The organism is Thermobrachium celere DSM 8682 (assembly GCF_000430995.1).
Taxonomy (GTDB): Bacteria; Bacillota; Clostridia; order Clostridiales; family Caloramatoraceae; genus Thermobrachium; species Thermobrachium celere.
Window position 1 is genome coordinate 342460 of record NZ_HF952018.1, and the last position, 115343, is coordinate 457802.

At 30.5% G+C, this 115343-nt stretch carries 116 protein-coding genes, 2 tRNA genes, 1 riboswitch and 1 other annotated feature (2 of these 120 only partly in view); of the genes, 85 read left to right on the top strand and 33 right to left on the bottom strand.

Annotated features, from left to right (window positions below; all coding sequences use genetic code 11):
• The 14 genes from TCEL_RS02205 to TCEL_RS02270 form a co-directional block, all read left to right on the top strand.
• Positions 1–779, top strand: the 3' portion of a protein-coding gene (locus TCEL_RS02205) for a DEAD/DEAH box helicase (protein ID WP_018660674.1). The gene continues 793 nt to the left of window position 1, outside the view; only the last 779 of its 1572 coding nucleotides appear in the window; its start codon lies beyond the left edge, outside the window; the stop codon is at positions 777–779.
• Between the two features lie 142 nt (positions 780–921).
• Positions 922–1083 (top strand): zinc-ribbon domain-containing protein, encoded by a 162-nt coding sequence (locus TCEL_RS02210; protein ID WP_018660675.1) that lies wholly within the window; start codon positions 922–924, stop codon positions 1081–1083.
• 400 nt (positions 1084–1483) lie between these two features.
• Positions 1484–2578 (top strand): sensor domain-containing diguanylate cyclase, encoded by a 1095-nt coding sequence (locus TCEL_RS02215; protein ID WP_018660677.1) that lies wholly within the window; start codon positions 1484–1486, stop codon positions 2576–2578.
• A 125-nt stretch (positions 2579–2703) separates the two neighbouring features.
• A complete protein-coding gene (locus TCEL_RS02220) occupies positions 2704–3225 on the top strand; it encodes a sigma-70 family RNA polymerase sigma factor (protein WP_018660678.1) in 522 nt (173 codons plus the stop codon).
• Complete coding sequence (locus tag TCEL_RS02225; RefSeq protein WP_018660681.1) at positions 3215–5260, top strand: beta-propeller domain-containing protein; 2046 nt, start codon at positions 3215–3217, stop codon at positions 5258–5260. Before TCEL_RS02220 ends, TCEL_RS02225 begins: the two co-directional genes overlap by 11 nt.
• A gap of 162 nt (positions 5261–5422) precedes the next feature.
• Positions 5423–6388, top strand: a complete 966-nt coding sequence (cbiM, locus tag TCEL_RS02230; protein WP_018660683.1) for a cobalt transporter CbiM — start codon at positions 5423–5425, stop codon at positions 6386–6388.
• Positions 6389–7171 carry an energy-coupling factor transporter transmembrane component T gene (locus tag TCEL_RS02235; RefSeq protein ID WP_018660685.1) on the top strand — a complete coding sequence of 261 codons (783 nt, stop codon included), beginning with the start codon at positions 6389–6391 and terminating at the stop codon, positions 7169–7171.
• A 26-nt stretch (positions 7172–7197) separates the two neighbouring features.
• On the top strand, positions 7198–7923 hold the full coding sequence (locus TCEL_RS02240; RefSeq protein ID WP_018660687.1) for an energy-coupling factor ABC transporter ATP-binding protein: 726 nt from the start codon (positions 7198–7200) through the stop codon (positions 7921–7923).
• A 139-nt stretch (positions 7924–8062) separates the two neighbouring features.
• Entirely contained in the window at positions 8063–9238 is a 1176-nt protein-coding gene (locus tag TCEL_RS02245) for an efflux RND transporter periplasmic adaptor subunit (RefSeq protein WP_018660689.1), read from the top strand.
• Positions 9239–9248: 10 nt separating this feature from the next.
• Positions 9249–9974: an ABC transporter ATP-binding protein gene (locus tag TCEL_RS02250; RefSeq protein ID WP_018660691.1), complete on the top strand. Its 726-nt coding sequence runs from the start codon at positions 9249–9251 to the stop codon at positions 9972–9974.
• Positions 9962–11134, top strand: coding sequence for an ABC transporter permease (locus tag TCEL_RS02255; protein ID WP_018660693.1), 1173 nt, complete (start codon positions 9962–9964; stop codon positions 11132–11134). The genes TCEL_RS02250 and TCEL_RS02255 overlap by 13 nt, the downstream gene beginning before the upstream one ends.
• Before the next feature lie 10 nt (positions 11135–11144).
• Complete coding sequence (locus TCEL_RS02260) at positions 11145–11828, top strand: response regulator transcription factor (RefSeq protein ID WP_018660695.1); 684 nt, start codon at positions 11145–11147, stop codon at positions 11826–11828.
• The gene (locus TCEL_RS02265) at positions 11818–13275 is read left to right on the top strand and encodes a sensor histidine kinase (RefSeq protein ID WP_051150558.1); all 1458 of its coding nucleotides are present in this window, start codon (positions 11818–11820) and stop codon (positions 13273–13275) included. Before TCEL_RS02260 ends, TCEL_RS02265 begins: the two co-directional genes overlap by 11 nt.
• A 65-nt stretch (positions 13276–13340) precedes the next feature.
• Positions 13341–13781, top strand: a complete 441-nt coding sequence (locus TCEL_RS02270) for a hypothetical protein (protein ID WP_018660699.1) — start codon at positions 13341–13343, stop codon at positions 13779–13781.
• Between the two features lie 54 nt (positions 13782–13835).
• On the opposite strand, the gene TCEL_RS13125 is transcribed toward TCEL_RS02270, so the two are convergent.
• Positions 13836–14012 (bottom strand): FmdB family zinc ribbon protein, encoded by a 177-nt coding sequence (locus TCEL_RS13125; RefSeq protein ID WP_018660701.1) that lies wholly within the window; start codon positions 14010–14012, stop codon positions 13836–13838.
• Between the two features lie 185 nt (positions 14013–14197).
• On the opposite strand from TCEL_RS13125, the gene TCEL_RS02275 reads away from it, so the two are divergent.
• The 8 genes from TCEL_RS02275 to TCEL_RS02305 all read left to right on the top strand — a co-directional run bounded on the left by TCEL_RS02275 (position 14198) and on the right by TCEL_RS02305 (position 20872).
• Complete coding sequence (locus TCEL_RS02275) at positions 14198–14746, top strand: NADH peroxidase (RefSeq protein ID WP_018660703.1); 549 nt, start codon at positions 14198–14200, stop codon at positions 14744–14746.
• Positions 14747–14871: 125 nt separating this feature from the next.
• Positions 14872–15045, top strand: a complete 174-nt coding sequence (locus tag TCEL_RS13955; RefSeq protein WP_018660705.1) for a hypothetical protein — start codon at positions 14872–14874, stop codon at positions 15043–15045.
• A gap of 48 nt (positions 15046–15093) precedes the next feature.
• Positions 15094–15354 (top strand): DUF1294 domain-containing protein, encoded by a 261-nt coding sequence (locus TCEL_RS02280; protein ID WP_040683717.1) that lies wholly within the window; start codon positions 15094–15096, stop codon positions 15352–15354.
• Positions 15355–15425: 71 nt separating this feature from the next.
• The gene (locus tag TCEL_RS02285; protein ID WP_018660707.1) at positions 15426–15791 is read left to right on the top strand and encodes a Na-translocating system protein MpsC family protein; all 366 of its coding nucleotides are present in this window, start codon (positions 15426–15428) and stop codon (positions 15789–15791) included.
• 6 nt (positions 15792–15797) lie between these two features.
• The gene (locus tag TCEL_RS02290; protein ID WP_018660708.1) at positions 15798–17951 is read left to right on the top strand and encodes a Tex family protein; all 2154 of its coding nucleotides are present in this window, start codon (positions 15798–15800) and stop codon (positions 17949–17951) included.
• Between the two features lie 13 nt (positions 17952–17964).
• On the top strand, positions 17965–19119 hold the full coding sequence (locus tag TCEL_RS02295; RefSeq protein ID WP_018660710.1) for an amidohydrolase: 1155 nt from the start codon (positions 17965–17967) through the stop codon (positions 19117–19119).
• Positions 19120–19365: 246 nt separating this feature from the next.
• Positions 19366–20052, top strand: coding sequence for a Crp/Fnr family transcriptional regulator (locus TCEL_RS02300; RefSeq protein ID WP_018660714.1), 687 nt, complete (start codon positions 19366–19368; stop codon positions 20050–20052).
• Between the two features lie 54 nt (positions 20053–20106).
• Positions 20107–20221, top strand: a riboswitch (FMN riboswitch).
• A 72-nt stretch (positions 20222–20293) separates the two neighbouring features.
• Positions 20294–20872 (top strand): ECF transporter S component, encoded by a 579-nt coding sequence (locus tag TCEL_RS02305; RefSeq protein WP_018660716.1) that lies wholly within the window; start codon positions 20294–20296, stop codon positions 20870–20872.
• A 32-nt stretch (positions 20873–20904) separates the two neighbouring features.
• Here TCEL_RS02305 and TCEL_RS02310 read toward each other — a convergent pair whose 3' ends face one another.
• Positions 20905–22146: an HD-GYP domain-containing protein gene (locus TCEL_RS02310; RefSeq protein WP_018660718.1), complete on the bottom strand. Its 1242-nt coding sequence runs from the start codon at positions 22144–22146 to the stop codon at positions 20905–20907.
• A gap of 151 nt (positions 22147–22297) precedes the next feature.
• Here TCEL_RS02310 and TCEL_RS02315 point away from each other — a divergent pair, with 151 nt between their 5' ends.
• Positions 22298–24091 (top strand): methyl-accepting chemotaxis protein, encoded by a 1794-nt coding sequence (locus TCEL_RS02315; protein WP_018660719.1) that lies wholly within the window; start codon positions 22298–22300, stop codon positions 24089–24091.
• A 31-nt stretch (positions 24092–24122) separates the two neighbouring features.
• On the opposite strand, the gene TCEL_RS02320 is transcribed toward TCEL_RS02315, so the two are convergent.
• Positions 24123–26690, bottom strand: coding sequence for an SNF2-related protein (locus TCEL_RS02320; protein WP_018660722.1), 2568 nt, complete (start codon positions 26688–26690; stop codon positions 24123–24125).
• 268 nt (positions 26691–26958) lie between these two features.
• Between TCEL_RS02320 and tsaE the strand changes: the two genes are divergently transcribed.
• From tsaE to TCEL_RS02390, 14 genes are all read left to right on the top strand, one after another.
• Entirely contained in the window at positions 26959–27387 is a 429-nt protein-coding gene (gene tsaE / locus TCEL_RS02325) for a tRNA (adenosine(37)-N6)-threonylcarbamoyltransferase complex ATPase subunit type 1 TsaE (RefSeq protein WP_018660724.1), read from the top strand.
• Entirely contained in the window at positions 27387–28097 is a 711-nt protein-coding gene (tsaB, locus tag TCEL_RS02330) for a tRNA (adenosine(37)-N6)-threonylcarbamoyltransferase complex dimerization subunit type 1 TsaB (protein WP_018660726.1), read from the top strand. The genes tsaE and tsaB overlap by 1 nt, the downstream gene beginning before the upstream one ends.
• Positions 28066–28542: a ribosomal protein S18-alanine N-acetyltransferase gene (rimI, locus tag TCEL_RS02335; protein WP_018660728.1), complete on the top strand. Its 477-nt coding sequence runs from the start codon at positions 28066–28068 to the stop codon at positions 28540–28542. Before tsaB ends, rimI begins: the two co-directional genes overlap by 32 nt.
• 56 nt (positions 28543–28598) lie before the next feature.
• A complete protein-coding gene (locus TCEL_RS02340; protein ID WP_018660730.1) occupies positions 28599–29219 on the top strand; it encodes a CBS domain-containing protein in 621 nt (206 codons plus the stop codon).
• Between the two features lie 63 nt (positions 29220–29282).
• Positions 29283–30359: a dipeptide epimerase gene (locus tag TCEL_RS02345; protein ID WP_018660731.1), complete on the top strand. Its 1077-nt coding sequence runs from the start codon at positions 29283–29285 to the stop codon at positions 30357–30359.
• Positions 30360–30376: 17 nt separating this feature from the next.
• On the top strand, positions 30377–31654 hold the full coding sequence (gene aroA, locus TCEL_RS02350) for a 3-phosphoshikimate 1-carboxyvinyltransferase (RefSeq protein WP_018660733.1): 1278 nt from the start codon (positions 30377–30379) through the stop codon (positions 31652–31654).
• Positions 31647–32747, top strand: coding sequence for a chorismate synthase (gene aroC / locus TCEL_RS02355; protein ID WP_018660734.1), 1101 nt, complete (start codon positions 31647–31649; stop codon positions 32745–32747). The genes aroA and aroC overlap by 8 nt, the downstream gene beginning before the upstream one ends.
• A complete protein-coding gene (gene aroE / locus TCEL_RS02360; RefSeq protein ID WP_018660736.1) occupies positions 32735–33553 on the top strand; it encodes a shikimate dehydrogenase in 819 nt (272 codons plus the stop codon). The genes aroC and aroE overlap by 13 nt, the downstream gene beginning before the upstream one ends.
• Before the next feature lie 279 nt (positions 33554–33832).
• Positions 33833–34687: a sulfide/dihydroorotate dehydrogenase-like FAD/NAD-binding protein gene (locus TCEL_RS02365; RefSeq protein ID WP_018660737.1), complete on the top strand. Its 855-nt coding sequence runs from the start codon at positions 33833–33835 to the stop codon at positions 34685–34687.
• Between the two features lie 12 nt (positions 34688–34699).
• Positions 34700–36079: an NADPH-dependent glutamate synthase gene (gene gltA, locus TCEL_RS02370; protein ID WP_018660739.1), complete on the top strand. Its 1380-nt coding sequence runs from the start codon at positions 34700–34702 to the stop codon at positions 36077–36079.
• 221 nt (positions 36080–36300) lie between these two features.
• Entirely contained in the window at positions 36301–37386 is a 1086-nt protein-coding gene (yedE, locus tag TCEL_RS02375) for a YedE family putative selenium transporter (protein ID WP_018660740.1), read from the top strand.
• Positions 37376–37591, top strand: a complete 216-nt coding sequence (locus TCEL_RS02380; RefSeq protein WP_018660742.1) for a sulfurtransferase TusA family protein — start codon at positions 37376–37378, stop codon at positions 37589–37591. Before yedE ends, TCEL_RS02380 begins: the two co-directional genes overlap by 11 nt.
• A 4-nt stretch (positions 37592–37595) precedes the next feature.
• Positions 37596–37817, top strand: a complete 222-nt coding sequence (locus TCEL_RS02385; RefSeq protein WP_040683720.1) for a putative Se/S carrier protein — start codon at positions 37596–37598, stop codon at positions 37815–37817.
• A gap of 142 nt (positions 37818–37959) precedes the next feature.
• A complete protein-coding gene (locus TCEL_RS02390; RefSeq protein WP_018660746.1) occupies positions 37960–38205 on the top strand; it encodes a TIGR03905 family TSCPD domain-containing protein in 246 nt (81 codons plus the stop codon).
• A gap of 101 nt (positions 38206–38306) precedes the next feature.
• Here the strand turns inward: TCEL_RS02390 and TCEL_RS02395 are convergent, their stop codons facing one another.
• A complete protein-coding gene (locus tag TCEL_RS02395) occupies positions 38307–38609 on the bottom strand; it encodes a Dabb family protein (protein ID WP_018660747.1) in 303 nt (100 codons plus the stop codon).
• A 121-nt stretch (positions 38610–38730) separates the two neighbouring features.
• Between TCEL_RS02395 and TCEL_RS02400 the strand changes: the two genes are divergently transcribed.
• Together TCEL_RS02400 and TCEL_RS02405 are read left to right on the top strand one after the other, a co-directional pair.
• On the top strand, positions 38731–39018 hold the full coding sequence (locus TCEL_RS02400; protein WP_018660751.1) for an autorepressor SdpR family transcription factor: 288 nt from the start codon (positions 38731–38733) through the stop codon (positions 39016–39018).
• A complete protein-coding gene (locus TCEL_RS02405; protein WP_018660753.1) occupies positions 39005–39658 on the top strand; it encodes an SdpI family protein in 654 nt (217 codons plus the stop codon). Before TCEL_RS02400 ends, TCEL_RS02405 begins: the two co-directional genes overlap by 14 nt.
• 81 nt (positions 39659–39739) lie before the next feature.
• Here the strand turns inward: TCEL_RS02405 and TCEL_RS12715 are convergent, their stop codons facing one another.
• Positions 39740–40402 (bottom strand): LiaF transmembrane domain-containing protein, encoded by a 663-nt coding sequence (locus TCEL_RS12715; RefSeq protein ID WP_018660755.1) that lies wholly within the window; start codon positions 40400–40402, stop codon positions 39740–39742.
• A gap of 166 nt (positions 40403–40568) precedes the next feature.
• Between TCEL_RS12715 and TCEL_RS02415 the strand changes: the two genes are divergently transcribed.
• Entirely contained in the window at positions 40569–40790 is a 222-nt protein-coding gene (locus TCEL_RS02415) for a hypothetical protein (RefSeq protein WP_018660757.1), read from the top strand.
• A gap of 123 nt (positions 40791–40913) precedes the next feature.
• Here the strand turns inward: TCEL_RS02415 and TCEL_RS02420 are convergent, their stop codons facing one another.
• Together TCEL_RS02420 and TCEL_RS02425 are read right to left on the bottom strand one after the other, a co-directional pair.
• On the bottom strand, positions 40914–42164 hold the full coding sequence (locus tag TCEL_RS02420) for an MFS transporter (protein ID WP_018660759.1): 1251 nt from the start codon (positions 42162–42164) through the stop codon (positions 40914–40916).
• A 14-nt stretch (positions 42165–42178) separates the two neighbouring features.
• Positions 42179–43351, bottom strand: a complete 1173-nt coding sequence (locus TCEL_RS02425; protein ID WP_018660761.1) for an alkaline phosphatase family protein — start codon at positions 43349–43351, stop codon at positions 42179–42181.
• Positions 43352–43634: 283 nt separating this feature from the next.
• On the opposite strand from TCEL_RS02425, the gene TCEL_RS02430 reads away from it, so the two are divergent.
• Positions 43635–45083 (top strand): alanine/glycine:cation symporter family protein, encoded by a 1449-nt coding sequence (locus TCEL_RS02430; RefSeq protein WP_018660763.1) that lies wholly within the window; start codon positions 43635–43637, stop codon positions 45081–45083.
• 16 nt (positions 45084–45099) lie between these two features.
• Here the strand turns inward: TCEL_RS02430 and TCEL_RS02435 are convergent, their stop codons facing one another.
• From TCEL_RS02435 to TCEL_RS02445, 3 genes are read right to left on the bottom strand one after another with little or no spacing between them, the layout of a single operon-like run.
• Positions 45100–45726: a TetR/AcrR family transcriptional regulator gene (locus tag TCEL_RS02435; RefSeq protein ID WP_018660765.1), complete on the bottom strand. Its 627-nt coding sequence runs from the start codon at positions 45724–45726 to the stop codon at positions 45100–45102.
• A 20-nt stretch (positions 45727–45746) separates the two neighbouring features.
• On the bottom strand, positions 45747–47942 hold the full coding sequence (locus tag TCEL_RS02440; RefSeq protein WP_051150539.1) for an ABC transporter permease: 2196 nt from the start codon (positions 47940–47942) through the stop codon (positions 45747–45749).
• Positions 47936–48634 carry an ABC transporter ATP-binding protein gene (locus TCEL_RS02445; RefSeq protein ID WP_018660768.1) on the bottom strand — a complete coding sequence of 233 codons (699 nt, stop codon included), beginning with the start codon at positions 48632–48634 and terminating at the stop codon, positions 47936–47938. The genes TCEL_RS02440 and TCEL_RS02445 overlap by 7 nt, the downstream gene beginning before the upstream one ends.
• A gap of 157 nt (positions 48635–48791) precedes the next feature.
• Between TCEL_RS02445 and TCEL_RS02450 the strand changes: the two genes are divergently transcribed.
• From TCEL_RS02450 to TCEL_RS12720, 8 genes are all read left to right on the top strand, one after another.
• Entirely contained in the window at positions 48792–50714 is a 1923-nt protein-coding gene (locus TCEL_RS02450; protein WP_018660769.1) for a PrkA family serine protein kinase, read from the top strand.
• Between the two features lie 5 nt (positions 50715–50719).
• On the top strand, positions 50720–51892 hold the full coding sequence (gene yhbH, locus TCEL_RS02455; protein ID WP_040683855.1) for a sporulation protein YhbH: 1173 nt from the start codon (positions 50720–50722) through the stop codon (positions 51890–51892).
• The gene (locus tag TCEL_RS02460) at positions 51892–53172 is read left to right on the top strand and encodes a SpoVR family protein (RefSeq protein ID WP_018660773.1); all 1281 of its coding nucleotides are present in this window, start codon (positions 51892–51894) and stop codon (positions 53170–53172) included. Before yhbH ends, TCEL_RS02460 begins: the two co-directional genes overlap by 1 nt.
• A 73-nt stretch (positions 53173–53245) precedes the next feature.
• On the top strand, positions 53246–54079 hold the full coding sequence (locus TCEL_RS02465) for a PRD domain-containing protein (protein WP_018660775.1): 834 nt from the start codon (positions 53246–53248) through the stop codon (positions 54077–54079).
• A 202-nt stretch (positions 54080–54281) separates the two neighbouring features.
• Positions 54282–55655 carry a sucrose-specific PTS transporter subunit IIBC gene (locus tag TCEL_RS02470; RefSeq protein ID WP_018660777.1) on the top strand — a complete coding sequence of 458 codons (1374 nt, stop codon included), beginning with the start codon at positions 54282–54284 and terminating at the stop codon, positions 55653–55655.
• A 14-nt stretch (positions 55656–55669) separates the two neighbouring features.
• Entirely contained in the window at positions 55670–56611 is a 942-nt protein-coding gene (locus TCEL_RS02475) for an aminoimidazole riboside kinase (RefSeq protein ID WP_018660779.1), read from the top strand.
• A gap of 5 nt (positions 56612–56616) precedes the next feature.
• Positions 56617–57627 carry a glycoside hydrolase family 68 protein gene (locus tag TCEL_RS02480; protein ID WP_018660782.1) on the top strand — a complete coding sequence of 337 codons (1011 nt, stop codon included), beginning with the start codon at positions 56617–56619 and terminating at the stop codon, positions 57625–57627.
• Positions 57628–57745: 118 nt separating this feature from the next.
• Positions 57746–60637, top strand: a complete 2892-nt coding sequence (locus TCEL_RS12720) for a bifunctional diguanylate cyclase/phosphodiesterase (RefSeq protein WP_018660783.1) — start codon at positions 57746–57748, stop codon at positions 60635–60637.
• A 152-nt stretch (positions 60638–60789) separates the two neighbouring features.
• Here the strand turns inward: TCEL_RS12720 and TCEL_RS02490 are convergent.
• From TCEL_RS02490 to helD, 4 genes are all read right to left on the bottom strand, one after another.
• A tRNA-Trp gene (locus TCEL_RS02490) sits at positions 60790–60865 on the bottom strand.
• 109 nt (positions 60866–60974) lie between these two features.
• Complete coding sequence (locus tag TCEL_RS02495; protein ID WP_018660786.1) at positions 60975–61265, bottom strand: hypothetical protein; 291 nt, start codon at positions 61263–61265, stop codon at positions 60975–60977.
• 55 nt (positions 61266–61320) lie between these two features.
• On the bottom strand, positions 61321–61695 hold the full coding sequence (locus tag TCEL_RS02500; RefSeq protein ID WP_018660788.1) for a zinc ribbon domain-containing protein: 375 nt from the start codon (positions 61693–61695) through the stop codon (positions 61321–61323).
• A 12-nt stretch (positions 61696–61707) separates the two neighbouring features.
• Positions 61708–63987 (bottom strand): RNA polymerase recycling motor HelD, encoded by a 2280-nt coding sequence (helD, locus tag TCEL_RS02505; RefSeq protein WP_018660790.1) that lies wholly within the window; start codon positions 63985–63987, stop codon positions 61708–61710.
• Positions 63988–64454: 467 nt separating this feature from the next.
• Between helD and TCEL_RS02510 the strand changes: the two genes are divergently transcribed.
• Positions 64455–66296 (top strand): DUF5050 domain-containing protein, encoded by a 1842-nt coding sequence (locus tag TCEL_RS02510; protein WP_018660792.1) that lies wholly within the window; start codon positions 64455–64457, stop codon positions 66294–66296.
• Between the two features lie 64 nt (positions 66297–66360).
• On the opposite strand, the gene TCEL_RS13395 is transcribed toward TCEL_RS02510, so the two are convergent.
• On the bottom strand, positions 66361–66498 hold the full coding sequence (locus TCEL_RS13395; RefSeq protein ID WP_156874025.1) for a hypothetical protein: 138 nt from the start codon (positions 66496–66498) through the stop codon (positions 66361–66363).
• 72 nt (positions 66499–66570) lie between these two features.
• Here TCEL_RS13395 and TCEL_RS02515 point away from each other — a divergent pair, with 72 nt between their 5' ends.
• Positions 66571–67344: a serine hydrolase gene (locus tag TCEL_RS02515; protein WP_018660795.1), complete on the top strand. Its 774-nt coding sequence runs from the start codon at positions 66571–66573 to the stop codon at positions 67342–67344.
• On the top strand, positions 67334–69106 hold the full coding sequence (locus TCEL_RS02520) for a DUF5050 domain-containing protein (protein WP_018660797.1): 1773 nt from the start codon (positions 67334–67336) through the stop codon (positions 69104–69106). The genes TCEL_RS02515 and TCEL_RS02520 overlap by 11 nt, the downstream gene beginning before the upstream one ends.
• Positions 69107–69178: 72 nt before the next feature.
• On the opposite strand, the gene TCEL_RS02525 is transcribed toward TCEL_RS02520, so the two are convergent.
• The gene (locus TCEL_RS02525) at positions 69179–69604 is read right to left on the bottom strand and encodes a ferritin-like domain-containing protein (protein ID WP_018660799.1); all 426 of its coding nucleotides are present in this window, start codon (positions 69602–69604) and stop codon (positions 69179–69181) included.
• 128 nt (positions 69605–69732) lie between these two features.
• Between TCEL_RS02525 and TCEL_RS02530 the strand changes: the two genes are divergently transcribed.
• Positions 69733–70155 carry an acyl-CoA thioesterase gene (locus TCEL_RS02530; RefSeq protein WP_018660800.1) on the top strand — a complete coding sequence of 141 codons (423 nt, stop codon included), beginning with the start codon at positions 69733–69735 and terminating at the stop codon, positions 70153–70155.
• Positions 70152–71054, top strand: a complete 903-nt coding sequence (locus TCEL_RS02535) for an AEC family transporter (protein ID WP_018660802.1) — start codon at positions 70152–70154, stop codon at positions 71052–71054. Before TCEL_RS02530 ends, TCEL_RS02535 begins: the two co-directional genes overlap by 4 nt.
• Here the strand turns inward: TCEL_RS02535 and TCEL_RS02540 are convergent.
• The gene (locus TCEL_RS02540; RefSeq protein WP_018660803.1) at positions 71049–71573 is read right to left on the bottom strand and encodes a CYTH domain-containing protein; all 525 of its coding nucleotides are present in this window, start codon (positions 71571–71573) and stop codon (positions 71049–71051) included. The genes TCEL_RS02535 and TCEL_RS02540 overlap by 6 nt on opposite strands.
• 97 nt (positions 71574–71670) lie before the next feature.
• Here TCEL_RS02540 and TCEL_RS02545 point away from each other — a divergent pair, with 97 nt between their 5' ends.
• From TCEL_RS02545 to TCEL_RS02560, 4 genes are all read left to right on the top strand, one after another.
• Positions 71671–72162 carry a hypothetical protein gene (locus TCEL_RS02545; protein ID WP_018660806.1) on the top strand — a complete coding sequence of 164 codons (492 nt, stop codon included), beginning with the start codon at positions 71671–71673 and terminating at the stop codon, positions 72160–72162.
• A gap of 4 nt (positions 72163–72166) precedes the next feature.
• Positions 72167–72661 (top strand): hypothetical protein, encoded by a 495-nt coding sequence (locus TCEL_RS12725; protein WP_018660808.1) that lies wholly within the window; start codon positions 72167–72169, stop codon positions 72659–72661.
• Complete coding sequence (locus TCEL_RS02555) at positions 72658–74196, top strand: alpha-amylase family glycosyl hydrolase (protein ID WP_018660810.1); 1539 nt, start codon at positions 72658–72660, stop codon at positions 74194–74196. Before TCEL_RS12725 ends, TCEL_RS02555 begins: the two co-directional genes overlap by 4 nt.
• A gap of 184 nt (positions 74197–74380) precedes the next feature.
• Complete coding sequence (locus TCEL_RS02560) at positions 74381–75682, top strand: LCP family protein (RefSeq protein ID WP_018660812.1); 1302 nt, start codon at positions 74381–74383, stop codon at positions 75680–75682.
• Between the two features lie 30 nt (positions 75683–75712).
• Here the strand turns inward: TCEL_RS02560 and TCEL_RS02565 are convergent, their stop codons facing one another.
• Positions 75713–76582 (bottom strand): MSCRAMM family protein, encoded by an 870-nt coding sequence (locus tag TCEL_RS02565; protein WP_018660814.1) that lies wholly within the window; start codon positions 76580–76582, stop codon positions 75713–75715.
• 11 nt (positions 76583–76593) lie between these two features.
• Complete coding sequence (locus tag TCEL_RS02570) at positions 76594–76962, bottom strand: hypothetical protein (protein ID WP_198010635.1); 369 nt, start codon at positions 76960–76962, stop codon at positions 76594–76596.
• Positions 76963–77134: 172 nt separating this feature from the next.
• Here TCEL_RS02570 and TCEL_RS02575 point away from each other — a divergent pair, with 172 nt between their 5' ends.
• Positions 77135–77845 carry a carboxypeptidase-like regulatory domain-containing protein gene (locus tag TCEL_RS02575; protein WP_278199809.1) on the top strand — a complete coding sequence of 237 codons (711 nt, stop codon included), beginning with the start codon at positions 77135–77137 and terminating at the stop codon, positions 77843–77845.
• A gap of 62 nt (positions 77846–77907) precedes the next feature.
• Here TCEL_RS02575 and fba read toward each other — a convergent pair whose 3' ends face one another.
• The 3 genes from fba to TCEL_RS02590 all read right to left on the bottom strand — a co-directional run bounded on the left by fba (position 77908) and on the right by TCEL_RS02590 (position 80019).
• Positions 77908–78837 (bottom strand): class II fructose-1,6-bisphosphate aldolase, encoded by a 930-nt coding sequence (fba, locus tag TCEL_RS02580; RefSeq protein WP_018660820.1) that lies wholly within the window; start codon positions 78835–78837, stop codon positions 77908–77910.
• A 104-nt stretch (positions 78838–78941) separates the two neighbouring features.
• On the bottom strand, positions 78942–79346 hold the full coding sequence (locus TCEL_RS02585) for a DUF4363 family protein (RefSeq protein ID WP_018660822.1): 405 nt from the start codon (positions 79344–79346) through the stop codon (positions 78942–78944).
• Positions 79324–80019 carry a YetF domain-containing protein gene (locus TCEL_RS02590; protein WP_040683722.1) on the bottom strand — a complete coding sequence of 232 codons (696 nt, stop codon included), beginning with the start codon at positions 80017–80019 and terminating at the stop codon, positions 79324–79326. The genes TCEL_RS02585 and TCEL_RS02590 overlap by 23 nt, the downstream gene beginning before the upstream one ends.
• A gap of 153 nt (positions 80020–80172) precedes the next feature.
• On the opposite strand from TCEL_RS02590, the gene TCEL_RS02595 reads away from it, so the two are divergent.
• Together TCEL_RS02595 and gltX are read left to right on the top strand one after the other, a co-directional pair.
• Positions 80173–81252 (top strand): SMI1/KNR4 family protein, encoded by a 1080-nt coding sequence (locus TCEL_RS02595; RefSeq protein ID WP_018660825.1) that lies wholly within the window; start codon positions 80173–80175, stop codon positions 81250–81252.
• A 1-nt stretch (position 81253) separates the two neighbouring features.
• Entirely contained in the window at positions 81254–82717 is a 1464-nt protein-coding gene (gene gltX, locus TCEL_RS02600) for a glutamate--tRNA ligase (RefSeq protein ID WP_018660827.1), read from the top strand.
• Between the two features lie 50 nt (positions 82718–82767).
• Here the strand turns inward: gltX and TCEL_RS02605 are convergent, their stop codons facing one another.
• Positions 82768–84681 carry a carboxypeptidase regulatory-like domain-containing protein gene (locus TCEL_RS02605; RefSeq protein WP_018660829.1) on the bottom strand — a complete coding sequence of 638 codons (1914 nt, stop codon included), beginning with the start codon at positions 84679–84681 and terminating at the stop codon, positions 82768–82770.
• Positions 84682–84848: 167 nt separating this feature from the next.
• Between TCEL_RS02605 and TCEL_RS02610 the strand changes: the two genes are divergently transcribed.
• From TCEL_RS02610 to TCEL_RS02620, 3 genes are all read left to right on the top strand, one after another.
• Positions 84849–86507, top strand: coding sequence for a nucleoside kinase (locus TCEL_RS02610; protein ID WP_018660832.1), 1659 nt, complete (start codon positions 84849–84851; stop codon positions 86505–86507).
• A gap of 118 nt (positions 86508–86625) precedes the next feature.
• Positions 86626–88008, top strand: a complete 1383-nt coding sequence (locus tag TCEL_RS02615; RefSeq protein ID WP_018660834.1) for a TldD/PmbA family protein — start codon at positions 86626–86628, stop codon at positions 88006–88008.
• Positions 88009–88019: 11 nt separating this feature from the next.
• Positions 88020–89366 (top strand): TldD/PmbA family protein, encoded by a 1347-nt coding sequence (locus TCEL_RS02620; RefSeq protein WP_018660836.1) that lies wholly within the window; start codon positions 88020–88022, stop codon positions 89364–89366.
• Positions 89367–89515: 149 nt separating this feature from the next.
• Here TCEL_RS02620 and TCEL_RS02625 read toward each other — a convergent pair whose 3' ends face one another.
• Positions 89516–89779, bottom strand: coding sequence for a hypothetical protein (locus TCEL_RS02625; protein ID WP_018660838.1), 264 nt, complete (start codon positions 89777–89779; stop codon positions 89516–89518).
• Positions 89780–89969: 190 nt separating this feature from the next.
• Here TCEL_RS02625 and sdaAB point away from each other — a divergent pair, with 190 nt between their 5' ends.
• From sdaAB to TCEL_RS14285, 3 genes are all read left to right on the top strand, one after another.
• On the top strand, positions 89970–90641 hold the full coding sequence (gene sdaAB / locus TCEL_RS02630) for an L-serine ammonia-lyase, iron-sulfur-dependent subunit beta (protein WP_018660840.1): 672 nt from the start codon (positions 89970–89972) through the stop codon (positions 90639–90641).
• Positions 90642–90655: 14 nt separating this feature from the next.
• The gene (sdaAA, locus tag TCEL_RS02635) at positions 90656–91528 is read left to right on the top strand and encodes an L-serine ammonia-lyase, iron-sulfur-dependent, subunit alpha (protein WP_018660842.1); all 873 of its coding nucleotides are present in this window, start codon (positions 90656–90658) and stop codon (positions 91526–91528) included.
• A gap of 105 nt (positions 91529–91633) precedes the next feature.
• A complete protein-coding gene (locus TCEL_RS14285) occupies positions 91634–91744 on the top strand; it encodes an RCKP-type rubredoxin-like domain-containing protein (RefSeq protein ID WP_337960928.1) in 111 nt (36 codons plus the stop codon).
• A 39-nt stretch (positions 91745–91783) separates the two neighbouring features.
• On the opposite strand, the gene TCEL_RS02640 is transcribed toward TCEL_RS14285, so the two are convergent.
• From TCEL_RS02640 to pssA, 3 genes are all read right to left on the bottom strand, one after another.
• Positions 91784–91963, bottom strand: coding sequence for a hypothetical protein (locus tag TCEL_RS02640; protein WP_018660845.1), 180 nt, complete (start codon positions 91961–91963; stop codon positions 91784–91786).
• 11 nt (positions 91964–91974) lie between these two features.
• Positions 91975–92514 (bottom strand): rubrerythrin, encoded by a 540-nt coding sequence (rbr, locus tag TCEL_RS02645; protein WP_018660847.1) that lies wholly within the window; start codon positions 92512–92514, stop codon positions 91975–91977.
• A gap of 160 nt (positions 92515–92674) precedes the next feature.
• Positions 92675–93181, bottom strand: coding sequence for a CDP-diacylglycerol--serine O-phosphatidyltransferase (pssA, locus tag TCEL_RS02650; RefSeq protein ID WP_018660848.1), 507 nt, complete (start codon positions 93179–93181; stop codon positions 92675–92677).
• A gap of 163 nt (positions 93182–93344) precedes the next feature.
• On the opposite strand from pssA, the gene TCEL_RS02655 reads away from it, so the two are divergent.
• The 4 genes from TCEL_RS02655 (at position 93345) to TCEL_RS02670 (ending at position 96098) form a co-directional block, all read left to right on the top strand.
• Positions 93345–94001, top strand: a complete 657-nt coding sequence (locus tag TCEL_RS02655) for a TVP38/TMEM64 family protein (protein WP_018660850.1) — start codon at positions 93345–93347, stop codon at positions 93999–94001.
• A gap of 32 nt (positions 94002–94033) precedes the next feature.
• Entirely contained in the window at positions 94034–94471 is a 438-nt protein-coding gene (locus TCEL_RS02660; protein WP_479725386.1) for a CBS domain-containing protein, read from the top strand.
• A 60-nt stretch (positions 94472–94531) separates the two neighbouring features.
• Complete coding sequence (locus tag TCEL_RS02665; RefSeq protein ID WP_018660854.1) at positions 94532–95404, top strand: YegS/Rv2252/BmrU family lipid kinase; 873 nt, start codon at positions 94532–94534, stop codon at positions 95402–95404.
• Positions 95405–95465: 61 nt separating this feature from the next.
• Positions 95466–96098, top strand: a complete 633-nt coding sequence (locus tag TCEL_RS02670; protein ID WP_018660856.1) for a hypothetical protein — start codon at positions 95466–95468, stop codon at positions 96096–96098.
• Positions 96099–96140: 42 nt separating this feature from the next.
• On the opposite strand, the gene TCEL_RS02675 is transcribed toward TCEL_RS02670, so the two are convergent.
• On the bottom strand, positions 96141–96761 hold the full coding sequence (locus tag TCEL_RS02675; RefSeq protein ID WP_018660858.1) for a DedA family protein: 621 nt from the start codon (positions 96759–96761) through the stop codon (positions 96141–96143).
• A gap of 3 nt (positions 96762–96764) precedes the next feature.
• On the bottom strand, positions 96765–98579 hold the full coding sequence (locus tag TCEL_RS02680; RefSeq protein WP_018660859.1) for a YgiQ family radical SAM protein: 1815 nt from the start codon (positions 98577–98579) through the stop codon (positions 96765–96767).
• A 121-nt stretch (positions 98580–98700) separates the two neighbouring features.
• Here TCEL_RS02680 and TCEL_RS02685 point away from each other — a divergent pair, with 121 nt between their 5' ends.
• From TCEL_RS02685 to epsC, 4 genes are all read left to right on the top strand, one after another.
• Positions 98701–99732: a hypothetical protein gene (locus tag TCEL_RS02685; RefSeq protein ID WP_018660861.1), complete on the top strand. Its 1032-nt coding sequence runs from the start codon at positions 98701–98703 to the stop codon at positions 99730–99732.
• 221 nt (positions 99733–99953) lie between these two features.
• Entirely contained in the window at positions 99954–100586 is a 633-nt protein-coding gene (gene sleB, locus TCEL_RS02690; RefSeq protein ID WP_084739349.1) for a spore cortex-lytic enzyme, read from the top strand.
• A gap of 90 nt (positions 100587–100676) precedes the next feature.
• Positions 100677–100914 (top strand) — a binding site (T-box leader).
• A 57-nt stretch (positions 100915–100971) separates the two neighbouring features.
• The gene (cysK, locus tag TCEL_RS02695; protein ID WP_018660865.1) at positions 100972–101889 is read left to right on the top strand and encodes a cysteine synthase A; all 918 of its coding nucleotides are present in this window, start codon (positions 100972–100974) and stop codon (positions 101887–101889) included.
• Entirely contained in the window at positions 101886–102446 is a 561-nt protein-coding gene (gene epsC, locus TCEL_RS02700) for a serine O-acetyltransferase EpsC (RefSeq protein ID WP_423219070.1), read from the top strand. Before cysK ends, epsC begins: the two co-directional genes overlap by 4 nt.
• Here epsC and TCEL_RS02705 read toward each other — a convergent pair.
• From TCEL_RS02705 to queG, 3 genes are read right to left on the bottom strand one after another with little or no spacing between them, the layout of a single operon-like run.
• On the bottom strand, positions 102439–102720 hold the full coding sequence (locus TCEL_RS02705; RefSeq protein WP_018660871.1) for a DUF503 domain-containing protein: 282 nt from the start codon (positions 102718–102720) through the stop codon (positions 102439–102441). The two genes, epsC and TCEL_RS02705, sit on opposite strands and share 8 nt — an antisense overlap.
• Positions 102721–102732: 12 nt before the next feature.
• On the bottom strand, positions 102733–103077 hold the full coding sequence (locus TCEL_RS02710; protein WP_018660872.1) for a phage holin family protein: 345 nt from the start codon (positions 103075–103077) through the stop codon (positions 102733–102735).
• Positions 103074–104075, bottom strand: coding sequence for a tRNA epoxyqueuosine(34) reductase QueG (gene queG / locus TCEL_RS02715; protein WP_018660874.1), 1002 nt, complete (start codon positions 104073–104075; stop codon positions 103074–103076). Before queG ends, TCEL_RS02710 begins: the two co-directional genes overlap by 4 nt.
• A gap of 89 nt (positions 104076–104164) precedes the next feature.
• Between queG and nth the strand changes: the two genes are divergently transcribed.
• The 8 genes from nth to hprK all read left to right on the top strand — a co-directional run bounded on the left by nth (position 104165) and on the right by hprK (position 112422).
• Positions 104165–104809 (top strand): endonuclease III, encoded by a 645-nt coding sequence (nth, locus tag TCEL_RS02720; protein ID WP_018660876.1) that lies wholly within the window; start codon positions 104165–104167, stop codon positions 104807–104809.
• Between the two features lie 46 nt (positions 104810–104855).
• Positions 104856–106286, top strand: coding sequence for a VanW family protein (locus TCEL_RS02725; RefSeq protein WP_018660878.1), 1431 nt, complete (start codon positions 104856–104858; stop codon positions 106284–106286).
• Positions 106287–106373: 87 nt separating this feature from the next.
• Positions 106374–107321 (top strand): AAA family ATPase, encoded by a 948-nt coding sequence (locus TCEL_RS02730; RefSeq protein ID WP_018660880.1) that lies wholly within the window; start codon positions 106374–106376, stop codon positions 107319–107321.
• Positions 107314–108444: a DUF58 domain-containing protein gene (locus TCEL_RS02735; RefSeq protein WP_018660882.1), complete on the top strand. Its 1131-nt coding sequence runs from the start codon at positions 107314–107316 to the stop codon at positions 108442–108444. Before TCEL_RS02730 ends, TCEL_RS02735 begins: the two co-directional genes overlap by 8 nt.
• Positions 108434–110608, top strand: a complete 2175-nt coding sequence (locus tag TCEL_RS02740; protein ID WP_018660884.1) for a transglutaminase-like domain-containing protein — start codon at positions 108434–108436, stop codon at positions 110606–110608. Before TCEL_RS02735 ends, TCEL_RS02740 begins: the two co-directional genes overlap by 11 nt.
• 10 nt (positions 110609–110618) lie before the next feature.
• Positions 110619–110704 (top strand) — tRNA-Leu (locus TCEL_RS02745).
• Positions 110705–110834: 130 nt separating this feature from the next.
• Positions 110835–111491: a tRNA (guanosine(46)-N7)-methyltransferase TrmB gene (gene trmB, locus TCEL_RS02750; protein ID WP_018660886.1), complete on the top strand. Its 657-nt coding sequence runs from the start codon at positions 110835–110837 to the stop codon at positions 111489–111491.
• Positions 111492–111501: 10 nt separating this feature from the next.
• Positions 111502–112422, top strand: a complete 921-nt coding sequence (gene hprK / locus TCEL_RS02755) for an HPr(Ser) kinase/phosphatase (protein WP_018660888.1) — start codon at positions 111502–111504, stop codon at positions 112420–112422.
• A 21-nt stretch (positions 112423–112443) separates the two neighbouring features.
• Here hprK and TCEL_RS02760 read toward each other — a convergent pair whose 3' ends face one another.
• Positions 112444–113094, bottom strand: coding sequence for a BON domain-containing protein (locus tag TCEL_RS02760; RefSeq protein WP_018660890.1), 651 nt, complete (start codon positions 113092–113094; stop codon positions 112444–112446).
• Positions 113095–113200: 106 nt separating this feature from the next.
• Here TCEL_RS02760 and TCEL_RS02765 point away from each other — a divergent pair, with 106 nt between their 5' ends.
• Both TCEL_RS02765 and TCEL_RS02770 read left to right on the top strand, forming a co-directional pair.
• Positions 113201–114673, top strand: coding sequence for a spore germination protein (locus TCEL_RS02765; protein ID WP_018660892.1), 1473 nt, complete (start codon positions 113201–113203; stop codon positions 114671–114673).
• Positions 114666–115343, top strand: the 5' portion of a protein-coding gene (locus TCEL_RS02770) for a GerAB/ArcD/ProY family transporter (protein ID WP_018660894.1). Its footprint extends 405 nt past the window's final position; only the first 678 of its 1083 coding nucleotides appear in the window; the start codon lies at positions 114666–114668; its stop codon lies off the right edge, out of view. The genes TCEL_RS02765 and TCEL_RS02770 overlap by 8 nt, the downstream gene beginning before the upstream one ends.

Genomic DNA, 115343 nt, shown 5'->3' on the forward strand with positions numbered 1-115343 from the left:
CAAGGGGTTACCTTGCAGATGCACTTCATGGGGATTTAAAGCAGATACAGAGAGATAAGGTAATGCAGAAGTTTAGAAGTGGTTTGATAGAAATATTGGTTGCAACTGATGTTGCAGCAAGAGGAATAGATGTTGAAAATGTTGAGATGGTCTTCAACTATGATGTTCCACAGGATATTGAAAACTATGTACACAGAATAGGAAGAACAGGTAGAGCAGGCAGAGAAGGAAAGGCATATACCTTCATATCAGGTAAGGAGATTTATAAACTAAAGGACATACAAAAATACACAAAAACTAAGATTAAAATGGGTAAAATCCCAACAATAAATGATGTTGAAGAAAGAAAGATAGCAATGCTAATAGACAACATAAAAGAGGTTATAAACGAAGGTGGGTTAGAAAAATATACAAATATAATAGAGAGAATAATAGGAGATGAATATACTTCCCTAGACATTGCATCAGCTCTTTTAAAGATGACAATGAAGCTTGAAGAGAAATATGATGAAGAGATACAGGAGTTAGATCAAGAACAGGAAATGACAAGGCTATTTATTAATGTAGGTAAAAATCAAAAGATATCACCAAGAGATATAGTTGGTGCTATTGCAGATAAAGTTAAGATACCTGGAGATTTGATTGGAAGTATAGATATATATGATAAATTCTCCTTTGTTGAAGTTCCAAGGGAATATGCAAAGGAAGTAATGAGGATTATGAATGAAAATACCATAAAGGGTAAAAAAGTAAATATTGAAATAGCAAAGAAAAAATAAAAAATTTACTTGCAATTGCTATGAATATGTGTTATAGTTATAGAGTACCTGAAAGACAGTTCAACATTCTCCTGGTATAACCTTGGAAATGTTGTTCGTGGTCTTAAGGAGAGAAAGGTTATATTTTAGGAGGAATGTTGAAATGGCAGACAAGAATTTAACATGTGTAGACTGTGGAAAGGAATTCATCTTCACAGAAGGAGAACAAAAATTCTACGCTGAAAAGGGATTTGAAAACGAACCAAAGAGATGCCCAGAGTGTAGAAAGGCTAGAAAGCAACAAAAGAGAAACTTCAATAGATAAGAAGTTTAAAGCAGCGAAAAGCTGCTTTTTTTTATATCTACCAAAAAATCTTCTCCCTTGGAGAAGATTTTTTTCTACATATATTGACAAATTTCGAATGTGTGCTATCATTTAATTAGAAGGATAATAATTATTATATAGTAAAAATTCCAACAATCCCCCAACACCATTAAATCCTCCCATAAATAGGCTGCTATGCAGCCTATTTATTTTTGAATAAAAAATTTAATTGTTATAAAATTTTAAATAAAAAGAAGGATTTGATAAGCGGGTGTAGAAAAGAATATATATAGTTTAAATAAAATAAATGTTCAAAAATTATCAAAATTACAGTATAATAAAAGTTAGTATACGACAATTTAATAAATGTGCTACACTTCTTTTACTAGGGGGAGTTACGTTGAAGCCTTTTATAGTGCTAATGTTTGTACTAATAGTTTTGGCATTAATGGTAGTTGCTAATCTGTACGTAAGACTTAAGGAAAAATACGAAAGGGAGGTAAATTTAAACAATCTTTTAATTGAAATTTCAAAGGAATTTTCAGTTTATAAGGATGTTTACAAACTCTACAAAAAGATACTTGTAGACACCTTAAAAATTATAGAAGAAGGTGATGCAGGAAGTATACTCATATATAACAGAGAAAAGGATCATATGGAATATGTTGCAGCAATAGGTTATGACATTGACGAACTTAAGAAGATAAATTTAAAAAAGGAAGAGCTTTATCTTTATAAGTTAAACAGGCTAAATTCAGCAGATATAATAAAAAATCCTAGAGCCTTTGATAGTGAGTATATTGACAATGAAAAGTACAACATGCTTATGGAGATGGAGGCATTAAATATAAAATCTGTTTTGAGTGCACCAATATATGTAGATGGAGAATTTTATGGAATAATCAATATTGATAACAACAGCAATGTAGATGCCTTCAGTGAAAAGGACATTGAATTAATTGATTTTTTAGTAAAGCAAATGGAAATAGCAATTAAAAATGCTCATCTGCTTGATGAGTTAAAACATACTTTAAGAACGGATGATTTAACAGGTGTATATAACAGAAGGTATTTTGAAGAGTTATTAGAAAAGGAAATAAGAAGAGCCCAAAGATATGGAAACAGGTTTAGTTTGGTTTTAATAGATTTAGACAATTTTAAACCTATAAATGATACATTTGGACATAAAAAAGGAGATAAGGTTCTAAAGCATTTTGCAAATATATTAAAGTGCAATTTAAGGGATACCGATATTGTTGCAAGGTTAGGTGGAGATGAATTTGTTATACTTTTACATGGAGCAGATGAAAATCAAGCAGAGGGAAAGATGGGATTTATAAAAAATTGTCTGGTGGAGAACACAGTGGATGATTTGGTTATAGATTTTAGCTATGGTATCTGTGAGTATAAAGATGGATTAGATATAGATAAAATGATTACATGTGCAGATGATAAGATGTATGAACAAAAAAAGATAAAAAAGATTGAAAGATAGAGGCCATTTGGCCTCTTTTTTAATTGCTTTTTAAATAGAGGAATTTAAATAAAAAAATAGAAATTATATTTATCTGCAACAAAGTTTATGTGAGTTTCGTCTAATAGATGAAGGGAGGAAGAGGTGTGGTAAATAGGCAGGATTTAAATGCTGAAATAGAGGGGTTAATTGATAAATATGGTGATGACATATTAAGGTTATGCTTTATATATACCAAGGACTATTCACAGGCAGAGGATCTCTTTCAAGAGGTATTTATAAAGATATATAAAAATATAGACAAGTTTAGATACGATTCAGATATACATACATGGATCACAAGGATTGCAATAAATACCTGTAAGGATTATTTAAAAAGTTCATGGATTAAAAGGATAATTTTATCTTGGGATGTAGAAAAAGAAGAGAGGGAAAGTATAGAAAGTGCTGTTATAAAAGACATAGAGAAGGATTACATAATAAATGCTGTATTGGGGCTCCCAGAAAAATATAGGGTAGTGGTGTTTTTATATTACTACAAAGGATTATCAACAAAGGAGATAGCAAATCTAACAAAGGAGAAGGAGTCAACGGTAAGGAGCCGACTAATGAGGGCAAGGGATATGTTAAAAGGCAAACTTAAGGAGGGTTTATCCTATGAAGAATGATAGAGAGTTTGACTTAAGTGGTCTAGATGAGATTAAGGTTACAGAGGAACTTAAAAGAAGGACATTGTATAAGTGTAAAAATTTAAATAAAGGAGGGATTTTTATGGGTAAAAGAATGGCAGCCGCAGTAATGACTTTAGTAGTTTCAATTTTTGCATTAACCTATGTCTTTTCCTACTTAAGACAGAATAAAGAAACAAAAGAGGTTGCGTATGAACTTACGCAGGTTGAAAATAAAAAAGAGTTTATTTCAATGTTAAACAAAAAATTAAAAGAAGGAAGTGGAGGATTAAAGTTTTTTGGTGGTAGGTTAGGAGAGGAGAAGGCACAGGACTCTACTAAAACTACCTCAAGAGAGCACTCTAATACAAATGTTCAGGTTGAGGGAATAGATGAGGCAGATATTATAAAAACAGATGGGCAGTACATTTATGTAATCAACTTTGAAAGAAATGAAATAAACGTTTATACAGCAGAGGAGAAGCCTAAAAAGGTATTGAGCTTAAAGGCGGAAGAAATATTAGGCAGTAAAGAGGCAAAGGAATTTAAGGGATATAAAAGACAAATAAGTTTACAAGATATGTTTTTATACAAAAATGATGGTAAGGACTATCTAGTAGTAATGTCTAATGTAAACAGATATAAAGAAAATCCACAGCAGACTTCTTTAAAGGATAGGGTTATAGGCATAATGCCAATATACTATGGAGAAGATACAACGCTTATAAGTGTTTGTGATGTGACAGATATTCAAAAACCAAATGTAGTTAAGCAATTTGAAATTGCAGGATATAAACTATCTGCAAGATTAAAGGATGGTAAGGTTTATTTAGTAACCAATAAGGGTGTTTACTATCGCATAATGGAGTCAAATAAAAGTGATAGCCTATTACCATACTACATTGAATATGGAGAAGAGGCTATTAAAAAGGAAATAGATGTAAGTAACATTAGATATAATAAACAGGATATTCAACCAAACTATACAATCATAGCGGCAGTTGATTTAAATAAAAATACAATAAGTAATCAAGTTGTTTTAGGATACTTTGAAAATATGTATATGTCCCATGAGAGTCTATATCTTGTTAAAACTGCTGTAAACTATAAAGAAATAAAGCAGGATTCTAATAAACAAGGTGAAAGTATTGCAGTTGCAGTTTATGATGAAGAAACAGTTATATATAAATTTGATTTAGGAGAAAAGGTTGAGTATAAGAAGTTTGTAAGTGTAAAGGGAAGAATAATAAATCAATTCTCAATGGATGAGTATGAAGGATATTTTAGAATTGCAACAACAGAGAGCATAAATCAAAATAATAAATTCACAACTACAAACAATGTATATGTAATAGACAAAAATATGAATGTCGTAGGAAAGATAAATAATATAGCTCCTGATGAAAGAATATACTCAACAAGGTTTGTAGGAGATAAACTTTATATGGTAACCTTTAAACAGGTGGATCCACTATTTGTAATAGACTTAAAAAATCCAAGGGAGCCAAAAATATTAGGATTACTAAAAATCCCAGGCTATAGCACCTACCTTCACCCATACGATGAAAACACAATTATAGGTTTTGGAATGGATACAGGTGAATTTGAAGGAAGAGTTGTAAATAAGGGAATGAAGGTTGCTATATTTGATGTAACTGATTTGAACCATCCAAAGCAGAAGGATAGCATTGAAATTGGTGGAAAGGGCACCTTCTCAGAATCCCTATATAACCATAAGGCACTTGTGGAATATAAAAAATATGATCTATATGCATTTGACCTATATGAGACTAGAGATGACGATTCATATAATATTAAGTTTACAGGTATATGCTTGATGCAGATTAAAAATGATAAGCTAGATATAAAGGCAAAGATAACCCACAACAAAGTAGATTCAATAGATGCATACAGAGAACCTCTATATGGTTATAGAGCAGTGTTTGTAGATAATCTAATGTTTGTAATATCAACTAGAGCTATAAGCGTAATCAATCTTGATACTATGAAGGAAGTTTATAGTGGTAATATTTAATATTAAAAAGTATTGAAGTAAATTATAGTTTTTGTTAAAATTAAATATAGCCACGAAGGCAATTTTAACTGTTAACTTTTTAGGATAAGGTTGTTACCACGAGGGTAGCGTTTTTGACGCTACCCTTTTTTAATTACATCAATATCATTAAGGAGGGATTTTATGCATATACCAGAGAATTATTTAAGCCCATCTACTTGTACAGCCTTTTATTTGGCTATAATACCAATAATTAAAAGAACAATAGCTAAAGTAAAAGAGGAATTAGATAGAAGAAGGATGTCTCTTTTAGGTGTTGCAGCAGCCTACTCCTTTTTAATTATGATGTTTAATGTTCCACTACTTGGAGGAACAACAGGCCATGCTGTTGGAGCTGTTATAATTGCTATACTTCTTGGACCATATGCAGCCTTTATATCAGTTGCAGTTGCACTTACAATACAAGCACTATTTTTTGGAGATGGAGGTATATTATCCTTAGGTGCTAATATATTCAATATGGCCTTTGCTATGTCCTTTAGCGGATATTATGTATACAGTAGGCTAAAGTCCAAAAATGAAAACTTAGCAGTTTTTTTAGGCTCATACATAGGACTAAATATTGCAGCATTTTTAACTGCAATAGAATTTGGAATACAGCCATACCTTTTTAAAGCATCAGATGGAACTCCTCTTTACTGTCCATATGGTTTAGATGTTTCTATACCTGCAATGATGCTTTCGCATCTTTTAGTTGCAGGGGTTGTTGAGGGTGCTGTATCATTACTTATATACAAGGCTGCAAAACAAATTGATTTAGTAAAGATTTATGAGGATGATGAAAAAACAAAAGGGATGAATAAAGTATATATATTTATTGCTATATTAATAGCCTTATCACCACTTGGATTAATTGCCCAAGGAACAGCTTGGGGTGAGTGGGGATTAGATGAGATAAAAGAAATTGCAGGTTTTCTTCCAAAGGGAATGGAAAAGGGATTAAATTTTGAAGCTATTATGCCAGATTATACAGTTTCAGGAGTAAATGAAGTATTAGGATATATTATATCTGCAATTTTGGGAGTTATGATAATTATACTTTTATTTAGATTGATTGGCATATTTTCAAGGAAAGGGTTAGAGAATTAAATGGATTGGTTAAAGGAAAAGGATGAGTTTGAATTAAAAATTAGAAATGAATCCTTTATTGAAAAAACTATTTCTTCACTATTAAGTCTTGTATCAAATATAAGAAGATTAGATAGTAGGGATAGAGGTATATATAGAATACATGAGGCCTTTAAGCTGTATTTTACCCTTGTAAACATAATACTTCTATCCCTTTCCTTTAATAAGTTTTATATAATGTTAAATGCTGCATATGTAATACTGCTTATAATTCCTTTAGAAGATAAGGATGTTTTAAGGATACTAAACATATCATTAGTTGCCTTTGTTGTTTCTTCATTAATAATAGGGCCATCTTGGTTTTGGGGAAACAAAAATGCCATGTTGGTTATAGTGAAAATAACCATATCAGTCTCTTTAACGATGATTATGTCAATTACATCAAATTGGCATAATATAATTTCAGCATTTAGACTGATTAAAGTTCCTAATATTGTCCTTTTTATATTTGATTCTGCAATAAGGTTTATATACTTGTTATCAGAAAGGGCATATGCAATTCTTTGTAGTTTAAAGCTAAGGAGTGTTGGATACATTAAAAAGCCATATAGAACTTTAGCACAAATAATGTATAATTTATTTGTAACTTCTATTGATATGAGCTTTAAAATGGATGAAGCTTTAGAGTGTAGGTGCTTTAGTGGAGAGTTTAAATATAAGATATATAAAAGAATTGGAAAGTCTGAGATTTTATATAGTATAATAAACATAATTATTATTTTAGGATTTTTTATATTACGATAGAAATAATTTAAATCTAAGGTGATAAAATGATTGAAATAAAAAATTTAACTTGTAGGCTGAATGGAAATGTAGTATTAGATGATATATCCTTTAAAATAAACAAGGGTGAAAGCGTTGCTATTATTGGACCAAATGGTTCAGGTAAAACTACTTTACTTAGGGTTTTAAATGGTTTGCTTGATATTAGAAATGGAGAATATGTATTTGATGGACAAAGGATTGATGATAAATTTTTAAAGGACGCAAAGAGAAGAAAAATTTTTCATAAGAGAATAGGCTTTGTATTTCAAAACTCAGATAATCAGCTATTTTGTAAAACAGTTTTTGATGAAGTAGCCTTTTCACTTTTGCAGTTTGATATAAAATATGAAGAGGTTGAAAAAAGGGTTTTTGACTGTTTAAAGTTACTTGATATTGAACATTTAAAGGAGAGAGTTCCATATACTTTAAGTGGTGGTGAAAAGAAAAAGGTTGCAATTGCTTCAACTCTTGCTTTAAATCCAGAGGTTTTAATATTAGATGAACCTTTAAATGAAATTGATCCTAAAAGTAAAAGAAAGATAAGGGAACTATTAAAAACATTAAATGATTATGGTAAAACTATAATCTGTGCAACACATGATTTTGAATATTTTAAAGGAGTATTTAAAAGAGCAATTGTAATATCAAGTGGACACAAAATAATATATGATGGTGATTTTGAAAGCCTCATAGATAATAAGGAATTTTTAGAACAAAATGATATAATCTAGGTGCTGCTTCTTAAGGTGATTTATATAGTTTTGATGCCTTAAGAAGCAGTTTTTTATTCACAGTTTGTTAATAATTCTGTCAACTTCTCTCCTTTTTTTAGCTATAAAATGAACTTAAAATTTGATGGGAGGAGAGAAAATGAAGAAAAGTATTAAGGTCTTAATTGGTATTGGTTTATTTTTAATTATTGTCTTTACTGTGTATTATTTTTATTCAAAAAAATCAGCAGCCAATAATACACAATTATCAGTAAGGTACATACCCCAAAGGGTAGTAAAGCAGGATATTTCAGTTAAGATCAAGTCAACTGGTATAGTTTTTGCTGGAACTACAAAGGAAGTGGTTGCTAAAAACAGTGGAGAGGTTAAGAGTTTGAATGTAAAGGTTAAGGATACTGTAAAGGAAGGAGAGACACTTTTAACTGTATATAACGATCAAATAGATTCACAAATAACAAGTGCAGAGATAAATATAGAAAAATTAAACCTTCAACTTAGCAATGCAAAATCAGATGATGAGAAGAAACTTATTAATTTACAGCTAAAGGAAGCCAAAAATAATTTAGCAAATTTAAAGAAACAAAAAAGTGAAATGACTATAAAATCTCCAATAAGTGGTGTTGTAACTGCAGTAAATGTTAATAATGGGGATAATGTTCAATCGGGAAAGACATTGGTTACAATAGTTGATCCTAAATCCCTTAAAATAAAAGCTTCAATTGATGAACTTGATATAGCCAAGGTTTCAATTGGTCAAAGGGTGAATATAAAAATAAATGCACTTGAGGATAAAGCATTTATAGGAAAGGTTGAAGAAATATCAGATATAGGAACAACTCAAAATAATGTTACAAGCTATGATGTAGTAGTATCTATACAAAATCCAGAAGGGATTAAACTTGGTATGACTGCAAGTATAGAGATAGATGTACAAAGTAAAAAGGATGCATTATTGATACCAATTGAAGCACTACAAGAGATAAATGGTAAAAAATATGTACTTCTTCAAGAACAAAACGTAAACACTCAGACTAATGATCAAAATAGTCAAAGCTCAAATATAAAGGCAAGAAGTCAAGGAAGGCAATTTGGGTTTACTGAAGGCAATGGAAGGCTAGTTGAAATAAAGACAGGACTTAGAAATGATAGCTTTATAGAAGTTGTAGAGGGACTAAAGGAAGGAGATGTTGTACTTGTAAAGGTTTCAACAAGCACAAATTCAAATACAATTAAAAATAATTTTAGAAATAATAGCATGAGGATGCTTGGTATGGATGGTGGAATGGGTGGACCAGGTGGAGCACCACAAAGATAGGGGTGATTAGATGGATAAAAAAGAAAAGGTTATTATTATGAATAATGTTGGAAAGGTTTACTCAACAGGCAAAAACAAATATAGAGCACTTAACGGAATAAATTTAGAAATAGAGAAAGGTGAGTTTGTTGCAATAGTTGGACCATCTGGTGCAGGAAAGTCTACTCTTATGAATTTAATTGGATGTTTAGACACTTTAACAGAGGGTGAATACTATCTTGATGGAATTAGTATAGGAAAGATGAAGGATAATCAGCTTGCTGAAATTAGAAATAGAAAAATAGGTTTTATTTTTCAAACCTATAATTTAATAAATAAGCTAAATGTATTAGAAAATGTTGAACTCCCATTGATATATATGGGTATACCAATAAATGAAGCAAGAAAAAGGGCTACTTCTGCTCTTCAAAAACTTGGATTAGAAAGTCACTTAAAGCACAAACCAACAGAGTTGTCAGGCGGACAGATGCAGAGGGTTGCAATAGCAAGGGCAATAGTAACAAACCCTGAGATTATATTAGCAGATGAGCCAACTGGTGCACTTGATTCAAAAACAGGTATAGAGGTTTTAAATATATTGAAGGACTTAAACAAAGAAGGTAATACCATAGTATTAATAACCCACGATATGAATATAGCTTTAAATGCAAAAAGGATTATAACAGTAAAGGATGGAGAAATAGTATCAGATTCGTATATAGATAAGTTAAAGGAGGTGGGAGCGTGCGAAGACTAATTCTATTTAAAATGGCCTTTTCTTCTATTGCCTCCAATAAAATAAGAACCTTTTTAACAATGCTTGGTATAATAATTGGAATATCATCTGTTATAACCCTTGTAGGTTTAGGTGAGGGAACTAAAAAGAAGGTTCAGGAGCAGATAGAGAGCCTTGGAACAAATTTGATTACAGTAAATATAACGTCAAGAAGAACAAATGGATTAAGCGATGAGGATATTGAACTTATTAAAACAAAACCAGGAATAAAAAATGTCGCTCCACTCCTTAATCAAAATGGTATAATAGTAAAAAGTGGAACAAAAACCTATTCAACAACAGTTGAAGCATCTACTCCAGAGTATTTTGGAATTAGAAAATTAGAAGTGGAAAGTGGAAGAAAATTAGAAAAGGATGATATAGAATCAAGGAGAACAGTTTCAATAATAGGGCAAGATATTGTGACAGAACTATTTCCCCTCCAAAATCCAATAGGGCAAAGTATAAATATTCAGGGAGTTGACTTTACTATTGTGGGTGTTTTAAAATCACAAGGAAGTTCAGTTGGTGGATCTGGAGATGATAGAGTTATTATACCTATAACAACAGCAAAGAGGCTTTTTAAAACAGATGAGGTTAGGACTATATTTATAGAGGGAACATCAAGAGATGACACACAGCTTGCAAGAGGATATTTAGAACTTTATTTTAATAATAGATTTAAAGGTGACACTAGTCAGTACAGAGTTTTTGATCAAACAAGCCTTCTTGAAACAGCAACAAAAACTACAGAATCTATGACGTTAATGCTCATGGGAATTGCAGCAATATCCCTTTTAGTTGGTGGAATTGGTATTATGAATATAATGCTTGTTGCTGTTATAGAAAGAACACGTGAAATTGGCATAAGAAAGGCACTTGGTGCAAAGAGAAGAGATATAATGATTCAGTTTTTGATAGAATCTTCAACAGTAAGTTTAATGGGAGGAATTTTGGGAATTATTTTAGGGTATTTACTTGCAAATTTCTTTAAATCTATGTTGAATATGTCAGTGTATATATCACTTAATGTTGTTTTATTTGCTGTTGCATTTTCAATTTTTGTAGGCATATTCTTTGGTATATATCCAGCAAGCAGAGCATCAAAACTAAACCCAATAGATGCACTGAGATATGAATAGGGGTGGTTTAATGAAGGAGACTATTTTAGTTGTTGAAGATGAGGAAAGAACAAGGAAACTAATTTGTGCATATTTAAATAAAGAAGATTATAATGTCCTCGAGGCTGCAAATGGCTTCGAGGCTATTAATATTTTAAAAAAGGAAAAAGTACATCTTGTTTTGCTTGATGTTATGATGCCTGTATTAGATGGATGGCAGACTTTAATTGAAGTTAGAAAATTTTCTGATGTTCCTGTTATAATGCTGACAGCAAAAGCAGATGATGAGGATAAACTTTTAGGATATTCGCTAGGAGTGGATGTTTATTTAACAAAGCCTATAAGTCCTAAGGTAGTTTTAGCAAGTGTTTCTGCAATGATAAAGAGAGTTTACCACTCAAAAAATGAATTGCTTCTAGATGTTGTAGATGGATTAAAAATTGATGAAGCAGCCTATTCAGTTTTTATAGATAGTGAAGAAGTTATCTTATCACCAAAGGAATTTGAGCTTTTATTGTACCTATATAAAAATAAAGGTATAATTTTAACGAGAGAACAGATTTTAGATAATGTTTGGGGACTGGAAAAGGATGTAGATTTGAGGACAGTTGACACACATATAAGGAGAATTCGTGAAAAATTAAAGGATAAGGCATACTTAATTACAACTATAAGAGGAGTGGGATATAAGTTTGATTGTAAAAATGAAAGGTAGTATTGTAAAGAAGCTGTTTTTAATAAATACGATAATTTTGATATTTTTTATTATATTATCCTTTGTATTTCAGAACTTATTTTTTGAGAAGTTTTATGTTCATAAGAGAAAACTAGAGGCAATAAATGTTTTAAATAATTTTGTTGAGATATATGAACAAACAAGCGACTTAAAATTATCCTTTGAAAAGTCGGTTGATATAAACAAGGCCTTTGGTTATCGATTTTTGATTTTAGACAGAGAAGGAAATATAAAATATGCAGTAAATCCTGTTATAGATAAAGGTGCAAAGGAGAATATAAGGATTATTACAGATGTAATTTTTAGGATTAGTACAGATAATTTGTTATCTAAAGTAGAAGAAAATTCATATATATCTAAAGTTTATTATAATAAGAGATTTCCAATAAGCAGTATTATTGCTATATATAATTTAAGTGAAAAGAATGAGTATATTGTATGTAGTTCACTGCTTCAGCCAATAAATGAAGCGTCTAAGGTAATAAGAGAACTTTATATATATTTATTTATAGCAGGAATAATTGTTACTCTTATAATATCTTTAATCTATTCCAAAAATGTTTCAAGACCAATATTAGAAATAAAAGATGTAGCTGATAGGATCGCTAATTTAGATTTTAGTAGAAGAATTGAAATAAAGTCAGATGATGAACTTGGAATGCTTGCTGGTGCAATAAATACCATGTCAGAAAACCTAAAGAATGCCCTTGATTCTTTAAGGGAGGCAAATAAAAAGCTTGAGGAGGATATAGAAAAGGAGAAAAGGCTTGAAAGAATGAGAAAAGATTTTATTGCAGCAACCTCCCATGAGCTAAAAACACCTATAAATCTTATACAGGGTTATCTTGAGGCCTTTAAGGATGATGTGTTTGAGGATAAGGATAAGGACTATTATATAGATATTTTACTTGATGAGACTAAAAAAATGGCAGGGCTTGTTAATGATATGCTGGATTTGTCGCAGCTTGAATTGGGAAAATATAAACTTACGTTAGAGGAGTTTAATTTAGCAGAGCTAGTAAAAAAGGTTGCTAATAAATTTGAGGAAAATATAAAGAGCAAAAATATAGAATTGAAATTGAATATTGAAGATGTTTTTATAAAAGCAGATTTTACTAGGATAGAACAGGTTATAACTAATTATTTAACTAATGCAATAAGGCATTCAACAGGAAAAGTTGAAATAAATTTATATAAAGAAGATGAAAGGGTAAAATTTGAAGTTGTAAATTCAGGAGAAAATATACCAGACGATGAAATTGAAAATATATGGAATAAGTTTTATAAAATTGATAAATCAGGGAATAAAAGATATGGGGGTACTGGGTTAGGATTAAGTATAGTTAAGAATATTATTGAACTACATGGGGGGCAGGTTGGAGCCCAAAATATTGAAGGTGGAGTTAAGTTTTATTTTGTATTATAGATTTTATTGATATATAAGCATAATTAGTATAAAATTATCTTTGAGGGTGTTTTGGAGGTGTATCTATGGAACAGGTTTTGAATTTGATCTTGAATAAGTTAGATAATATTGATAAAAGAATTGATAATATTGAAAAGAGAATTGATAACATAGAAATTAGAATTGATAACATCGAAAAGCGTATGGATAACATCGAAAAGCGTATGGATAATATCGAAAAACGTATGGATAATATCGAAATAAGAATAGACAATATTGAAAAAAGAGTGGATTCTATAGAATCAGACGTAAAAGAAATAAAATCTGATGTAACTGAAATAAGAGCAAGCCAAAATAGACTTGAGGCAAGGCTAGAGGATTTAGACTCAAAAAATGCAAAAAATCATATTGCAATGATGAGTATGTTAAAGACAACATATAAGGATGTTAAATTTGTAAAGCATAAACTATATCAAACAGAAGAGGATGTATTTGATATTAAAGATTATTTAAAAATAGTAAAGTAGGTGAAAATTCACCTACTTTTTGTTTTTGGCCTCCAGCCAAAATTAGCAGCCAGCTCAAGAAAAACCGCTTGTCTTTGGAGCTCCTGATGAACCATTAACTTTTATTGTAGGAAGTTTTCTCTTAACTAGTGAGCTTTTACATTTTGGACAATCTACCTTTTCATCTACACTTCTTACTAATTCCTCAAATTCATGTTCACATATTTCACATTTATAGGTAAATAGCGGCATATAAGACACCTCCTTTATCATACCCTCCTATGGTATATATTATAAACATATCCTAGTTAATTTCAATATTTTTATTAAGGAAAATAATTTTCTAAAGAAAACTATTGTCAAAATAAAATAAATATGATATTATTAAAGTGTCGATAGGAAAATAAAAATTTTAATATAAAAGGGAGGATGTTAATATGAAGAAGTTTGCATGTACAATATGTGGTTATGTTCATGAAGGAATGGAGGCGCCAGACAAGTGCCCACAATGTAATGCTCCAAAGGAAAAGTTTATAGTAAAAGAGGATGGAAAGCTTGTTTGGGCTGATGAGCATAGAATTGGAGTAGCTAAAGATGTTGATCCAGAAATAATTGAAGGTCTTAAGATGAATTTTATAGGTGAGTGTACTGAAGTTGGTATGTATCTTGCTATGAGCCGTCAAGCAGATAGAGAAGGATATCCAGAAGTAGCTGAAGCCTATAGAAGAATAGCATTTGAAGAGGCAGAACATGCTGCAAAGTTTGCAGAGCTTTTAGGAGAAGTTGTAACTGATAGCACAAAGAAGAACTTAGAGATGAGAGTTCAAGCTGAATATGGTGCTTGTGAAGGAAAATTAAAGCTTGCAAAGAGAGCAAAGGAACTAAATCTTGATGCAATACATGATACAGTTCATGAAATGTGTAAGGATGAAGCTAGACACGGTGCTGCATTTAGAGGACTTCTTGAAAGATATTTTAATAAGTAATATGAGTGTGAAGGTTGTAAACAGGATAAGTGTTTACAACCTTTTTCTTTTGGAGAAATTTTAGATAAATTTAACAAATACTTTTTTGTTAACCTGTATAATTTATGAAATTTTGGTTAACTTAAATGAGGAGGGGTGATAAGCATGGCAAAGAAGGAAGAAAAGAAACAAAAGAAGAACAGAAAAAAAGAAACCATGCCAGAAGAAGAATAATGTGTCCTGTATGGACACATTATTTTTTTATTTTATTGTTTGTTTTGGAAAAAGAGAATTTATTTATAGAGTATTTTTCTATATAATTTTTATAGTTGAGCTTTAAATAGGGTGGTGATAACATAATATGGAAAATGTCACATTTCACGTGCCTGGCACTTTGTATCAATTTAATAGGAATAGTGTTTATGATGGTTGATAAGTTTAAATCGAAGTTTAGAATGTGGAGAGTTAGAGAAAGCAGTTTGTTATTTATAGCTCTCATTGGTGGAAGTATTGGAATTTGTTTTGGGATGTATATTTTTAATCATAAGACTAGGAAACCAAAGTTTAAATATGGAATTCCAGCTATTATATTTTTGCAATTGTTAATATGGTTTTTAATATTTAAATAAATTAAATTTCCCTTGATATTATAGGAAGGTAAATATAAAATAGTAGAGAAATTATAAGTGGAGGTATTTTTATGTCTCTAAAGGGAAATTTAGAAATGAAGATAAGCAATGCTCTAATGCATTTTGAAAAAGAGGAAATAGGTCGTGGTGCTGAAGAAGCGATGGCCCACATCTTTAAAGACATGATAATTGTAAGATTGAAAAAGGTGTTAACCCCTGCTGAAAAGAGGCTTGCACAATCACCAGAAGGTAGGAAAACTATAAAGGAATTTAGATATATGCTTGAGGATGTGCTAAGAAGCAAGCTTGAAGCGATAATAGAAGATATCGTAAAGGTTAAGGTTGTAAGTATTCATTGTGATATAAGTACAAAAACAGGAGAATATTTAATGGTTTTTGTTATGGAGAAGGATGTTGAAAGTTTATTTAAGGAGTGATGGGTAATGGATATAATTAAAAGGTTGTCACAAGAGCTTAATATTAAGGAATGGCAGGTAAAAAATACAATTGAGTTAATTGATGCAGGAAACACTATTCCTTTTATTGCAAGATATCGTAAAGAGGTAACAGGAAACTTAGATGATACAACACTTAGAAATTTTTATGAAAGATTAACTTACCTTAGAAATTTACTTTCTAAGAAGGAAGAGGTTAAAAGATTAATAGATGAACAAGGAAAGTTAACAGATGAAATTATAGAGAAGATAGAGGCAGCAGAGACTATTACTGAAGTTGATGATATATATAGGCCATTTAGACCAAAAAAGAGGACAAGAGCAACAATTGCTAAGGAGAAGGGGTTAGAGCCACTGGCTAATTTAATAATTTCACAAGATTTCGAAGGGGACTTAGAAAAGGAAGCTGAAAAATTTATAAATGAGGAGCTTAAGGTTTTAACTAGGGAAGACGCGATATTAGGTGCTCTTGATATTATTGCAGAAGATATTTCAGATAATGCTGATTATAGAAAAGCAATCAGAGATATTACATACAAAGAAGGAATAATTGTAACTAAAAAGACTAAGGATGAGCGTTCACCATACGAAATGTATTATGACTATAGTGAGGCAGTTTCAAGGATTGTACCCCATAGAATTCTAGCTATAAATAGAGGAGAGAGGGAAGAGTTTTTATCAGTTAAAATAGAGGCTCCTGTAGATAAAATACTTTTATATTTAGAAAAGAGAATATTAAAGAGAGAGGGACAGGAAACAAAGTATATAAAGGATGCTATAAAGGATAGTTATAACAGACTAATTGCCCCATCAATTGAAAGAGAAATAAGAAACATGCTAACAGAGAAGGCAGAAGAACAGGCCATTAAAGTTTTTGCTTTGAACTTAAAAAATCTACTTTTACAACCTCCAGTTAAAAACAAGGTTGTATTAGGCTTTGACCCTGCATTTAGAACAGGATGTAAGATAGCAGTTGTTGATGAAACAGGAAAACTTTTAGATACAGCAACAGTTTATCCTACAGAGCCACAAAATGATATAGAGGGAAGTAAAAGGGTGCTTAAGGAGTTAATTTATAAGCACAATGTAGATATTATATCATTAGGAAATGGTACAGCGTCACGTGAATCTGAGGCCTTTTTATCAGAACTAATAAAAGAGGTAAAAGAGGAAACAGGAAAGGAATTGTTCTATGTTGTAGTATCTGAGGCAGGTGCTTCAGTATATTCAGCTTCAGAGCTTGCAGCTAAGGAGTTTCCAGATATAAATGTATCTTTAAGAGGTGCAATATCAATTGCAAGAAGACTTCAGGACCCACTTGCAGAACTTGTTAAAATAGATCCAAAATCTATTGGTGTTGGACAGTATCAACATGATGTTTCTCAAAAGCGCCTTTCAGAAGCATTGAATGGCGTTGTTGAGGATGCAGTTAACTCAGTTGGAGTGGATTTAAATACTGCATCTCAATCGTTGTTATCATATGTTTCAGGTATTAATTCTGCTATAGCCAAGAATATAGTTGAATATAGGGAGCAAAATGGAAAATTTAAAAATAGAAGAGAGCTTTTAAAGGTTAAAAGGCTTGGGGAAAAGGCCTTTGAACAGTGTGCAGGATTTTTAAGAATAACAGATGGGGACAATGTGTTTGATAATACTGCTGTTCACCCAGAATCTTATGAGGCAGCAGAAAAGTTAATAAATATATTAGGCTATAGTAAAGAAGATGTTAAACAAAACAGACTACAGGATATAGATGAAAGGCTTAAAAACTATGGAGAAGAAAAGATTGCAAAAGAGATAAACATAGGAATACCTACATTACAGGATATAGTAAAGGAACTTAAAAAGCCAGGTAGAGATATAAGAGATGAACTTGAAAAGCCTATATTTAGAAGTGATGTATTAAAGATGGAGGATTTAAAACCGGGTATGGTTTTAAAGGGAACAGTAAGAAATGTTGCTGACTTTGGTGCTTTTGTTGATATAGGTGTTCATCAAGACGGATTAGTTCATAAATCAGAGATTTCCGACAGTTATGTGAAACATCCTGCGGATTTTGTTAAAGTTGGACAGATTGTAGATGTTAAGGTTTTAGATGTAGATTTAGAAAGAAAGAGGATAGCACTTACTATGAAAATATAAGGGGGTTGTAAAATTGATTTTAATAAAGAACGGAACTGTCTTGACTATGGCAGGTAGGGTTATAGAAAATGGTTGTGTACTTGTTGAGGATTCAAAGATAAAGTATGTAGGAGAAGAGAAGGATTTTGAAGGTGTTTCAGAGATTATAGATGCAGAGGGCGGCTATATTATGCCTGGTATGATAGATGCCCACTGCCACCTTGGTTTGTGGGAGGATGGAGTAGGATTTGAAGGTGCAGATGGAAATGAAGCAACAGATCCAATAACTCCACACCTAAGAGCAATTGATGGTATAAATCCAATGGACAGAACATTTAAAGAGGCCTATGAAAATGGTATCACTTGTGTATGTACAGGTCCTGGAAGTGCAAATGTTATAGCAGGAAGTTTTGCTGTAATAAAGACATATGGTAAGAGAATAGATAATATGATTATAAAAAACCCTGCTGCTATAAAGGTAGCGTTTGGTGAAAATCCAAAATCAACTTATCATGAAAAACATGAAATGCCAACAACAAGAATGGGGATAGCAGCACTTTTAAGAGAAACATTATACAAGGCACAGGAGTATATGAATAAAAAGGAAAATGCTGAAGAAGACGATGATAAGCCAGACTTTGACATGAAGTATGAAAGTTTAATACCGGTTTTAAAGAGGGAGATACCTTTAAAGGTTCATGCCCATAGAGCAGATGATATGTTTACAGCAATTAGAATAGCAAAGGAATTTAATTTAGATTTAACTTTAGACCACTGTACAGAAGGTCACTTAATAGCTGATGAACTTAAGGAAGAAGGATATCCTCTTATAGTTGGTCCAAGTTTATCAGAAAGAAGTAAAGTTGAATTAAGGGAACTAACCTTTGAAACAGCAGGAATACTAAGCAAAAAGGGGATAGATATTGCCATTATGACAGACCATGGGGTTATTCCAATACAGTATCTTCCTCTTTGTGCAGCCCTTGCAGTAAAACATGGAATGGATGAGATGGAGGCACTAAAGGCTATAACTATAAATCCAGCAAAGATATTAAAGATAGATGATAGAGTAGGTTCACTTGAAGTTGGCAAGGATGCAGATATAGTTGTTTTGGATAAGTTTCCACTAGATGTTATGGCAAAGACAAAATATGTTCTAATAGATGGAAAGGTTGTTTTTAGAAGATAAATGAGATAATCTGTTTTAGTAGAAGAGTTTTATTTTAAAAAGCTCCATACAAGGACTATGAAGGGTGCCTTGTATGGAGCTTTTTATACCTTTTATAGCTAGAGCAAGTTATATTATAGAAGAGGAATAATGTTAAATAAATCAAAAATATTTTTTAATTATTGATAAAAACAAACTAAATTATTTTTTATAATGTACGATATTATAAGTAAAGTTATCCTAAAACATATTAAAAGGAGTGGGATTGTGGCAAGGGAATTGTACGATAGGATATTAAATACGCATCACAGAAGGCACTTTTATGATATAGAGTCAACAGTTAACAAGTTTTATGACATGTTTGGCAATGACTTTAAAAAGATATTATATTTAAAGGGAGAGTATATAGAGGCTGAAAATGTTAAGGACAAGTTCTTCTTTTTAGAAAGAGGAAAAATAGCAATTAAGCACGATAATTATATGGGAAAGGATATGATATGTAGTTTTGTTTTTCCAGGAGAGTTTTTTAACTTTTCAGTGTTCTCTAATGAAACAACATTTAAATATGAGGCTGCTATAAATAGCTGTGTTTATTATGTTGAGAAGGATAAAATATTAAAGTATTTAAATGAAAATAATGAATTTAGAGGATATATTCATAATTTAATTATAAAAAGTATGGATCTACAGATGATAAGACAGGGATATACAAGCTCAGGTAACCACAGACATTCCTTTGTGAGCTTCGTACTTGAATATTTTAATGGAGCAAGTAGCTTTAAGGATGGACAAGTTGAAATTGAACTTGATGTAAATTATCAAGAAATAGCATACTTGTTAAATATGACAAGAGAAACCCTTTCACGTATAGTTAATGAGCTAAAGGATAAGGGAGTAATTGAATCAGGAAGAAGATATTTAAAGATTATAGATTTAGAAGAATTTTGTAGTTGATATATTGAATTTTAATGGAAAAAGAAGTATAATGATAAAAAAGAATATAATTTAAAAAATCTTCAGGGCAGGGTGAAATTCCCGACCGGCGGTATAGCCCGCGAGCCGAAAGGCATGACTCGGTGAAATTCCGAGGCCGACAGTATAGTCTGGATGGGAGAAGATTTATGTTTTTTTGCCTCTGAAGATTCAGAGGTTTTTTATTTTCTCCCCGCCCTGAGAAAAAAAGGGAGGGTTTATTATGTCAAAAACACAAAAACTAACCAAAATCTCAATTTTAGCAGCAGCGGCCTATTTAATTATGTTTATTGAATTTCCACTGCCTCTGTTTCCAGATTTTCTAAAGATTGATTTAAGTGATGTACCTGCATTATTTTCAGCCTTTGCCTTTGGACCTATATTTGGTGTTGTTGTAGAAGCAATGAAGAACATTCTACACCTTATTACAAAGGGTAGCACATCAGGTATAGGTGAGCTTGCCAACTTTATTGTAGGTTCAAGTTTGGTATATACTGCTGGTGCACTTTATAAAAGGGATAAAACCAAAAAGGGTGCAGTGATTTCTTTGATTGCCGGTGTACTTGTTATGGCAGTTGTAGCTTCAGTTACAAACTACTATATTTTCTTGCCACTATATGAGAAAGTTCTAGGATTTCCAATAAAGGCTGTTGTTGAGATAACTTCTAAAGTAAACAAGGCAGTTGTTGATTTAAATACACTGATTGTTTACAGTATAATGCCATTTAATTTGATTAAGGGAACTGTAGCTTCAGTTGTAACATTTGCACTTTATAAAAAGCTACATTCAATAATTAAATAGTAAAAATTAAGCCCCAATGTTTTGGGGCTTATTTAAATCTCTGATAGTGCTTGTTTTACTATGTTAAATGCTCTCATGCAGAGTTCACCTGTATCAACCATTGTTTGAATTATATTAAAGGCATCGTTTCTGTTCATTCCTTTTCTATAAGGCCTATCTGCAGTTAATGCCTCATATATGTCACATATAGACATAATTCTTGATTCAAGAGATAGTTCTTCAGCATTAAGCCCAAAAGGATATCCCTTTCCATTTAGCTTTTCATGGTGATTTGCGGCCCAATCTGTAATCTCTTCAAAACCATCAATTTTAGAAAGTATAAGCCTAGTATAGTAGGTGTGGGAACGCATAATTTGCATTTCGTCCGCTGTTAATTTACCATTTTTATCAAGTATAGAATTTGGAATTGACAGTTTACCTATATCGTGAAGTAGAGCTGCTATTTCCATTTTTAAAGTTTTATTTTTATCATAGCCTAAGTAGTTACATACCTTTTTTACATATTTAGCTAGATTGGTTGAGTGGGTATAGGTAAAATGACTTTTGTGGTCTATAATGTATGCAAAAACTTCAGCAATTTTCTTTATATCATCTAATGTAACAGGAATTTTTATGTCGGGTATAATTTTATCTAATATAGATGTATTATGGGCAATATTTTCGATATCAAGCCAAAAAGCATCAATAGACTGTACTTTGTTAAATACTTCCACCAGATCAGGATCAAAAATAGTGTTTTTATGTTCATTAATCCATTCACATATTCTTTCACGTTGAGTAAAATTAGGCTTTGTTTCATCATATAGTATTTCAAATATGTCAGCAAGTCTTATTATTCTAGAGATAAAAGGTATGTCTTCTCCTTTTAATTTAAAAAGGCCTGTTCCATTGAAGTTTTCGTGGTGATATTTTATTATAGTTGATAGTTCTTTATCTATTGGAAGTCTTAAAATCAATTCTTCTCCCAATTTAGAATGTTCAAGTATAATGTCAAAGTTAGAGTGTGCACTGTCTATATCCTTCTTTATTCCAATATCATGAAGGGCAGTGGATAGAAAGACTTTACTTAAGAAACTATCATTAGAATTTATATTTTGTGCAATTTTTAACGCCACATAGGTTGCCCTTCTTGCGTGGTTTAAAAATTTGTGTTTAGAAAGGTTTAAGTCTGCAGTATAGTCTTTAAATTCACTATCGGCTATTACACTTGTTTCAGCTAGGTCTACTGAAAAGGCTAAAGATGCAACAACTTGATGTAGATCAAGTCTTTCCATAAAAACCTCCATAAATTTTTTTAGAATTATTTCGATATAAATATTATAAAACAGAATTCGTTAAATTTCTACATAAATGATAACTGAAATTAGTATTAATAGAATTGAATTATCCGTAGAAATTGGTTAAAATAGAAGTGGAGGTGTAAAGATGAAGGGAACAGTAGTGTCAACTTGGATTAAAACATGTAGAAAATTATACGGAGATGGTGTAGTAGATAGAGCATTAGAGTATGCAGGCTTTAGTAGTAATAGGATGTTTACTCCAATTGAAGATGTACAAGACGAAAAGGTCTACTCAATTATGAGCTTTATTTCAAAGGAGAAAGGAATAACAGTTTCGGATCTTTGGAGAAGTATAGGTAGGGATAATATAAAGACTTTTAGCATGGATTACCCAGCATTTTTTAAACATGATAGTCTATATGGATTTTTAAAGTCTATGTATGATGTACATGTTATTGTTGTAAAAAGAATACCGGGTGCAAAGCCTCCTATATTAGAGTTAAAACCAATTTCAAAGCGTGAAGCTGTATTTAAATATTTTTCAAAAAGAGGAATGTTTGATTACTTTTTAGGTCTAATTGAAGGTGCAGCTGAGTTTTTTAAAGAAAAGCTTGAAATTAAGGAAATTTCAAAGTCAGCAGATACTTTAGAATTAAAGTTAACCTTTGAAAAGGATATATATGTAACAGAAAAATACAGGATAAATAAAGCGTTAGGATTTGTAAAAGATATAGAGTTAAAAACTGCTGTAGTATCTACTATTATATTTTTAATTTTAGAAATACCAACTCTTTTAATTTCAAAACAAGCTGGAGTTTATGCATCTTTTATATATGCTTTAGTATCTACATTATTAGGTGCTAAGTTGATTAATAGGCCTCTATATAGAATTATTAAAGAAATGAAGAGGATTAAGGGACATGATTATGTAGAGGATGGTAGAATAGAAACAGCAGACTATTATGAAAAGATATTTGATGCTCTAAATGAATATAAGGATGTAGTAAGAAAGGATTTTGTAGGATTTAAAGGAATTACAGATGAGATGAATACATTTAGTAACACACTTACAACAATTGCAGATAAGATGAAATATACATCAGATGAAATATCAGGAGTAGTTGAGCAGGTAGCAGAAGCAGCCATGACTCAAGCAGAAGAGACAGAAACTTCTGTAGCTCTATTAAATGATAATGTAGAAGCAATAAAGCATGTGGTTGAGATAGAGATGCAAAATAAAGAGGAACTTGAAAGAGCGGTAGACAAGATAGAAACAAGCTTTAAATATGTTGATATGACATCACAAAAATTAAACGAGCTTTTAAAGAACTTTGAAATGGTTAAAAATAGAAGTTTTGAAATAAAGGAGCAAGCAAAAGGAATAACAGAGGTTGTGGAGCTTGTTTCACAAATTGCAGCCCAAACAAACCTTCTTGCCCTTAATGCTTCCATTGAAGCAGCACGTGCAGGAGAGGCTGGACGTGGTTTTGCTGTTGTTGCAGATGAAGTAAGAAAGCTTGCAGAACAGTCAAAACATGCTGTAGATGATATAAACAATAGGCTTTTAGACTTTGTTGCTCAAATTGAAGCTCAGGTTAATTCTGTAGCAGAGCAGTTTGAAGTATTAAATGATGAAAACAAAAAGCTTAATACAGCAGTTCACTCAAGTAGTGAAGCAAAGGATACAATAAAGCAGGTAGCAGACAAGCTAATTGAGACTTCAAATAAACTACAATCAGAGACAGAATCAATTATAAAGGTGTATGAAAAGATTGAATCCCTTGCAGCAATAGCAGAGGAAAATTCAGCATCTTCAGAGGAGGTTGCTGCAAACGTTCAAAGCTATACAGAAGAAATTAAGAAGCTTATCGACAGCATATCAGACTTTAAAAAGATTACAGAGCAGTTTGCACAGGATATAGATATTTATAAAATATAAAGGAGTTGGTATAAACAACTCCTTTATTTTGTTATTGAAGTATTTCAAGTATTTCTTTTTCAGTTAATGAATTAATAAATACTTCACCATTTTTAATAACCGAATCAATAAGTTCTTTTTTCTTAATTTGAAGCTCATATATTTTTTCTTCAATTGATCCCTTGGTTATCATTTTAAAAACTTGTACAACATTTTTTTGCCCAATTCTATGGGCTCTATCAGCAGCTTGTTCTTCAACTGCTGGATTCCACCAAGGGTCTAAAAGTATTACAGTGTCAGCTGTTGTAAGGTTTAACCCAGTACCTCCTGCCTTTAAAGAAATTAGAAAAACATCTGTTTTACCATTATTAAACTCATCAACTATTTGCATTCTTTTAGAGACATTAGTCGAACCATCTAAGTATGAGTATTTTATTTTTTTATTATCAAGCATTCCTTTAGTTATATGCAACAGTGAGGTAAACTGTGAAAATATTAGTACCTTATGGTTTCCTTCAATTAATTCTTCTAACAACTCTTCAAGTTGATTTAGTTTACCACTATCTCCATCGTAATTTTCTAAAAACATAGAAGGGTGGCAGGAAATTTGTCTAAGTCGAGTTAGTAGCTTTAAAATCTGCATTTTACTTGTTTCGAATTCTCCTTTTGCTATCATATCTTCAACATCTTTACGAGCTCTTGATAAATAAGCCTTATATATGTCATTTTGTTTCTTTGTCATTTCACAAATAAGCTTTGTTTCAATCTTATCTGGTAGTTCTAACAATACGTCTGCTTTCTTTCTTCTTAATATAAAAGGTGCTATCGCCTTTTTTAATTCTTCTAAAACTTGTCTATCCTTTTCTTTGGTTATAGGTCTTTCATATTTTTCAATAAATTTGTTTTTAGAGTAAAGATGTCCTGGTAATATAAAATCAAATATTGACCAAAGTTCAATTAAATTATTTTCCATTGGAGTTCCGGTTAATGCAAATCTTGTTCTACTTTTTATTTTTTTAGTTGATTTAGCATTTAGTGACTCAGGATTTTTAATATGCTGTGCTTCATCAAGTACACAGAGATTAAAGGTGTAATTTTCATAAAACTCAATATCCCTTCTTAAAAGTGGATAAGATGTTATAATAACATCGTTATTTTCAATTTCTTGTATTAATTCTTTTCTTTTGTTTTTGTCACCGTGTACCAATAGCACTTTTATATCAGGGGCAAATTTTTTAAATTCACTTTGCCAGTTAAAAAGTAAAGAAGATGGTGCAACTATTAATGTCTTTCCATGGTCTTTCTCTACTGAAATTAAAGATATTGTTTGCAAGGTTTTACCTAACCCCATGTCATCAGCAAGTATACCACCTAAATCAAGATTGGATAAAATTTTGAGCCATTTAAAGCCTGTAATTTGGTAGTCTCTTAAAATAGTTTTTAGATTAGCTGGTACTTCAATATTTTGTTCTTTTGAATTGTTTAGTTTATTAATAAAATCATCAACTAATTCTCTATTTTCTATTTTTATATCCTTATTTAACTTATTAAAAACAGTTATTGCTCTAGATTTAGGGAGAATAAATTTATTATCTATTATTTCATTCTCTTCGAATTCATCTAGTACATCTAACACACTAGTTACATCATCTATATCTTTTGATTCTAATGAGATTATTTCACCAGTTTTTAGTTTATAGAACTTTTTTCTTTCTTTAATTGATTTTAATATGTTTATTATTTCTTTTTTATCTATATCATCTATGTTAAATTCCAATGATATTAAATTTGATGCAAAAAGCTTTAAATCCATGCTGATGCATATACTTTTATTTTTATAAATTTTATTTATGCCTTCAGAAAAGTAAATTTCAGAGTAATTTTGTAAGGTTGGAACAGTATTTTTAAAAAAGTCATAAATTCTCTCATCGTCTTCTAAATAATAAAAGTCATCTGCATTTTTAAACTTTGACTGTTTTAGTAAATTTAATATTTTATTTTCCTTAGATAATTCTCTTTTTATTAACGGATTTAACTTTTTTGGATTATTAGGTCTAATTTCAATTTCACCATACTTAAAAATTACATCTAATTTTATTCCTTGTTTGTAGGTGTCAATATAAATTTCACTTTTTAAATTGTGGTTTATTAATTCATTTTTAAATATATCTTTAATCTGAAGACTTTTTTCTTTAATAGTTTCAGGAAGTGAATTTGATAAATCATTACTATTGTTTTGATTAGTTAGATTTAAATCATCTGTTTTGTTAATTGCTTTAGGACATGGTCCATAAATATTGTTATCTGGGTAACTATCTTTAAGAAGTAAAAATAAAAAGTATATATTACCAATAAAAGGTATAGCATTAATTAGTATCCAAAATCCACTTTTATTAATGTCATGCAGTCTTCTTACAGTAATAGCTAAAGTAGGAACTAATATAAAAAAAGGATATAGGATAAACATTAGTGTATAAATCCAATTTTGTGTATATCCTGATAGTAATAAAATTGAGAAATGAGTTATTAAGCTATTTAGAATAAAAAGAAAATATTCTCTTCTACCAGTTCTTCCCTTAAAATCTTTAAATTTTTTCAATGCGTTAATGTATGAATGCATTTAATTACCTCCAAATAAAGTTTTTATAAATTTATTAAACATATATAAACTGTTTTTAAATTTATGTAAATAACACTGTTTAATTTTATTATGAAAGAAAGAGGTTAACTATGACAATAAAAAAATGCTGGTAATAATAAAAAAATATGTAATACATAATATATACGTTATTCGAAAAGGCCTAATTTTGAATAATAATTGATGATTTCACATTTATGGTATAAAATAGATTTATGCCAAAAGAAAAATAATAAGGTTGGTGTAGTAGATGAAGACAGTTGTTACAAACAGTGAGAGAGAAACATTTGAATTAGGATATAAAATTGGTAGTATTTTAAAAAAAGGAGATGTAATTTCATTAAATGGTGATCTAGGTGCAGGGAAAACTCACCTTACAAAGGGAATTGCAGCAGGACTTGGTGTTGAGGATTATATTACAAGCCCAACATTTACAATAGTAAATGAATATATGGGCAGGCTTCCACTTTACCATTTTGATGTATACAGGATTGATGATATTTATGAGATGTATGAAATAGGATTTGAAGAGTATCTATATGGAGATGGTGTGTGTGTAGTTGAATGGGGAGATATGGTAGAGGAACTTCTCCCAAAGGATAAAATATATATCTACATAAAGAAATTAGATGATAATGTGAGGGAAGTGCAAATAGAAGGATTGGAAGGTGAATTTTGATGAAGGTTTTAGCAATGGATACATCATCAAGTGTTGCAACAGTTTCTATTGTTTCAGATGAAAAGGTTGAGGGGGAAATATATTTAAACCATAAAATGCAGCATTCAGTTATACTTTTTCCTATGATTGAAAAGCTTTTAGATATAACAGAAAATAAGCTTGATGATATAGATATAATAGCTGTATCAGGCGGACCAGGTTCCTTTACAGGACTTAGAATTGGTGTTGCAGCTGCAAAAGGTATAGTTCAGGGTGCAAATAAGATATTTATTACAGTATCAAGCCTTGAGGCTATGGCATATCAGCAGGGAGATTTTGAAGGTGTAATTTGTCCTATTATGGATGCGTTGAGGGATAATGTATATACTGCTCTTTATCAATTTAAAGAGGGTGAATTAACTAATATAATGTCTATAGATGCACTACATATAGATGAGCTTCTAGATAAGTTAGAAGCGTATGATAGAGTTTTATTCTGTGGAGATGCTGTTTCAATTCATATAGGAAGAATAAAGGATAGGTTAAAGGAGAGGGCATATTTTTCAACACAGAATAATATGTTACCTAGAGCATCAAGCATAGGAGAGATTGCACTTAAAAAATATAGAAAAGGTGAGGTTTCAGATATATATACATTCAGTCCTTTATATATTAGAAAATCTCAAGCAGAGAGGGAATATGAAAAGAGGACAGGTGAGAAACTTGAATGATTATGTTATTGAAGATATGAAGATAGAAGATATAGATGATGTATATGAGGTTGAGGTTTTAAGCTTTAAAACTCCATGGAGTAAGGAGGCTTTTCATACTGAACTTACTCGAAACAGCTGTGCTGTTTATAAGGTTTTAAGATATAAAGGAAAAGTTATAGGCTATGCAGGAATGTGGTGCATGATTGATGAAGGGCATATTACAAATATAGCAGTTCATCCAGAGTTTAGGGGTTTAGGGCTTGGTGAAAAGTTGGTAGATGCTTTAATCGATGAGGCAAAAAAGAGGAGTATAAATGCAATGACTCTTGAAGTTAGAGTATCAAATTTACCTGCTATTAACTTATATAAGAAAAAGGGATTTGTGTGTGTTGCAACGAGGAAGGGATACTATCAAGATACAGGTGAAGATGCTTATATTATGTGGAAATATGGTATAAATTAGTAGAATTATTTAGAGAGTTATAGTATAATTAAAAAAAGCCTTTAAGGAGGGGTTATATGTTATTAAGGGCACTTCTTGTTCCATTAAGTGAGCTTATCGTTGCAGCACCAGAGGATACGTTAGAGGATGCATTAGATAAGATTAATTCAGAAAACTTTTTATCAATACCAGTAGTAGATGATAAAAGGTTTGTAGGGGTTATTTCAAAGGAGAGAATATTTAGTACATACTTTGAACTTGGGGGAGACAGAGAAGAATTTTTAAAAAACAACAGGGTGGCTGATTTAGTAAGAACTGATATACCAATTTTAAGTGTATATGACGATATAGAAAAGGCAGCACATACATTAGAAACATACGGCATTCCTTTTGTTGCTGTTATGGATGAGAATGGCGAATTTGCAGGTATAATTACTCATCATGCAATATTTAAGACCTTTGTTGAAATATTTGGTATGAACAAAGGACATAAGATATCTGTGATTGCATATGATATACCCGGTCAAATTGAGAAGCTTACTGACATTATAACTAAAATGGGAGGAAATATTATAAGTTTTGTTGTTTTAGATCCAAAGGTTAAGACAGATGTAAAGGAGATAGTAATTAGGATAGATACAGATAGATTTGTTGAAACAGTTGATGCTATAAGAGATGCAGGGTTTAGAGTACAATGAGGGTATAAAATGGGGTAGCAAGCCCCATTTTTGTATATACTAAATAAAACGGAGGGGGATAATATGAAAATAGTTGGAATAGATTTAAAACCATTAGAGGTTTCTTTAGAAAAGCCCTTTAAAACAGCCTTAAGAGAAGTAACTAATCTAAAAACATATATTGTCGAACTTTATACAGATGACGGAAGTGTAGGATACGGTGAGGCTGCTTCAACTCCTGTTATAACAGGTGACTTAGAAGGAAATATAAAGGATGCTATATTAAATTACATATTCCCTGCTATAAAGGGCATGGAAATAGAAGAAATAGAAAATATCATGAATAAAATAAATAAGTGCATTATAAAGAACACAAGTGCAAAGGCAGCAGTTGATATGGCTGTTTATGATTTGTTTGCAAAGATGTGTAATAAGCCTTTATATGTACTGTTAGGAGGAGCAAGGGAAGAAATAGAAACAGACATTACAGTAAGTGTAAAGGATCCATATGATATGGCAAGAGATGCAAAGGAATATGTAGATAGAGGCTTTAATACACTAAAGATAAAAGTAGGTATAGATAGTGAACTTGATATAAAAAGAGTAAAAACAATAAGAGATGCTATTCCAAAGGAAGTTAAAATTAGGCTTGATGCAAATCAAGGATGGAATGCTAAAGAGGCAGTTAGAACAATAAAAAGAATGGAGGACATGGGGTTAGATATAGAACTTATTGAGCAGCCCGTTCCTTACTATGACATAGAGGGGTTAAAATATGTAACAGATAATACTTATATTCCAATAATGGCAGATGAGTCACTGTTTTCAATACAGGATGCTGTAAAACTTTTATCAATTAGAGCCTGTGACATAATAAATATAAAGCTTATGAAGTGTGGAGGCCTATATAATGCTCAAAAGATAATATCAATTGCTGAGGCCTTTGGAGTAGAGTGTATGATAGGAAGTATGATGGAAAGTGGTGTAGGTATATCATTTGCGGCATCTCTTGCGTGTGGAAGGCTTGGAATTAAGAAATTTGATTTAGATGCAGCTCTACTTCTTAAAGAAAATAAGGTAGATGGCGGAATAATTTATGAGAAAAACAAAATTAAAATATCAAAGGATATTGGAGTAGGAATAAAAGGAATAAGATACTAAAACTTGAGGTGAATTTGGTGAATAGTATAAAAATTATCCCAAGAAAATTAAAAGGAGTAGTAGATATACCTCCTTCTAAGAGTATAAGCCATAGGGCTATTATATGTGCTGGACTTTCAGAAGGAAAAAGTATTATTGAAAATATGATATTTTCTGATGATATATCTGCAACAATTGAAGGAATTAAGTCCTTTGGAGTAGATTTGGAATTTAAAAAGGCAAAAGAAACATATGATGTTTTAGTAAATGGCAAAGGAAAAGTTGATTTAATAAACGATATAATTGATTGTAGAGAATCTGGCTCTACATTGAGGTTTCTAATTCCTATTGCCCTTATGCAGAATAAGGAGGTTACTTTTGTAGGTAGAGGCAAGCTTTGTGAAAGGCCACTTGATGTATATTATAAATTATTTAAACAAAAAGGAATAGAATTCAGAAATGAAAATGGAAGGCTTCCACTTAAGGTTAAAGGTCCTATTATGAGTGGTACATATGAGGTTGAAGGAAATATTAGTTCACAATTTATAACAGGACTTTTATTTGTCCTTCCTCTATTAGATGGAGATTCAAAAATAATTATAACAACTAATCTTGAATCAAAGGGATATGTTGATTTAACATTGGATGTTCTTAAAAGTTTTGGTATAGAGATTGTAAATGATAATTACAGACAGTTTTTAATAAAAGGAAATCAAAGATATAAAGCTACTCATTTTAAGGTTGAGGGCGATTATTCACAGGCAGCCTTTTGGCTTACTGCAGGAGTGCTTGGAGAAGAGGTTGTATGTAGAAATTTAAATTTAAATTCACTTCAAGGAGATAGAGTTATTATAGATATTATAAAAGCAATGGGTGGAAATATTACAATAGAAGGCCAATCTTTAATATCTAATACTTCAAATTCAAAAGGAATAGTTGTTGATGTATCTCAATGCCCAGATTTAACACCAATAATTACTGTACTTGCAGCATTAAGCAATGGAACTACAAGGATTGTAAATGCCAGAAGGCTAAGAATTAAAGAATCAGATAGATTAAAGGCTATTGCAACAGAACTAAATAAGTTAGGTGCTGAAGTTTTAGAATTTGAGGATGGCCTTGTTATAAATGGTAAAGAAATGCTAGATGGTGGAGTTGTAGATAGTTGGAATGATCACAGAATAGCAATGGCCTTAGCTATTGCCTCAATCAGATGTAAAAAACCAGTTATTATTCAAAACTATGACTGTGTAAAAAAATCCTATCCTAACTTCTTTGAGCATTTTAAAGAGTTAGGCGGTGAAGTTTATGAGTAGTACTTGGGGGAAAAATATAAAGATTTCTCTATTTGGAGAATCCCATGGAGAAGCAGTGGGAGTTGTAATTGATGGACTTCCAGCAGGGGTTGAATTAGATTATGATTTTATAAGAGAAGAAATGAAAAGAAGGGCACCAGGAAGAAGCTCTATTTCAACTCCAAGAAAGGAAGATGACGAAGTAAACATAATAAGTGGAGTATTTAACGGAAGGACAACAGGAACGCCTTTATGCTGTGTTATTAAAAATAAAAATAAAATATCTAAGGACTATGAAAAAATAAGATACGTATTAAGACCAGGTCATGCGGATTATACAGGATACATTAAATATAGGGGATATAATGATTATAGAGGTGGAGGACATTTTTCAGGAAGACTTACAGCACCTCTTGTTTTTGCAGGAGCAGTAGCAAAAATTATTTTAAGTAAAAAGAATATTTTTATAGGAGCACATATAAAGAGTATAAAGAATATACAGGATTTGGGATTTGATTTTTGTAACGTTGATGAAGGTACGTTAATTAAGTTAAGGCAGATGGATTTTCCTGTTCTAAATGATTGTATAGAAGATGAGATGAAAAGGGTAATAAAAGAGGCAAAAGAAGATGGGGATTCAGTAGGTGGAGTTATAGAGGTTGCTGTTATAAATGTTGAGGAAGGATTAGGTTCCCCCTTCTTTGATTCTATAGAGAGTAGGCTGTCACATCTTTTATTTTCAATACCTGCAGTTAAGGGAGTAGAGTTTGGAGAGGGATTTAATATTACAAATATGTTGGGCTCTGATGCAAACGATGAGTTTTATATAGAAAATGGTAAAATAAAGACAAGGACAAATTATAATGGTGGTATTTTAGGAGGCATATCAAATGGTATGCCAATAATATTTAGAGTTGCCATAAAGCCCACGCCTTCTATTTTAAAGAGACAGAAAACAGTTAATATAAGTCTAATGGAAGAAGTTGAATTACAGGTGGAAGGAAGGCATGATGCATGTATTGTGCCTCGTGCTGTTCCTGTAGTTGAAGCTGTAACTTCTATAGGAATATTAGATATGCTGATTGAGAGGGAAGGATATTCATGGATAAAATAAAAAATATTTATGGACTTATAGGAGAAAAGCTATCGCATAGTTTTTCTCCATTTATTCATAATGAGATTTTAAAGAGAGTAGGTTTAGCTGGTGAATATAATTTATATGAGGTTGATAGAGAAAATCTTAAGAGTAAAATATTAAATCTAAAAAAGTATGTTAAAGGATTAAATGTAACAATACCATATAAGGTTGATGTAATAGATTTTTTAGATGAAGTTTCTGATGAAGTTAAAAAAATTGGTGCTGTTAATACTATTTCTTTTTTAGATGAATTAATAATAGGATATAACACAGATTATTTTGGTTTTGGTATAATGCTTGACATAAATAAAATAGATGTAAAGAATAAAAAGGCTGTAATACTTGGCACAGGTGGTGCAGCAAAGTCGGTAGTACATTATTTAATTGATAATGAAATTTCAGATGTTATTTTAGTAAGTAGGGATAAAGTCTTTGCACAAGAAAAATTTAAAGAAATAAAATGTATAGACTACGATGAATTAGATAAAGTAAGAAGCTATGATTTAATAATAAATTGTACGCCTTGTGGAATGTATCCAAATATTGATGTATCTCCAGTCAATAAAGATATATTAACTAACTTTAGTATAGCAATTGATCTTATTTATAATCCTAGAAAGACACTATATTTAAAATGGGCAGAAGAGCTAGGATTAATTTCAATAAATGGACTTTATATGTTAATTGCTCAGGCGGTAAAATCTCAGGAGATTTGGAACAGTATTAATATAGATTTTAAAGTTATTGATGATATTTATGATATTATTTCAAAAGAACAATAATTATGAAAAAATAAGCAAGTTTAAGAAATACTGATGCCACTAACAACAAATCTAATTGATAGTTGTTGGTGGTATTATTTTGTTTTAATAAAAATGAAATATTCATAATATAAACTTGCATATTTAAAATCCCAGTAATAAAATTATTTTGATAATCAAAAAAATATTTGTGCACAATACTTGATTTTATGCATATAATTAAATAATATATAATTGAAAGTTGAAGTTGAAAAATGAAACTATCGTATTTTTAAATTGCAAATGTATGGAGGTAGTAAAATGTATAAGATAATTGAGAAAAATTTTTTAGCAGAAAATATAGTTATGTTTAAGATAAAGGCACCAATGGTTGCAAAATCTGCAAAACCAGGACAGTTTGTTATAGTTAGAATAGATGAAAAGGGAGAGAGAATACCCCTTACAATATGTGATTATGACAGGAGTTTAGGAACTGTATCTATTGTTGTACAGGTAGTAGGAGCTTCAACTTGTAAAATGGCAAAGTTAAATCAGGGAGATTATATACTTGATTTTGCAGGTCCACTTGGAAATGCTTCAGAGTTTGTAAATTTAAATGAAGAAGAGCTGAAAAATAAAAAATATCTATTTGTAGCAGGAGGAGTAGGTGCAGCTCCTATTTATCCTCAAGTAAAATATTTAAGACAATTGGGAGTTTACTGTGATGTTATAATTGGAGCAAGAAGTAAGGAGCTAGTTATATTAAAGGAGGATATTGAAAAGTTAGGATGTAGAGTTTACATTAGTACAGACGATGGAAGTCTTGGTATAAGAGGAAGAGTTACAGATCTTGTTAAAAAGTTAGTTGAAGAAGGTAATACATATGATGAGGTTGTAGCAATAGGTCCTGTTGTTATGATGAAGTTTGTTTCTATGCTTACAAAGGAATTAAACATTAAAACTACAGTAAGTTTAAACTCTATTATGGTTGATGGAACAGGTATGTGTGGTGCCTGCAGGGTGACAGTTGGAGGACAGACTAAATTTACTTGTACAGATGGTCCGGAGTTTGATGGGCATCTTGTGGATTATGATGAAGTAATAAAGAGACAGAATATGTTTAGAGATGAAGAAGTAAGAAGAATGCATCATACAAGCGAATGTAGTTGTTTTTAGTGGAGGTGGATTATGAGGGTTCCTGTTAAAGAACTTAAGGTGGAGGAAAGAATAAAATGTTTTGATGAAGTGTGTTTAGGTTATAGTGAAGAGGAAGCAGTTTTGGAGGCTTCAAGGTGTTTAAATTGTAAAAGTGCTAATTGTGTTAAAAAATGTCCTGTAGGTGTTGATATACCAAAGTTTATTGAATATATAAAGAAAAGGGAGTTTGAAAAGGCAGCAGAAATAATATTTAAATATAACAGTCTTCCTTCAATATGTGGTAGAGTTTGTCCACAGGAAATACAGTGTGAGGGTGGTTGTGTACTTGGTAAAAAGGGCGAAGCTGTTGCAATAGGTAAGTTAGAGAGGTTTATAGGAGATTATGTATTAAACAATGATATTGATGTATTTAAAAAAGAACCCAAAAAAAATAAAAAGGTTGCTGTTGTAGGGAGTGGACCAGCAGGTCTTTCATGTGCATCCACCCTTGCAATTTTAGGGTATGATGTAACGATATTTGAAGCACTTCATGAGGCTGGTGGAGTATTAGTTTATGGAATACCAGAGTTTAGACTTCCTAAAGAAAAAATAGTAAAGAAGGAAATAGAAAATTTACTTAAACTAGGTGTTGAAATAAAGACAAATGTTATAGTAGGTAGAACCGTTACATTAAATCAACTATTTGATGAGCTAGGATATGAAGCTGTATTCATTGGAACAGGTGCAGGGCTTCCAAAATTTATGGGTATAAAAGGTGAAAATGCTAATGGAGTTTACTCTGCAAATGAGTTTTTAACAAGAGCAAATTTAATGAGGGCCTTTTTAGATGAATATGATACTCCTCTTAAAATTGGTAAAAGGGTTGCTGTGATAGGCGGCGGAAATGTTGCAATGGATGCAGCAAGGACAGCTGTAAGACTAGGTGCTGAAGTTCATATTATATACAGAAGAACTGAAGATGAGATGCCAGCAAGGTTAGAGGAAATACATCATGCAAAGGAAGAAGGAGTAATTTTTGATGTTTTGACAAATCCAGTTGAGATACTAGCGGATGAAAATGGATGGGTAAAGGGAATGGTTTTAAGAAAAATGGAGCTTAAAGGTGTAGATGAAAGCGGTAGAAGAATACCAGTTGAGGTTGAAGGTTCAGACTATGTTGAAGAATTTGATACAGTTATTATGGCAATAGGAACAGTACCTAATCCTATAATTAGCTATACAACTAGTGAGATTAAGATAAATAACAAAAGATGCATAGTTGTGGAGGAGGATACAGGCAAGACAACAATGGAAGGTGTTTATGCCGGAGGGGATGCAGTAACAGGTGCAGCCACAGTAATACTTGCAATGGGAGCAGGCAAAAGAGCAGCGTATGCAATTGATCATTATTTAAGTAATAATAACAACTAAAATTATATTTTATAAAAACCTCCTAGATGGACTTTAGTCCAACTAGGAGGTTTTTTATAAGAATATTTACCAAATAATGCTACAAAGAGTAATGCTTATTTGTTAAAACAATGTAATAGGTAATTATAATAGAAAATCATTATTTATTACAACTATCTATTTAACAAACATAGTATAAATATTTTATACTTAACTTAGAACATTTAAAAAGGGGGATTAAAATGGGAGACAAAAAATTAATTATTATCAATGGACTTATTGTAGGATTTTTATCAGCTCTGCTTGTTAAATTTGGTAATCCTATCAATATGGGTATCTGTGTAGCATGTTTTATTAGGGATACTGTAGGAGGTTTAGGATTACATAGAGCTGAACTTGTACAGTATGTTAGACCTGAAATAATAGGAATTGTACTTGGAGCCTTTTTAATGTCCTATGGTAAAAGAGATTTTCAGACAAGAGGAGGTTCATCTCCGCTAACAAGGTTTGTTTTAGGATTTATAGTTATGATTGGAGCATTGATGTTTTTAGGATGTCCTCTAAGAATGGTTTTAAGACTTGCTGGTGGAGATTTAAATGCATTGTTTGGAATAGTAGGATTTGCCTTTGGAATTTTTATAGGTATTAAGTTTCTAAATAAGGGATTTACATTAAAGAGAACATATAATTTAAACAAGGCAGAAGGATATATATTCCCAATTATAAATTTAATTTTACTTGTATTATTGATTTCAGGTTCAACACTTCTTATATTCAGCCAAAAAGGACCAGGTTCACAACATGCTCCAATATTATTAGCCCTTTTAGTTGGTTTAGTTGTAGGTGCCTTTGCACAAAGAACAAGACTTTGTATGGTTGGTGGAATTAGAGATTTAATCTTATTTAAGGATTGGTATTTGTTATCTGGCTTTATAGCAATATTTATAGCAGCTCTACTAGGTAACATAGCATTTGGTGTGTTTAATTTAGGTTTTGTAAAGCAGCCAGTTGCACATACAGATGGACTTTGGAACTTTTTAGGTATGGCTCTTGCGGGTTTTGGTTCTGTGTTACTTGGAGGATGTCCAATGAGACAATTGATACTAGCAGGAGAAGGAAATATAGACTCTGTAATTTCTATTTTAGGTATGGCAACAGGAGCAGCCTTTGCACATAATTTTAAGCTTGCTTCAAGTCCACAGGGACCAACTGTTAATGGGAAAATAGCAGTTATTATTGGTTTTATAGTTGTTGCTTTAATTGGATATTTTAATATAGAAAAGAATTTAACTTTTAAGGTGAAGGGGGATGTCAAGGTTGAAGGCTAATGTGGTTGATGCAAGAGGAAGAGCATGTCCAGAACCAGTTTTATTAACGAAAAAGGCACTGGAAGTTTATAAAGAAGGTGTTGACGTAGTAGTTGACAATGTAACTGCTAGAGAAAATATAAAAAGGTTTGCTAAAAATTCAGGATACAATGTTGATGTTAAAGAAGAAAATGGGGATATAATATTAATAATAAGAAAAGAGTGATGATATGTATATAGTAACTTTTCATACACAGTCGGCAGCATTTATGTATAAAAGGCTTCTAGAACAAAATGGTATAAAAGTTGAGCTTATGCCAACACCAAGAAAAATAAGCTCAAGCTGTGGGATATCAGCAAGAATATTTGAAGAAAGTGCAATGAAATATGTTATAGATGATTTAGATGCAATATATGATGAAGAGTTTAATTTAATATTTAAAAATGCTTAATAAATTCCATTAACCACACCAAAGGGCTGTGAATAATTTGGAAGTGTTTAGATCTTCTAAATTATTTCACAGCCTATAATATTGAATTACCATAATTTTTGCTGTTATAATAACCTTTGGAACTTTTTATGGAGGTGTTAAAATGTACAGCTATAAACCAATAAGCGTATGTGCTGATGAAATTTTATTTGATATAAAAGATAATAAAATAACTAATGTTGAGTTTGTGGGTGGATGTCCAGGGAATGCCATAGGGATTGCAAGTTTGCTTGAGGGAATGGAAGTAGAAGAGGCTATAAAAAGATTAAAAGGTATAAAGTGTGGTTCTAAAAATACTTCCTGTCCAGATCAATTTGCTAAAGCCCTTGAGGAGATTATAAATAGATAAAAAGCTATTTATTTGCCCATGTAAGTATTTTATGTACTTTTATAACAAATAAAAAACTTACATGGGCTGTTTTCTACGTATAATCAATCATAAAATTTGTGTTATACTTCATAATCTACAACAACACGAGCCTCTCTAACTTTTGATATAAATTCTGCTACTTTTACATGTTCAGGGTGATTTTGGTAGGATTCTAGATCACTGTAGTTTTCAAACTCTGAAATTAAAACTACATCGTAAGCCTGAGGATCATTAAATGAGTTGATTCCAATTTCAATGTATTTAATTTCCTTTATCTTATCTTTTAAACCTTCAACACTTTCCTTTATTATTCTAGCATTTTCTAATTTATTTTTTCCTTCTGCAAAATCTTTAAGTTTCCACATAACGATATGTTTAATCATATTAATCCCCCCCTAAAAATATATCTAATTTTATTATATTTACTTGCACATAAATTAGAAAGAGTAATATAATAGTAGTAGATATTTAGAAAATTGTCTAAATATCTAAGGAGGTGAAAGTATGAATTTACCATTTAAGGCCTTAGCAGATCCAACAAGAAGAAAAATTATAATGCTTTTAAAGGAGAGGGATTTAACAGCGGGAGAGATTGCAGAACACTTTAATATGACAAAGCCTAGTATCTCCCATCACCTTAGCATACTCAAGCAGGCAGATTTGGTTTCTGATGAAAGAAAGGGCCAAAATATATATTATTCTTTAAATACAACTGTTTTTCAAGAACTCATAAACTGGTTTTTTGAAATCATAGATTATAATGAAGGGGTGAAGAATAATGAGGATAAGTGATAGGATAAAAAAAGATTGGCCAATATTATCTTTAATGTTGTTTGTTTTTATTATAAGCATTGTTTTATATCCTTACTTACCAGATAAAGTACCAAGTCACTGGAATATAAAAGGTGAAGTTGATGCCTATTCAGGTAAATTGTTTGGAGTACTTGGGTTAAATTTAATAAATATAGGAGTTTACTTTATGTTTTTAATACTTCCAAATTTGGATCCTAGAAAGGAGAATTATGCAAAATTCTCATCAGCCTATAACATAATAAGATATGTTTTTCATGTATTCTTTGTTTTAATGCAAATAATGATTTTAATGGCTGCTTTGGGATATAGAGTTGATGTAGGCTTTGTTGTTACTCTTTCAACTGGAATAATGTTTATACTGTTTGGAAATGTTATGGGTAAAATAAAACACAATTACTTTGTAGGAATAAGGACACCATGGACATTGGCAGATGAAGGAGTATGGGTTAAGACCCATAGATTTGCAGCACCACTTTGGGTAATGTCAGGTTTTATAATGCTTGCAGTATCCTTTATTGGTGGAATGACTGCTTTTGTTGTTCTTATGTTTGTAGTTTTTATAATTTCAGTAGTACCAATTATATATAGCTATATGATATATAAAAATATCAAAAACTAGTGATTATTTTATCTAAGAATAAAAAAAGCCTCATGAATGCATTTTAAGGCATCATGGGGCTTAATTGTTGTAATAAAGCTTTTAATTCTTTATTTCTATTCCACCTAAAATGGCAGTGCATTTAATGTATAGTGTTTTTGTATATTCATAAGGTGTATTAGTCTTATTCTCCCAGCCTCCAAGTATAGGGATGCCGGTTACAACTACTCTCCAGTCCCTTGGCAATTTTATTTCTATTCCACCCATAATTGCTGTTAGAATAAGCTGTGCAGATTCAATTTGCATATTGCATTGTGATAAGTCTACTTCTGCACCACCCATAATAGCTGTTATACTTCCACCTCTAAAATCATTTGATACATTAACAGTATCAAGGGATGAAAGTATTGCAAAGTAATCTAGGTATCTATCCTCTCTATAGTTGTTTTTTTTTGAAGTAACATTTTGAGTAAATATAAGTGATATTCCAATTATGATCAATATTGTAGGCCATAGGTATTGTTTAAACTGTCCAGGTAGCAGGTCTAGATGCCAAAGTTGTACTATTAATCCAATTATTACAAAAGAAAGACCAGCTGATGTAATCCTTCTTTGTTCTATGCAGATGTATATACCATAAATTGCAATTAGCGATGGCCAGTATACTTTAATTAAAGAATTGAAATCAATAAGTTTCATTTGAGATAAAATCAATAAAATACCCATAATTATAAGTATTAGACCCATTTTCCTTCTACCATTCATTTTTCTCCACCCCCTTTATTTAATATTATACTATAGAATTAAAATAATTAGTTACAAACTTTGTAAAAAATTATTTGTAATAAAAATGAAATATTTCAATAAATGGACAAACCATATAAATTTATATATAATATTACTTAGAAATTCTAAAACATGAGGTGTGAGTATGATACCTACAGTTTCAAATGTTCAATTTACTAGCAATTTAAGGTATTTAGGAAATGCATCTCAGGATTTTTTAAATATAGAGCTTGTATTAAAGGTATCTAAATCTTTAGAAGTGGCAGTAGAAGAGTTTATAATGACATATGACCCAAAGAAGTTTTACAGAGGGATACAGGGGATATCCACTAAGACTATTGGACTTAATATTAATACATATGCATAAGTGGATTTTATTTATATCACCTTATATATTAAATAAAATAGTTTGTGAAAAAAGCCCCATGAATTGATTTTGCAGCATAAAATAGGCTTAAAATCAATCATGGGGTTTTATATTTGTTTTAGACTATTGATTGTTTTTTAAATTGGTTGATTTTCTTAATAAAATACCTCCAATTATAAAAAGAATAATTACACTGAAGACTCCATTTTTGGTTTCACCAGTAAGTTGAGCAACAAGTCCTACTAAAAATGGTCCCATTATTGCTGCAAACTTTCCAAATATGTTGTAAAAACCAAAAAATTCATTAGAATTCTCTTTAGGTACGAGTTTGCCAAAATAGGATCGGCTTAAGGCTTGAATTCCACCTTGAGATGTTCCAACAAGCATAGCTAATATCCAAAAGTCTAAGGCTGTTTTTAAGAAGTAGGCATATATACAAATTATTGTGTATATTATTATTGCAACGTATAGCATTGTTTTAGTTGAATATTTTTCAGAAAGCCTTCCATATAGTATTGCAAATGGGAAAGCAACAAATTGTGTAAGAAGAAGTATGATTAGAAGACTTGTGGCACTTATACCTAAGTCTGAACCGTAGGATGTTGACATTTTTATAATTGTATCAACTCCATCGATGTAGAAGAAATATGCTATTAAGAATATAAAAAGTGATTTGTGCTGTTTTATGTTTTTAAAAGTCTTATAAATTCTTTTAAAACTTGATGTTACAGGATTTTTTTCTGGTTCTATATAGTATTTTTGCTTAACGTTTTTGATCATAGGAATTGTAAATATGCCCCACCAAATTGCAGTTATAATGAAAGATATCTTTGATGCTGTGTAAACGCTAATAGGTATTTTATTAAATTGGGCTAGTATAACAATTATCATACATACTATAAAAGGAATTGTACTTCCTATATATCCTAGAGCATATCCCATTGTAGATACTCTATCCATTCGTTCTTCGCTTGTTACATCAACTAAAAAGGCATCGTAAAATATATTAGATCCTGAGAAACCTATTACAGTTAAAATATAAACAAACAGAAGTAATGGCCATGCACTGCTATTGGGCACAGAAAGTAGTGCAGTGGATATAATTCCTATCAAAAAGAATGATATAAAGAATTTCTTCTTATATCCTTTATAGTCTGCTATAGTTCCAAGAATTGGAGCTAATAGGGCAACAATAAAGGTAGCTATTGAATTTGCATATCCCCAATAGGCTGTTGAGGTTGATTTGTCAATAAGGGCAGAATCTGTTAGCATTTTAAAATAAAGAGGAAGTATAGTTGTTGTAACTGTCATTGAATAGGCTGAGTTTGCCCAATCATATAGAGCCCAGCTTTTCTCTTCTTTATTAAGTTTCATAAACCTACCCCATTTCATTTAATATTTAATAAATTTTCTAATATACCTTTTATTTGAGTTATTTTAATACTTTTTAAATCTGTTTTTGATGTATTTTTATCAAACACACAAAATAAAGTTTTATGCTTGTGTGGTAATTGCCCATGTACAGCTTTGTATTTTGAAATTGCAATATAGTTTTCAATATATTTATCCGTAAAACAATATCCAAAGGAGGGTTCTAGCATAAACAGTGCTCTCTTGTCAAATCCTAATTTAGTTGAATTATCTTGGGTGAATATATATTCAATTGAGTCGGTATATTTTTTAAATTCCTCTAGAGCATAAAAAATCTTATTTTTTATACTACTTGAACCCTCCCTTCTTAAATAAATGTAGGCAGAACCATCGCAGGATTTGAAGTATATTTGATTTAATAAACCATTATCTTTAAAGTATGAGTTAATTGATATTGTGCTATGAACATCTAGGCTTCCATGATCACCTAAAATTGCTATTTTGTACTCTAAATCTTGAGCACATTCAAATATTCTTTTTAATCTTTCTTCATGTCTTAAAAGAGCTTCTTTTACTTGTGTTGACTTGGTACCATAAATATGCTTTTGGGTATCAAGATCAGTAAAATGTACAAACATTAAATCGGGTTTTTTATTTTTAAGTGTGTATAATGTGCATTCTGTAACAAAATCATCAAGGTTAGGTTGTTTTATACCGTCTAAAAGATAGCTAAAGCTTCTAAAGAGCTTTAATTGATATAGTTTGCTTCCTGCAAATAATGAAACAATTATCTGGTTTTGCCAAGGCCTGTTTGCAAATATTTCAGGCATGTTATAGTCAATTTTCGCTTCACCTGTTGTTGGCCAAAGAAGTGCACATGTTGTAAGTCCATTTTGTTTTGCTATGTCGTATAGTGTATCGCACTTTATGTCACTTCTATACCAAAACCAATCTGGAGAACTTCGATTTGGCTGTATTTTTGTATTGTTTACAATTCCATGTTCATTTGGCATTTTGCCTGTTATTATGCTTGCATGGTTTGGGTATGTAAGTGTAGGATAGACAGGTTCAACATCAAGGGAGTATACTGAATTATTTAATATATGTTTAAATGTTGGTAAATTATATATTTGATTTAAATCATCCTTGCATAGAGCATCAAATGAAATAATTATAAGCTTTTTATTCAAATTTAACACCTCTTATCCATTATAGTACAAATATATTAAATAAAATAGAAAATATTTCGAAAATATATGTTAAAACTGAAAATATATGAATAGAAAAAAATAATAAATTGCATTTAAAAAAGCAATAGTGCCTATTTTACTTAATTACTAGATGAATTTTTTGTACGTTTGTAATATTAATGTAAAGAATATTAAAAATATTGCAAAAAATTAATTGTAAAAATTCATTTATTATGATAGTATTTAAGTATAAAAATTCAAAATTAAATTAGGGGGGAATAAAATGGCTCAATTTGTTGACTTTCTAAACAGTCTAGTTTGGAGTAAAGCACTTATCTATCTCTGCTTATTGGTTGGACTTTATTTTTCAATCAGAATGAGGTTCTTCCAGGTAAGACATATCAAAGATATGGTCAAGCTATTATTTGGTGGAAAAGATTCAGAGCAAGGTGTAACTTCCTTCCAAGCATTTGCAATGGCAGTTGCAGGACGTGTTGGTATAGGTAATATTGCAGGAGTTGCTACAGCAATTGCAATGGGTGGTCCTGGTGCAATTTTCTGGATGTGGGCAATAGCATTCTTAGGTGCAGGTTCAGCATACGTTGAATCAGTTCTTGCACAAATGTATAAGGAAGAGAGAGATGGACAGTACAGAGGAGGTCCAGCTTACTATATTGAAAAGGGACTTGGAATGAGATGGTATGGAGTACTATTTGCAGCATCAACTGTTTTGGCATGTGGTGTATTACTTCCAGGAGTTCAAGCATACAACATTGGTGAAAGTATAAACAATGCCTTTGGAGTAAATCCAGCTGTTACTGGTGGATTTGTAGTTGCACTACTTGGACTTATTATATTTGGTGGAGTTAAGAGAATTGGTAAGGCAGCAGAATTAATGGTACCATTTATGGCAATTGGATATATAGTAGTTGCATTAATTATAATAATCGTAAATATTAAGGCTCTTCCAGGAGTTATTGCTTTAATATTTAAGAATGCATTTGGACTTGATGCAGCATTTGGTGGTCTTTTAGGATCAGCTATCTCATGGGGAGTAAAGAGAGGAGTTTATTCAAACGAAGCAGGTCAAGGAACAGGACCTATGGCAGCTGCGGCAGCAGAAGTTTCCCACCCAGCAAAGCAAGGTTTAGTTCAAGCATTTTCAGTTTATGTTGACACATTATTTGTATGTTCAGCTACAGCATTTATGATTTTAATTACAGGAAAGTATAATGTTCATAAGCCAGGTGGAGGATTCTACGTAGAAAATCTTCCAGGTGTTCAATATGGACCAAAGTTTACACAATTAGCAGTTGAAACTTTAATTCCATCCTTTGGTGCAGCATTTGTTGCTATAGCTCTATTCTTCTTTGCATTCTCAACATTAATGGCATACTACTATTATTCAGAAACAAGCCTTGCATACCTAATAAATAATGAAAAATTAAGAAAGGTATTAATTAATATATTAAGAGTATTACTTCTAGTTTCATCTTTCTATGGAACAATAAGAACTGCTTCATTTGCTTGGGCACTTGGTGACTTAGGAGTAGGTTTAATGGCATGGCTAAATATAATTGCTATTGTTCTACTACAAAAACCAGCCCTTGCAACATTGAAGGATTATGAAGAACAAAAGGCAAAGGGACTAGATCCTGTATTTGATCCAGAAAAGCTTGGTATTGAAAAGGCTGATTACTGGAAGGAAATAAAGAAAAAGTATCAAAAATAAAGGGCATAATTGCCCTTTATTTTTTGTATAACCCAAATTTTAATATATTTGATATTTCCTTCATATCATTTAGTATTTTTTCTTTATTCAATAGGATATTCCCATTTTTATCTTTATTTTGTTTAATGTAGTTATTTGCATATCCTTCAAATACCCAAGATATAATTTGAACAGCATTTTTAATGTTAATTTCATCTTTTAAATTTGAAAAATCAATGTTTTTAAAGATAGCGTCATACCCAAATCTTTGATATTCCATAAGGATTGGTGTAAGCTCTGAGGTAAGTTCCTTTGGAGTATCCAAAAACGCATCAGTTAGCATTTTAAATATACTTGGATACTTCTCCATAAGATTAAACTTAACTATATTCCACTTTATAATTCTTTCGAATATATCTGTTTCGCTATAGTCTGCAATCTTAAAAAATTCTTCATACAAAAGGGGTATAGCGTATTTAATAGTTTCAATATATAATCCTTTTTTGCTTTTAAAGTAGTGAAAAAGTATGCCTTTAGAAATACCAGCAGCCTCTACAATTTTATTTGTAGAGGCATTTTTATACCCTTCCTTTGCAAACTCTTCAATTGCTGCAATTAATATCTTTTCTTTTTTATCTTCTGAATAGTTAGTTCTTTTTTTCAATTTATTCACCTCTAAATGTGTTATTCATTTTGAAGTTTAAGTATATCCACCATTGAAATTTTAAATATTCTCTTTCTAGATATATATTTTGAAACTAAAAGCACAGTGTATATTATAGCAAATCCAAATAAAGAATAAATAGGATTGATCTCAATTGGTATAGCTAAATTAATATCCTTTAAAGATGTTTTAAGTATTGAATTTAAAAATCCTTTTACAAATGGTATTGATAGGACATATCCTAAAACACTTGGTAATAGCATAAAGGACAGCATGAGTGAATTTATTTCATTTTCATAATATCCTAATACCTTTAGCATTGAAATAGTGTATTTGTTTTCTTCTATGATTAGTGATGTTACTATATATACAACAATTAAGGCAATTATAAATGATAGTATTCCCATGGCTACTAGCATATATTTAACAGGCTCTAAAGCTATGTCGAAGGACTTTAATGTTTCATCTATACTTTCATATTTTAAAATTAATTTACTATCTATATTTAGAGGTTGTTGAGAAAATATACCATTTATGCTGTTCCTCTCTTCATTTATTATTTTATTTAGATCCTCAAGAGGCATATAGATTACATTTCCAGTGTACACATCAACTACATCATCAATTTTTAATTCTAATTCTTGATTGTTAAATAGGTTTATAAGTTCTATATTATTTTTCTTATTTAATTTTTCATATAGTGAATTAGTAATGTAGATTTTATCTACTTTAACTTCTTCTTTACCTTTTTTTAGCTTTAAAGATTTTGTATTTTCTTCAAGTCCATAAACTATTATGTTTTCATTTGAATTTTTATCTTTAAAATAGGCAATTTTAAATCCTTCTTGATTAATACTGTTTTTATTTATATTTTGATTTAAGTAATATACATATTTATAGTTTAATGTGTTTTTAATTGTTTTATTAATAAGGGCATCAATTGAACCCTTAGCAGCAAATCCAACAAGAAGTAGAGTAGATGCGGTAAAAATGCCAAAAATTAAAGTTAAAATCTTTGAAATACCCCTAATGGATTCTCTAATTTTAAATTTTTGATTAAATTTAAGCTTTTCAAGATTAAGGCCTGATAAAAAGGTCAATCTATCCTTAGATATTTTTCCACGAAGTAGTGTAGTAGGTGAATGTTTTAGAAGTGTTTGTGAAGCTGTATAGCTAGCCAATGATAATATAATAATTGATTCCAATAGTCCGTATAAAATAAATTTATATTTCACATCAGATTGTACAGGAATATTAAAATAAAAAACATAATAGTTAGTCAAAGGTTTTTGTAATGTAATGGTAAATAGTGTTGCAAGAATAGATCCTATTATAGATATTATTAGTGGATAGAATAGGTAGTGTTTTTGTATTTCTAATTTAGTATAACCTAGAGCATATAATGTTCCTATTTCTTTTATTTCAAGTTTTATTATTCTTCTTAATAATATAAATAGGAGTATAAAGGTTAGTGTAAAGAATAATAAAGGAATTTTTACAGATAGCTGAGGAAGTTGCTCAATCTTTTTTTTGGCTAATACATACCTAAGATTGTCCTGTATATCCTGCCACATTAATATTTTATAGTTTTCATCAATATATTTTTTAACCTTTTCTACATCTCCTTTAATGCTGTAGAAGTAGGTTAAATTGTTGTATTTTAGAATGTCTTTTGAAGTAATTATAGCAACTCCAAATTTAGTTGGATCAGCCATTAAATCACTTAAGGATTTAGTAGGATAAATATAATCAGGTATTGAAACAAATCCTGAAACCTTGTATTTAAATCCTTCTAATTCAATAAAATCACCAATCTTTATATTGTTTGCTTTAGCATAGGCAGGATTTAGAGCTATTTCTCCTTCTTTAATTAAATTGCCTTCAATCATAAGAGGTATATTTATTTTATTTGTAAGTTCAATAAGTCTAATTGTAGAGGACTTATAACTTACATCTACCTCATGTCTTTTTTCAATTTCTACATTAAATGTATTTTCGATATAATTAATATCCAAATCCTTTAAGGTAAGAAATTTTGCATCTTCAATGTTTGTAGTTCTACTATAATCTGAGGTTGCTTTGTTAAAATTAAAGGCTAAACTACTAAAGATAGTATATAAAGAAATAGATAGTGCGACTAAAAATATAAGTCCTATATATTGAGCTTTATTTAAAGTTATTACACGCTTAATTCTTTTATTTAATATCATTACCATTCAACCTCCTTAGGGGAGATTCTATTAATGTTTTCTTTAATCTCAATAATTTGGCCACTTCTTAGTCTAATTATCCTGTGACACATTGAAGCAATACTAGTATTATGGGTTACAATAAATATTGTTGTCTTGTATATTTGATTGATTTTATCAATTAATTCAAGAACTTCTTTAGATGTTTTATAGTCTAAAGCACCTGTTGGTTCGTCACAAAGAAGTAGCTTAGGGCTCTTTACTATTGCTCTTGCAATGGATACCCTTTGTTGTTCACCACCACTTAACTCTTGAGGGAATTTATCTTTTTTATCTAAAAGTCCCACAGCCTCTAAAACTTCATCTATTTTAAGTGAATTTTTATTTAATTCTGCAGCAACTTCAACATTTTCATAGGCAGTTAAATTAGGTATAAGATTATAGAATTGAAAAACAAATCCAACCTTATCACGTCTATATTTGGTAAGTTCCTTATCTGATAGCGCTGAAAGATTTAAGCCATCAAATATTATTTCTCCAGAAGTTGCTCTATCAAGTCCTCCAAGTAAATTGAGAAGAGTTGATTTTCCAGAACCAGAAGGTCCAACTATTGCTACTATTTCTCCTTCCTTTGCTTCAAAGGATATATTGTTTAATGCTAAAAATATATTTGATCCATTTTTATATTCTTTTGTTACACCTATAAATTGAATAGACATATATATACCTCCTTTGACCATGTGGTCAATATCTTTAATTATATTATAGTCTATATTGACCATGTGGTCAATATGAAGCTCTTTTTATTTTTTTCATCATAATTTAAATATAACCCCCATATTATAGTAATAAAATAAAGGGTATTTGGAGGGTAATATGGATTTTAATCAATTGATAAAGAGCGATAGGGAAAAGAAAAATAAAGAAAAATTTGAAGGTACATTTTTAGATTATTTAGAGATAGTAAAGAATAATCCAGATGTTGCAAAACTAGCACATAAAAGGATGTATGACATAATTGTTAGCAAAGGTTTTGAGGTTTTAAAACCTGAGGAAAACCCAAGAGTAAGAAAAATATATGGAAATGAAGTTATTAAAAGGTACAACTTCTTTAAGGATGAGTTTTTTGGAATTGACAAGGTTTTAATGAAGATAGTTAACTATTTCTATTCTGCTTCTATGAAGGGTGAAGAGTCAAGGCAGGTTTTATATCTAGTTGGTCCTGTAGGTGCTGGAAAATCATCAATTGTTGAGGCATTGAAAAGAGCCCTTGAACAATCTCCTCCAATATATTCATTAAAGGGCTGTCCAATGAGGGAAGAACCACTTCACCTAGTTCCAAATCACCTAAGACCAGAATTTGAGAAAATTCTAGGAGTTCAAATTGAAGGAGATCTTTGTCCGATTTGTAAATATAGACTTATGAATGAATATAACGGTGAATATGAAAAATTCCCAGTAGTTACAACAAATTTCTCAATAAGATCAAGGAAGGGAATAGGTGTTGTTCCTCCAGTTGATCCAAATAACCAAGACACATCCGTATTAACAGGTTCTATAGACATTTCAAAGATGGATTTATATCCAGAGGATGATCCAAGAATACTTTCATTAAATGGAGCCTTCAATGTTGGTAATAGAGGAATAGTTGAATTCATAGAAGTGTTCAAGAATGATGTAGAATATCTTCATACAATAATTACAGCAACACAAGAAAAGTCCATTCCATCTCCTGGAAAGGGGCCTATGATTTACTTTGATGGTATTATAATAGCTCATTCTAATGAGGCTGAATGGAATAAATTTAAATCTGACCATACAAACGAAGCTATACTTGATAGAATTGTTAAGATAGAAGTTCCGTACTGCTTAGAGCTTAACGAAGAGGTTAAGATTTATGAAAAGATATTGAAAAAGAGTAATTTTAAGGCTCATATCGCTCCACATACAATTGAAGTTGCAGCAATGTTTGCAATTCTTTCAAGACTTACTCCTTCAAATAAGGTTGATATTATGACTAAGTTAAAGCTCTATAATGGTGAAGATATATTAGAAAATGGAACAACCAAGAAGATTGATATAAAGGAATTAAAGGAAGAGGCAGGACCAAGAGAAGGTATGACAGGTATTTCAACTAGATTTATTGTTAAGGCAATAGATAATGCTCTATCTAATTCAGAACACAACTGTATAAATCCATTAAGTGTTATGGAAAGTATTCTAAAGTCAATTAAAGAGTTAGATGTAAGTGAAGATGATAAGAAAAAGTATACAGCATATATACAGGATGCAATTAGAAAAGAATACAACAAGATTTTGGAAAAAGAAATTACTAAGGCATTTATACATGGATTTAGAGAACAAGCAGAGAGCCTATTTAACAATTATATAGATAATGCAGAAGCATATGTTAACAAGACAAAGATTAAGGATAAGGCAACAGGTGAGGAATTAAATCCAGATGAGGCATTTATGAGATCCATTGAGGAACAGATTGGTATTTCACCAAACTCAGCAAAGGGATTTAGAACTGATGTAACTTCATATATGTTCTATGTTATGAGGAATGGAGGAAAGATTGATTATACATGTTATGAACCACTTAAGGAGGCAATAGAAAAGAAGCTTATAGCTTCTGTAAAGGATTTAACAAGGATAATAACTAAATCTAAGGTAAGGGATAAGGAGCAGGACGCTAAATACAATGCTATGGTAGAAAAGATGAAGGAGGACGGCTACTGTGACCACTGCTGTGACGTTATATTAAAATATGCAGCAAACAATCTTTGGAAGGACTGATGGATATGGCAATATTTCGTGATATGCATTCAGATCCTGTTGAGCATGATCGTTCAATAGAGGATAGAAGAAGACATAAAAAGCTTGTTGAAAAGGCAATTAAGGATAATCTTGCTGATATTCTTTCAGAAGAGAGTATAATTGGTGAAAGTAAAAATAAGAAGGTTAAGATCCCAATAAGAGGACTTAAGGAATATCAATTTGTATATGGAAAAAACACAAAAGGAGTAGCATCAGGGGATGGGACAGAAAAAAGAGGAGATAGAATAGGAAGTGAGAAGAAGCAGGGAATGGGACAACAAGGAGCAGGCAATCAAGAGGGAGAAGAGATGTATGAACTTGAGATTACAATAGATGACATACTTGATTACCTATTTGAAGATTTAGAGCTACCTGACATGGATAGAAAGAAGACATCTGAAATACTGGTTGAAAGCAGTAGAAAAAGAGATGGATATCAAAAATATGGAATAAGGCCAAGGTTAGCTAAAAAAAGAACTGTTATGGAAAAGATAAAGAGAAAACAGGCAAGAAAAAGGGCCCTAAAGGAGATGAATTTACCTGTAGAAATAGATAGATTCCCATTTGTTGAGGATGACTTAAGGTATTTTAAAATCAAGAAAAAATTTAGACGAGAGAGCAATGCTGCAATTATATGTATTATGGATATCTCAGGTTCAATGGATAATACAAAAAAGTTTATGGCTAGAACCTTCTTCTACGTTCTTTCAAGATTTATTAGAAAGAAATATAAAAATGTACAAGTTGCCTTTATAGCCCACACAACAACTGCAGAGGAGGTAAATGAATATCAATTTTTCCACAGAGTTGAATCTGGAGGTACCTATATTTCTAGTGGTTTAAATAAAGCTTTGGATATTATAAATACAAGATTTAATCCAGAAAGTTGGAATATATATGCCTTCTATGTTAGTGATGGAGACAACTGGAGTGAGGATGATGAGAGAACAATAAAAGCAGCTAAAGAACTCTGCAGGATATGTAACCTGTTTGCCTATGCAGAGGTTATGCCAAATAGTTATAGTATGACAATTAAAGGAAAGCTAACAAAGGAAATAAAGGAGAAAAACTTTATAGCTGTCTCTGTCAGCCATAAAAATGAACTGTGGGATGCCTTAAAAACAATGCTTAAAAAGAAGGAGAAGGGGGGATACTGATGGATTATTCAATAAGAGAGCTAATGGAATGGAATGAAAAGATAGAGAAGATAGCAAGGGATTATGGACTAGATTTTTATGAACAGGAGTTTGAAATTGTAAGTTATGAAGAGATGCTCTCCTATGAAGCATATATAGGTATGCCATCAAGGTACCCCCACTGGAGTTTTGGAAAGGCATATGAAAGGACAAAGACATTATATAGGTACAACTTGACTGGACTTCCCTATGAAATGGTAATAAATTCAAATCCTTGTCTTGCATATTTAATGAAGGATAACACCCTTCTTCTACAAATATTAACAATGGCCCATGTATATGGGCACAATGACTTTTTTAAAAATAATAGGCTCTTTAAGGAAGGAACTAATGCAGACTACACAATAGAAATGTTTAAGAGGCATGCTGATCAAATAAGAGAGTATATAAAAAACCCAGCTATTGGATATGATGAGGTTGAAAAAGTTATAGATGCAGCCCATGCACTAAAACTTCAGGTAAATAGAACAATCTATAAGTGTAAAGGCGAACAAGAACAACAAGAAGGCAAATATAAGCTTCCAGAGGAGGATCTACTGTTATTTATAATTAAATATAGTGATATTGAAGACTATAAAAAAACAATAGTTGAGATGATACGTGAAGAGGCCCTCTATTTTATACCTCAAATTGAAACTAAGATAATGAATGAAGGTTGGGCAAGTTTTTGGCATTATAAGATATTAAATGCTCTAAATCTTCCTCCATCCCTTCACTTTGAATTTATCAAAAGGCATAATGATGTTGTTTCACCACGTGTTGGTGGTCTCAATCCATATTATGTTGGATATAAGATCTTTGAGGATTTAGAGCAAAAATATGGACTTAAAAAGATATTTGAGGTTAGAGAGGTGGATAGAGATAGTTCTTTTATAAGAAGATATTTAACATTGGAACTTTGTCAAGAGATGAACTTGTTTGAATATGTAAAGAGGGATAGTGAGTATATCATAAAGGAAGTATCAGATGAAGAAGGTTGGAAGGAGATTAGAGATACTTTAAGCAACAACTGTGGTATGGGCCTTGTTCCTTATATTCAGGTGGTAGATGTAGAAAGAGATAGGACTCTAATATTAGAGCACGTATTTGATGGACGTGAGTTGCTTTTAGAGTATGCAGAGGCTACCTTAAAGCACTTTGTTGAACTTTGGGGACACCCAGTACTGTTAAAAACACAGTTTTCAGGCAAGGAGTACAAAATATATTGTGATGAGAAAAAATGTATAAAGAGGGGAGTATAAAAAATATTGACAAACTATAAAATTTTAGAGATATAATTTATTAGGAACACAAAAGATGGCTTAGGAGGATAAAATGAAGATTAAGAAAATTCTTAACAATAATACTCTCCTTGTAAATGATAAAGGTGTAGAAAAGATTGTAATAGGTTCTGGAATAGGATTTCAAAAAAGAGTAAATGATATTGTTGATAAAACAAAGATAGAAAAAGTTTTTGTAATGGAAGATAAGAGTGAATATGAAAAATTTGAAGAAATAGTAAAAAGCTATCCTCAGGAATATGTAGATGTCGCAGAAAATATAATCCATTATGCTGAACAAAAGCTAAATGTTGAGCTTAATCCTCATATTTATATAGCATTAACAGATCATTTAGCCTTTGCATTTGAAAGATTAAAAAAGGGAATAGTAGTACAGAACAAGCTTCTAGAAGAAATTAGATCATTATATTTTGATGAGTTTAAGATAGGAATTTGGGCAAAGGATTATATAAAACAAAAATTAAATATTGAAATTCCTGATGATGAGATAGGATTTATTGCACTCCATATCCATACTGCTAAAAATAATTATAGAGATATATCCGTTACTATGGATATAGCCTCAATCATTAAGGATATGACTAAGATAATAGAAGCAAGCTTAAATATAAAAATTGATGAGGCATCTGTTTCATATCAGAGATTAAAGACACACTTTCATTTTGCATTAAAAAGAATTATTAAAAATGAAAGAACCTTTGGAATAGATATGGAGCTGTTTGAAGTTATAAAGAATAAATATTCTAAGGCATATAACATAGCAAAAAATATTCAAAAACACATATACGAAGAGTATGATTATACTATGCCAGATGAAGAACTTGCATATATATCTTTACACATACAGAGAATAATAAATTCTGCTTGACAAGTAAAAAAATATTTTATATTATAAAAATACAATAAAATAATTTAGGGATTGTTACTGGTAATGCAGGCAAGACCCAAAGTAACGGTAGATTTATCTACTGATACTTTGGGTCTTTTTTGTTTTGTAACAATAACCAAATTTAGTGCCCGGGACTAAATTTAAGTTTTAAAAGTCAATATAAAATTAAGGAGGGACAAATATGGATCATAGAGAATATGCTCAAAAGATAATAGAACTTGTTGGTGGAAAGGATAATATAATAAGTGCAGCCCATTGTGCAACAAGGCTTAGAATGGTACTAAAGGATGAATCAAAGGCAAACATTGAGGAGCTTGAAAAATTAGAAGAGGTTAAAGGAGTATTCTCAAATACAGGACAATTTCAAATTATACTTGGACAAGGTTTTGTAAATAAGGTATATAAAGAATTTGTAAAGCTAGCTGATCTTAAGGAATCCTCAACTAGTGATTTAAAGAAGGATGCAATGCAGAAGATGAACCCAATTCAGAGATTAGCCAGAATTTTATCTAATATATTTGTTCCGATAATTCCTGCAATAGTAGCCAGTGGACTTTTAATGGGACTTCTTGGTATGTTTAAAACCTTTAATTTAGTAAATCCTGATAGTGGATTATTTATACTAGTTGATATGTTCTCAAATGCAGCCTTTGTATTTTTACCAATATTAGTTGCCTTTAGTGCTGCAAAGGAGTTTGGTGCTAATCCATTCTTAGCAGCGGCACTTGGTGGTATAATGATACATCCAGCTCTACAAAATGCTTGGACAATAGGTGGAGGAATTGAAAAGACAATAAATGTGTTCGGATTAAATGTTGCAATGGTAGGATACCAAGGAACAGTATTACCAATACTTATAGCAGTATGGATACTTGGTATAGTTGAAAGAAATGTAAGAAAGATAGTTCCTGAGGTTTTAGATATATTATTAACTCCATTTTTAACAATAATGATTACAGGATTTATATCATTAACTGTAATTGGTCCAGTTGGTAGACTAATAGGTGAAGGAATTTCATTTACATTGAACTTTGCTTATAACAAAATAGGTGCATTAGCAGGATTAATATTTGGAGGATTATATTCAACAATAGTAATAACTGGAATTCACCATAGCTTCCATGCAATTGAAGCAGAACTTATAAAGAATGTTGGAGCTAATTTACTATTACCAATATGGTCAATGGCAAACGTAGCACAAGGTGGAGCAGCCTTTGCAGTATACTTTAAAACTAAAAATGCTAAGATGAAGTCAGTTGCACTTCCAGCAGCTACATCATGTCTTTTAGGAATTACAGAAGCAGCTATATTTGGGGTTAATTTAAGACTTATGAAGCCATTTATTGCAGCAGCAATTGGAGGTGCTTTAGGAGGAGCATATGTTGTGGCTACTAAGGTTGCAATGACAGCAGTTGGTGTTACAGGTATTCCTGGTACTGCTATTGTTCAAACTGCTTCTATGGTTAATTATTTACTTGGAATGGTTATTGCTTTTGCTTCAGCTTTTGTTGCTACTTATGTTCTAGGTTTTGAAGAAAAGCAGACAGAAATGTAAAAGTAGGTGATAAAATGAAGGGTGTTTTAACACTTGGTGAAGTATTAATTGATTTTATACCTATAGATGATAATATGACATATAGAAAAAATCCAGGTGGTGCCCCAGCAAATGTTGCAGCTGGGGTTTCAAGACTTGGAGGTAAGTCGGGATTTATTGGAAAAGTTGGAGATGATGCATTAGGAAGGTATTTAAAGAATGTTCTTGATGATTTTAACGTATCTACTGAAAATATGATTTTTACAAAAGAGGCACATACAGGTATTGTACTAGTTACACTAGATGAAAATGGAGAGAGAAGTTTTGAGTTTTATGTTAATCCTAGTGCAGACAGTCTATTAAAAGAGGATGAAATAAAAGAAGAAATGTTTGAAGGGTATGGAATACTTCATTTTGGAACTATATCAATGATAAATGAATGTTCAAAGAGAGCCACAATAAAGGCGGTGCAAATTGCTAAAGAAAAAGGAATGTATATATCCTTTGACCCTAATTTAAGATTAAATTTGTGGGAGTCTGAAGAAAAGGCCAAAAACACTGTATTTGAAATGTTAAAATACGTTGATATTTTAAAGGTATCAGATGAAGAGATTATTTTCTTAACAGGAAAGAGTGAAATAGAAGAGGGATTGAAGGATTTAATTAATTATGGAATTAAGTTAATACTTGTAACTTTGGGTAAAGAGGGTGTTTTATTAAGCTATAAAGGAGGAATAGAAAAGGTTGAAGGTTTTAAGGCTGAGGTTGTTGATACAACTGGTGCTGGGGATGCCTTTGTATCTGGTATGCTTTATTCAATTGCAAGCTGTGGAAAAAACTTTGAAGATATTACACTAGACGATATTAAATATTTTGCTAAGATTGCTAATGTATGTGGAGCTTGTGCTGTTTCAAAAAAAGGAGCTATGTCAGCACTACCTACGTTAGATGAAGTACTAGACATACTAAAGAGGTGAAAAATATGAATCTGTATGCACCAGAAGGAAAATTTTTATGGGATTTTTGGATATATGAAGAGGATGGAATATATCATTTATTTCATTTAGAAGCTCCGTTAAGTGATGATTCACATAGTAGACATAGAAATTCCTCTGTGGGATATGCTATATCAAAGGATTTAATAAATTGGGAATATAAAGGAACGGTACTTAAAGCTTCGGATTTAGAGGATGATTGGGATAGTGTTTCAATTTGGACAGGATGTACTATTAAAAAGGACGATACTTACTACATGTTTTATACATCAAGATGTAAAAGGGATGTAGCAGAGGACGGATATGTTGGACATACTCAAAGGATTGGAGTTGCAACTTCAAAGGATTTAATAAATTGGGAAAAGTATAGGGGAAATCCTATTATAGTAGCAGATGAAAGGTATTATGAAAAGCAAATGGATGCATATAACAAGCACGAGGGATGTAGGGATCCATTTGTTGTATATGATGAAGATGAAAAGATGTACTATGCGTTTTTTACAGCGAGGGATAAAAATGGACATCCTAAATATAGAGGGTGTATAGGTAGAGCAAGGTCAAAGGATTTAATTAATTGGGAAGTTATGCCTCCTGCAGCTTCACCTCATATATTCACTGATATGGAGGTACCCTCACTTCATAAGCATAATGGTAAGTGGTATATGATTTTTGCTGTAAAAAAAGAATGGTATAGTCCAGAGTATATTGAAAAAATCTATCCAATGAAGCCACAAACAGGAGTACTTTACTTTGTTTCGGATAGTTTATCAGGGGAATTTAAACCTCTTTCAGATGATATTGTATTATGTGGTAATGAAAGTGGACTATATACTGGAAGAATAATAAAATCACCTCAAGGCGAAGATGTATTTTTATCATGGCATGTTGGGGATGATGAGGGGTTTGAGAGAAACGATAAATCTTATAGATTATCCTTGCCTATTAAAGTTGAATATGATTTATATGGAAGGATGAGGTTGCAAACTGCTTTGGATTAATTCCAGAGCAGTTTTTTATATAAAAATATGTTCAAGTTCTAATTAAAACATACGATAATATAAATGTCAAAACTTGTAGTAAATTGTCGTACAATTTTGAGTATTAGGAGGGGACTCCATGTATATAAAGAGGAAACTTCCAATATTTATTGTTCTTTTAGTATCCATTCCTTTAATAGTTCTTACAGTTACAATTTATAACTATTCATCAAAACAACTTATAGAAATAAATAAAAATAAAATAAATGAAATAGTTACTGTAGAGGCAGAAAATATATCTGTTATATTAAGCATATTTTCTAGCGACATTGAGGAGATGGCAAGTAATTATAGGGTTAAAAATTATATTTTAAAAAGGGATGAAGTTTCAAAAAAAGAAGCATTTGAATTTATAAAGAATAGAAGTGAACTTTCAAATGCCCAATATTTCAATTTGTTCAATTATAATACCAAGAAAAACAATTTAAAATTCAGAACTGTTATTTTGGATACTGAAGGAAATATTTTGATTGATACAGAAAATGATCAAACGACAAAAAGTTTATATGATAGATTAATTTTAAATAAGGTATTGGAAGGCAAAATATTTATGAAGCCTATTTATAGCGATAGAAATGAGTCAAAATTATTAATAGCTGTTCCAATAATGTCTATTACCAATGACAGAATAATAGGTGTATATGCAGCATATTTTGATATGAATAAAATAGGCTTTAAATTCTTTAACTATGAGATAGGTAAAAATAGATATACTTATATTATCGATCTTGATGGTACAATATTGCATCACCCAGATAGAGAACGAATTGGTACCAAGGTTGAAAATGAACTAGTAAATAATATTATAAATAGGATATCTAAGGGTGAAAGGATAGTAGAAACAAGTGGTATATATGAATATAGAGGAACTAAAAAGTATATGGCCTGTAAATTAATGGAGTCAACAGGTTGGATTATAGTTGTTGCACAGGATTTAAATGAAGTACTGTCTGTTTCTAAAAACATTACTGTAATATCAATTATACTGCTATTTATTTTTATATTTGTTTCTATTCGATTTGCTATATATTTTTCATCAACTATAACAACTCCTCTTACTAACTTAATGAATGCAATGAAGGCTGTTGAAGAAGGAAAGCTTGAGCAACAATTTATATATAATAGGGATGATGAATTTGGAAACTTAAGCAGGGCATATAACAGCATGATAAATAGGTTGAAAAGTAATTATACAGAGCTTGAGGCACTTTATGAGGAACTTGCTGCAACTGAAGAGGAATTAAGGGCTCAATATGATATATTAATGCAGTCTGAAGAACAGTTAAGAATAAGTGAAGAAAGATATAGAATTGCCCTTGAGGCGGGAAAAAATGGTATATTTGAATGGAATATAGATGATGATACTTTATTTTTATCAGAGCAATTTAAATCAATGTTGGGATATAATTTTAAGGATATAAAAATGAGTGAGTTAATGGAAAAGATAGTATTGGATGAGGACAAGGAGCCATTACGCAGAGCCTATCGTGAGCACTTAGTTGGTTATAAAAACTGCGTAGAATGTGAGATAAGGGTTAAAACAGGATATGGACTTGTAAGATGGATGTTTGTAAAGGGTAAAATTATAAGTGGAGTTAGAGGTGCTACCAAGATTTTAGCTGGGGCTATTATGGATATAACAGAAAGAAAGGAATATGAAGAAGATATAAAATATTTGGCATATTATGATACACTTACAGATTTACCTAACAGAAGATATTTTATAGAAGAGCTTGAGAAGGAATTAAATAATATAAAAGACAAAAAGATTGCTGTATTTTTACTTGATCTAGATAACTTTAAAAAGGTTAATGACACATTAGGACATGATAAAGGTGACGCCCTATTGAGAAAAGTAGCATCAATTCTAAAGAAATATGAAAGCCAAGAGGTATTTATTGCAAGGTTTGGTGGAGATGAATTTTTAATACTTGTAAGAAATATACATGACATTAAATATTTAAAGAGGCTTGCAAAGGCAATAATTGATGATCTTAAGGAAGGAATAGATGTATTAGGTAAAAATATATATACAACAACCAGCATAGGAATTACTGTTGTTCCAGATGATGGCGATAATGTAAGAGATATAATTAAAAATGCTGATACAGCAATGTATAAAGCCAAGGCTGAAGGAAGAAATACCTATATATTTTTTAGCAGTGAAATGGTGGAGGAACTTGAACAAAAACTAGAAGTAGAAAAATTACTGTTAGAATGCGTAAAAAATAGAGGATTTAAACTACTATATCAACCACAGGTTTGTTCAAGGACAGGTAGAGTACACTCCTTTGAGGCTTTAATTAGAATTAAGGATAGTAATATCTCTCCAGCAAAATTTATACCAATAGCAGAAGAGTCTGGTATGATAATTGATATAGGATATTTTGTATTAGAGGAGGCTGTAAAGCAAATAAGAGATTGGATTGATAGAAATGTTGATGTAAAACCAATTGGGGTAAATGTATCAGCAGTACAGCTTAGGGATGAGAATTTTACAAGAAGGGTTATAGAGATAATTAACAAATATAACATAGATCCAAGTTTAATAAAACTTGAAATAACAGAAAGTGCACTAATGGAGGATAAGGAAAGAAATATAGAAATAATAAAGGGATTAAAGGAAAAGGGAATTCAAATAGCTATAGATGACTTTGGTACAGGATATTCATCCCTTAATTATCTGACCTTTATTCCTGCAGATTATATTAAAATAGACAAGTCCTTTATCGATAAAATGTTTGCAGACGAAGGTAAAAAGCAAGTTTTAGATGGTGTTACCTTCTTAGCACATAAGCTGAACTTAAAGGTTGTAGTAGAGGGGATAGAGGATAGAGAACAGTTTAAATACCTAAAGTCAATGGGATGTGACTTTATGCAGGGTTACCTATTTAGTAAACCTGTTGAAAAGGAAGAAGCAGAAAAACTATGTAGCTACATCTTCAAAGAGTGCCACCCAAGTGAAATGTGACATTATCCATTTTATGGATACACATTTCACTTTTTTTATACAAAAACAGGTTTTCTTGCTATGACTGTGTTTCCGTATAATTGTATTTATTCTAATGTTAAAAAGTATGCTGGGACAAAACAAATAAGGCCTAATCTTTCGATTAGGCCTTATGGCAGGGGCAGTAGGAATCGAACCCACAGCCTACGGTTTTGGAGACCGTTGCTCTACCAATTGAGCTATACCCCTTCGACATGTTTTATTCTATAATATATTTTGGTTTTTGTCAACACTAAATTTTAAAATTTTTAAAGCCATGCTCAAAATTTAGCATGGCTTTATTTACGTATAGTCATTACTAGTATTGCTTTTTATCATCCAGTCTACTCATAGCTTCGTCAAACAGAGCCTGAACCATTTGTGCAAATTGATCAGGGGTAATTACAGCCTTAACAAAAGCAGGCAATTTATCATATTGTGAAACTACGTAATAGAATTTCTTTTTTCCTTCATAGAGTGCCATTTCTTCTGCTTTCTTTTCTGCGTATAGCATAAACTCTAAAGCCAGTTTTTTAGCATATTCCCTGTTAATAAAGTAGTAGATAATTATTATAGCAATAACTGTAAAAATTCCCCAAAGTTCAGGCATAGAACCCCCTCCTTTTTATTACATTATATGAGGGAGTTATCAAGAAAGTGCCTTTTTAGTGCAATTTTGTTCCACAGTATGGGCAAAATTCAAAGCTAGGATGTATTAAATTTTTGCAGTTAGGACAAACACCTTCATTGTACCCCATATTGATTTCTATTAAATCTTTTTCTTCAATATCATTTTGAAGTCCTTTTTCTATATTCTTACCTATGCTATGTGGTACTTCAAATAGTCTATTACAGCATCTAGATACTGCATAATAGTTTTCATTAAATTTGAAAAGTTTAATAAAGAAAAAATGAAAGTAAGAATATGTTTTATAAAGTCTATATGTTGTATACTGACCACATGATTTACATATTTTAGCATTAATATCCCTTATATGTTCTTCCTTATTTTCGATGCCGAATATTCCTATAAAGAACATAATCCTTCCCCCTTAATTACAGCTTACAAACTTAAGCATATCACAAACTTCGCCTATTGAGTAGATACAAAGTTTATGAAGTGGTCTTGTCAATGCTACATAAAGGAGTTTTATATCTAGTTCATTATTTTGATATAAAGAAGAGCTTGCATTAGGAATATATACAGCATCAAATTCTAATCCCTTGGATAAATATGAAGGTACGACAACAAGTTTAGAAGAATAATCCTTTTCGTTTCCTGTAATTAGACTAAACTTGTATCCTTTAATTTTAAGCATTTTGTGTATTTCCTTGCATTCTTCTAGTGTTTTACCTATTATAGCGATACTTTTTATATTGGAATTTTTTAATGCTTCTAGATCAGAAGCTATATTTTCTACAACATCTTTATATGAATTTACTTTTTTAATTTGAACCTTATCTCCATGTCTTATAACAGGTTTGGCCAACTGAATTTCTGATTCTTTTAAATATGATATAACTTTGTTAGCCACATCCATAATTTCAATACTTGTTCTATATGTCTGTTCTAGGGTTAGATAGTTAGCAGTATTATTAAAGACCAATTCCTTTATATCATTCCAATTTCTAACTCCTCTGTAGTAGTGTATCCCTTGATTTAAGTCACCTAGTATTGTAAAGGAGCTGTCTTTAATTATATTTTTAAGCACATGAAGTTGAAGCACACTAAAATCCTGTGCCTCATCAATGACAATATGTTTAACTTTGATTTTTTCACTTAGCCCTAATGTTTTATATTTTATATATAATAGAGGTGCCAAATCTTCATATTCGAATAAGTCGGATTTTTTATTTTCAATATAGGTACTAATTAAATATTCATAGGCATCATTACTAATATAATTTAGTGCATTCTCTTTAAACATATCACTTAATAAAAATTCATCGTAATATTCAAAGGCGGTTTTGATCTTAATGTGTTTTATATAATTGGATGCTCCTGATTTTACAAAATCATTTACTTTTCCAATTAGTTCATCCCTTTTGTTATAGGTTTCAGTAATTTTAGCTTGACGTTCTTTTAGATCTAAAATACTATTTTTTATTTTACTAATTTCAACATCGCATATTTTATTTAACTTTTCAATCAGCTCATCCTTTTTTAATTTTGCTCTGTTTTGTAGATGCTTCTTAATTTCATTAAGTCTTTTTGCAAATGGTAGGTCAGAATAGTTTTTAAGGAAAAGCTCATTAATTTCATTATGAGAAAAGAGTTCGATTTTACCTATTTTAAAGGATTCATCTGGTATTAAATTATATTCTACTTGCTTTAAATATTTATCAAGTATATCCCAAAACTCCTTTGATGTTTTAAATTTTAATGCCTCTACAATTATATTTTTTTGTTTTTCATCTTTTAAATTTACTAATAGAGATAATGTATTGTTAACATCCTTAAGTTTTATTTTCCTTTCTAGTACCTCAAATGCAAATTCTTCGAATGTAGTTTGCTTAACTCTGTTTACACCAAGTTCAGGTAAAACCTCTGATATATAATTTAAAAACAATTTATTTGGTGCAATAATCATGTAGTTTTCTGGAACAAAGTCTTTATCGTAGTTGTAGATTAGATAAGCAATTCTATGAAGGGCTATTGTTGTCTTACCACTTCCTGCAACTCCCTGTACAATTAGAGGCTTCCACATATCGGCACGAATTATCCTGTTTTGTTCCACTTGAATAGTAGATACAATGTCTTTTAGTCTATTGTCTGCATTAGCACTTAAAAAGGCCTGAAGGAACTCATCGTTTGTGGTTATATCTATATCCAATATATTACGAAGCTTTCCTTCTTCAATGGTGTACTGCCTTTTTAGATGTATTTCTCCATAAATTTTTCCATCAGGACAAACATAGTGGGCTTTCCCAAGGCGACCTTCATAGTATAAGTTGGCAATTGGAGCTCTCCAGTCAATTATATATGGTTTAAAATTTTTATCATCAAGAACGCACATTTTTCCAATATAAAGCTTTTCTCTATTTTTTGAACCATCTTCTGTAAAATCAACTCTTGCAAAGTAAGGTTTTTTATGGGCATGTTCTATCTTCTCAAGTTTTTCTTCTAGTGTATCGGAGAGCTGAGTATTTATAAGCATACTTATATAGGGATCACTACTGTCATCCTTTGGATCACCTATTCCTTTAGAGAGTTCTTTGGTTAAAATAGCCTTTGTAGCAAGTAGTCTTTTATGATGTATTTTAAGGAAGGAAAGAATAAAGTCTAAATATTTTAATTCTTCTTGAAAATCTGGATGTTTTTCTATAGGCATAAAAACACCTCCTTGGATTTTTATAGGAGGTCCTTGAAAACCACGTAGTATTATTCTAATTTATTTTTAATTATAAGTAAATATCATTTCCTGGGAAATATTCTTATTTTATGGCGAAAAAATAGGTTGAGAAGCTATGTACATGAATAACATAAAAGTTGCAAATATAGAAAACTGAACAATAGTTAAACATAATTTGACTTTTCTATCATCCAGTTTTAATTTAAGTATTTGAAAAATACATATAAATGTCAAGAAAAATAAAATCAAATTACTCATGTTACCCACCCCTTTATTTTCAAATATATTAAAAGTATAGTCTAAGTATTTAAATTTTATTCTTTAAATTGTTTAAAATTTATATTTTTGATTTGAGATTTTATACATATCTATAATTTTTTAATAATTTCTTAACGTAAATATTTGGATTTTATTATAATATGTGTAATAGATGAAGGAGGTGGGTTATGGAAAATAAAGGGAAGGGGATTGAGAAGGTTTATTATATTGCTGCGATACTTTTGATTATAGTTTTTTTATTTAGCTTTTTTATAAGGGATTTGTCTTCATATTTTGGACCAAAGGTAAGAAAGGCTATGGAGGTTATAAAATTTAATGTCCTAAATGTAGAAGAATATTATTCAAGTTTAGAAAAAAAGGAAGTTATGGTAGGAGATACAATTTACTTTTCACCAAGAGGTTTTACAGATAACTTTTCACTTTATGCATATAATACAGTGAATAAAAAATTAGATAGAATTACAGATGATTGGGTTAATAGAGTTGAAAGCTATAAGGACAGTATTTACTTTTTAGATGCCAAAAATATGCTATTTAGAATAAAAATCAAAGATAAAATAATTGAAAAAATTTTAGATAACTGTAGGGATTTTCAAATAAGCAATGATAAGATTGTATATATTGATACCCAGACTTTAAATGTAAATATATATAATTTAGAGGATAAAACAAAAATTGACTTAAAAATTCAACCTCAAGGATTTTTATTTATGAATGATTTTATCTACTATTTTTACTTTTCATCAGGTGATAAAAATTCAATATTTAAACTTGATATAAATACTAGAAAATATGATGTATATACTGTAAATGGTAATATATTAGGGTTGATGTATTATAATGGAAAATTTTATGCACAACATGGAACTGATAGGATTGCATGTTATGATGATAAATTTGAAAAGATTTGGGAAGTAGGTACACAAGGTGAGTATAAGTTACTATCAAAAATTATTAAAGATAAAATTTATTTTTATGCTGAATCTAATGGGTTACAGGGGTCAGTTCTTATGAGTATAGATTTAAATGGTAAAAATATAAAAAAGGAGATGATCGTAAAAAACAACTCCTTTAGTAATTTTGAATATGTTTGTGAAAATAATAAAAATTATATTTTTGATATAAAAACTAACAAAAGATATGAATTACCTGATATTAAATCACATGTATTTTATTTTCCAATTAAGAAGCAGATAAATGCATTGCAGGGCTACAAAATGGTTAAAACAGGAAATAAATTTTATTATATAGATAGTGGTATAAATTTTAATCAAGGCAGTTTGGTTGAGTACGATTTTGCTAATAAAACTAACAATGTATACAATACCAACTTATATCTTAATGATATTAAGTTTATAGAAGGTAACTTATTTGTAACAGCAGGAAAGCTATATAATTTTGACCTAGAGGAGAAAAAGACAAAACTAATTTCAAATGTATTTGTAGATAAGATATTTACAAATGGAGATAACATATATGTTTCAACATTTGAAAACTTATATAAAGTTGATGATAGAGAATTAATAAAGATATTGGATAAAGTTAGAATTGTATTTTTTAATGAAAATAAAATATATTTTTATCCAAAAATAGGAGATGTGTATGATGTTACAAAATTAAAAATTTTAGATCTTAATACAAATAAAACAAGTGAATTAAGTATTGATATAGATCTATTTAATTTAATTTATATAGATGACGAATATGCAATATATACACAGGGGAATGATATACTTGCTTATGATTTAAAAAAAGGGGTAAATAAAATATTGTATAAAGGAGCCGTTTTTATTGAAGGATATCTTTTAAGCAAAGATAAACTCTTTTTAAAAATAACAGATGATCAGGGTAAAAATAGTATAAACTGTATCTATTTAGACTCGATAAGTTGTAAAACTTTAGTTAGGGAAATTGGATACATTAATTCATATTTATATGATGAAGATCATAATAAAATATATTATACTATTTCAAATTATCTAGATGTTCTAGAAGTAAAATTAAAATAAAGCCTATGAGAGGATTTCAAAAGTTAAATTACTTATGAAATCCTCCATAGGGCTTTTAAATGATTTAATCCTCATCAATTTTTCCTTCAGCCTTTAATTTTTCCTTTATAAAATCAATTCCAGCACCAATTCTATATCTTTTAGACATTGTAGGAAGAGCCTTGCCTACTATACCTTTTCTACTTTTTCTTACCATAAACATAGCCTCCCTTCTACTTATATTTTGAGTTAAAATATTAATAATATAACTGAAATAATTGGAAGAGGTGGTTTTATGAAGAATGTTTTAGATTATATAGATAGATTAAACTGTTCTGTTGGGGTTTATTATAAGGAGTTAGAAACACAGTATATGTTTGAATATAATAGCGATAAAATTTTTCCTTCTGCAAGTACTATAAAGGTTCCTATTCTTTTAGCTCTGTTTAACAAGGTATTGAAGGGAGAGATAGATTTAAATAAAAGAATTAAGATCCAAAAAGACTATACTGTCTCTGGAGCAGGAATTGTATATTTATTAGATGAAAACAACACATATACATTACTTGATTTAGCTAAGTTAATGATTGTTTTAAGTGACAATACCGCAACAAATATAATAATTGATTTATTAGGATTTGAATATATAAACAAATACTTTAAAGAAATAGGACTTAATGAAACTATACTTCAAAGAAAAATGATGGATTTTGACAGAAAAAGGTTAGGATTTGATAACTTTACAAGTGCAAGGGATTTAGGATTAACCTTTTATAAGTTATGTAAAAAAGAAGTACTAAACCCATATTACTGCAACTTGGCAATAGAAATTCTAAAGGAGCAGAAATTAAAGGGTGGACTTGATAGATATTTAGGCAATAAATATGAAATAGCACATAAAACAGGGGAGCTTAACAATTTAGAACATGATTGTGGTATAGTGTTTAAAGACCATAAAACATTTATAGTTGTGATTTTAACAGAAGGAGAGGAAAATTACATTTTAAAGGATGTTATCGGTAATATAACATCAAAATTAATAAAAGGAAGTGATTTAAATGAAAAATAATAGCACTTCGAAAAAGTTTGAAAGAGTTTATTTAGTATTTGCAATAATTTTGGTTTTAGTTTTTGGAGTTAGCTTGTTTTGGTCAAATTTAAAAAGGATTTTTAGACCTAAAACTATAGATTTTATATCAAGTAGTGATAATTTATCAGTATATACAAAAGATAGTATTTATATGAATACAATACTTTTTTCCGATATTGTTGGACTCTATAAAATAAACACATCTACAGGTGATACAAAGGAGCTTGAATTAGATAATGCATATAATATATTTAAAAGTGGCAACAACATTTATTATCTAAGCCAAAAAACTTTATATAGATTAGATGAAATAACAAAAAAGAAAGAAAAACTTTTAGACTATGGAATAGAAAGCTTTAAGCTATGTGGAGAAACTATAATATATAAGGATGAATTAAATAGACTTTACAAATACGACATTAAAAACAAAAAGTCAGAATATATAATTTCTGCACCCAATTTATATGTGGTAGACAATAAGCTTTATATGTACTATACAACAAAACAAATAGTTGAAAGGGACTTAGAGACAGATCAGATTAAAACATACAATTTAAATTTCCCAATAAGGCTATTAAGCTATTATAAAGGATACTTCTATGTTATAAACGAAGAAAAATCTCAAATTGTAAAATTAGATAGGGAGTTTAAAGTTATAAAGGAGTTGCTTACAGATCCAAATTTAATAGAGTTTTTAATAATAGATGAAAGGATATTTACATTAGATTTTGAAAAACCCGATGTATGTACATTATATAGCTATGATTTAGATGGTAATGATAAAAGGCTAGAAAAAGATAATGTTTATATGAAAATATTTGATAAGTTTATAATAGAAATTAAAGGCAATAACCAATATTCACTATATGATTTAAAGAAAAAACAAAATATAGATCTAAAGGGTTTAAAGGAGAGAATTTATACTAAGTTTGAAATTAAAAACTCAAGAAACATTAATGGTTTTCAAATGACTAAAGTTAATGATGTTTATTATTATAGAAGTCATGATGAACTTTTTAGCTACGATTTAAAAAGTGATAAAGTAAATAAGAGTATAGCTAAGGGTGTTGAATTTATTAATGGTTTTTATGGTAATGTTTTTTACAACAAAAATGGTTTATTATACTTCTATGATGGGTCTGAAAAGATTTTTGCAAATCTAAATATATCAGATATAGATGTTGAAGGTAAAAATATGTTATTAAGGACATCAAGGGGTATATATTTATACAACATCGAAACAGGTCAACTTAAAAAGATAGATGACTCTATAATATTTGCAGAACTAGAGGATGATAAAATATATTATATTAAATTCAATTCATATGTAGTTTTATATGAGTATGATATAAAATTAAACAAATTAAACGAATATAGATTAAACGTAAAAAACTTAATGATAGATAGCTTTAGAATTTATAAAGGAAATATGATATATTTTGAATATGATAAGTTGTATAGGTATGATATAAAATCTAATAAAAAATTTTTAGTAGCATCTCTAACAGATGTTGTACCAGCCTATGTTGAGAATGATAAACTATATTTATACACAATAGGAGGTTTAAATACAAAAATTTACGAATTGAGTTTATCTAATTTTAAACTAAAGGATTTATGTACCATAAATAAAGCAGACATGAAGGGTATAGAAGGATTTATATATGATAGAGATATCAACAAGTTGGTAGTTAAGTATTTTGGAGAAGATAAATTAAGCTTCATTGATATAAAAGAATAAACCAAAATAATTTATGAAAATAAAAATGCCCCGTAAATAAAAAGTTTCATGGGGCATTTTTATTTTTATAAATCATATTTTTTCCTTTCTATTTTTAAGTACCAACAAATGTCCTTTTGATGAATCTCTTAGCTTTTTAAATACCTCTTGAACATCTTCAGGAAGACTATGGGATAAAAACCTTTCATACATTTCAATGTTTTCAATTTCTGCATGAATTCCATATTCAAGAGCCTCATCTAATGAAGAGGGCATTTTAAGAAATTCATATGATCTATCTTCTGGAATTGGAATATTATATTTTTGAAGGAGTTCCTTTAACCAATTTATATGATGAACTTCTGAGTTAATAATGCTATTGAAGGGTTTTTCATCTCCTAATGATTTAAGTGCAAGCTCATATTCTGTTCTTGCAAGGTACTCATCTTCTATAGCATAAATTAGCATCTTTTCAAGTGTTAAATCGTTATCTAGCTTTGATCTTATTGCTCCATACATAATATCACGCTCCTTGTGTTTAATTATATAAATTATATAAAATTTTGTAAATTTATATTGTAAAAGAAATTTTGTTATGTTTTTTTAACAACAAATATGATAAATTATATATTGAAGGGAGTGATAAGATGAAGGCACAATTTAGAGTAAGATATAAAGAAACTGATAGAATGGGAATTGTATATCATTCCAATTATGTAGTTTGGTTTGATGTTGGGAGAACCGAGCTTTTAAGAAGTCTTGGATTTAACTATAGGCATTTAGAGGAAATAGGCTTGATGTTACCTGTAATTGAAGTAGAGGTTAAATATAAAAGCCCTGCCTATTATGATGATTTGATCCAGATTGAAACATGCATTTTGGAAGTTTCTAGAGTAAAGGTAAAGTTTGGATATAGGGTATATAGGGATGAAAAAATTTTAGCAGAAGGCTATACAGTACATGGTTTTACAGATAGCAATTTAAAACCAATTGCATTAAACAAATTTAATCCTGAGCTATATAATATTTTATTAAATAATGTAGTAAGTAATTGGGAGGATAAGAGATGAATGTAATTGTGACTCAGGTTATGGTTCTTTTCTTAATTATGGTTGTTGGATATATATCAAGAAAAAAGGGATTTCTAAATAAGCAAGTAAATAGGAGTTTATCAGAGCTATTGATAAATGTTACTCTGCCTTTTATGATTATTTCTTCATTTAACTTTAACTTTTCAAGTGATATGTTAAATATAGGTGTTAGGTTATTTCTTACTTCAATTATTATACATGGTGTGCTTTTTGTTTTAGGAAGGTTTATTTATAAAAAATTTGAAGAGGATGAGGCTAAGGTTCTTTGGTTTATTACAGTGTTTTCAAACTGTGGATTTATGGGATATCCAGTTGTTGAGAGTATATATGGTAAAATAGGGATGTTTTACGCAGCATTATTCAACATACCCTTTAATGTACTCATGTGGACAGCAGGAGTATTTATATTTTCAGGAAGAGGCGATAAAAACAGCTTAAAAAAGGCTCTTTTAAACCCAGGAATTGTTTCAGTTTTAATTGGGCTTATGATTTTTATTTTTTCAATAAAACTACCTCTTCCAATAATAAAAACTCTAGAATTAGTAGGTTCAATGACCACTCCTCTTTCAATGATTATAATAGGTTCTACATTAGCTGATGCTAAAGTGAAATCAATATTTGAAGGACACTCAGTCTATGTTGGTACAGTTGTTAGGTTGATTTTAATTCCACTTGTAGTTCTTTTCATTTTAAAAGGGGTTGGAGTAAAGGAGTTTTATTTAAGTATACCTGTAATAATTACCTCGATGCCAGCAGCTGCAAATACAGTTATTATGGCAGAAAAGTATGGAGGAAATTCAGAATATGCTTCTAAGGTTGTATTTTTATCAACTATAATTTCTGTTATAACCATTCCTTTAATCTTAATGCTTTTATAGTATTCCTAAGTCCCTTTTAATTTCTAAAAGTCCCTTTGAAGTTATGTTTTCTTTTGGTATTTCAAGTAATCCTGTTATTCTTTCTAAAGCCTCAATATTTGGGGCTTCTATTTCTATATAAGGATATGGAAATACAGATTTATCCCAAGTGTCAAATTCAATTAATACATCTTCTAAAATATAGCTTTCTCTATATTTATCCTCTCTTTTATAGTCTTTAAATCCAAGTTCTTTTAAAAATAATAGACATTCATTAAAATCTGAAACCTCAAATTCGTGTTCAATGTTTTGACGAACATTTTGTAATTTAAATATCTTTTTTATACATAGTGTAATTTTTTTTCTATTGTTTATAAGGTCTTCAATAACTCTTATTCGCACATATCCATTTTCTTCCTTGAGGCTAAAGAAATAGTTTTGCTGATTTTCCTGCTTTATTTTTTTTGCACCTAGTTTACCTAGTTTTTTCTTTACCATATCAAAATCAATATTTAGTACTTTTACTTCTATCTCCTTCAATTTTTTATACCTCCTAAAATGAATATGGAATTTTTTTTAATAATGATGTAAAATAATATTAATATTTTTAATAATTATTTAGTAAGGGTGCAGAGATATGAAGAAAAAGATTTATTTTTCATTATTAACAGGATTTATAATTTCATTAACATTATTAATATCGCAAAAGATAGAATTATTTTCAAGTATGAATTTATTGTTTGTTTTTATAGCAACTTTTATTGTCTCTGTTCCATTAAAAAGATTGGGAGTAAGTTATGGATTTATAAGCTATTTTTTTGCATTAGTTTTGCTCTATTTATTTAACTTTGATAAAAAGTATTGGCTAATATATAGTTTTGTTGGCATATATCCTATTATAAACTATTTTATTGAATTTTTTACCTTAACCATAAGCGGTAAAAAGGTTTTTAAATTCATATGGTTTGATTCAATTATTATTTTAATATATTTGTTATATGGAAATGTATTAAATTTAAATGTTACGAAAAACAGTAAAATTATTACAATATTTTTATTTATGTGCATACAAATTTTGTTCTATTTATATGATATAATATTTACTAAGATTGTTAAGTTGGGGAGGTAAATATATGGACAAATTTTATGAACAGCTTTTGGGAACAACAATAAGTAGTACCTATAAGTTACTAAATATATTGATGTATGTTTTAATAATTATTGGGGCTTTATTGTTTGTTTTAGCAACCCTTACTTTTAATTTTAAGGTGTTTGCATTAGTTTTGCTTGTATTTGCAGGTGCTTATTTAGTTATGATTTTAAGGGACAAGCAATATAGTGAATATGAATATATATTTACAAATGGAAATCTTCAAATAGATGTTATATATAATCAAAAAAGAAGAAAAACCCTACTTGATTTAGATGTAAAGGAATTTGAAAGTTTTGGAAAAGAAGGAGACATAAAAATACCTCAAGGGGCACAAATAGATGTGTATATTCCTTGGGATTACAAAGAAGATAGATATGTATTTTTATATAATGGAGGTAAAAGGGCAGCTTTTATTTCTCCAAATGAGGAGATGTTGAAATTAATAAATCTATATTTTAGGGGGAAAAGAGTATGAAAAGGAGAATATGGTTATTTATATTGACATTAATAACCCTTATATTTAGTGTGGGTTGTTTTTTTGACAAAGAGCAAACGATTGCACCAAGAAAGAAACAAGATGGACTTGTTGTGTACCAGATATTTGTAAGGTCATTTTATGATTCAGATGGAGATGGTATAGGTGATTTAAATGGAGTTACCAAAAAACTTGATTATATTAAAAGCTTAGGAGTAAACGCTATATGGTTAAATCCAATTTATCCATCTCCAAGTTATCATGGATATGATGTAACAGATTATAAAGATATAAATAAAGAATTTGGAACAATGCAGGATTTTGAAAATCTAATAAATAAGGCACATGAAAATGGAATAAAAGTCATTCTTGATTTTGTTCCAAATCATACAAGCAGCAAACATCCTTGGTTTGAGAAGGCATTAAAAGGTGATAGGAAATATAAGAATTATTATATATGGTCTAATAAGGATACAAATTTAAAGGAGCTGTCAGGAATAGGACAGAAGGCTTGGCATACAAAAGATGGACAAAACTATTATTATGCTACCTTCTGGTCTGAAATGCCGGACTTAAACTATGATAATAAAAAGGTTAGAAAGGAAATAAAAGAAATAGCAAAGTTTTGGTTGGATAAAGGAATTGACGGATTTAGAATAGATGCAGCACTTCATGTTTACGAAGGCAAAAGATATAAGGATACAGTAGCATGGTGGCAGGAGTTTGCAAACTATGTACGTAGTATAAAAAATGACGTATATATTGTTGGTGAAGTTTGGGATTCAGAAGGTAAGATTGCACCATTCTTTACTGCTTTTGATTCATGTTTTAACTTCAATTTAGCAGAAAAAATTATAGAAGCAGTTAATACAGGATTTTCAACTAAACTTTCCCCAAGAATTAAAAACTGCTATGATACTTATAAGGCTGAATATAAAGATTATGTTGATGCACCTTTTTTAACAAATCATGATATTGATAGAGTTATGTCTAGATTAGATAGTGTAGAAAAAAATAAAGCAGCTGCAGTAATATATTTAAGTTTACCAGGAAATCCTTTTATATATTATGGTGAAGAAATTGGTATGAAGGGTTATAAACCAGATGAGGAAATTAGGGAACCTTTTAAATGGTATAGGGTTTCAGGTGAAGGGCAAACAAAATGGGAAATGATAAAGCATAATGTAGGGGAGTACTCTCCATCGGTAGAGGAACAGGATAAGGATGAAAATTCACTTTTAAACTTCTATAGAGATTTTATAAAATTTAGATTAAATGATGAAGTAATGAAGCATGGAGACATAGTTCCTTTTGATATAAATCCACTTGTTGCATCATTTATAAGAGAATATAATGGAGAAAAGAGACTTATTATAGTCAACATCAGAGAGGAAAATATAACTATAGATAAGGATTTATTATCTAAGAATGGTTTTGAAAAGATTATAAAGGGTAAAGCTGAAGATGTAGTAGAAAATGGAATACAGAAGTATCAAATAAAACCATACGAATATATAATATTATCCAATAAGTAAAAGTATATGTAAAAACATATAGGTTAGTTTTAGTTTTAAAAAGCCCCATGAAAGAATGATATCAAAATTCTTTTATGGGGCTTTACTAAATAGAAGTAGGCCTAAAAGCCTACTTTTTAATATTGTATATGCTATTTCTTTATGGCATAATATATAAGTACAGCTATGTTCAGAGGAGGTAAATATGAAAAGGTTAAAGTATATATTAATTCCATTGGTGATCATAATTAGTTTAGCGTTAGGGGTATTCTACTACATTAATGACACCATACATGTTCCAACTCCAAAGGATTTTTTTAGTTCAGAAGAAGAAAGACAGCAGATTAATTTTCAGGAAGAGCAGGGGTTTATTAATATATTATTGATTGGAATAGATGCAAGAGCAGAAGGAGAACCAGCAAGAACAGATTCCATAATACTTGCAACAATTGATACGAACAATAAAATAATAAAGCTTACATCCTTTATGAGGGATATGTATGTTCCAATACCAGGTTATAAACCTCATAAGATAAATACAGCATTTTTCTTAGGAGGTCCAGAACTTTTATTAAAGACATTAAATCAGGACTTTCAGGTAAATGTTCAATATTATATTTCAATTGATTTTAATGCTTTTCAAGATGTAATAGATGCACTTGGTGGGATTGAAGTTGAAGTTAAAGATTATGAAGTAGACGAGATAAATAAGTATATAAAAGAGGTTAATGGAAAGAATTCAACATTACTAACAGCACCAGGATATCAAAAACTAAATGGCCAACAGGCTCTATCCTATTGTAGAATTAGAAAAGTTGGTAATGGTGATTATGAAAGAACTGAAAGGCAAAGAAGGGTTTTAGGATTATTAATAGATAAAGTAAGAGGAGTAAGCTTTTTTAAACTTCCTGAGCTAGCAAAAGCAGTGCTTCCATACATTAAAACAAATATACCAACTACTAAGCTTATGAATATTGCATATACTGCATATAAGTTTGGAAATACCCCAGTTGAAACAGCAAGGGTTCCATTTGATAATACCTTTGAAGAAACATATGTAAATGGAATGAGTGTGTTGCTTCCTGATTTTCAAAAGAATGTTGTAATGCTTGAAAAGTTTTTATATTCATCATCAGGATCATCATCAAATGCACCAATTTATATGGTTAATGATTATCATTCTAAAGACAAGCCTATTGATAAAAGAGGCAAAAAAGCTCCAGTTATAAAGCTAGAGATACCTAAGGAAGAAAAGAAGAAAATCGACAAAGAAGAAAATAAATATAAAGAGAAGGATAGTAAATCTCAAAATACCAATGAGTCAACTAATACAACAAATGATGATGGATCAAATAATGGAGAAGTAAAACAGAATGAAGGACAAGAAAATCCAAACCAAAATCCCAATAATCAAGGTAATAATGTAAATACTGGTACAATTGAAAATACTAATAGTAATAGCAGTTCTAGTAATGAAAGTAATGGAGGAGAAGTTAAAAATAATTAAAAATGCCCAGAATATCTGGGCATTTTATCTTTATACAGATAATTTATTAGCTTTAACTTTGTAATTGCCGTTTGGTACATCTGTGAATAGATACATACCTTGAGCGTTTGTTCTTGTAAATTTGATAGGTGTAAGTTTTCCATCAGATTCAACTCTATATAAAGTTACAACCGCATTGGCAACAGGTTGGTTATTGTCATCTTTAATATATCCAGAAATAGTACCCTTTGCAGCGTTTGGATCAACGCTTAGAGTAATTACAAGTTTACCAATCATTCTATTTCTATCTATTAGTATTGTAGAAGTATCTGAAACATATCCAAATTTACTTGTTCTAACTCTATAGGTTCCTTGATCAACATCCATGAACAAGAATTGTCCTGTTTGGTTAGTAAAGGTTGTTCCTATAAGTGTTTCTGTTTGGTCAGGATTTACTTTAAATAGCTGAACGGTTGCATCTTGTATAGGTTCATTTGTTGTTGTAAATACATCACCAGCTATAATAGAAAGATTTGCTTTAGGGTCTGAGGCAAGTGTAATGTCAATTTGAATTTGTTGTTTTGGTTGTAGTGCAAAGAGTTGAAGTGGAGAGAATATAAATCCTGGAGCAATTGATGAAATATAATATTGTGTTCCTGGTGGGAAAGGTGAGAAGGTGTAGTTACCTTGTGCGTCTGAAAATGTGTGGGCAATAGGGTTACCTTGAGCATCAAATATTTTAATTACAGCACCAGGTATAGGATTACCATTTTCATCCTTAATAGTACCTATGATTGTACCGCAATTAGTACGAGGGTTTGGTTGTAAATCAAGGTCTATTCTAATTTCTTGTCCTATGCCTGTAAGTTCTTTAGCAACAGATTGTCCTAAAACATAAAGATCACAAGTCTGAATTGTCATTAATATCCCCCCTAAATAGTAGTGTATATTAATGTTATGGATGCATTACTACAGCCATTTTCAATTTTTGCTGTAGCAGGTAGATTATATTTAAGCAATATTCCACATGTAAGATTAATTTGTAGAGTTGGTTGTTCTTTAGTTATGACAAATATTATATATGATAATCCAAAGTTTAACTTAATTTCACAGATAGGATTATCATCAAAAGTTGAAGAAACAATTATATCTTTTATAATAATATTTTGATTATTAGGCTTTATTATTACGGTTTCTTCTTTTGATATGTTTTTAGTTACAATTTCACAAGTAGAAAAAGAATTGTTTAAGTTTTCGAGTTTGTTGTATATTAAATTAAATTTTTCTTCAAAATATAACAAGATTTTTCTAATATCAATTGGCATATATAAGACTCCTTTTCCTTTCCTGTATTATAATATGACAAAAAAATGAAAGTTGTGAATAATATGTAGTAGGGAGGAGTGGTGGTTTTATGGATAGTGAGATTAGAATTGATGGGAGGTTAGAAAAAGAAAAAATTCTTTAAAAATAATAGAAGGAAAAGTTATAAATATTAGTGGACAAGGTATATGTGGAGCGTGTGTAAAGGCACTGGATGTGTTTTCTAATCCTATAGCACATACAATAACTGATGTAAATGGTAATTATAAGATTATGATATTTGATTCAAGATCGTGTTTTAAGGTATTTGCAACATCTGAAGGATATAATACATCAGAATTTCAAAATGTTTTCATTTCAGATGGACAGAAAATATATCTTACATTTACATTAAATAAATTATTAGACAAAATGTCATATGTTGTTGGACGGGTAATGTTTCAAGACAAACCTGTAGATATGTGTGTAGTTGAAATATATTCCTTTTATTACGGAATATTTACTTTATGTGAAAGAACAGTTACTGATAAGAATGGATTATTTTTTATTGATGGAATTTTAAGTGGAGTTTACATTATAAAATTAGAAAATAATATGTTTTACTATAAAAATAAAATATGTTTAAGATCAGGATTAAATAGTATTAATATAATTCCTTATATTAAGCCTTATATGATGTATGGTACAATAAGTGGAGTTATTGTAGATTGCGAGGGAAAAAGAGTAAAAGATGCATTGGTTGTGCTACAAAGGAAAGATGGAAAATTGGTGAAGTTTACAAGAACTAACTCTCAGGGTGAATATTTATTTTATAATGTAGAAAGAGGAGAATATTCTATAATTGCTTGTGCAAAAAATTAGTATTCTTAAACAACTTTGTTGAAACATATTATAAAAATAGTAGACCGGTTAGGTCTACTATTTTATAGTCTATTTGCTGAACCTAATACATGTTCAATCTTATATTCAACAACCTTTTGTATAGCATCTCTTCCTGCTCCAAGATACTTTCTTGGGTCAAATTCAGCAGGATTTTCAGCAAATACCTTTCTTATTGCTGCTGTCATTGCAAGTCTTAAGTCAGTATCCATATTTATTTTACATACAGCCATTGAAGCTGCCTTTCTTAGCATTTCAACTGGAATTCCCTTAGCATTAGCTATATTTCCGCCATACTTGTTGCACATTTCAACAGTTTCTGGATCAACTGCTGAAGCACCATGTAAAACTATTGGGAAGTTTGGAAGTTTTCTTTGTATTTCTTCAAGTATATCAAATCTTAGTTGTGGCTCATAGTCTGGTGGGAATTTAAAAGCACCGTGTGATGTACCAATTGCAATTGCTAATGAGTCACAACCAGTTCTTTCAACGAATTCAACAGCTTGATCTGGATCAGTGTAAACGTGTTCAGCTGCAACAACGTCATCCTCAACTCCAGCAAGTACACCAAGCTCAGCTTCAACAACAACACCATGTGCATGAGCGTATTCTACAACTTCTTTTGTTCTTCTAACGTTTTCTTCAAAATCATAGTGTGATCCGTCAAACATTACTGAAGTAAATCCACTTGCTATTGCAAGCTTAACAGCTTCTAAATCTGGACCATGGTCTAGGTGAAGTGCTATATCAATTCCAGTCTCTTCAGCAGCAGCTTCAACCATAGCTCTTAGATACTTTGGTCCTGCATATTTTAATGCACTAGTTGAACATTGTAATATTACAGGTGAGTTTTTAGCCTTTGCACCTCTTACAACACCTTGAAGAATTTCTAAGTTGTTAATGTTGAAAGCACCAATTGCATATCCGCCTTCATAGGCCTTTTTAAACATTTCCTTAGTTGTAACAAGTGGCATGATGAATCCTCCTTTATATGTATTATGGGACTAAATTAGTCCCTATGGGACAAATAAGCACTATGTATATTATAGTACATTTTTAGATTTAAGAAAATAACTTTTTAAAAAATATTTTCAATACATAGTTTATCCATTTCGGGTATGTGTTCTATGTATTTCTTAAGAACTGATAAATGGCTCAATGAATTAGTTTTATCCTTCTCCTTTATATATTCTGTTAAAAGTTCAAGGTTTTCTGATATTTTGTCTATCTCATCATGGTGTATTAGTGCACTCCAAACTCTTTCTATTGTCTTCCATTCTTCTTTTAGTTTCACAATTTCAATATATGATATATCCCAATTATTATATTCTATATTAAATTGTATAACATAAATTGAATTTAATAAAGATTTTGATGTATTATTTAAAAAAATATTTACCAATATTCCAGCTGAAATTATTAAAGAAAAAAGTAAAATTATAAAAAAGCAAGTTTTTAAGTTACTTTTTGTTCTCCTCTTCATCCCTATCCCTCCTTTGTATAAAAAGGTTACCTTTTGAATCTATCATTGCAATAAATACATCCTTTATATCGTTAATTCCCTTACTTCTTAGGTTTTCCATAAGCCAGTTTAGATCGTGTCCAGTTATTGCAAGATTTTTCTTATTTAATACCCCATCCAATATAATGCTTACTGGAAGTTTTGTTGCTTGAGGTCTAAGGTTTAAATCCTCCTTGGTTACAGGTGATTTTTCTGCTTTAGGAATAATGCTTAATTTTCCACTTGTTTCAAGTATTGCATATTCAATATCCGATATATCTAAGTACCCACTCATTCTAAGTTCTTCAATTAGGTCATCTAAATTAAAGCGTTGGCGCCTTAATTCTTCTTCAGAAACCTTTCCATGTTTTATTAAAATATCAGGTGTACCACAGAAAACTTTTCTTAAAAACTCTATTTTTAATGTTAAAAATGATATGAGAATTTCAAGGGACATCAATGTGAGAATAGGTATAATTCCATGTATTAGAGGAATAGCTGTATCCTGCATAGGAAGTGTAGCTAGTTCAGATAACATTAGAGCAACCACAAGTTCAAAGGGTTGAAGTTCACCAATTTGCCTTTTCCCCATTAGCCTCATGGCTAAAGTTACAAAAATGTATAGTATAATTGTTCTAACAAATACGATCATCATTACACCTCCTTAGCAGTAGTATTTGAAGTTTAATTATTTTTAAACATATTAGATATAATGAAGCAATAAGTTTTATAAATTTTAAATTACTTGTAAATTTTTAGAATAATTAATATAATTTAATTAGCACATTAAATAGAAAGGAATTAAGTTATGATGAAAAATAGATTAGAAAAGTTTGAAATGAAATATGGTTATTTCTTCCCGAAGGAGTATAAGGAGTTTATATATAAATTTGGCGGAGATAGTCAATTTGGAAGCTGTCGTTTTGAGTATCCTGAAAATATTGCAGCAAATATATTAAGAATTCCAGGCAAAATGGATTTTAGGCTAGTTCCATTTGGTGATATAAGTAATGGAGATTTATACTGTTTTTACAGATATGGACCAGAAATTGAAGACTACTTTATAGGTTTATATCTACATGAAACAGGAAATTTTGTAATTTTGGCTTCAAATTTCAAATCCTTTATGTATAGATGTATGTTAGATGACTATTTTGCATCTATTAATGCAAATGAGGATCTTTCCTTTGAAGATAATATATCTGCCTCATTTGAATGCCTAGAAAGATGTGAGATATTATCTAAAGAGTTTGGATTTAACTTAGATGAAATAAAACAATATAGATCAGAGCTTGATTATCACAACCTAATGATTAAAAAGGATGGAAAAGCTGTTCAGAGTTTGTGTTATCTTGGGAAATATTATTTAGAAAAAGAGGATTATAAAAAGGGATTTTATTATATTAATAAAGCAATAAAAACTTATAACAATTACTTTGCACCCTACTATATATTAGGTAAACATCTACTTTTATCGGGAAAAATAGATGGATATACATATCTAAAAAGAGCAATAAAACGTTCGCTAAGTTTAACAGGATATAGTTATTGGCAGGAGGATTTCATTGATATACCTGAGGATGCACATAGAGATGTAGCACTTTATTTAGAAGATATGTTTGATTATGATGATCTATTAGAAAGAAAATTAATGAGGGGAGCTGACCCCTATGATATGAAGTTAAGGATGGCTATTGCAAAAGAGTATTATAAAATTGGAAAATATAAGCATGCAATTGAGGAGTGCTGTAATGCTCTTTACTGCAGTAGAGGAAATTCAATAGAAGTTTTAGAATTTGCATTAGAAATATCTAAAGTATCGGGAGATTCATATATTACAAAGATAATAGAGAACGACATAAAAAATTTAAGTAGGAAGGTGTATTAAAATGGAGGTTAGGGTTAGGATAGCACCAAGTCCAACTGGTAATTGCCATGTTGGAACAGCTAGAAATGCTCTCTACAATTATCTATTTGCTAAAAAAAATAATGGTAAATTCATATTAAGAATAGATGATACAGATATGAAGCGCAATTCAAAGGAGTCAGAAGAAGGCATATATGAGGGATTAAGGTGGTTAGGAATAACTTGGGATGAGGGCCCAGATGTTGGTGGTCCATATGGACCATATAGACAATCAGAGAGATTGGATACCTATAATAAGTATATAGAAAAATTAATAGATGAGGGATATGCTTACTATTGTTTTTGTAGTGAAGAGGAGCTTGAGGAGGAAAGAAAAAGACAGTTAGAACAAAAGCTTGCTCCAAAATATTCAGGAAGGTGTAGAAGTTTAACCAAAGAAGAGATAGAAGAAAAATTAAATAAAGGTTTAAAACCTGTTGTAAGATTTAAAGTGCCTAATAAAGTTATAACCTTTAATGATGTAGTAAGGGGAGAACTAAAGTGGGATGGCAGTCTAATGGGTGATTTTGTGATAAGAAAATCAGATGGAGTTCCTACATATAATTTTGCAACAGCAATAGATGATTACTTGATGAAAATTTCCCATGTATTAAGAAGCCAAGAACATATACCAAATACCTTTTGCCAAGTATTAATTTTAGAAGCCCTATCTGCAAGAGTCCCACAATATGTACATTTTCCTCTTCTACTTAATGAGGATAGAAGTAAAATTTCAAAAAGGGATGGTGCTTTGTACATAGGTGAATATAAAGAGATGGGATATTTGAAGGAAGCAGTATTAAACTTTATAGTACTTCTTGGATGGAATCCAAAGGATGGACAAGAATTTTTAACAGTTGAAGAGATGATTGATAAGTTTAGTTTAGACAATATTAATAATTCAAACGTTGTTTTTGATTTTAAAAAGCTTGAGTGGTATAATGGCCACTATATTAGAAAAAAGAGTTTAGATGAGTTATATGAACTTATTTTACCTTTTGTTGAGAAACAAGATTATTTTGAAGGGACAGAGGAGGATTACGAAAAGCTAAAAAAGATTGTTGCAGTTGAACAGGAAAGATTAAAGAGACTTGATGAGGCAAAGGATGCCTTTAGGATGTTTTACGAAAGACCAAAGGAGTATTCTTTAGAATTTATTATAGACTCAATAAAAAAGGTTGATAAAGAGGAAATAATACGACTTTTAGATGAGTCAATTAACCATCTAGAAAAGATAGAAAACTGGGATAAGGTATATTTAGAAGAAGAGATGCGTAGGCTTTGTGAAAAAATAAATACAAAAACTAAAATACTATTTATGCTACTTAGAATTGCTGCAACAGGTTCAAAAGTTTCTCCACCTTTATTTGATGTATTTGAAATTATAGGTAAAGAGGAGACGCTATTTAGATTAAAAAAATGTAAAATGGATATAGAGATAAAATAAATAAAGTACTCTGAACAATAGTGTTCAGAGTACTTTTAGCATTTAAACAATTAGTTTTGAGGAATTAGTTTAAAAGTTTCAATAAAGTAAGTTCCAGCAGGAAGGTTTCCAAATTCAAAATAACCATCAGATTTTGTTTCGGCTATGGCAACAACATATTTCATATCTCCATCACGTCTATAAATTTCTACAAGGCATTTATCTACAGGTACACCATTATAGATAACTGTACCTGTAATTTTACCCTGTGGATTTGCAGGATCTTTTGATAGTTTATTTGTTGAGGATATAACCATATAATCCTTATCAATAACAACTAGAAAATCCTGAGGAAGATATCCATTGGCTGCAAGTCTTAAGGTGTATATTCCATGAGGAAGATATGCTATTCTATATCTACCATTTATACTTGTGAAACTGTGAACATATAGTTGATCTGTTCCATCAACCTTTTTATAAAGATTTGCACCACCATTGACTATTCCTTCAAGTGTACTTCCAAGGACTTCACCAAATATTACACCAAGTCTCGATACCATATTGTCATTTAATAGTAGGCTCAAATTCTTTTGCTCGTTACCTTCTAATATAAAGTCACCAACATAGGACAGATTGTAGTCTGGTGATATAACTATTATAGTGTATTTACCAGCAGGAAGTCTGCCACTGAAGAATCCTTTGCTATCTGTTATATCGTGGTATATTGTAAATCCATCGGTATTAATAATCTTTACTGATGCACTAACAATAGGATTATTATCGGGGTCAGTAATATTTCCATATATTAATCCTTCTGGACTTTGGTCAAGCTCAGGGGTAACAATTATATTAATATTAGCATTTTTAGTAAGTTCAATGTTGCTTGTTTCAGCTTTTAAAGCTCTGCACAAGAGTAAGGACGAAGGTGTTGGCACTTCTATTAAAGTACCGTGTAATGAAATAGGATAGGTTCCAGTTGGAAGTGCAGAAACTGGGTTTGCATGTTCAATGTCAACTCTTATTGCTATATTTAAAGTTTGGTTTGTAACATAGGCAATTTTAGATTCAGGTCTTATTTCAATATCTGTTAAAGAACCTCCAAGATAAACGGTTTTGTAGTTATCAAGATTGTTTATATCAAATATTGTTATACTTCCAGATGTTGAATTTAAAGTTATTAGCTTTTGACAGTTTGGAGTAATTTCGCATTTATATGGTACAGCAAATAGGAATTTTGTTTTTAATATTCTAAGAGGAGGTGTTGTAGAAAGCTGCATAATCATTCCCGTTGATCTGCTTAATCCAGTAACAAATATATATTTACCATCCTCAGAGGTTGTTATAGCAGTTGGGTTAAATACACCAGATGTAAAGGTAATATAAGGTGTTAATAGTTCCATACTTTCAACAGATATCATTCCTATAAATGGTCTTTGATAACTTACAAAGTATACATATTTTCCGTCTTTACTCATTAGAAGGTCGGTTGGAGTGTAGGTTAGTGAAGTAGGAAGAGAAATTCTTTTTACTAAAGACATACTTTCAGTATCAATTACTGGTACATTTAGGGCGTTAATACATTGCACAAACAAGTACTTTCCATCAGGAGTTATAACCATTCTAACAGGTTTAAAGTTAAGAGGTATTGTGCTTACTATAGTTTGGGTTGCGATATTAATAACAGCAATATATTCGCTGTCACGACAGGCAACATAAAGAGTAGAGTTATCTGGACTTATAACACCAGACATAGGGAATTGTCCAACTGTTATTGTTGACGAAACTGTGTTTGTTGTTGTATTAATTATACTTATGGTTCCATCGCCAGAGTTTAAAGAAAATACATATCTCCCATCGTGGGTTGTAACAACATCATAGGGGTTACTACCTACAGGTATATTTGCTATAACTTTATCGGTTGTTGTATCAATACATGTTACACTTGAGGAGTTTAGATTTGCTGTATATATGGCAAATGTTTTCATATTATCCCCCCTTTATTCTTTCAATACAGTATATGTATTATTATTACAGAATGTTAGATTACAGTAGAAATTTTTAAATAAATTTTGTAAAATGTAATAAATTAATTATGTAACATTAATACAAATAATGCATATAATAAACTACACTCTATTAAAGGGGGATAATAATGGAGAAACTTATTTCGGTAAAGAGACTAGATACAGGCGAGATTATAAAGGCTAATGTAGGAAGTAGTTTGCTTGACATATTAAAAACTGGGAAGGACATATTAGATCCTGTTGTGGCAATGGTGGATGGAGAAATTGAAGAGCTAACTAAAAAAATCCATTATGATGTAGAGGTTCTTCCAATTACCCTTAAAAGTCCCCTTGGAGTTAAGACATATCTTAGAAGTTTGACATTTGTTTTTATAAAGGCCGTTGAAGATTTATTCTCTGGTGCAGAGGTTACAATTGAGCATTCTCTAAACAAAGCTTTGTATGGGGAGATACATTATGATAGAAAGATAGAAGAGAAGGATATTGAGCTTATTAAAAAGAGGATGCAGGAGATTATAAACTCAGATGAACCCTTTGAAAAAATAAAGGTTAAAAAAGAAGAGGCTGTAAAGATATTTCAAAATTATGGAATGAAGGATAAGTTAAGACTTCTAAAATATATTAATTTGCCATATATAAACCTTTATAGATGTGGATACCTTTATGACTACTTCTATGGTCCAATGGTACCATCTGCAGGATATCTAAAACTATTTGATTTAAAATTTCATGATCCAGGTTTTTTACTACTTTATCCACATGAAAGCAATCCAACAAAGCTTATTGAATTTAGAGATGTTCCAAAACTAGCTAAGATATTTAAAGAGACAGAAGAATGGGCAAAAATACTTGATGTAGCAGATGTTGGGGCACTTAATGATAAGGTTGTAAATAAAGAGATGAATGAGTTAATACTAGTTGCAGAGGGACTACATGAAAAGAAGATTGCACATATAGCGGATAAAATTTATGAAAATAAGGATAAGGTAAAGATCGTATTGATAGCAGGTCCTTCATCATCTGGTAAAACAACCTTTTCAAAAAGGCTTTCTATTCAATTAAGGGTTCTTGGTCTAAAGCCCCATCCTATTTCGTTAGATGATTATTTTGTAGATAGAGAAAAAACTCCACTTGATGAAAATGGAGAATATGATTTTGAGTCAATTTATGCACTCGATCTAGAGCTTTTTAATAAACACCTTGCTGCTTTATTAGATGGCCAAGAAGTTGAGATACCAACCTTTAACTTTATAAAGGGAAGAAGAGAATGGAAGGGACATAAATATAAAATGGAACCTAATTCTATTCTTGTTATAGAAGGTATACATGGATTAAATGAAATATTAACTAATGCTATTCCAAGGGAAAATAAGTTTAAAATATATATAAGTGCCTTAACTCAATTAAATATAGATAATCACAACAGAATACCTACAACAGATGTAAGGTTACTAAGAAGAATTGTAAGGGATAATCGTTCAAGGGGAAGAAATGCAGAGGCTACTATCCTATCTTGGCCAAGTGTAAGAAGAGGGGAAGAGAAGAATATATTTCCATTCCAAGAGGATGCAGATGCAATGTTTAACTCAACTCTTGTTTATGAAATGAGTATACTCAAAAAGTATGCAGAGCCTCTTCTTCTTGAGATAAAAAAGGATAGTCCAGCCTACATTGAGGCAAAAAGGCTCCTTTCATTCCTACAGTATTTTATATCAGTTGAGGATGAAGATATAATTCCTAAAAATTCAATTATTAGGGAATTTATAGGTGGAAGTTGTTTTGAATAATAAAAGGGCCAAGGCCCTTTTATTTTTTACCATTACAATTGAATTTAAATAATATAAATGTTAATATATAGGTATTACCTGTAAAATTTAGGATAATATAATAGTGGGAGGTGTAAATATGGTTGATAAATCAATATTACAGGAAGTTTTAAATGAGGCATTAAAAACTGGTGGAGATTTTGCAGAAATTTACATAGAGCAGAATGATTTAAATACCGCATATATGTCAGATGGTAGAGTTGAAAGCGTTCTTTCAGGAAAGGATTATGGAGCAGGAGTTAGAATTTTATCAGGTTTTAATTGTGTTTATGCCTATACAAATGATTTATCAAGGGAAGGGCTTTTAAAGATAGCAAGGGATGCGTCCTATGCATTAGCTGATGTTAAAAATAAAGAGAGTAGAGAGCTTATTAAACTTGATTATACAAATTCACATCCTATAGTTATAGTTCCAAGCACAGTTGATATTTCAAAAAAGGTTTCAAAGGTTAAAGAGGCTTATAGTGTTGCTAAAAACTATAGCAATGAAATAGTGCAGGTTTCAGTAAGATATATAGACAACGACAAGAAGGTTTTAATTGCAAATTCTGAAGGTTTACTTGCAGAAGATAGAAGGATAAGAACAAGGATGGCTATTGAGGCTGTTGCATCCGACGGAAATGAAAATCAAACAGGATTTTTTGGTCCAGGAAGGCTTATGGGATTTGAGTTTTTCCAAAATGTTGACATAGAGTGGTATGCGAAAGAGGCAGCAAGAATGGCAGTTACCATGCTTCATGCAGACCTTTGCCCATCTGGAGTTATGCCTGTTGTAATAGATAATGGTTTTGGTGGGGTTATATTCCACGAAGCCTGTGGTCATTCCCTTGAGGCTACATCAGTTGCAAAGGGCCATTCTGTATTTTCAGGAAAGCTTGGTCAAAAGATTGCTTCTGATGTAGTTACTGCCATAGATGATGGAACCATACCTAATGCTTGGGGTTCATCAAATATTGATGATGAGGGACATCCAACACAGAGAAATGTGCTAATTGAAAATGGTATATTAAAGGGATATATGATAGATATGCTAAATGGTAGAAGAATGAATATGAAGGCAACAGGAAACAGCAGGCGTGAGAGCTATAAATATGCTCCAACTTCAAGAATGACAAATACGTTTATTGCACCAGGAGATAAAACACCAGAGGAGATTATAAAATCAACTGAATATGGATTGTATGCTAAGTATATGGGGGGAGGTTCTGTAAATCCTGTTACAGGCGATTTTAACTTTGCTGTAAATGAAGCGTACTTAATAAAGGATGGAAAAATAGACAGACCAGTAAGAGGTGCTACGCTTATAGGAAAAGGCTCACAGGTCCTACTTGATATTGATATGGTTGGTAATAATTTAGAATTAGGGCAAGGAATGTGTGGATCAATTAGTGGAAGTGTTCCTGCAAATGTTGGTCAGCCAATGATTAGGGTTAAAAAGATGACTGTTGGTGGAAGAAAGTAGGAGGTGATTTTATGGAGCTTAATAAATTTATTGATGAGCTTTTTAAGAGGGGTAAAGAAGAAGGCTTTAGTGATATGGAGGTTTATTATATAGATTCAGATAGCTTTGAAGTAAACATATATAATCAAGAAGTAGATAAATATAATGTTAATAAGAATAAGGGATTATCCTTAAGAGCTATATATGAAGGAAGAATAGGATATGCATACACAGAGAAATTTGATGAAGAGGATATAGAATTTTTAATAAAAAATGCAAAAAATAACGCACTAGAAACTCAAACAGATGTAATTCCTGAATTTTATTCTGGAGGCCAGTATAGAGAGCTTGAAATGGATATTAATGTAGATATTGATACAAAGAAGAAAATAGAAGATGCAATGTATATGGAAAGAAGGGCAAAGGAGTATGATTCAAGAATTGATTCTGTAAATTACTGCTTAATAGATACTGGAAAGGGTAGAAGGAAAATAGTAAATACTAGGGGATTAAACTTAGAAGAAGAGAGCGGTGTAAGTGTAGCATATATTGCAGTTGTTGCTAAGGATAAGGATGATGTTAAAAGTGGAAGCAGTTTTAAAGTAACAAGCAACTATAACAATATAGATTTTGAAAAGTTAGTAAAAGAAGCTTGTGATGAGGCTATTAATTCACTTGGTGCAGAAAGCATACCATCAGGTAAATATAAAGTCATTTTAAGACGTGATGCGGCAGCAACTTTGCTTGCAACCTTCTCTTCAATATTTTCAGGTGACGCAGTACAGAAGGGGTTTTCATTACTAAAGGGTAAGATTGGTAAAAAGATAGCATCGGATAAAATAACAATACTAGATGATCCTTTTTTAAAGGATGCTCCATCAAGCTGTTTCTTTGATGATGAAGGTGTAGAAACCTATACTAAGGAAGTTATTAAAGATGGAGTACTAAAAACATATTTGTATGATATAAAGAGTGCTAAAAAGGATGGAGTAAAATCAACAGGAAATGGGTTTAAAGCAAGCTATAAATCTCCTGTTGTTGTATCACCAACAAATATGTATATTGTAAAAGGAACATTAGATTATGAAGAGGCTATAAAAAGACAAGAGAGAGCTATTATAATTACAAGTTTACAGGGACTACATTCGGGAGCAAACCCAGTATCTGGTGATTTTTCTCTTGCAGCAGAAGGATATCTAGTTGAAAATGGAAGTATAACAAAACCAGTTGAACAAATAACAATAGCAGGTAACTTTTATAAACTACTAGAGGATGTTGAAGAGGTTCTTTCAGATTTTGAACTTGCACTGCCTAGTGGTATGGGAAGTTATGGAAGTCCAAGTATTATAATAAAGGAATTAAATGTTTCTGGAAAATAAAAGAGACATTGTTTATAAGAGAGAACATTTTGTTATTGCCCCATTTTGGGTTTCATAGGCTTAAATTAAGATTGCCTATGAAACTTATAATGGGGCAATCATAGGTAATTTTAAAACTTTTTAGTCATATTAAAAATAATTGTGTAATATTACTTTTGATATTGTAATGTAAGTCTTATAATTCGCCTTACTAATCTTCTTGCTACTGGATATGGCATGTTATACATCTTGAGAAGTACAAAAATTTCTGGATTATTTTTTTCAATTTTGTTTAATATTCTATCAACTTCATTTACCATTCCCTTTTCAAAGTCATCTTTTTTCTGTCTTTCATCTTCAGTATCGTCAATATCCACAATAACAGGTACCATATTTGGCATAATCATAGTTGGAATCATATCGATGGGTTTCATATTAAAGAATAACCTCCTATTAATGTTTACAATATATAATATTAATTAAGAGTATATAGTGTTAAAAATATTTTTGTGCAATTGTCCTTATCAACAAAATCTCAAATAGAATTATAAATTTCTATTGTTTAAAAATTAATAAAATGATAAAATTAAAGTGAAAAAAATGTCGAATGGAGAGGAAGATGGTATGAGTAATTTAAGTGCTTTTGATATTATTGGACCTATAATGGTTGGGCCATCTAGTTCACACACAGCAGGAGCTGCAAGACTTGGGAAAGTTGCAATGTCAATTGCAGGTAAGAATTTTAATAAAGTTACATTTTATCTACATGGCTCATTTGCAAAGACATATAGGGGACATGGCACAGACAGAGCATTAGTTGCAGGTATTTTAGGCATGGAAACCTATGACGATAGATTAAAGTACTCTCTTGAAATTGCAAAGGAAAAAGGCATAGAGATTGAGTTTATTGAAGCAGATTTAGGAGATGTCCATCCTAATACTGTGAAAATTGTTTTTCATAGAGAAGATGGAACAAAGTTTGAGGTTGTAGGTTCATCAATTGGTGGAGGAAATATAATAATTACAGAGATAAATGGTGATAAAGTAGAATTTACAGGAGATTATCCAACCCTTATTGTAAAACAAAAGGATGTAAAGGGTATGATAAGTTCTGTAACAGCTATTTTAGCTAGTCAAAACATCAATATTGCAACTATGAGGGTGACTAGACGAGCTAAGGGTAAAGAAGCCCTAATGATAATAGAAACAGATGCTGAAATAAGTGATTATGTATTAAAAGTGATTGAAAAGGTTGAAAATATACTATCAGCTAAAGCGATAAATCCTGTAAAGTAATTGGAGGTTAGAATATGTACAATACAGGTTTAGAACTTATGGAAATTGCTAATTCTAAAAAATGCAAAATCTATGAAGTGGTTATAGATAATGAAGTAGAATCACAGGGAATAAGTAAGGAAGAAATAATATCAAAGATGCAAAAGGCACTTGAGGTGATGAAATCATCAGCTCAAGAAGCACTAGAAAAGGAAGTAAAGTCAGTAAGTGGATTAATAGGTGGAGATGCTAAAAAGTTAGAGGACTACAGAAAAGCAGGAAATACGCTTTGTGGAGATACGGTTGTTAAGGCAATGGCTAGAGCACTTTCATGCTCTGAAGTAAATGCAGCAATGGGTAGGATTGTTGCAGCACCAACTGCAGGATCATGTGGTATTCTTCCAGCAGCATTAATTACTGCTGCAGAAAAGCTAAACAAGAGTGAGGAAGAATTAGTTAATGCCCTATTTACAGCTTCAGGTATAGGGCAAATAATAGCTAAAAATGCAACTGTATCAGGAGCAGAAGGTGGCTGTCAAGCAGAGTGTGGAGCAGCAGCTGCTATGGCAGCGGCAGCTATTGTTGAGATGGCAGGTGGAACTCCAGAAATGTGTCTGCATGCGGCAGCAATAGCATTAAAGAACATAATGGGACTTGTGTGTGACCCAATTGCTGGTCTTGTTGAGGCACCTTGTGCTAAAAGAAATGCCTCAGGTGTTGTTAACGCTCTAATATCAGCTGAACTTGCACTTGCTGGTATAAAGAGTATTATTCCTTTTGATGAAGTTGTTGACGCAATGTATAAAGTTGGGAAGGCACTTCCAGAAGCATTGAGGGAAACAGCCCTTGGTGGAATTGCTGCTACACCAACAGGTATCAAATTAAGAAAACAAGTACTGGGAGAATAATTACAATTTAAAGATAATTATTATTGACAAAAATTTTAATAACAATTAAAATGAATTTAAGAGTGGTATATCCACTCTTAAATTTTACATAAGGTGGGTTTTAATATGGCAGTTTGGAAGTGTACTGTTTGTGGAGAAACAAAGGAAGGAAGATGTAGACCTCAAAAATGTCCAAAGTGTGGAGCTACAAAGGAAAATTTTGAAAAACAACAATAACAAAACATTAGGTGTTTTCCACCTAATGTTTTGTTATTATTATTTATTTTTTGGTATTTGTTCATTAACAAATTCCTCATCGATCATTTCATATAAATTTAGTTTATATTGAATATCATCTTCGGTATTGTCTTCTCTCATAAATCTAATATTTTCAAATAAATCCTCTTCATCCTCAAAATAGCTAATTGGAACCCAAACAATCATGCAAGGATACATTATATTCACCTCTATTTATAGTTCTCGCAGTAGATTTCAAAGTAAGCCCTTGGAAAACCACATAGAGGACAAACTTCTGGAGCTTCAGTTCCCTCATGAACATATCCGCAGTTTAGACATTGCCACTTAACAACAGTATCCCTCTTGAATATCTTTCCAGATTTTAAGTTTTCAAGTATTTTTAAGAATCTTATTTTATGAAATTCCTCTGTTTCTGCAAGTTCTTTATAAAAATCTGCTATCTCTTCAAAGCCTTCTTCCTTTGCAACCTTTTCAAATTCTTTATATAATTTTTCAGATTCAAAGGCTTCAAGCATTGCAGCTTCTAATAAATTTTCAGCAGTAGTTTTGTTTTCCTTAAGGAAATCATCAAATACTCTTCTAGCATGTGCCTTTTCATTATCAGATGTTATGTCAAATATTTTTGCTATAAATTCATACCCTTCTTTTCTTGCCTTTTCTGCGTAGAATGAATATCTGCTTCTTGCTCTTGATTCTCCGGCAAATGTTTTTAGTAGATTTTTTTCGGTTTTACTTCCTTTAAGATTCATTACAATCCTCCTGATATATTTACTCACAGTTATATAATATGAATTATACATAAAAAAATTTACAAAAAAATATTAGAGTATTTGTAGTGAATAATACAAAAAGCCTCATGTGTGGATTATTTATCCATACATGAGGCTTTTAATGAAAACTTGTTTTTTATTAAAACTTCTTTATCTTTATTTTACTTACCATAAGATAAGCAAAAACAATGAATATTATAGTTGAAATAATTGGATGAGGTTTATATAAACCTATAATATTATCTAATGCTACAACTGAACCTGCAACTGTAATTGGAACTCCAGTGAATACGTTATTAAATTGAGTTACATTAAATCTAGCAAGTCTAAAGGCACCAGCTATAGGGAATAGTAGTGTAATAATATAACCTATGATTCCAAAATTAATTAAAAATGATTGCCAACTTAAAATGGCTGGTGCAGCTCCAAAGGACACAAGGTCTGCAAGAGAATCAAGCTCTTTTCCTAGTTCACTAGATACTCCAATTTTTCTTGCTATTCTTCCATCATATCTATCAAGAAGTGCTGCAAGTATTATCATTAGTGCTGCAAGTCTTAAATTGTTGTTAAAAGTAAACATAATGGATATCATACCAAAGGATAGATTAGCAAATGTAAATAGATTAGGTATAAATTCTTTCTTCAAATCAATCACCCCAATAAATTTAATTAATACTTAGTTGAATCAGTGCATAAGTTATTATAAAATTATAATTGACTTATTTTAAATTTTTAATTTACTAAATATATATTATAAACTAAAAGCAAATATTTTACAACAACAGGTAAAAAATTTTGAGGTGGTATATTTGAATAAAAGAAATATAATAAAATGGTTTGTTATATTGATTATTTTGTTTGCCATTTATATCATATTTAAAACAACTAAACTAACTTTGTTTTTTACGGGTATTAATATAAAGAAAATAGTAAGTTACATAAGAGGGTATGGGAAATTTTCTATATTAATTTTGTTGATTATATATGCAATTAAGCCATTTACTATTATTTTCCCAACATGGACATTAGGTGTTGCTTCAGGGGTATTATACGGATGGTTTTTAGGGTATATAATATCTCTAATTGGGTGTTTTATATCTGCAACTGTTGGTTATTATGTTGCTAAATTTTTAGGTAGAGATTTTGTATTAAAATTTACAAAAGGAAAGTTTGAAAAACTTGATAAGGTTTTAGAAAAGGATGGGTTTAAAATACTTTTTTTAATGAGGCTACCTGTGGTTTTTCCTTATGATGCATTAAGTTTAGCATGTGGTCTTACATCAATAAGATATAAAGATTTTATTTTAGCAAGTGTCTTGGGTGTAATGCCAGAAATGTTTGCATATAATTACTTTGGAAATTCCTTTAGTACAAGTTGCTATAGAAGTATATTAGTACCAATAAGTATATTGGTAGTATTAGTTTTTATTTCTTTTAAATTAAAGAATATCGGAAATGTTGAGTAAAAAAACACCTCTTGGGAAAAATAATACTGGAGGTGTTTAAATTGAAGGTTAAAGATATAATGACAAGGGATGTAATAACAGTTTCTCCCAATACACCTGTTAAAGAAGTTGCTGATTTAATGAGAAAATACAACATAGGTTCAGTTCCAGTTTGTGAAGGTAATAGGGTAGTTGGTATTGTTACAGATAGGGATATAGTTATAAGAGAAGTGGCCTATGGTAAAAATCCTAATGAAGTTTTAGCTAGAGATGTAATGACAGCTTCTATTACTACCATTAACTCAGAAAAGGATATTCATGATGCGGCTAGAATTATGGCAGAAAAACAGATAAGAAGATTGCCTGTAGTAGAAGATGGTAGACTTGTTGGAATGCTAGCCCTTGGTGATATTGCTGTTACAAATAGACTTCATGACGATGCAGGTGAAGCATTAAGTGATATATCAAAACCAAGTGGTACAATGTTTTAATCCCTGCAGTTGCAGGGATTATATATTTTGTGTATACTAATTAAGTTGGGGGGCGTTAGTATGAAGAAGGCTAAGTTGATTTACAATCCTTATTCTGGAGATAGATCCTTTAGAAATAGACTAGATTCTGTTATAGATAAGCTTCAAAGTGCAGGTTATGAGGTTACACCTTATAGAACTATGTCTATAGAAGACATATATGAGAGTGTTAAAAGGTCAAAGGAATATGACGCTATTTTAATTTCGGGTGGGGATGGTACAATTAATCATGTTATAAATGCCATGGTTCAAAATAATATAGATGTGCCTGTTGGTATATTCCCTTATGGTACAGCAAATGATTTTGCATCCCATTTAGGTATACCAAGAAAGATAACTCAAGCTTGTGACATAATTGCAAAGGGAAAACTTACGCAGTTTGATTTAGGTAAAATAAATGACAGGTATTTTATAAACGTTGCAGCTGGTGGTCTTTTAACTGATGTTTCACAAAAGATAGACATAAATATGAAAAATACGTTAGGTAAAGTAGCTTACTATTTAAAGGGAATAGAACAGCTTCCAAACTTTAGATCAATACCTATAAAAATTACTTGTGACGATAAAGTGATTGAAGAAAATATATACTTATTTGTAATCTTAAATGGTTCAAGTGCAGGTGGATTTAAATTAGCACCAGATGCAACTGCAAATGATGAGCTATTAAATCTTATTGCTATTAAGCAGTGTAGTTTAGTAGATTTATTTAACTTGTTTATTAAAATGTTAAAAGGAGAACATCTAGAGAGCAATAATGTTATATATTTAAGAAGTAAAAATTTTAAAATAGAGTGCTATGAAAATATTGAAACAGACATCGATGGAGAGGTAGGACCTAATTTCCCATTAGATGTAAGCATATCGTCTAAAAAGATTAAAATTTTTACCCCATAGGTTATAAATTTATTTTAATTTTAATATTATAAATTAGTAGTAATCTATAAGGGGAATGGATGTGGATATATTAATATATTTAATTTTTATATGTTTTGTATTAAGTATATTTGACTCTTACCTATTATTAAAAAGAAAAAAGTGGTTAAACATATTATTGGCATTGGTATTTTTAATATCTTCAATTAGGTATATTTTAATTTACTTATTTTTATCTGTAAAAAAATTAAATTCATTGTATTACTTAGGAAAATTAACTATATTACCAATACTTTTGTTTTCTATAGGTGTATACTGTGTATATTTAATTAATAGAAAATCAAAAATATCCACACCAGATAAAATATTAGTATTTATTTTGTTAATTTTAGAATCATATATGATTTATAAACTACCCAATAACTTTATAAAGTATTATGGCGGTTTTAGATATGTATGTACGGGCGACTATAAAAACTACTTACTTATTTTAATGGCATTCTTTTCAATATTCTTTATATTCATTGCATCAAATTATTTTAAGAATATACAGTCATCATATATGAAGTTCATAAATACATTATATATTGCTTCATATATTATTTTCTTAGTTCAAGTAATATTAATATATATGGGTGTAGAAATTAAGACTTTAACTCTAATTCCAGAAGCTATCATCCTTCTAACAATGTTTGGTGATATATATAAAAATTAATCAAAAATCCCTAAGAAAGTAAAAATTTCTTAGGGATTTAATTTATGCTCTATTTTTTCTTAATTTTTTCTGTAATACCCAATAGATTGAAAATAAAATAGATATCATTACAACTATCAATCTGTAATATTCCTTTATAGAGGCTTTTATTATATCCATATTATCGCCAGTTATAGCACCAGCAGTAAAGAGCATTGTATTATGTAGTATATTTGCAATAAGTATAGATAGAAGAGCAGGTATAAATTGAAGTTTAAATATACCTGCTGCAATAAATGTAAGTGAACCAAGTCCAGGAATGAATTTATTTATTAAAATGAAAAATACACCATATTTTCTAAATAGATTTTCAAGTTTATGTATTTTATCTATATTAAATAATCTAATTAAATATTTGTTGTTTAAAACATAGTCAGACTTTTTATAGCTAAAATAATAAAGAAACATACTACTTAAAAATGAGCCAAGTAGTGTACTAAGGAGCATAAAATATTTATTAAATCCCATTCTATAGGTTAGATACCCTTGAAAAATAGTAATTGTATCTCCAGGGTAAGGAGGAAAAAGTATCTGTAAGCATGAATTAAAAAAGAAGAATATATATGTTGCAAAGTAGTTTTTATCAGCAATTGATTTAATAAATATTAGTATTTGCCTCTCCATTTATCATCTACCTTTTTTAATTTTAGATTTTTTAGGAGGAATTAAACATTTTTTACCATAACCGATTAAATCTTGTCTTCCAGCTAATGTTAATGCCTTGTAAACCAATTCATAGTTTTTAGGATCTCTAAATTGAAGCAGCGCTCTTTGCATTTCTTTTTCTTCTCTTGTTTTTGGAACGTAAACCTTTTCGCCTGTTAATGGATTGATTTCAGTATAGTACATTGTGGTTGATAAACTACCAGGAGTGGGATAAAAGTCTTGTACTTGCTCTGGATTATATCCCATATCCCTTATATATTCTGCAAGTTCTATGGCACTTTTAAGGGTACTTCCAGGATGACTGGACATAAGGTAAGGAACAAGATATTGGTTTAGTTTAAATTTTTTATTCTTTTCAAAGTACTTTTTAACAAAGGCATCATATACCCTTCTGTTTGGTTTTCCCATAAGGTATAAAACTTCATTACATATATGTTCTGGAGCAACCTTTAACTGACCACTTATATGATGTTTTATAAGTTCATCAAAAAAGGCTTCATTTTTGTCAAGCATAAGGTAGTCGTATCTTATTCCAGATCTTATAAAGACCTTTTTAATTCCTTTTATTTTCCTTATTTTTCTTAACAAACTTAAATATTCTGAATGATCAACTTCAAGGTTTTTACATGGAGTAGGGAAAAGGCATTGCCTGTTTTTACAAATACCATGTTCTAGCTGCTTTTTACATGAAGGTCTTCTAAAATTAGCTGTTGGACCACCTACATCGTGTATATATCCTTTAAAGTTAGGTAGTTTTGATAATGTTTCTGCTTCCTTTAATATTGATTCTTGGCTTCTTGCTTGAATAACTCTACCTTGATGAAAGTTTAATGCACAGAAAGAACAGCCACCAAAACATCCTCTATGGGAGGTTATGCTAAACTCAACTTCTTTAAGAGCAGGTATTCCGCCTTGTGATTTATAAATAGGATGGTATGTACGAGTATATGGTAGTGAGTATATAAAATCCATTTCTTCTTGAGTTAATGGTAACGAAGGTGGATTTTGAACGATGTATTGATTTCCATGTTTTTGAATAAGCATCTTTCCCTTTACTGCGTCCTGCTCCTCATATTGAATTTTAAATGCTTCAGCATATTTCTTTTTATCTTTGGACACATCTTCAAAACTAGGAAGAAGGATGTAGTCTTTAAGATTACTTATGTCTGAAGTTAAATAACATGTTCCACGTATATCTTTTATATCTTTAATATTTTTTCCAAACTGTATAAGGTTTAGAATTTCCATTATTGGTTTTTCGCCCATTCCATATATAAGTAGGTCAGCACTGCTATCTACTAATATAGAGTTTCTAACTTTGTCGTCCCAATAGTCGTAGTGTGCAAATCTTCTAAGACTAGCTTCAATGCCCCCAATAATTATTGGTACATCTTTATATGCTTCTCTTAACCTATTACAATATACAATGACTGCTCTATCTGGTCTATATCCAGACTTTCCACCTGGTGAATATGCATCGGTATTTCTCTTCTTTTTATGTGCAGTATAATGGTTTACCATAGAATCTATATTTCCTGACGAAACCAAAAAGGCTATTTTAGGTTTTCCAAGCCTCATGAAATCATCTTTACTTTTCCAATTTGGCTGAGGAATTATTCCAATTGTAAACCCCATACTTTCAATAAGCCTTGTTATTATTGCATGGCCAAAGGAAGGGTGATCCACATATGCATCACCAGATATGTATATAAAATCTAGTTGTTCTATTCCTCTTTTTTTCATATCCTCTTTACTGATAGGTAAAAAATCTGCCATATTATCACCTCAGTTTGTATTGTTTAAGTATTATATCATAAAAATAAATATATAAAAAGAAATTAGATATAGTTTCAAAGTTATGCTAAAATAAATATGATTTTAATAAGGTGGTGGTAATTTGAGAAGATTAACTGTAATAGTTTCTATAATTTTATTATTTCTTTTTGGATACTACATATATGATGCTGAAATACAAGAAAAAAGTGAAAATATAATAGAAAATATAAAATGGTGTCCTGATAATAGCAAGGTTGCACTAAAATTCAATAATCAATACAAGATCATGGATTTAAAAGGAAAGGTTTTGTATACAATCGAAGAAAGTTTAATAAAATACAAAAACTATGCATGGATATTAAAAAATGATGATTGGTATTTTACAGAGTTTAAAGTTGATGAACCTCCAAAGAGTTTAAAGCCTGTTGAAGGGAAAATAGATGGAACTTTGTATAATCCCATATATAATAGCTCAGGCAATATAATTTTAGATGATGAAATTATTAATTCAAAATATTATATAATTGCGGTAGATAAAAAGACAGGAGAATATAATAAAATTATATATTTAGAAGATGCTTCTTCAATAGATTTGCTATACATTGATAAATATAAAACAGTTATAAAAGTCACAGAAAACAATATAGATAAACTTTATTTATTAGATATAAATAAGGGATATAATATTTATAGTTTGGATAATCTAAATTTTTCACAAGCTTTAACTAAGTTGAGTTTTAAAGAAAATGGTATATCAATAATCAATAATTATAAATACAATAATATCTATGTAATTTATTTAAATTTAAAAGAATTGAACATTATATACAAGGATTTACAGACTAACAATTACTATTTTATTGATTTAAATAATAAATTTAAAATAGAAGTTTCAGATATTTATTTGGCTTTGGTTGATAAAAATATAATATATGCTGTCTCTAAAACAGGGGATACCTTTAGGATATATAAGATTGATACCAAGAAGAATGAATATACAAATTTATATAAAAGCAATAACCTTATAGAGAATATAAGACTGGTAAATGGACAATTGTATTTTACTGAGCTTAATATATTAAACAATATTAGTGCTTATAAGCTCTTTAAATACTATAATGGCAGTATTACAGAAGTTACGTTAAAAGATTAGTGATATTATTTTTATTATAATGAGTTTTAAGCCCCATGAATGGACTAAAAGTTTTTTGGATCCATTCATGGGGTTTAGTCTTTGTAAAAGTATATAAGTTTGAAAGAGTATGTTAATGTTCTTATAATTTTACTCATTTTTTTTATTTAATTGGGAATAATAAGTTATCAGAGGAGGGATGTGCATTGAAGAAGTTATTTTTAGTTTCATGGGTGGCATTTATGATTTATTTTGCATATTTTATTACTACAAGTGTTATGGCACAAACATATTCCTATGGTTCTAAAGGAGATGTTGTAAGGGAAATTCAGACAAGACTAAAAAGATGGGGCTATTACACAGGAGCAGTTGATGGGATTTATGGATACCAAACCTATGTTGCAGTTAAAAACTTTCAAAGAAAAAATGGGCTATATCCAGATGGTGTTGCTGGTCCAAAGACATTAGCAGCACTTGGTATAAACGTTTCACAAAGTAAAACTCAGACTACATCTGGACCAGGTTCTCAAAATTTAGATCTTCTTACAAGGGTAATAAATGGAGAAGCAAGAGGAGAACCATATATTGGTCAAGTTGCTGTTGGAGGAGTCGTACTAAATAGAGTAAGGGATCCAAGATTTCCTTCAACAATACCAGGAGTAGTATACCAACCTGGTGCCTTTACAGCTGTAGCAGATGGTCAAATTAATGCAGCAGTTGTAGATAGTTCAAGAAAAGCTGCAGTAGATGCTTTAAATGGCTGGGATCCATCGGGCGGTGCGATATACTATTATAATCCAGAAAAGACAACAAATAAATGGATTTTATCAAGACCTGTTATAAAGGTCATAGGAAAACATATATTTTGTAAATAAAAATACATAAAAAAATTTAAAAATATTTATTGATTTTTTTATAACATTTGCATATAATATAATTAAGAAATCCGAGTAAATTAATAGGAATTAAACACTGTGAAGAGGGAAAGTAGATTATATGAGGCTTTACAGAGAGGAACTCCTAGGCTGAGAGAGTTCTAAGCTGAATATAATTGAAGTGCCCCTTGGAGTGTTAGGCCGAAATTAAAGTAGGCTGTTACGGGTTCTCCCGTTATAGAGATAGGGCATGTTGGTGCCTGAAGACGAGATGGGCTTTTTTGCCTAAGCAGAGTGGAACCGCGGAAGTATACCTTCTGCCTCTGTATATACAGAGGTAGAAGGTTTTTTTATTGCAATAATATAGATTTAGGAGGGATATAACATGATTTTAAATAGTATCTATGAAGCTATAGGAAAAACACCTATTGTAAAATTAAATAATATAGTTGATAAAGATAGCGCAGAAATTTATGTAAAGGTAGAATTTTTTAACCCAGGGGGAAGCGTTAAGGATAGGATAGCTTTAAATATGATTGAGGAAGCAGAAAAAGAGGGACTACTAAAAAAGGGAGACACAATCATAGAACCTACGAGTGGAAATACAGGTATTGGACTTGCTATGGTTTGTGCAGCAAAGGGCTATAGATTAATTTTGGTTATGCCAGAGACTATGAGTATTGAAAGAAGAAGAATACTGAAGGCATATGGTGCTGAGCTGATTTTAACAGAAGGCTCTAAGGGAATGAAGGGAGCTGTTGAAAAGGCTATTCAGCTTGCAGAAGAAAAGGGCTACTTTATGCCTATGCAGTTTGAAAATATATATAATCCTAAAGCACACATGAAAACAACAGCACTTGAAATTTTAGATGATATGGAAGGAAAAATTGATATGTTTATAGCTGGGGTTGGAACAGGAGGTACAATAACAGGAGTTGGAGAGGTATTAAAGCAAAAAATAAAAGATATAAAAATTGTTGCGGTTGAACCCAAGGATTCAGCAGTATTATCTGGAGGAAGCCCAGGACCTCACAAAATTCAAGGAATTGGAGCTGGTTTTATACCTAAAATATTAAATAGAGATGTAATAGATGAGATAGTTGCAGTTTCAAATGAGGACGCTATGGAATATGCTAGACTTTTGGCTAAAAAGGAGGGTATTTTAGTAGGAATTTCATCAGGAGCAGCCCTTTATGCCGCAGTATTAAAGGCAAAAGAGTTAGGAAAAGGAAAAAGAATAGTTGTAATACTACCAGATACAGGAGAAAGATATCTATCAACAGAATTATTTAGTGAGGAGTGATGTCTATGTTTAAAACCTTCTATAATGAAGTTAAAAATATAATGGAAAAGGATCCAGCAGCAAAAAATATGCTTGAAGTTATACTATGTTATCCTGGTCTTTATGCAGTTTTATTTTACAGATTAGCCCATAGATTATATAAAAGAAGGATGTTTGTTCTTGCACGTTTAATTTCTCAGATAGCAAGAAATCTAACAGGAATAGAGATTCATCCAGGTGCAAAAATAGGAAGAGGACTATTTATTGATCATGGTATGGGTGTGGTAATTGGTGAAACTGCTGAAGTTGGAGATAATGTTACAATTTATCATGGAGTTACTTTAGGAGGAACAGGTAAGGATAAGGGAAAGAGACATCCGACTGTTGGGAATAACGTAGTAATAGGTGCAGGTGCCAAAGTTTTAGGACCTATTACAATTGGAGATAATGTTAAAATAGGGGCAAATGCAGTTGTTTTAAAAAATGTTCCTCCTAATGTAACAGTAGTTGGAATTCCAGCTAAAATAGTAAGAGCTAAAGATAATAACGTAGTTTATTTAGAGGACTATGTTATATAGTATTTACAAAAATATCAACAATTTCTGCTCTTCCGTCCCTTTCTATGATATTTATTACAGAATTTATTTGAGTATCAACAATCTTTTTATCGTTAGATATAGTGGCAACTCCTATTTGAGCAAGTTGCCACTTATCATTTAATCCTACTTCAGCACAGGAAACATTCAAATTTGTTCTTATTTTACTTAAAATACTTTTTATTATTTGCCTTTTTTCCTTAAGGGATGAAGGTGAATAAAGCATTAGCGTTATTGTAGCATATCCTATAATCATATTAACTCTCCTTTATTCTAAAAATAGGAAACTAAGAATGGCACTTACTACTGAAATAATTATTGATGCAATTATAGCAGAACCTAAACCTGCAATGAAAAAGCCCTTTGTTATTGAAGCTACTATTAAAAGCATTAGTCCATTTATAACGAATGTAAAAAGTCCTAGAGTCATTAAATTTATAGGAAGAGAAAATAATAAAAATATAGGTCTAATTAGGGCATTAACAATTCCTAGAATTAAGGCAGCAACTAATGCGGTGATAAAATCTCTAATTTCTACGCCCTTAACAAAGGATGCAGTTAAATATATAGCAGCAGCGTTTAGAATAAGTTTAGTTAAAAAACCCTTTTTCATTCTTCCCCCTCCAATTTTTTTAATGAGTTTTTTATGTATCCTTCAAAACTATTATCCATTGAGATATTTTTAAGTAGAGAAGTATATTTTTTATTTTTTGAATTTCCCATAGCTATAATTAAGTTTCTTTGAAGAATTTTTTTACCCCTCCAACCTGAAGAAGTACTTCTAAAGGTTTTATTAAATTGGCTATTTGACATTTTTAAAAAATCCTCTTCATTAATATTAATATTCCATTCCTCAGGTAAAAAGTCTAATATATTTGATTTTTGTGCTTTTATATTAAATGGACATACATCTTGACAGGTATCACAACCGTAAATCCTAAGTCCCATTTTTTCTTGTTCTATAGCTGTTAAGTCTCCTTTTTTTTGTGTAATATAAGATAAACATTTATTAGAGTTTATAAAGTACTCCTCTTCTATAGCACCCATCGGGCATGATTTAATACATATTGTACAGCTTCCACAAAGCGATTTTTTAGGAGTGGATGGTTCTATATATAGATCAGTTAATATTTCACCTAAAAATACAAAAGAACCATATTTTTCTGTTATTATTGTTGAATTTTTACCATAAAAACCTATACCACACATATAGGCTATTTCTCTATCATGAAATGGACCAGTATCAACAAATGAAATTGTTTTTGCGTTGTAATTATTTTGTAAAAACTCTTCAATAAGTTTTAACTTCTGTTTGAGTACAATATGATAATCTTTTCCTAGTGATGCCTTTGAAAAATAAGGTTTGGATTTATCAATTTCAATGGTTTTATAAGGCAATGCAATTGATATAAATGTTTTAGCATCCTCCATGTAATCTTTAATATTAATTCTTTTTTCTATATCATTTATTTGGAATTCACAATTGTATTTCATTTTTAAATTATGGGATAATCTATTAATAAAATCGTTAGAAAAATTAGCACTGCAAAATCCAATATATTCAATTCCAATGGATCTAGCAAAGTCAATAATTTCTTCCTTTATTGACAATTTATACACCATCCTTAACAATGTTTATTGAAAAATAAAGCTATTATGTTAAAATGATTTTAGCTATAAATTTATTTTAGGTGATGTATATGGAAAAAACAAGGGTTAATAGGATTTTAGAGGTACTTGATAAATATTATGGTCATTTAGGTTGTGCACTAAATTTTAATACTCCCTTTGAGCTATTGGTTGCAACAATGCTTTCAGCCCAGACTACAGATATAACTGTAAACAAAGCAACAGAAGTTTTATTTAAAAGATACAACAAACCTCAAGATTTTGCAAATATGTCTCAGGAGGAACTAGAGGGATACATAAAAAGTTGTGGATTTTATAAAAATAAGGCAAAAAATATAATTGCTGCAAGTAAAATGATAATTGAAAAGTATGGAGGAGAAGTACCTAATTCATTAGAGGAGTTAACTAAACTTCCAGGTGTTGGTAGAAAAACGGCAAATGTTGTTTTATCAAATGCCTTTGGAATGGATGCTATTGCAGTAGATACCCATGTATTCAGGGTATCAAACAGGATAGGGCTTGCAAAATCTGATGATGTATTAGATACAGAAGAACAGCTTATGGAGAATATTCCAAAAAAAATGTGGTCTAGAGCACATCACATGCTTATATGGCATGGTAGAAATATCTGCACTGCTAGAAATCCAAAATGTACAGAGTGTCCCATTAATAATCTGTGTGCTTTTTTCTTAGAAAATAATAGAAAAAATATTTAAATATTTAGTTATAATGGTATAATGTATAAATAGAAGGAGTGATAGCGTGAATAGGGGAACAAAAAATGCAATTATATTTACTTTATCTCTATTTATCATTTTAGTCTTAACAACAGTTTTTGTCGTATTAAATAATACAAGTAAGGCGGCTGATAGAATATTTGAGGGCATCTACATAAAGGATGAATATGTAGGTGGTATGACTAAAGATGAAGCAAAAAAATTTCTGGAGGAAAAGTTTGGTAATCTATCTAACAGAAAAATAGAAATAGTTTATAACGACAAAAACTACATAATTGACTTTAAAAAGCTTAATGCACACTATGAAATTGATAAAGCAGTAGAAGAAGCATTCCAATATGGAAAAACAGGAACTTTAATAGACAAAACAATAAAGAGAATGAGGTTGAAAAATAATCCTTATAAAATACCTTTAAACTTTGTAGCTGACACTTCAATAGTAGAAAAGGAAGTCAAGAAGATAGCAAAGGATATAAACATTGAACCTAAAGATGCAAAGATATCAAGAATAGGTGGCAAGTTTATAATAGCTAAAGAAGAATCAGGTTTAGCAGTTGATGAAGCCAAACTAATCCAGCTTATAAACGCTCAAGTTAAGCCTGAAGGAGAAATAGAAAAAATAAATGTTCCTGTAAATGTTGTAGAGGCAAAGATAAAGTCAGAAGCACTATCTAATATAACTACAAAGATATCATCCTTTACAACATCCTTTAAACCTTCTGATGTAAATAGAACAGGAAACATAAAAATTGCCGCAAGCAGCATAACAGGAACAGTTGTTATGCCAGGTGAAATATTTTCAATGAATAAGACATTAGGACCAAGAACAGCAAGTAAGGGATACAAAGAGGCTCCTGTTATTATAAATGGAAGACTTGAACCAGGACTTGCAGGTGGTATATGTCAGGTGACAACTACAGTATATAATGCTGCTTTACTTGGAAACTTTGAAATAGTTAAAAGAAGGGCGCATGGGCTTGCAGTAGCCTATGTGGCACCTGGAAGAGATGCTACTATATCAGGAGACGTTATAGATTTTCAATTTAAAAACAACTACAACAATCCTATATTTATAGAGGCAGTTGTTGGAGCATCAACAATTACTGTGAATATATATGGTGCAAATGAAACACAAGGACAGTATGTTGAAATAGTATCAGAAGTTTATGAAAGAATAGAACCAAAGGTGGAATATATTAATGATCCAAATCTACCAGAAGGGCAAAAGGTGGTTGAAGTAAAACCTATAGCGGGGATAAAGGCTAAAACATATAGAAAAGTATATCAAGATGGAAAACTGATTAAGACAGAAAAGCTAGGAGACGATTTCTATAAGCCACAAAATGGTAAGATAAGAGTGGGAACTAAAAAGGTAACACAAACAACTAAAGTACAAAATGATTCAACAAATGAACAGCCTCCAACTACTGAAGAGGTACAAGAAACTGCAAACTAAGACCAAAGGCTTATGCCTTGGTCTTTTATTTAAATGTAAACAGTAAAAAATTTCAAATGATGTAAATAAAATTTAGGAGGAAGGGTTATGGGCTATAGAGAAAAAATAAAGAAAATAATTGACAATATCAATGAGGTTATAGTGGGCAAAACAGAAGTTATAGAAAAGGTTATTATATGCTTGCTTGCAGGAGGTAACGCTTTAATTGAGGATGTGCCAGGTGTTGGTAAAACAATGCTTGTTAAAGCACTTGCTAAATCCATGGGATGTGATTTTAGCAGGATACAGTTTACACCTGATCTTTTGCCTTCAGATATAACAGGTGTAAATATACTAAATCCTAAAACAGGAGAATTTCAATTTAAATTTGGACCAATAATGAGCAATATAGTTTTAGCAGATGAAATAAACAGAACATCTCCTAAGACACAATCAAGTTTACTTGAGGCTATGGAGGAAAAACAGATAACTGTAGATAATGTTACGTATAAGTTAGATGAACCATTTATTGTTCTTGCAACGCAAAATCCAATAGAATATGAAGGAACCTTCCCATTACCTGAAGCTCAGCTTGATAGATTTATGATGAGGATAAGTATCGGGTATCCTAGTGAAGAAGAGGAAATAATGATGTTAAGGAGATTTAAAAATAAAAATCCTCTAGAAAGTATTAGAGAAGTTGTAACAAAGGAAGAAGTAGTTAAGATGCAGGAGGAGGTTAAGGAAGTTTTTGTAGATGAAAAGGTTGAAAAATATATTGTATCATTAATTGCTAAAACTAGAGAAAGAGAAGAAATATTAATTGGGGCAAGTCCTAGAGCAACTCTTCATCTTCTTAAGGCAAGTCAATCAAGGGCATATGTTTTAGGTAGGGACTTTGTTACTCCAGATGATGTTAAGGATGTATTTGTTGAAGTTATATCCCACAGAATAGCGGTAAGGCCAGAGGTAAAAATAAAAGGACAAACAGAGACTAAACTATTAAGTGATATATTGGAAAAAACAGCTGTTTTAGGAGTAAAACTATATGTTTAAGATTAAAAAATCATCGTTTGTTTTACTTTTAGTTTCAATGCTTTTTGTCGCTTCTGTGGGAAGTGAGTTGTTTTATAAAATTTTTTATTTAATATTCTTTAGTATGCTTTTTTCTATTATTTGGTGTAAGGCATCATGTAGATTTTTATTTGCATATCAAAATGTTGAAAAGGTTATATGTACTACTAAGGATGAGGTAAATATTAATACTGAGATTGTAAACAGTTCAGTACTCCCTATACCTTATGTTGAAGTTGATAACATATTATCAGCAAAAGGAGATTTTAAAAGAGAATATTTCTCACTAATGCCATTAGAGAAAGTGTCATTAAACGATAAAATAAAATTTAACTACAGGGGAATATATAATTTAGGGCCTATTGAAGTTGTTCTTTGGGATGTGTTTGGGATAATCTGCTTTAAAAAGACTATAAAAATAGATAAAAGTATATTTGTTTATCCTAAATTACATCATATAGAAAAAATCACTTTACCAAATGTAAAGCCGCTTGGAATTCACAGGTCTAGAATATCAACAGATGAGGATTATACGAGTATAAGAAATATTCGTAACTATATAGTTGGGGATAATCTAAAAAGAGTACATTGGAAACTAACAGCAAAACGTGGAGAAATACAGGTTAAAGAATATGATGCTTCAGCATCTAGTTCGGTGAATATCATATTAGATATGACAAATGTATATAAAAATTTAGATTTAGAGGAAACTGCAGCAGAGGTCTGTATATCAATTGTAGAGTATCTTTTAAGAAATAAAGTAGAAACAAATTTAATTATAGTATCTAAAAGATTACATTATGTTGATGGTAAAAATATAAATGACTTTTATAAGTTTAACAATACAATAACAGGGGTTAAAGCTGAGGGGAGTATAGATTTAATTGATGCCGTAAAGGATAAATTAAGAATAAATAAGCAGAGCAGTGTTTTGATTATTACTGGAGAATTATCAAAATATAAATATGAAAGGCTTATTGAAATAAAAAAGTATTTATCAAATTTATTTGTTATAAGCTGTAGTGAAACTCAAGAAGAGATGGAAGGAGTACTATATATCAAAGATGCTAGTCAAATAAAAGGGGGGATATATTTTGAAAAATAGGCCCCTACAATTTATATGGTATAATTTTATATTAACAATGATATTTTTGATTATACTTTTTTCAATGCAGGATTTATATGGTATGACATTTATAAATAATGGTTTAGCAGTGCTTTATTCTTTTACAATATTATGTTTATTTCTATCCGAATGGAATAAATATTTTTATTTGTTATTTTTATTTTTATGGTTCCACCCAGCTATTAGATGGAGATTTTTTGAGGCCTTAAGAGACTTTGTTCCTTTAGTAATTAGTATGGTCATAAACCAAGGGTTGATAGAAGAATACAATAAAGCTTTTTTGAATATAGTTTTTATTTTATTTGTACCAACGTATTTAATCTTTTACTACAATATAAAAGTTAAAAAAAGAACTGTATTTTTGTTCATAATTGGTTTTATATTATTTTATACACAGTATTATTTTGGAAGTCTTAAAATAAATAGAGCTATACTGTATTTTACCTTTACATTAATTTTATATGGGTATAATAATTTTACCAAAAACGTTGAAAAGGCTAATATAAATTCAAATCTTCAAAAGGGATATCTAATTAGATGGATTACATTGATAACTATTTTTGTTATGGGTACAAATCTTTTTATTAAATTGCTCCCCTTTAAAAATGAACCTTTAATAAAGGGTGGAGAAAATTTAAGCAATTATTTTAACTTTCAACCTAGATCCTTTTCTCTTTCAATGACAGGCTATCAAAGGGATGGAAGTAGGTTAGGTGGGCCAATAAAGGATGATTATTCAGTTGCAATGATTGTAACAACAAATGAGGATTTAGGAGAGATACATTTAAGGGGAAGCATAAAAACAGTATATAATGGTTCAAAATGGGTTAAACTAGACAATCTTAAAGAGTACAAAATAACAAGTGAAGTAAATGATATAAGTGGGTTAAATAGAGCAAAAAAATTAAATATAAAATTAAGAAACATCTCATATGAAATTAAACCACAAAAAATAAATACAGAAACATTATTTTCATCTCTTTACTTAGATTATATTAAAATAGCATCTAATAAAGAAATATTTATGGATGAAGATGGGGAAATATATAGCAGTGAAAATTTGAATACAAATGATGTATATTATGTACAGAGCTTATATTATGATTATAATAACCTTGAAGAATATATTAAAAAAGCTAGTAAAAACACTAGTCAAATGAATAAGGAAAAATATCTCCAAATACCTCCTAATGTTCCCGAAAGAGTTTTAAATCTTTCAAAGGATTTAACAAAGCCTTATCAGGATAGAACTAATTTAGTAAAGGCTGCAGTAATTGAAAGATATTTAAAAAGCTCCTTTCCATATTCAAAAGATGTTAGTATGCTTCCAAAGGATAGGGAATTTGTTGATTACTTTTTGTTTGAAGAAAAAAAAGGATACTGTAGCTATTTTGCAACAGCAATGGTAATACTGTGCAGAGCCTCAAATATACCAGCAAGATATGTAGAAGGATATGCTAAAAATATATATAAAGGAGTAAATAAAATAATTAATAAAGATGCACATGCTTGGGTAGAGGTATATACAGATGAATTAGGGTGGGTAACCTTTGATCCAACACCTGGACATATAAGTATATCAGACTATCTTCCTAATTACTTATTTAGTTTAGAAGAAAAAGATAAAGAGAATGAGGAGAAAAAGAAGGAAACTAAAACAGAAAAGGACAATATTGAAAAGAGACCAACACAAAGACCAACAGATATTAAGGAGGAGAAAAGAGTAATTGTTCCTAAGTATGTTTATTTGGCCTTTATAATTTTATTTATTTACTTATTATGTTATGGTGTATTTGTTGTTAAGGCTGATAAGGTTGCAAGAATAATGAATAAAATGATATATTATGGAAAGATTAATAGAGTAACTTATGACAGGAATATGACAATAAGGGAATATTTAGAAAAATTAGAGGGAGTTTTATCAGTTGATTTAAGTAAAGTAAAAGATATATTAGATTCTACTTTATATGGTAATAAACGTATATCTAATTATGAACTTAACATTTTAAATAGAAAACTAAAACTAATTAAACAAAAGACAAAGGAAAAAGCAAAAATAAAGTATTATTTTAAAAATATTCCATATATTGCATTAGAACCATTTTACTATTTATTTGAATATTTAATAAAAAATGTAATATAATAATAAAAAAGCGGGTGTGGCGAAATTGGTAGACGCACTGGATTCAGGTTCCAGCGTTTTTTGAACGTGCAGGTTCGAATCCTGTCACCCGCACCAATAGAGTTTAAAGGTGCCAAGGAGAATGTCCTTTGGCACTTAAATTTTGTTAAGCCTTTGATAGAAAATACACATATTAATAATTTTTTGATATAATAAAAGAACTAATAAAACTGCTTAGGAGGAAATTATGAGGCTTAGAAAGAAACCATGGGCAAGACCAGAACTTGAAGCATGTAGCTTTGTCGTAACAAATCCATATGATTATAAGGGAAAATGGAATGAATTTTTTAAGAATAATAATGATATTTACTTAGAATTAGGATGTGGAAGAGGAAAGTTTATAGCTGAAAATGCTATTAAGCATAGGGATAAAAACTATATTGGAATTGATATTAAAGATGAAGTCCTTGTTTATGCTAAAAGAAAGGTTGAAGAGGTTTTTAGAGAAAATAATAGAGAAGTAGACAATGTTGCATTGATACCTATGGAGATTGCCTTTATTGAAAATGTGTTTGATAAAGATGAGGTTTCAAGGATATTTTTAAATTTTTCAACTCCATGGCCTAAAAAAAGACATAATAAAAGAAGGCTTACATATGTCACTTTCTTAGAAAGATATAAAAGGTTTTTAAGAAAAGGTAGTGAGATATGGTTTAAAACAGACCATGAGGACTTTTTTAATGATTCTATTGAATATTTCAAAGAGGCAGGTTTTGATATTACATATATAACCTATGATTTACACAATAGTGATTTTAAAGAAAACATAATGACAGAATATGAAACAAAGTTTTCATCTATGGGAATGAAAATAATGTTTTTAATTGCAAAACTCGGGGTTTAGGAGGAATATTATGTCTATAAGCATAAAAAAATTTATAGAGGATTTAAATCTTGAAGTAGTTGTCGAAGGGGATGAAAACAGACATATAAATTGCAATGATATAATAAGGCCTGGTTTACAGTTTGTAGGCTACTATGACTATTTTGTTAACACAAGAATTCAAATAGTAGGCAATGCAGAGTGGCATTATCTTAATAATCTTGAGCCTAATGTTAGAAGGCAAAGATTAGAAAAGTATTTTGAATATGATATGCCGTGTATTGTTTTTTCTAGAAATTTAAATCCACATCTAGAGTTTATAGAACTTGCAAGACAAAAACAAATATGGGTTTTAAGAAGTACAAGGGATACAACAAGACTTATAAATAAACTTGTAAACTATTTAGATAGAGCTTTAGCTAAAACAACTACACTTCATGGGGTATTGGTAGATGTTTATGGTATAGGGATACTAATAACGGGTGAAAGTGGAATAGGAAAGAGTGAAGCAGCACTAGAGCTTATAAAAAGAGGACATATGCTTGTAAGTGATGATGCTGTTGAAATCAAATTAGTTGACGGAATTTTATATGGAAAAAGTCCTTATATAACATCTGGTATGCTTGAAGTAAGAGGGCTTGGTATAATAAATATACAGTCTCTTTATGGGTTAAGTTCAATATTAGAGGAGAAGACTGTTGATTTAGTTATACATTTGGAAAAGTGGAAGGATGAAGATGATTTTGACAGAATAGGTACTCCAGAATATACTAATATACTTAATATTCCTGTAAGAAGAATAAGAATACCCGTTAAACCAGGTAGGAATTTAGCAGTTATAATAGAGGCTGCAGCGGCTAACTTTAGGTATGGAAGAATGATGATGGAGGCACCAGTTGACACTATAAATAGAAGAATTGATGAAGTAATGAGGGGAGAAATAGAGAGATGAATAAAGGGGCAAATAGCCCCTTTATTCATCTCTTCTTGTTTTAAGTAGATTTCTAACCTTTCTTACACCCTCAATTTCTTCTATTATTTCTATTGCCATTTCCATTTCATGTCTTCCATTTACAAACCCAGAAAGCCTTACATATCCATCATCAACAGAAATGTTTATGTCATTATTGCTTATGCCATGGTTTCTAAGTTCTTCTACTATCTTGTTAGTAAGTGTGATATCGTCAATTTTTCCAGCATCCTTAACCTGCATATTAGAGACTACATCTTTTATACCAAATGCTTCCTTTGCAGTTTCCATAGCTGTTCTTTTTACCTTTGCATTATCAACAGTTCCCATAAGTATGGCAGTTCCACCTTCTACCTTTACTCCAACAGAGTTTAGTTCAGGGTTTTTTCTAAGTTTATTGATAACTTCAAACTCTGCCTCCTTATCTGTAAAGGTTCCATCGGTTGAAATAGTAAGGGAGTTTTCAATCTTTTTAACTCCATCAACTCTTCTTACAAGTTCTTCAATTTTACTCTTTTCAGAAAGAGTGTCAACAATACCCGATATAGTAACGTGCCCATCAACACATCTAACCTTTATATCGTATGAAAGCTCCTGCAGTTCATCTTCAAGAAGGTTTCTAATTCTTTCAACAATTTCACTATCATTATACATACTATCACCCCTTTATAATATTTTTCGCACTGAGAAAATTTTAATTCGTGTTTTATATGGTATTATTTTCAAACATAATGGAAAAATAAAAATAGAGGTGGTGTACATGATTGAACAAGTACTAGTTCAGGATTATAATAAAAATCTTCAGCTTATTTCCAATTTTGTGGCCCAAAACAGCAATTTCATAAAGAAGGAGATATTGATAAATGGTAAAATAAATGCCTATGTTCTTTTTATAGATGGACTTGCTAATAAAAGCTATGTTGAAGAATCTATAATAAAACCTCTAATGTATAAGGTTGATGAAGACATCACTAAAGATGAGGACATATATGAAATAGCAAAAAAATATTTAGTTGTAAGTAGCTTTAGATTAAATAACAATGCAAAGGACATAGGAGCAGAGATATTAAGTGGAAAGACTGCAGTTATAATAGATGGAATAAAAACTGCAATGATTATAGATTCATTAAATGACAAGTATAGGGATATTCAGGAATCAACCTCAGAAAAATCAATATTAGGTACAAGAGAAAGTTTTACAGAAAATATAAATTTAAACCTTACCATAATTCAGAGAAAAATAAAAAGCCCTTCACTTAAAATAGAAAGATTTGTAGTAGGCGAAAAGACTAGAACTGAGGCTGCACTAGTATATGTTGAAGATATAATCGATAAAGAACTTTTAAATACTATAAAATCAAGAGTACTTACAGTAAAAGCTCCAGCAATGCATACTACTGGTGTGTTTGAACAGTTTATAGAAAGGCGTCCTTTTAATTTATTTCCTCAAGCAAAGAATACAGAAAGGCCAGATAAGGTGGTTTTTGACCTGTTAGAAGGGAAGGCAGCAATATTTTTTGCAGAATCATCATCAGCACTAGTTGTTCCAGCAACATTCATTGAATTTTTTCAAGGATTTGAGGACTACTCTGAAAGGCTAGTTATAGCAAATTTTTCAAGAATAACACGTTTTATTGCTGTAATTTCTGTTTTAATTTTAGGGCCAATATATTTAACTCTTCTTTTATATAATGCAGAACTTTTACCCTACCAACTCATGATGGTTATTATAAACTCTAGAAAGGGTATACCACTACCTCCTTTTTTAGAAATACTTGCAATGGAAATTGCAATTGAAATATTAAGAGAAGGTGGAGTAAGGCTTCCAAACCCAGTTGGAACAACCCTTGCAATTGTAGGTGGTATTGTTATTGGAGATGCAGCAACTAGAGCAAACTTGGTAAGCCATGCAACATTGTTTATAGTAGCAATAACAGTTGTTTCTACATTCTTAATTCCAAACTATCAAATGGCTCTTTGTATTAGATTTTTAAGGTTCCCAATGTTAATTTTAGCTCAGATGTTTGGTTTTTATGGTATACTTATAGGATTTTATATTTTGCTTGTAGCACTTGTAAAACTAGACTCCTTTGGAATACCATATTTTTCACCTATGGCACCATCGAGGTTTAAGGACTTTGGAGATGTTTTTGTTAGAGATCAAATAAAAAAGGTATTTAATGAGCCTGTAAGCCTAAAACCTAGTTTGGCTAGGAGGAACAAAGATGAATAAAAATAACACTATTACAAGGAATCAGTATTTTTTCGTAATTCAAAGTGCAATGATAGGGATAGGAATAATAACTTTGGCATCAGGAGTTACAAAAAAGGCTCAACAATCAGGATGGATTGCTGTTATTCTAGCAGGAATTTATCCTATATTATGTGTACTTTTAAGTTATGAAATATATAAGGATTTAAACTTTGTTGAGTATACTCAGGCTAGTGAACAGATATATGGTAAGTTTTTAACTAAGATATTTACATTTTTGTTTTCTTTTAATTTTATATTTTTAGAGGCAGCTGTAGTTTCAGGTCTTGCCAATGAATTAACCTTTTCAACAACAAAATTTTTATCTCCTTATGTACTGATTTTTATAACATCTGCTCTTATATATTATAATACCGTAGATGGATTAAAGATAATTGCAAGGTTAAGTGAGTTGGTGTTCTATCTCACTATATTTATATTTTTAATTCCAATATATTTTATTAATAAAGGGGACATAACTAATGTTCTTCCAATAGTTAGTGATTATGGCTCAATTATAAAAGCAATCCCTACTACTTTTTTTGCATATTCAGGTGTCGAACTTTCTATTGCAATAATTCCTATGATAACAAATAAAATGGGAACAAAGGGAGTAGGAATAGCAGCATGTATTTTTACAACTACACTTTAT

Bases quoted from the DNA above. Each gene is read 5' to 3' on its own strand.
- TCEL_RS02495 (WP_018660786.1), bottom strand. From the start codon at position 61,265: ATGCCTGAACTTTGGGGAATTTTTACAGTTATTGCTATAATAATTATC.
- sdaAA (WP_018660842.1), top strand. From the start codon at position 90,656: ATGTACAATACAGGTTTAGAACTTATGGAAATTGCTAATTCTAAAAAA.
- tsaB (WP_018660726.1), top strand. From the start codon at position 27,387: ATGAAGGTTTTAGCAATGGATACATCATCAAGTGTTGCAACAGTTTCT.
- TCEL_RS02340 (WP_018660730.1), top strand. From the start codon at position 28,599: ATGTTATTAAGGGCACTTCTTGTTCCATTAAGTGAGCTTATCGTTGCA.
- aroC (WP_018660734.1), top strand. From the start codon at position 31,647: ATGAGTAGTACTTGGGGGAAAAATATAAAGATTTCTCTATTTGGAGAA.
- TCEL_RS02400 (WP_018660751.1), top strand. From the start codon at position 38,731: ATGAATTTACCATTTAAGGCCTTAGCAGATCCAACAAGAAGAAAAATT.
- TCEL_RS02735 (WP_018660882.1), top strand. From the start codon at position 107,314: ATGTTTAAGATTAAAAAATCATCGTTTGTTTTACTTTTAGTTTCAATG.
- sdaAB (WP_018660840.1), top strand. From the start codon at position 89,970: ATGAGTAATTTAAGTGCTTTTGATATTATTGGACCTATAATGGTTGGG.
- TCEL_RS02405 (WP_018660753.1), top strand. From the start codon at position 39,005: ATGAGGATAAGTGATAGGATAAAAAAAGATTGGCCAATATTATCTTTA.
- hprK (WP_018660888.1), top strand. From the start codon at position 111,502: ATGTCTATAAGCATAAAAAAATTTATAGAGGATTTAAATCTTGAAGTA.
- TCEL_RS02345 (WP_018660731.1), top strand. From the start codon at position 29,283: ATGAAAATAGTTGGAATAGATTTAAAACCATTAGAGGTTTCTTTAGAA.
- TCEL_RS02510 (WP_018660792.1), top strand. From the start codon at position 64,455: ATGGAAAATAAAGGGAAGGGGATTGAGAAGGTTTATTATATTGCTGCG.
- TCEL_RS02545 (WP_018660806.1), top strand. From the start codon at position 71,671: ATGAAGAAAAAGATTTATTTTTCATTATTAACAGGATTTATAATTTCA.
- rimI (WP_018660728.1), top strand. From the start codon at position 28,066: ATGAAAAGAGGACAGGTGAGAAACTTGAATGATTATGTTATTGAAGAT.
- TCEL_RS13125 (WP_018660701.1), bottom strand. From the start codon at position 14,012: ATGCCGCTATTTACCTATAAATGTGAAATATGTGAACATGAATTTGAG.
- TCEL_RS02415 (WP_018660757.1), top strand. From the start codon at position 40,569: ATGATACCTACAGTTTCAAATGTTCAATTTACTAGCAATTTAAGGTAT.
- TCEL_RS02465 (WP_018660775.1), top strand. From the start codon at position 53,246: ATGAAGATTAAGAAAATTCTTAACAATAATACTCTCCTTGTAAATGAT.
- TCEL_RS02640 (WP_018660845.1), bottom strand. From the start codon at position 91,963: ATGTATCCTTGCATGATTGTTTGGGTTCCAATTAGCTATTTTGAGGAT.
- TCEL_RS02290 (WP_018660708.1), top strand. From the start codon at position 15,798: ATGGATATAATTAAAAGGTTGTCACAAGAGCTTAATATTAAGGAATGG.
- TCEL_RS02305 (WP_018660716.1), top strand. From the start codon at position 20,294: ATGTCAAAAACACAAAAACTAACCAAAATCTCAATTTTAGCAGCAGCG.
- fba (WP_018660820.1), bottom strand. From the start codon at position 78,837: ATGCCACTTGTTACAACTAAGGAAATGTTTAAAAAGGCCTATGAAGGC.
- TCEL_RS02420 (WP_018660759.1), bottom strand. From the start codon at position 42,164: ATGAAACTTAATAAAGAAGAGAAAAGCTGGGCTCTATATGATTGGGCA.
- TCEL_RS02535 (WP_018660802.1), top strand. From the start codon at position 70,152: ATGAATGTAATTGTGACTCAGGTTATGGTTCTTTTCTTAATTATGGTT.
- TCEL_RS02260 (WP_018660695.1), top strand. From the start codon at position 11,145: ATGAAGGAGACTATTTTAGTTGTTGAAGATGAGGAAAGAACAAGGAAA.
- TCEL_RS12725 (WP_018660808.1), top strand. From the start codon at position 72,167: ATGGACAAATTTTATGAACAGCTTTTGGGAACAACAATAAGTAGTACC.
- TCEL_RS02675 (WP_018660858.1), bottom strand. From the start codon at position 96,761: ATGGAGAGGCAAATACTAATATTTATTAAATCAATTGCTGATAAAAAC.
- TCEL_RS02390 (WP_018660746.1), top strand. From the start codon at position 37,960: ATGTACAGCTATAAACCAATAAGCGTATGTGCTGATGAAATTTTATTT.
- TCEL_RS02225 (WP_018660681.1), top strand. From the start codon at position 3,215: ATGAAGAATGATAGAGAGTTTGACTTAAGTGGTCTAGATGAGATTAAG.
- TCEL_RS02560 (WP_018660812.1), top strand. From the start codon at position 74,381: ATGAAAAGGTTAAAGTATATATTAATTCCATTGGTGATCATAATTAGT.
- TCEL_RS02275 (WP_018660703.1), top strand. From the start codon at position 14,198: ATGAAGAAGTTTGCATGTACAATATGTGGTTATGTTCATGAAGGAATG.
- TCEL_RS02610 (WP_018660832.1), top strand. From the start codon at position 84,849: ATGGAGAAACTTATTTCGGTAAAGAGACTAGATACAGGCGAGATTATA.
- TCEL_RS02250 (WP_018660691.1), top strand. From the start codon at position 9,249: ATGGATAAAAAAGAAAAGGTTATTATTATGAATAATGTTGGAAAGGTT.
- TCEL_RS02315 (WP_018660719.1), top strand. From the start codon at position 22,298: ATGAAGGGAACAGTAGTGTCAACTTGGATTAAAACATGTAGAAAATTA.
- gltX (WP_018660827.1), top strand. From the start codon at position 81,254: ATGGAGGTTAGGGTTAGGATAGCACCAAGTCCAACTGGTAATTGCCAT.
- TCEL_RS02460 (WP_018660773.1), top strand. From the start codon at position 51,892: ATGGATTATTCAATAAGAGAGCTAATGGAATGGAATGAAAAGATAGAG.
- TCEL_RS02625 (WP_018660838.1), bottom strand. From the start codon at position 89,779: ATGAAACCCATCGATATGATTCCAACTATGATTATGCCAAATATGGTA.
- sleB (WP_084739349.1), top strand. From the start codon at position 99,954: ATGATTTATTTTGCATATTTTATTACTACAAGTGTTATGGCACAAACA.
- TCEL_RS02680 (WP_018660859.1), bottom strand. From the start codon at position 98,579: ATGGCAGATTTTTTACCTATCAGTAAAGAGGATATGAAAAAAAGAGGA.
- helD (WP_018660790.1), bottom strand. From the start codon at position 63,987: ATGCCTATAGAAAAACATCCAGATTTTCAAGAAGAATTAAAATATTTA.
- TCEL_RS02530 (WP_018660800.1), top strand. From the start codon at position 69,733: ATGAAGGCACAATTTAGAGTAAGATATAAAGAAACTGATAGAATGGGA.
- TCEL_RS02385 (WP_040683720.1), top strand. From the start codon at position 37,596: ATGTATATAGTAACTTTTCATACACAGTCGGCAGCATTTATGTATAAA.
- TCEL_RS02430 (WP_018660763.1), top strand. From the start codon at position 43,635: ATGGCTCAATTTGTTGACTTTCTAAACAGTCTAGTTTGGAGTAAAGCA.
- TCEL_RS02320 (WP_018660722.1), bottom strand. From the start codon at position 26,690: ATGCATTCATACATTAACGCATTGAAAAAATTTAAAGATTTTAAGGGA.
- TCEL_RS02705 (WP_018660871.1), bottom strand. From the start codon at position 102,720: ATGATTATAGGATATGCTACAATAACGCTAATGCTTTATTCACCTTCA.
- gltA (WP_018660739.1), top strand. From the start codon at position 34,700: ATGAGGGTTCCTGTTAAAGAACTTAAGGTGGAGGAAAGAATAAAATGT.
- TCEL_RS02525 (WP_018660799.1), bottom strand. From the start codon at position 69,604: ATGTATGGAGCAATAAGATCAAAGCTAGATAACGATTTAACACTTGAA.
- yedE (WP_018660740.1), top strand. From the start codon at position 36,301: ATGGGAGACAAAAAATTAATTATTATCAATGGACTTATTGTAGGATTT.
- TCEL_RS02710 (WP_018660872.1), bottom strand. From the start codon at position 103,077: ATGAAAAAGGGTTTTTTAACTAAACTTATTCTAAACGCTGCTGCTATA.
- trmB (WP_018660886.1), top strand. From the start codon at position 110,835: ATGAGGCTTAGAAAGAAACCATGGGCAAGACCAGAACTTGAAGCATGT.
- TCEL_RS02590 (WP_040683722.1), bottom strand. From the start codon at position 80,019: ATGATGATCGTATTTGTTAGAACAATTATACTATACATTTTTGTAACT.
- yhbH (WP_040683855.1), top strand. From the start codon at position 50,720: ATGGCAATATTTCGTGATATGCATTCAGATCCTGTTGAGCATGATCGT.
- TCEL_RS13395 (WP_156874025.1), bottom strand. From the start codon at position 66,498: ATGTTTATGGTAAGAAAAAGTAGAAAAGGTATAGTAGGCAAGGCTCTT.
- TCEL_RS02475 (WP_018660779.1), top strand. From the start codon at position 55,670: ATGAAGGGTGTTTTAACACTTGGTGAAGTATTAATTGATTTTATACCT.
- TCEL_RS02730 (WP_018660880.1), top strand. From the start codon at position 106,374: ATGGGCTATAGAGAAAAAATAAAGAAAATAATTGACAATATCAATGAG.
- TCEL_RS02445 (WP_018660768.1), bottom strand. From the start codon at position 48,634: ATGTCTATTCAATTTATAGGTGTAACAAAAGAATATAAAAATGGATCA.
- rbr (WP_018660847.1), bottom strand. From the start codon at position 92,514: ATGAATCTTAAAGGAAGTAAAACCGAAAAAAATCTACTAAAAACATTT.
- TCEL_RS02210 (WP_018660675.1), top strand. From the start codon at position 922: ATGGCAGACAAGAATTTAACATGTGTAGACTGTGGAAAGGAATTCATC.
- TCEL_RS13955 (WP_018660705.1), top strand. From the start codon at position 14,872: ATGAGGAGGGGTGATAAGCATGGCAAAGAAGGAAGAAAAGAAACAAAA.
- TCEL_RS02760 (WP_018660890.1), bottom strand. From the start codon at position 113,094: ATGTATAATGATAGTGAAATTGTTGAAAGAATTAGAAACCTTCTTGAA.
- TCEL_RS02450 (WP_018660769.1), top strand. From the start codon at position 48,792: ATGGATTTTAATCAATTGATAAAGAGCGATAGGGAAAAGAAAAATAAA.
- TCEL_RS02440 (WP_051150539.1), bottom strand. From the start codon at position 47,942: ATGGTAATGATATTAAATAAAAGAATTAAGCGTGTAATAACTTTAAAT.
- aroE (WP_018660736.1), top strand. From the start codon at position 32,735: ATGGATAAAATAAAAAATATTTATGGACTTATAGGAGAAAAGCTATCG.
- nth (WP_018660876.1), top strand. From the start codon at position 104,165: ATGGAAAAAACAAGGGTTAATAGGATTTTAGAGGTACTTGATAAATAT.
- TCEL_RS02665 (WP_018660854.1), top strand. From the start codon at position 94,532: ATGAAGAAGGCTAAGTTGATTTACAATCCTTATTCTGGAGATAGATCC.
- TCEL_RS02310 (WP_018660718.1), bottom strand. From the start codon at position 22,146: ATGGAAAGACTTGATCTACATCAAGTTGTTGCATCTTTAGCCTTTTCA.
- tsaE (WP_018660724.1), top strand. From the start codon at position 26,959: ATGAAGACAGTTGTTACAAACAGTGAGAGAGAAACATTTGAATTAGGA.
- TCEL_RS02480 (WP_018660782.1), top strand. From the start codon at position 56,617: ATGAATCTGTATGCACCAGAAGGAAAATTTTTATGGGATTTTTGGATA.
- TCEL_RS02270 (WP_018660699.1), top strand. From the start codon at position 13,341: ATGGAACAGGTTTTGAATTTGATCTTGAATAAGTTAGATAATATTGAT.
- TCEL_RS02365 (WP_018660737.1), top strand. From the start codon at position 33,833: ATGTATAAGATAATTGAGAAAAATTTTTTAGCAGAAAATATAGTTATG.
- TCEL_RS02240 (WP_018660687.1), top strand. From the start codon at position 7,198: ATGATTGAAATAAAAAATTTAACTTGTAGGCTGAATGGAAATGTAGTA.
- cbiM (WP_018660683.1), top strand. From the start codon at position 5,423: ATGCATATACCAGAGAATTATTTAAGCCCATCTACTTGTACAGCCTTT.
- TCEL_RS02265 (WP_051150558.1), top strand. From the start codon at position 11,818: ATGAAAGGTAGTATTGTAAAGAAGCTGTTTTTAATAAATACGATAATT.
- TCEL_RS02615 (WP_018660834.1), top strand. From the start codon at position 86,626: ATGGTTGATAAATCAATATTACAGGAAGTTTTAAATGAGGCATTAAAA.
- TCEL_RS02605 (WP_018660829.1), bottom strand. From the start codon at position 84,681: ATGAAAACATTTGCCATATATACAGCAAATCTAAACTCCTCAAGTGTA.
- TCEL_RS14285 (WP_337960928.1), top strand. From the start codon at position 91,634: ATGGCAGTTTGGAAGTGTACTGTTTGTGGAGAAACAAAGGAAGGAAGA.
- TCEL_RS02500 (WP_018660788.1), bottom strand. From the start codon at position 61,695: ATGTTCTTTATAGGAATATTCGGCATCGAAAATAAGGAAGAACATATA.
- TCEL_RS02520 (WP_018660797.1), top strand. From the start codon at position 67,334: ATGAAAAATAATAGCACTTCGAAAAAGTTTGAAAGAGTTTATTTAGTA.
- TCEL_RS02285 (WP_018660707.1), top strand. From the start codon at position 15,426: ATGTCTCTAAAGGGAAATTTAGAAATGAAGATAAGCAATGCTCTAATG.
- TCEL_RS02595 (WP_018660825.1), top strand. From the start codon at position 80,173: ATGATGAAAAATAGATTAGAAAAGTTTGAAATGAAATATGGTTATTTC.
- TCEL_RS02245 (WP_018660689.1), top strand. From the start codon at position 8,063: ATGAAGAAAAGTATTAAGGTCTTAATTGGTATTGGTTTATTTTTAATT.
- TCEL_RS12715 (WP_018660755.1), bottom strand. From the start codon at position 40,402: ATGAATGGTAGAAGGAAAATGGGTCTAATACTTATAATTATGGGTATT.
- TCEL_RS02280 (WP_040683717.1), top strand. From the start codon at position 15,094: ATGTCACATTTCACGTGCCTGGCACTTTGTATCAATTTAATAGGAATA.
- TCEL_RS02585 (WP_018660822.1), bottom strand. From the start codon at position 79,346: ATGAAGAGGAGAACAAAAAGTAACTTAAAAACTTGCTTTTTTATAATT.
- TCEL_RS02470 (WP_018660777.1), top strand. From the start codon at position 54,282: ATGGATCATAGAGAATATGCTCAAAAGATAATAGAACTTGTTGGTGGA.
- TCEL_RS02555 (WP_018660810.1), top strand. From the start codon at position 72,658: ATGAAAAGGAGAATATGGTTATTTATATTGACATTAATAACCCTTATA.
- TCEL_RS02515 (WP_018660795.1), top strand. From the start codon at position 66,571: ATGAAGAATGTTTTAGATTATATAGATAGATTAAACTGTTCTGTTGGG.
- TCEL_RS02565 (WP_018660814.1), bottom strand. From the start codon at position 76,582: ATGACAATTCAGACTTGTGATCTTTATGTTTTAGGACAATCTGTTGCT.
- cysK (WP_018660865.1), top strand. From the start codon at position 100,972: ATGATTTTAAATAGTATCTATGAAGCTATAGGAAAAACACCTATTGTA.
- TCEL_RS12720 (WP_018660783.1), top strand. From the start codon at position 57,746: ATGTATATAAAGAGGAAACTTCCAATATTTATTGTTCTTTTAGTATCC.
- TCEL_RS02395 (WP_018660747.1), bottom strand. From the start codon at position 38,609: ATGATTAAACATATCGTTATGTGGAAACTTAAAGATTTTGCAGAAGGA.
- TCEL_RS02765 (WP_018660892.1), top strand. From the start codon at position 113,201: ATGATTGAACAAGTACTAGTTCAGGATTATAATAAAAATCTTCAGCTT.
- TCEL_RS02235 (WP_018660685.1), top strand. From the start codon at position 6,389: ATGGATTGGTTAAAGGAAAAGGATGAGTTTGAATTAAAAATTAGAAAT.
- TCEL_RS02620 (WP_018660836.1), top strand. From the start codon at position 88,020: ATGGAGCTTAATAAATTTATTGATGAGCTTTTTAAGAGGGGTAAAGAA.